The following is a 115,343-nucleotide window of genomic DNA, read 5'->3' as shown; positions in this document are numbered from 1 at the left end:
TCTCCATTCAATAGAGGCTCCCCCATGACGCATTGGACCCATCCGACCGAATTCCGCCAGGAGGTGCGCGCCGGACGCTTTCGCGGGCAGACGGCCGGGCAGTGCCCCGGCTACACCCAGGGCAACCTGGCGATACTGCCGCGCGAGTGCAGCGAGGAGTTCCTGCGCTTTGCCCGGCTGAACCCCAAGTCCTGCCCGCTGATCGGCGTGACCGAGCCCGGCAGCAGCCGCGTGCCCGAGCTCGGCGATATCGATCTGAAGACCGACCTGCCCTCGTACTGGGTGTTTCGCGATGGTCACAGGGCCGAGCAGGTGAATGACCTCACGGGCCTGTGGCGCGACGACCTGGTGGGCTTCGTCATCGGCTGCTCCTATTCCTTCGAGGACGCGCTGCGCGACGCCGGCGTGCCCGTGCGCCATATCGACGAGGGCCGGGGCGCTCCCATGTTCATCACCGACATTGCCAACGGCCAGGCGGGCCGGTTCGGTGGCCGGATGGTGGTCAGCATGCGGCCCATGACGGCCGCCCAGGCCATCCGTGCGATCCAGGTGACTTCGCGCTTTCCCAGCGTGCATGGGGCGCCTGTGCACCTGGGCGACCCCGCGCAGATAGGCATTGCCGATATCGAGCGGCCGGACTTCGGCGAGCCCATGGCGCTCAAACCCGGGGAGATCCCCGTGTTCTGGGCCTGCGGCGTGACGCCCCAGCAGGCCATACGCTCGGCGGCCCTGCCATTCGCCATCACGCACGAGCCGGGCCACATGCTGGTGACGGAGTTGCGCAACAGCCATCTGGCCGCGTTCTGACGGCCTGCCTGCCTGCCTGGCTGCCTGGCTTGCGGCCCGCTTCGGCGGGCCTTTTTCTTTGCGTCGCCGGCCGGCAAGGGGCCGCTCCTGTTCAGTTTTCGTGAACAGAGGGGGCGAAAACTTCTCGATGGACGCGGTCCAGGTGCACTTTTAGATTGGACGCCAGTGGTGGGCACCGGCGGAGGGCCGTGCTCCAGGCCACGGTTTTCCTGACTTCAACTTCGAGACAAACGGGTTCCGACACCATGCAAGAACGCTCCACTCCCCATGACAGGCGCTGGCAATTCTGGATAGACCGCGGCGGCACATTCACCGACATCGTGGGCAAGCGGCCCGATGGCAGCCTGGCCACGCACAAGCTGCTGTCGGAAAACCCCGAGCAGTACCGTGATGCGGCCGTGGCCGGCATCCGCCACCTGCTGGGCCTCAAGCCCGGCGAGCCGGTCACGCCGGACCTTGTGGAGTGCGTGAAGATGGGCACCACGGTGGCCACCAATGCGCTGCTGGAGCGCAAGGGCGAGCCCACGCTGCTGGTGACCACGCGGGGCTTTCGTGATGCGCTGCGCATTGCCTACCAGAACCGCCCGCGCCTGTTCGACCGGCATATCCAGCTGCCCGAGCTGCTGTACAGCGAGGTGGTGGAGGCGCTTGAGCGCGTGGATGCCCGTGGGGAAGTGCAGCAGGAACTGGACGTGCTGCACCTGCACACCGCGCTGATGCAGGCCCATGCCCGGGGCCTGCGCAGCGTGGCCATCGTCTTCATGCATGGCTACCGCTACATGCGGCACGAGCAGATTGCGGCGCGCATTGCGCGGCAGGCGGGATTCACGCAGATCAGCACCTCGCACGAGACCAGCCCGCTGATGAAGTTCGTGAGCCGGGGCGACACCACGGTGGTCGATGCCTACCTCTCGCCCATCCTGCGCCGCTATGTACAGCAGGTCGCTGGCGAGATGCCGGGCGTGCGGCTGTTTTTCATGCAGTCCTCCGGCGGGCTGGCCGATGCGGGCAGCTTCCAGGGCAAGGATGCCATCCTGAGCGGGCCGGCCGGCGGCATCGTGGGCATGGCCCGCACGGCGGGGCTGGCCGGGCACGACAAGGTCATCGGCTTCGACATGGGCGGCACCTCCACCGACGTCAGCCACTACGCTGGCGCCTTCGAGCGCGAGTTCGAGACCCAGGTGGCCGGTGTGCGCATGCGCGCGCCGATGATGAGCATCCACACGGTGGCCGCCGGTGGCGGCTCGGTACTGGCCTATGACGGCTCGCGCTTTCGCGTGGGACCGGAGAGCGCGGGTGCCAACCCCGGCCCCGTGAGCTACCGCCGTGGTGGGCCCCTGGCCGTGACCGATGCGAACGTGATGGTGGGCAAGGTCCAGCCCCGCTACTTCCCCAGCGTGTTCGGCCCGGCCGCCAACGAGCGGCTCGATGGCGAGGCCGTGCGGGCGCGCTTCGATGAGCTGGCGGTGCAGACGGGGCGCAGGCCCGAGGAAGTGGCCGAAGGCTTCATCCGCATCGCCGTGCAGCAGATGGCCAACGCCATCAAGAAGATCAGCGTGGCGCGCGGCTATGACGTGACGCGCTACACGCTGCAGTGCTTTGGCGGTGCGGGTGGCCAGCATGCCTGCCTGGTGGCCGATGCCCTGGGCATGACCCGTGTGTTCGTGCATCCGCTGGCCGGCGTGCTCAGCGCCTACGGCATGGGCCTGGCGGACCAGACCGTCATCCGTGAACAGGCGATGGAGGTGGCGCTGTCTGCTGCGGCCTTGCCGCTGATCGCGGAGTCGCTGGATTCGCTGGGCGACGCGGCCAAGGCCGAGCTTGAGCGCCAGCAGGTTGGCGCCAGTCCCGTGCAGGTACGCTACAACGTGCATGTGCGCTATGAGGGCACGGATTCCGCCCTGGCCGTGCCCTTCGGCGGGCTGGATGACATCCAGGCGGCCTTCGAGTCGGCCTATCGCCAGCGGTTCGCCTTCCTGATGGCGGGCAAGGGCCTGGTGGTGGAAGCCGTTTCCGTCGAAGCCGTGATTGCGGGCGATGCGCCCAGCGAGCCGGTGCTGCAGGAGCATCCGCCGCGCGAGCATCCGCGCCGCGAAACCGTGCGCATCTACTCCGACGGTGCCTGGCACGACGCGGCCCTGGTGGTGCGCGAGGACCTGCGGCCCGGCGATGCCATTCCCGGCCCGGCCATCATCGCCGAGCGCAATGCCACCACGGTGGTCGAGCCCGGTTGGCTGGCGCGGCTCACGGCGCTGGACCATCTGGTGCTGGACCGCGTGGTCGCGCGCAAGGCCGAGTACGCGGCCGGCACCTCGGTGGACCCGGTGCTGCTGGAGGTCTTCAACAACCTGTTCATGAACATCGCCGAGCAGATGGGCCTGCAGCTGCAGAACACGGCCTACTCGGTGAACATCAAGGAACGGCTGGACTTCAGCTGCGCGCTGTTCGATGCCGAGGGCCACCTCATCGCCAATGCGCCGCACATGCCTGTGCACCTGGGCTCCATGGGCGAGAGCATCCAGACGGTGATCCGCAAGAACGCCGGGCGCATGGCCCAGGGCGATGTCTATGTGCTCAACGACCCCTACCAGGGCGGCACCCACCTGCCCGACATCACGGTCATCACGCCCGTGTACGTGGCCGACGAGGCCTCCCCCACCTTCTACGTGGGCAGCCGGGGCCACCATGCCGACGTGGGCGGCATCACGCCCGGTTCCATGCCGCCGTTTTCCACGCGCATCGAGGAAGAGGGCGTGCAGATCGACAACTTCAAGCTGGTCGATCGCGGCGTGCTGCGCGGCCAGGAGATGGTCGAGCTGCTGCAAAGCGGCGAGTACCCGAGCCGCAACCCGCACCAGAACCTGGCCGACCTGAAGGCCCAGATCGCGGCCAATGAAAAAGGCGTGCAGGAGCTGCGCAAGATGGTGGCCCAGTTCGGCCTGCCCGTGGTGCAGGCCTACATGGGCCATGTGCAGGACAACGCCGAGGAGTCGGTGCGCCGCGTCATCACGCGGCTCAGGAACGGGCAGTTCACGCTGCCGCTGGACAACGGCGCGCAGATCCGCGTGGCCGTCACCGTGGATACGGCGGGCCGCAGCGCGGTCATCGACTTCTCGGGCACCAGCGCCCAGCAGACCAACAACTTCAATGCGCCGCGCGCCGTGTGCATGGCGGCCGTGCTGTACGTGTTCCGCACGCTGGTGGACGACGACATCCCGCTCAACGCGGGCTGCCTCAAGCCCTTGAAGGTCATCATTCCCCAGGGCTGCATGCTCAACCCCAATGCACCGGCCTCGGTGGTGGCGGGCAATGTGGAGACCTCCACCTGCATCACCAATGCGCTGTTCGGCGCGCTGGGCGTGATGGCGGGCAGCCAGCCCACCATGAACAACTTCACCTTCGGCAATGCGCGCCACCAGTACTACGAAACCATTGCCGGCGGCAGCGGCGCGGGCGCGGTGCTGGACGCCGAGGGCCGGGTGGAGCGCGGGTTCAACGGCACCAGCGTCGTCCAGACGCACATGACCAATTCGCGCCTGACAGATCCGGAGGTGCTGGAGTTCCGCTTCCCCGTCATGCTGGACAGCTATGCCATCCGCGAAGGCTCGGGCGGCAGCGGGCGCTGGCATGGGGGCAGCGGCGGTGTGCGGCGCGTGCGCTTCCTGGAAGCCATGACGGCCAGCATCCTGTCCAACGGACGCCTGAACCCGGCCTTCGGCATGGCGGGCGGCCAGCCGGGGCAGCCGGGCATCAACCGTGTGCTGCGCGCCGATGGCCAGGTCGAGGCGCTGGAGCACATCGGCGCCGTGCAGATGCAGCCCGGCGATGTGTTCGAGGTCTGCACGCCGGGGGGCGGCGGCTACGGAACGGCGGCCTGACACACCGCCTGCAGGGGTCTGTCCGGGTGGTAGATGAGGGCCCGCCCGGCCAGGCCTGGTTCATCACCGATGCAATGCCATTGAAGGCAAAACGCTTCTCCATACCGAAGCGCAAGGAGACTGAAAAATGACAAGCCTTGACAATGCCAAGCCCCTGGCTGGCGAACAGTCGCAGGGCAGCTGGCTGGGCCAGCTCGAACCCCGGGAAAAACGCGCACTGACGGCCTCGTTCGGCGGCTACGCGGTCGATTCCTTCGACTACTACACGCTGCCTCTGGTCACGCCGATCCTGCTGTCGCTGTGGGGCATGAGCAAGACCGAGGTCGGCCTGATCGGCACCTCGACCCTGGTGGCCTCGGCCATCGGCGGCTGGATGGCCGGCATTCTGGCGGACCGCTACGGGCGTGTGCGCGTGCTGCAGTGGACCATCCTCGTGTTCGCCCTTTTCACCTTCGCCTGCGGCCTGGCGCAGACGCCGGGCCAGTTGCTGCTGGCCCGCACGCTGCAGGGTCTGGGCTTTGGCGGCGAATGGGCCGTGGGCTCGGTGCTGATCGCCGAGACCATACGGCCGGCTTTCCGTGGCAAGGCGGTGGGGCTGGTGCAAAGCAGCTGGGCCATAGGCTGGGGGGCGGCCGTGCTGGTGTCCATGGCGCTGTTCTCGTTTCTGCCGCCCGAGATTTCATGGCGGGCCATGTTCCTGCTGGGCCTGCTGCCGGCCTTGCTGATCCTGTTCATCCGCCGTTCCGTCAAGGACCCCGAGGTCTACCTGAAGACCCGCGCCGCCGTGGGCCGGGGCGAGCGCAGCGGGCACTTCCTGGACATCTTCAAGGGCGGCATGCTCAAGACCACGGTACTGGCCAGCCTGATGTTCACCGGCATGCAGGGCGGCTACTACGCCATTGCCGTGTGGCTGCCTACCTTCCTGAAGAACGAGCGCCACCTGACGGTGCTGGGCTCGGGCGGCTACCAGTTCATGTTCATCTTCGGCGCCTTTGCAGGCTATCTGTGCGGTGCCTACGCTTCCGACCGGCTGGGCCGGCGCTTGGCCTTCACGCTGTTCGCCATCGGCGCCGGCAGCCTGGCCTATGCCTATACGCTGCTGCCCATCACCGATGCCTGGATGCTGGTGCTGGGCTTTCCGCTGGGCTTTTTCATGTCGGGCATCTTCAGCGGCGCCGGAGCCTTCCTGGCCGAGCTGTTCCCCAACGAACTGCGCGGCTCCGGCCAGGGCTTTTGCTACAACTTCGGCCGCGGCATCGGGGCCACCTTCCCCGCGCTGGTGGGCGTGTTCAGCGACCGGTTGGGCCTGTCGCTGGGCACGGCCATCGGCATCTGCGCCACGGCCGGCTACGTGATGGTGGTGATGTTCGCCATGTGCCTGCCGGAGACGCGGGGCCGGGATCTGGCCGCGCAGTGAAGCGCTGGCCAGACCGGCCACGGCACGCTCAGTAGCTGCCCATGTAGTCGCGCTTGCCGACCTCGACACCGTTGTGGCGCAGCAGGGCATAGGCGGTGGTCACATGGAAGAAGAACTGCGGCAGGCCGTAGTGCAGCAGGTAGGCGCTGGCGCTCAGCTTCTTTTCCTTGGGCGTGCCGGGGCGCAGCACGATCTCGCGGGACTCGCTTTGCGCGAACTGCTCGGGCGCGAACGAGCCCACATGGTCCAGCGCCTTGGCGATCAGCGCCTGCAGGTCGGCAAAGCTGGTCTGCGTGTCGGGCCACGAAGGTACCTCGGCGCCGGCCAGGCGCGAGGCGATGCCCTTGGCGAAGTCCGCAGCAATCTGCACCTGGCGCACCAGCGGGAACATGTCGGGGAACAGGCGGGCCTGCAGCAGGGCGTCGGGATCGATGTTCTTCTGCGCGGCGTGTTCCTCGGCCTTTTTGAGCACGTCGGACAGGGCCTTCAGCATCTGCTGCAGGACGGGAATGGAGGCGGTGTACAGGGGGCTGGTCATTGCGGGCTCGCTAAGGATTGTGAAGGGCTGGCAATCGCATGCACCTGCATCCGTCGCCAGCCGGCACAGGCTAACAGCAACTGCTTTCACTTGCCGCCTGCGCTAGCATGCGCGCCATGCAAATCCCTGAAGCCGCTCCCTCGTTCGCAGGCCTTGGCCAGGCCGGATTCGGCGCCGCCATCTTCGACATGGACGGCCTGCTCATAGACTCCGAGCCCTTCTGGAAGCGTGCCGAGCGCGAGTCCTTTGCCGAGGTCGGCATCGACATCACGGCCGAGATGTCCCGCGTGACGGCGCCCATGACCACGGCGCAGGTTGCCGCGCACTGGTATGCCCACCGGCCCTGGCAGGGGCCCAGCCAGCGCGAGCTGGAGAGCCGCGTGGTCGCGCGCGTGGCGGCCCTGGTCAGCGCGCATGGACAGGCCCTGCCCGGCGTGCGCGAAACACTGAGCGCCTGCCGCGCCCTGGGCTGGCGCGTGGCGCTGGCCTCGAACTCTCCTTTGTCTTTGTGCCACCACACCCTGGATGCGCTGGGCCTGCGGCCGGCGTTCGACGCCATCGTCTCGGCCGAGCAGGTGGTGCGCGGCAAGCCCGCACCCGACATCTACCACTTCGCGGCGCAACGCCTGGGCGTGCCGGCCGGGCGCTGCCTGGTGTTTGAAGACTCCGTCTCGGGAACACATGCGGCGCGGCAGGCCGGCATGACCGTCATCGCCGTGCCGTCCGAGGACCAGTGCTTCGACGAGGCACAGCCTGCGCCGCACTGGGTGGTGCCCACGCTGGTGGCGTTGCATGGGGCAGCGGGCCGGTAAGGCATTGGCGGGGCCCGCATCGCATGGCGCGTGCCGGCCGCAAAGGTGTTGATGAGAACCATTCTCAGTACAATCGCCGCCCGTGCCGTCCTTCTTCGTCCTGTCCGTTTCCCATGCCGGCCTGCCTGCCCGCGTCCAGACCGCCGTGCCGGGAGCCTGCCCGTGAGCGCGCGCGTGCCAGGCGCGGACGATGATGCCGCTCCCTCGCTGCTGGCCCGCGTGTATGCGCGCTGGCACCAGCCTCTGCGCCGCCTGCTGGGCCGGCAGATGCGCAACCGCGAGGATGCCGAGGATGCGGTGCAGGAGGTCTTCGTGCGCTATGCGGCCTCAGGCAAGGCCCTGCCGCCCGAGGAGCAGGAACCCTATCTGCGCGTGATCGCCCGCCATGTCTCGCACGATGCCTGGCGCTGCTCGGCGGGCGCGCCGGGGCGCGAATCGGTCTCGCTGGATGAACACCTGGAACTGGCGCAGCAACTGCCGGCCGGCGAGGGGTCGGACCCCTTGCAGGCGGCGCACCACCGCGAACGCCTGGGCAGGCTGGAGCAGGCCATGGCCGAGCTGCCCGAGCGCCGCCGCGAGGCCTTCGTGCTGCACAGCATCGACGGGCTCACGCAGACCGAGGTGGCGCAGCGCATGGGCATTTCGCGCCGCATGGTGCACAACCATGTGACGCTGGCCATGGCCTATTGCGAACTGCGCGTGCAGTACGGCAGCGCCGAAGACATGCGCCTGATGCAGGGCCTGCTGGCGCAGGCCGCGACGGACGGGGAGGGCCGGGAATGACGCTGACCCCGAAACGCCTGCAACTGCACGCCCGCGCCGCCGACTACTTCGCCCGCCGCCGCGAAGCCGACTGGACTGGCGCCGATGAGCGCGAACTCGACGCCTGGCTGGCCGCCGACCCGCAGCACCGCAGCATCTTCGAGAGCCTGGGGCGCACGGTGCTGGACCTGCAGCAGTTGCGCAGGCCGGCGCTGGCCTGCGACGCGGCTGCTGCGCCGCAAGCCAGGGCGAGCGGGCCGCGTGCGCAGACACAGGCCCACTTGCCCGCGCCGGCACGTCAGCGCACACGCCGCGGCCTGATGCCTGCGTTGCTGTCGGTGGCTCTGGTCACGACGCTGGCCCTGGGCGGGGGCTGGTATGCCTGGGACAACCACGCAAGCCATGTGATCGAGATGGCCACCGGCCCCGGCGAGGTGCGCGAGGCCGAACTGCCCGATGGCACGCGGGTCACGCTGAATTTTTCCTCCAGGCTGCAGGTGCGCTACTACCCGCGCCGCCGCGAGACGGTGCTGGACCAGGGCGAGGCCTTCTTCCAGGTCGCCGCCGACCGCTCGCGGCCCTTCACCGTGGACAGCGGCGCCAGCCAAGTCCGCGTGGTGGGCACGGCCTTCAATGTGCGCGCCGGGCCGCCAGCGCTGGTGGTGAAGGTGCTGGAGGGCAAGGTGGAGCTGCGCCCCGATCGCCATGCGGCGGACGGCAGGCGCCTGCTGCTGGGCGCGGGCGCCGGCATGTCCGTCGATGCCCGCGACGGCACGCAGCATCCGCTGGCGGCCGGCGCGGACACGGTGGGCGACTGGCGCAGCGGCCAGATGGTGTTCCAGCAGGCAACGCTGGCCGAGGTCGCCGCCGATCTGTCGCGCTACCTGGGCCAGCCCGTACGGGTGGACGGCGATGCGCGGCTGGCCGCGCTGTCCGTGTCCGGCGTGGCGCTGACCGGCAAGCCCGAGGTGTTTCTGCGCTCGCTGCCGCACTTGTTGCCGGTGCGTGTGCAGGCCGAAGCGCAGGGCGGCTGGCGAATCTCGGCGCATTGAGTGTCTTGGCTGTTTGTAAATTAATGTAAACAACCCGCTTTCTCGGTTCGGCCACGTTCCCACTTTGGCGCGGTAGCGGGTTTTACCTTCATGGAGGCCGGGTTTTCTCGCGCCTCCATGGTTGCCAGCCAGGCCGCTGCCCAGTGCACAGCTCAGCCAACAACCGCGACGGCCGCGCACGCGCGTGGCGGGTGGACGCTCAACTGTCTGCCTGCCACCCACCGCGCACACCGCGACAGCGGGCAATGGACACAGTGCAGCAGGAGCAGGGATGCAAGCAGGAAAAGAACACGGCAGCGCCGCCATGGGCGCGGGCATTTGGGGAGGAGAGTTTCAGCACAGGGGCAGGCCATGGCGGCGGGCAAGGATGCCGTCGCTGGTGGCCGCAGCCCTGGTTGCGCTGGCGCAGCCTGCGGTGCAGGCGCAGCAGCCATCGTCCGTGCAGGCGGGGCAGGTGGGCCAGGCGGGTCAGGTAGGGGAGCTGGCCTTCAGCATCGCGCCCCAGCCGCTGGCCGGCGCGCTGCGCCAGTTCACGCAGCAGGCCCAGCACCAGGTGCTGTTCGATCCGCAGATCGTTGCAGGCCGCACTTCGCCGGCCTTGCAGGGCCGCTTCACGCCGCGCCAGGCGCTGGACCGGCTGCTGGCCGGCACGGGCGTGACCGTGATCGACGCCGTACCGGGCGCCTACACGCTGAAGGCGCCGCTCAGGGAGCCGTCGCCGGCAGCCGATGCTGCGCTGGGCACGGTGCTGGTCACGGCCCAGGCACACGCTGGCGATACCACGGAGGGTTCGGGCTCCTATGCGGCCTCGCGCGTGTCGCTGGGCAAGGGGCAGAGCGTGCGCGAGACGCCGCAGTCCATCTCCGTGGTCACACGCCAGCGCATCGAGGACCAGGGCCTGGTCTCCGTGGGCGACGTGATGCAGCAGACCACGGGCGTGACGGTGGACTACGCAGGCTCGGGCGGCCTGGGCGGCACGGCCAACAGCTTCTACGCGCGGGGCTTCCAGATCAGCAATGTCCAGATCGACGGAGCGGCGGTGGACGCCTTCAGCCAGGGCACCTTCGACCCCAACATGGCCATGTACGACAGCGTGCAGGTGATCCGCGGCGCGGACGGCCTGTACAGCGGCAATGGCGAGCCCGGCGGCTCCATCAACCTGGTGAGAAAGCGCCCCACGGCCCAGCCCCAGGTGCTGGCCTCGGCCTCGGTGGGCAGCTGGAACCAGCGCCGGGCCGAACTTGATGTGGCGGGCCCCCTGGCTGCCGATGGCCGGGTGCGCGGCCGCGCCGTGCTGGCGCACAGCGACCGCGAGTTCTTCTATGACTACGCCGATGCGCGCAACACCTTGCTCTACGGCATCGTGGAAGCCGATCTCACGCCTGCGACCAAGCTGACCCTGGGCGGCAGCTACGACAAGTCGGCCAGCCTGCCCTGGCGCGGTGGCCTGCCGCGCGCGGCCAATGGCGACGATCTGCACCTGCCGCGCCATACGGCACTCATGGCGGGCTGGGGCCATTACGACAGGACCAACAAGGAGCTGTTCGCCCAGTTGGAACAGAAGCTGGAGGGCGACTGGCGCGTCCGCGCCCATGCCAACTATGTCAAGGTGGACAGCGACAGCCGGTTGGCCGACGTCACCGGCGCGGTCGATCCGACGACGGGCCTGGGAGCCACGCTCAACGGCTTCTCCAACGACTTCTATTCCACCAAGAAGGCGCTGGATGCCAACGTCAGCGGAACGTTCTCCCTGCTGGGGCGCAGGCACCGGCTGCTTTTGGGCGCGGACTGGGCCAAGATCCGTGACACGCAGGACACCTTTCTGTCCGAGGTGGACATGCCGGGGGGCATCAACGTGTTCGGCTTCGACCCGGGCGCCATTCCCCTGCCCAGCTTCGTCTGGAAGACGCGCAGCTTCGCGGGCTATGGCGCCACGCAGAAAGGGCTGTACGGCCGGCTCAACCTGAGCCTGACGGACCGGCTGACGGCCATCGTCGGCGCACGCCGCGCCAGCTATGCAACGCAGACGCCCTGGCTGCGCTTCGACCGGGCCGGCAATCTCACCAGCCGCATCGTGTCGTCCAATAGCGAGAGCGGTATCTTCACGCCCTATGGCGGCCTGGTCTATGACATCGACGACCGCTGGACGGCCTACGGCAGCGTCGCCGAAATCCACAAGTCCCAGGCCGACAAGCTGGGTGGGCCCTTGCCAGGCACGCCGCTGGACCCCATCAAGGGCCGCAATTTCGAGCTGGGAACCAAGGGCGAGTTCAACGAAGGCCGGCTGATGGCCTCCATGGCGCTGTACCGCATAGAGCGCAATGGCGAGGCCGTGGCCGATCCCTCCTACCCCAACACCGACATCGGCGACGCGGGCCTGAACTGCTGCTGGCTGAGCAAGGGCAAGGTGGTCAGCCAGGGCGTGGAAGGCGAGATCTCGGGCGAGCTGGCGCGCGGCTGGCAGCTGTTTGCCGGCTACACCTTCAACCGCAACCACAACAAGACCCCGGGCATCGAAGGCATCTACCACTCCGTCACGCCCAAGCATCTGTTCAAGCTGTGGAGCACCTACCGCCTGCCCGGCGAGCTGTCGCAATGGACGATTGGCGGCGGCGCCAATATCCAGAGCGCACATTTCGTCAGCGGCACGGCCAAGGCCTTCAATCCTGACACGGGCAAGTTCGATGGCGCGGCCGTGCCCTTCAAGTTCAGCCAGGGCGGCTATGCCGTGTGGAATGCCAGCGTGCAGTACCGCATCAACCGCAACTGGCAGGCCGTGCTCAACCTGAACAACCTGTTCGACAAGGTCTACTACCGCACGGTGGGCACCAGCGGTGGCAACAACTGGTATGGCGAGCCACGCAATGTGATGCTGACGCTGCGCGGTAGCTTTTGAAGACCCCCTGAGGCGCTGCGCGCCTTCCCCCTGAAGGGGGACGACACCCTCGGTGCGAGGCGGCTCTTCCTCGGTGTCTCTGGTTCTGGAGCGCCCCGGTTTGCGAAGGGGAGGTCATCAAGGCCTAATCCTTATAGAATGAGAATCTTTCTCATTCATGTGGCACACGCCTGCACGTGCTGCCGCACCAGGAGCCTGTCTTGCCCGCCGCCCCCGCCGCTTTGCACCAAGAGGTCGATACGCTGTACCGCGTCCACCATGGCTGGCTCCAGGGCTGGCTGCGGCGGCGATTGGGCAATTCCACGGAGGCGGCCGATCTGGCGCAGGACACTTTCATGCGCCTGCTCACGCGCAGCGAGCCCATTGCCGCACGCGAGCCGCGTGCCTTTCTGACCACGGTGGCGCAGGGCGTGGTGGCCAATTTCATGCGGCGCAGGCAGATCGAAGAGGCGTACCTGGCCACGCTGGCGCATTTGCCCGAGCCGCAGGTGCCGGGCCCCGAGACGCGCGCCATCCTGCTGGAGACGCTGGTCGAGCTGGACCGCCGCCTGGACACGCTGGCACCCCCCGTGCGCCGTGCCTTCCTGCTGTCGCAGCTCGACGGCATGAAGCAGGCCGACATCGCGGCCGAGCTGCAGCTGTCGCTGGCCACCGTGCAGCGCCATATCGCCAAGGCCGCGCACTGCTGCTTCTTCGGCGGCTGAGCGCCAGCCCATGACCGAATTCCGCCACGCATCCACCGGCCTGCCCGTTTTTGAAGGCCCGCCCGTTTCAGAAGCCGTGAGCCTGCAGGCCGTGCAATGGCTGGTGGCCCTGCAGGCCTGCGATGCCGGCGAGGACACGCAGGCCTCATGGCGGCGCTGGCGTGCCGATCATCCCGACCATGAACGCGCCTGGCGGCACATCGAGGCCTGCGGCCTGCACCTGCGCGATCTGCCCGCACCGCTGGCGCATGGGGCGCTGCAGCCGCGCCACAGCCGTGCGCGCGGCCGGCGCCAGGCCATGAAGCTGCTGGCCCTGGCCGCGTTCACGGGCAGCAGCGCCTGGTGGATACAACGCGGCGATTGGCGCGAATGGTCGGCCGACCACCGCACGGCCACCGGCGAGCGCCAGGCACTGACCCTGGCCGATGGCACGCGCATCCACCTGAACACGGCCAGCGCCATCGACGTGCGCTTTGACGCCAGCCAGCGCCTGCTGCGGCTGCAGGGCGGCGAGGTGCTGGTCACCACGGCCAGCGACCCGCAGGCCCGCCCCTTTCTGGTTGAAACCGCGCAAGGGCGGCTGCGTGCGCTGGGCACGCGCTTTGCGGTGCGCCAGCGCGATGGCGCCAGCCATGTGGCCGTCTATGAGGGCGCGGTCGAGGTGCGGCCGGCCAACGCCCCGCAGGCCGTGCGCATTCTGGCCGCGGGCGAGCAGGCCGGCTTTGACCGCCTTGCCGTGGACGTGCCCCAGCCCGCCGACGAACTGGCCGCCGCCTGGAGCACAGGCCTGCTGGCCGCGCGGGACATGCCGCTGACCGACTTCATTGCCGAGCTGGCGCGCCACCGCAGGGGCCGCCTGGCCTGCGATCCCGCGCTCGCCTCGCTGCGCGTCTCGGGCATGTATCCGCTGGACGATACCGACCGCGTGCTCGACATGCTGGTGCGCACCCAGCCCATCGAGCTCACCGGCTTTGGCCGCTACTGGCTGACCGTGCGCGCCCGGCAGAACCGGACATGAGCCAAGACAGGCTGGATGATTGTTGTTGCGAATTGTTGCAATTTGATCGATGCCTGGACCCGTTGGCATGAGGTGTTTTCTTTTCTCGCGTGGCAAGTCTTGAAGAAGCCACTTTTCAGGGAAGAGATATTTCATGGTCCAACGACTTGCTCACACTGCGGCACCGGCCTTCCGGCGCCATTCGCTGGCACTGGCTGCCAGCACCACGCTGGCGCTGTGCGCCGTCAGCGCAGCCCTTGCGCCGCAACCCGCGCAGGCCCAGGCCCAGTCACCCTCCGAAGTGCGCAGCTACGCCATACCGGCAGGCCCGCTGGAAGGCGCGCTGGCCCGCTTCGCCCAGGAAAGCCGCGTCATGCTGTCGTACACGGCGGCCGACATCGCGGGCAGGCGCAGCGCGGGCCTGAGTGGAAACCATGCAGCGCCTGCGGCCCTGGATGCGCTGCTGGCCGGCTCGGGGCTGGCCGCCCATGCGCAGCCCAATGGCGGCTATGCGCTGCGCCCCTTGCCCGAGGTGCGCACATCGCGCGGCCAGGCTGCCGCTGGGGCAGAGGCGGGCCTGCCGGCCGTCATGGTGACCGACACGCGCATCCGTGACGGCGTCACCGAAGGCTCGGACTCCTACACCAGCGGCACGGTCACGCTGGGCAAGACCGCGCAGGCGCTCAAGGACATTCCGCAATCGGTCAGCGTGCTCACGCGCCAGCGCATGGATGACCAGGGCATGACCAACCTGCCCGACGCCATCCACAACGCCACCGGCATGGTGGCCGTGCAGGGCGTGGGCGCGGGCCTGGCCATCAATTCGCGCGGCTTCGCCGTGGACTCGCTGCAGTACGACGGCCTGCCGTTCACGCGCAATACCTACAGCCTGGGCAACTGGGAGCAGGAGTCGCTGGTGTTCTATGACCGCGTGGAAATCCTGCGCGGCGCGGCCGGCCTGCTGCAGGGTGCGGGCAGCCCCGGCGGCGCGATCAACCTGGTGCGCAAGCGCCCGGGCCGCGAGCGCTCCGTGGTCTTCACTGGCAAGCTCGGCTCCCATGACCACTACGGCCTGCAGATGGATGCCAGCACGCCGCTCAATGCCGAAGGCACGCTGCGCGGCCGCGTGGTGCTGGACGGGGACTACAGCCACGGGTTCACCGAATACACGCGCGACCGCACGCGCAACATCTACGCGGCGCTGGACTACGACATCAGCGCCAGCACCACGGTGGGCCTGGCCGTGGGGCAGCGCCACAGCCGCTCGCGCCCCATGATCGTGGGCCTGCCGCGCTTTGCCGACGGCAGCGACATCGGCCTGCCGCGCTCCACCTACACAGGCGCCATGTGGAACCGCGCAGGCAATGACCAGAACATGCTGTTCGCCGACCTGGAACACCGCTTCAATGCGGACTGGCGCTTCAAGATGGTGGGCATGGCCATGAACGAGAAGAACACCAACGTGCACCAGCGCGCCGTGGGCCCTATCAAGCCCGATGGCAGTGGCATGAGCTACGGCGATTTCGGCGTGGACTTCAACAACCAGCAGCGCGGCCTGGACATGTCGCTGTCGGGCCGTTTCAAGGCGCTGGGCATGGAGCAGGAAGTGCTGCTGGGCGCCAACTACGCTGGCTACACCACCAGCGACCGCTTCGTGCGCGCCTGGACCGCGGGCGGCAACATCTTCGATATAGACCACAACCGCCCCTGGCAGGACATGGAAAGCATCGCCGCGCGTGGCGCGGATGTGCGCAGCAACTACGACATCACGCAAAAGGGCCTGTACGGCACCTGGCGTGTCAGGCCCACGCAGGCGCTCACGCTGATCGCCGGGGGGCGCCTGGGCTGGTATGACTTCGCCTACCGCGCGCAATCGGGCGATTCTTCCACCAGCAAGACCACGGGGCGTTTCATCCCCTACGCGGGTGCCGTCTATGCGCTCAACGACACCTGGTCGCTGTACAGCAGCTACTCCACCGTCTTCGAGCCGCAGACCGCGCGCACGGTGCAGGGCGACCTCATCAAGCCGGTGCAGGGCCGCAACTACGAGGCCGGCATCAAGGGCGAGATGGCCGACGGCCGCCTGAACATGGCATTGGCCGTGTTCCGCTACGAGCACAAAAACCGCGCCGTCAACGACTACGACAGCGGCTTTGCATGTGATGACTGGTACTGCTCGCGCTCCTCGGGCAAGGTGCGCAGCCAGGGCCTGGAGGCCGAGATCTCCGGCAAGGTCGCCACAGGCCTGGAACTGGCGGCCGGCTACACCTACAACACCACGCGCTACCTGTCCGACCCCGACTACCAGGGCCAGATCTTCAACACCTGGACGCCCCGGCACATGCTGCGCCTGTGGGGCAGCTACCGCCTGCCGGGCGAGCTGGGCCGCTGGACGGTGGGCGCGGGCGTGAATGCGCAGACCGACACCCTCAGCTCCGACCGAGCCTTTCGCCTGGCAGGCTTTGCGCTGTGGAATGCACGCGTGGCCTACCAGGTCTCGCCCGAGCTGAGCGTGGCGCTCAACGTCAGCAACCTGCTGGACAAGCGCTACTACGTGCCTTCTTACAACACGGTGTCGGGCAACAACTACTACGGTGCGCCCAGGTCGCTGTTGCTGACGCTGCGCTACGCGCCGCGGATCTAGCGCGTGTTATGCGGCAGCGGCTGCCGCAACGCCAAACTCCTCGCTGTCCGCCTGGGCACCGTCGTCGAACACCAGGCGGCGCTCTGGCCAGCGCATGGCGGCGAGCTTGAAGCGCTGCTGCGGGTCCTCGCCGGCCAGGCGGGCGTTCCAGCGGCCGCCGACCGAGTAGTCCACGCAAAACACATTGCCGCGCCGGCCGTGCCAGGACAGCGGACCGGTCTGGCCGAACAGGTTCTCGGCCTGCGCGCCATGGAAGGACGGGCCGCCGCGATTCAGGCGCCGCCAGTAGTGGCCCACGACCACGGCCTGCGCATCCTCATATTCGTTCCACCAGGCCACGCGCTCGACGAAGCGCCACTTGCCGCCCGCGTAGAAGGGATTGCGGCATTCGCGCTCCACGCCCGAGGTCAGCACCTTGAGCGGATTGACCATGGCCTTGGCCAGTTCGCTCTCGCTGTGCGCGGGCAGGAAGGGCGGTAGCCAGTTGCGGTCTTCCAGGTCATGCGGCCATTGCTGGCGTTCGGCACGCATGCGCTCGGCCACCTTGTTGACCTGTGCCTGCTGGGCGGCCAGGGCCTCGTAGTGGTCGTAGGCGCTGCGTGCGCTGCCCAGCGGCAGCTCGCGCGCCATGGCGATCTGCTGCGGGCGCCAGGCCGCATGGACCACGCGCAGGTCCTCGCGCTCCATGGCGATCGGCAGGCGTTCCAGCAGGGCCAGGGTGTCAGGGATATCGCACAGCGGCATGCGCGCGAACGGCGCGTACTTGGGCGTATCGGAGGCCACGCGGCTGTCGAAGAACCAGCCGGAGCCGTCCTTGGCATCCTCGCGCAGCAGGTTGATTTCATGGTTGCCGAGCACGGCCAGCGCATGGCCCGACTCCAGCATGGGCACGACGCGGGCGAGCACGCCCGGGCTGTCGGGCCCCCGGTCGCAGAAGTCGCCGACGAAGACCAGGCGCCGACCCTGGGGATGGCGGCCCAGCGCGTCGTAGCCCAGGTGCCCCAGCAGCTGGTCCAGCGCCTCGGACTCTCCATGGATGTCGCCGACGATGTCGAGCGGACCGGGGGGCAAGGGCTGGACGAGGCTCATGGCGAAGAGGCGCGAAAGACGGCGAAGGCGTGGAAAAACGACATTATTTGCACAGACCCGCCGCGCCCGCCAGCCCCGTGTGCGACAGGGGTATGTCAGCGTCGTTGCAGGCGCACAAAGCTGTAGGGCAGCCCGTTGGCGGCCACATGGCGGCTGCGTGAGGCTTCCTGCCACTCGGGGCCGAGCGTGGGGGCGAAGGCATCGCCTTCGTAGTCGCGCTCTATCTCGGTCACCTCGATGCTGTTGGCCAGCGGCAGGGCCTGGGCGTAGATCTGGGCACCGCCCATGACCCAGACGTCGGCCGATGCCTGGCGGCCCAGTTCCATGGCCTGCTCCAGGCTGGTGGCATGCAGCACGCCGGGGGCGGCCGGCTCGGGCGCCCAGTCCTCCTGGCGCGTGACCACGATGTTGGTGCGCCCGGGCAGCGGCCTGAAGCGGGCCGGCAGCGAGTCCCAGGTCTTGCGGCCCATGACCACGGCCGAGCCCTGGGTCAATTGCTTGAAGTGCGCCAGGTCCTCGGGCAGGTGCCAGGGCATGGCATTGTCCTGGCCGATGACGCCGTTGGCGGCGCGTGCGTAGATGAGATGGATGGCCATCGGGCGGGTCTTTCTGCAGCCTCAGACGGCCACGGGGGCCTTGATGGGCTCGTGGTGCTGGTAGCCGACGACCTCGAAGTCCTCGTACTCGTAGCCGAAGATGGAGTCGGGCCGGCGCTTGATCTGCAGCGTCGGGTAGGCGAAGGGCTGGCGCGCCAGCTGGGTCTCGACCTGGGCGAAATGGTTGTTGTAGATATGGCAGTCGCCGCCGGTCCAGACGAAGTCGCCCACCTGCAGGTCGCATTGCTGGGCCAGCATGTGGGTCAGCAGCGCGTAGCTGGCGATGTTGAAGGGAACACCCAGGAAGATGTCCGCGCTGCGCTGGTACAGCTGGCAACTGAGCTTGCCGTCGGCCACATAGAACTGGAAGAAGGCGTGGCAGGGCATGAGCGCCATCTGCGGCAGGTCGGCCACGTTCCAGGCGCTGACGATGATGCGGCGGCTGTCCGGGTTGCTCTTGAGCTGCTTGACCACTTCGGCGATCTGGTCGATGTGGCCGCCGTCCGGCGTGGGCCAGTTGCGCCATTGCACGCCGTAGACCGGGCCCAGGTCGCCGTCCTCGCGAGCCCATTCGTTCCAGATGGTGCAGCCACGCTCCTGCAGCCAGCGCACGTTGCTGTCGCCGCGCAGGAACCACAGCAGTTCCAGGATGATGGATTTGAGGTGCACCTTCTTGGTGGTGACCAGCGGAAAGCCTTCGGACAGATCGAAGCGCATCTGGTGCCCGAACACGCTGCGCGTACCCGTTCCGGTACGGTCGGTCTTGGACACGCCATGTTCGTAGACATGGCGCATGAAATCTTCGTACTGTGAGCGGGCAGGGCGGGGCGCGGCAGTCATGTTCATGGCGGGGATTATCCCTTGATGAATACGGCGCCTTGTCCGACGGTATCCATGCCCCTCGAAACAAGGTTTGCAACCCCCGGTGCGAAAATGACTGCCGACGGGCGCCGGTGTCTTGCCTGGGCTTTCATACCGGCGCCATGATTTTTTCGCATCCGCTTTGACAAGGAGCTTGCGCATGTCTTCCATGCTCTCCCCCTGGCAGGCCGGAATCGCACTGGGTGCCGCCATGCTGGCGCTGACAGCCTGTGATCCGCGCTCTCCCACCGTTCCCACTCCCAAGGCCGTGCAGTCCGTGGCACTCGATGTGGCCGCGCCCGCGCCCGCATTGACGCTGAACTTTCCCGAGCGCACGCGCCTGCCGTCCACGGCCAAGGCTGGCGAGCCCGGCCTGGACAGCCTGGCCGAGTACCTGGGCAAGTACCCCTATGACGGCACCAACTACCTGGAGCAAGGCGTGCTGGCCGAGCGGCTCAAGGCGCTGCTGGGCACCAGCTACCCGACCCTGCTGAGCAATATGCGCACCGTGGGCCCGCTGACCAAGGAAGGCGATGTGTGGAGCATCGTCGGCCTGCGCCCGCACCAGGGCGGCGAGGAGATGGGCGCCATCGTGATCGATCCCGCGCGCAACGCACTGCGCGTGTGGCTGCTGACCGATGGCAAGCAGACCGACTTCTCCGACGCGGCCGGTGCCGACATCGCCTGGCCCAGCCAGGTGCAGAAGTCCTTTGCCGTGGTCGAGAGCAACAAGCCCGCTTCCTGATCTGCACCTGGCCGCACCTGGCCGCACCTGGCCGCACCTGGCCGAGTTTGGCCGCACCTGACGGCGTTTGGATGCAAGAAGGGGCAGCGCCGCCACGCGGCCCTGCCCCTTCTTGATAAGCCGGCGCTGCCGGATCAGGCGCGCGCCAGGATGCAGCCGGGATTCATCAGGCCTTGAGGATCCAATGCCTGCTTGATGGCGCGCATCATGCCCAGGGCCACGGGCGACTGGTACTTTTCCAGCTTGTCCACCTTGAGCGCGCCCACGCCGTGCTCGGCAGAGAACGAGCCGCCGAATTCGGCCACGGCCTCGTAGACCAGGTGGTTGACCAGGTGCTCGCGCTCATTGAGGAAGGCCTTGGCGTCACCGCCCTCGGGCGCCTGCACGTTGTAGTGCAGGTTGCCGTCGCCCAGGTGGCCGAAGTTGACCAGGCGCACACCCGGGATCTCGCGCTGCAGCACGGCATCGGTGTGCTCGACGAAGGCGGGGATGCGCGATGCGGCGATGGAGATGTCGTGCTTGATGTTCAGGCCTTCCTCGGCCTGGGCCAGGGGAATGCTTTCGCGGATGTGCCACAGCTCATGGGCCTGCGACAGGCTTTCGGCCACCACGGCGTCAAGCACGCAGCCGTCCTCGAAGGCCAGCTCCAGCAGCGCCTCGAAACGCTCGCGGGCATGCTGCTCGGACTCGCTGTCCGAGTTCTCGACCAGCACGTAATAGGGCGGCGCGCCGTCCAGGCCCGCAAAGGGCACGCGCAGCTGGGGCATGTGCTTGATCACCAGGGACAGCGCGAACTGGCCCATGACCTCGAAGCCCGTCAGGCCTGCGCCCAGGTGCCTGTGCGCCATGCCCAGCAGGCGCACGGCCGCTTCCATGGAGGGCACCGCTGCAAAGGCCGTGAGCTGGGCCGCAGGCTGGGGGAACAGCTTCATGGTGGCGGCGGTGATGATGCCCAGCGTGCCTTCGCTGCCGATGAACAGGTCGCGCAGGTCGTAGCCGGTGTTGTCCTTGCGCAGGCCCTTGAGGCCGTCCCAGATCTCGCCCTGCGGGGTGACCACTTCCAGGCCCAGGCACAGCTCGCGCGTGTTGCCGTAGCGCACCACCTGGGTGCCGCCCGCGTTCGTGCCCAGGTTGCCGCCAATCGTGCAGCTGCCTTCGGCGGCCAGCGACAGCGGGAACAGCAGGCCCTCTTTCTCGGCAAGCTCCTGCAGGCTTTGCAGGATGCAGCCGGCCTCGACGGTGAAGCTCAGGTTGTCGCGGTCGATGTGGCGCACGGCATTCAGGCGCGTGAGGCTGAGCACGACCTGCGTGCCGCTGTCGTCCGGTGTGGACCCCACCGACAGGCCGGTGTTGCCGCCCTGGGGAATGATGCTGGTGCCTGCGGCCGCGCATTCGCGCACCACGGCGGCCACCTCGGCCGTGCTGGCCGGGCGCACCACGGCCAGGGACTTGCCGCGCACGCGGCGGCGCCAGTCCTGTTCATAGGCCACGAGGTCGCCCTCGGTGAGGACATGGGCTTCGCCGACGATCTGGCGCAGGCGTTCAAGCAGTGCAGTCATGTTGCAACTTCTTTCAAAGACGTGAAGGCATGAAAACGGGGACTCAGCCGCCGGCCGCCTGGGCCGCGCGGCGCGCGCTGCGCTGGCGCCAGCGCACATGCAGGGCGCAGGCGGTGAACAGCATCAGGCACAGGAAAACTTCGAGCAGCGCCAGCCAGCGGCCGGGCGCGGGGTCGCTCCAGGCGCGCACCACGCCCTCGGTGAAATAGATCCACACCAGCAGGCTGACCCAGCGGTAGGTATACATGCGGTGCTTGAGCAGGCCGATCAGCGGAATCGCCAGCGGCAAGGCCTTGAGCACCAGCCAGGAGCCCCCGGCCCGCATGGGCGCCAGCCACAGTTCCCAGGCCAGGCTCAGCACGATCAGGCCCATGAGGCTGGAGACCGCCAGCCAGCGGGTGGCGGCGACATCGGCGCCGGGGCGAGAAATGGAGTCAGTCATCGGGGTGGCATCATATCGGCCATGGTCTTGTCCTTTGAACATGTGATTGCTTGGATGGTCACGCGCGTTCCCGTTTCAGGCACGCGCGTTGCAGCGGAGATATGGCGATGAGCGGCGGCCCCGGGCAGGAGCCTGCCGGTGGCCTGGAGGACGGTGCCGTTGCACTGCCCGCGCCCGAACAGGAGCGCAGCCTTTCGCTGATGGAGCGGCCCGAGCCTGTGGTGCCCCCATCCTGGCGCGAACGCCTGCGCTGCTTTCCCTGGCGCAATACCGCGCACACGCTGCGCGAACGCTTTCGCGAGGACCGGCTGGGCGTCACCGCCAGCAGCCTGACCTTCACCACGGTGCTGGCCCTGGTGCCGTTCTTCACGGTGGCGCTGGCGCTGTTCACGGCGTTTCCCATCTTCTCGCGCGTGCAGATCGTGTTGGAGCGCTGGCTGATCGACAGCCTGATTCCGGAGACCATTGCGCGCCAGGTGCTGGGCTATCTGACGCAGTTCGCCTCCAAAGCCAGCCAGCTGGGCATGGCCGGCTTTTCCATTCTGGTGATCACGGCGGTCGCGCTGATCCTCACCATAGACCGCACGCTCAACAACATCTGGCGCGTGCGCCAGCTGCGGCCGCTGGGCCAGCGCGTGCTGATTTACTGGGCCGCGATCACGCTGGGCCCGCTGGTGCTGGGCCTGAGCCTGGTGCTGTCGTCCTATGTGATGTCGGCCTCGCGCGGGCTGGTCAATGCGCTGCCCGAGGGGTTGCGCTTCATCTTCGATTCCATCGAGTACCTGGCGCTGGCCGCTGGCATGGCGGGCCTGTACCACTACGTGCCCAACACGGCGGTGCGCTGGCGCCATGCCTGGGTGGGCGGCCTGTTCGTGGCCACCTGCATGGAGCTGGCCAAGAAGGCGCTGGGCCTGTACCTGGCCTCGGTGCCTACCTATTCGGTCATCTACGGCACCTTTGCCACCTTGCCGATCCTGCTGATCTGGATCTACATGGCCTGGATCATCGTGCTGCTGGGCGCCGTGGTCACCGCGTATCTGCCCATCGTCATGGCCGGCGTGCAGCGCATGCCCGGACAGCAGGGCTGGCAGTTCGAGATGGCCGTGGAAATCCTGCAGTACCTGGAGCAGGAGCGCGAGTCGCCCGCCAAGGGCCTGTATGCCAGCGATCTGGCACGCCGCCTGCATGTGGACTGGCAGCAGATCGATCCGGTGCTGCAGGCGCTGTCCGTGCTCGACTGGGTGGGAACGGTGCAGGCACCTGGCGTTGCGGCGGGCAGCGAGGGCACCGAGCCCCGCTACATGCTGCTGGTGGACCCGCAACACACGCCCTTGGCCCCCCTGGTCGAACGCCTGCTGCTGGCGCCTTCCGCGGCCGTGCAGCCGCTGTGGGAGCGCACGGGCCTGGCGGGCATGACGCTGGCCAGCCTGCTGGAGAGCCGGCCCCGGCCGTAGTGCCCGGCGCGGCGCTAGAGCGCAATGCGTCCGGTGAGGATGTCGCGCCACATCACCCAGTCGCCGCGAAAGCTGTACAGCGGGCGCTTGAAGCTGGCGGGCCGGTTTTTCTCGAAGCCAAAGTGCCCTATCCAGGCAAAGCCGTAGCCGAACAGCAGGCCGCCGAGCAGGAACCAGAAACTGCCGGTCAGGAACAGCGCGAACAGGCACAGCAGCGCCAGCGTGGAGCCGACGAAGTGCAGGCGCCGGCAGGTACGGTTGCTGTGTTCCTGAAGGTAGAACGGATAGAACTCGGCAAAGCTCTTGAACTGGCGCGGGTCCACGGCAGCCTGTGCGGCGCCGGGCAGGGGAGCGGAAGCGTGTGACATGGCAGGCCTTCGCGTGCATGGGGTGGCTTCAACTTATACGCCGCTGCCTGGCCTTTCACCATCGGAGGAACCCGCGCGCCCGGGTTCGCAAAAGCTGCCCCGAGAGAGACAAAAGCTGCCGCATTCCGCCCCGCGCGTCGCCACGGTGTCGCCCTCTGGCGGCATGCAGGCGCATGATGTCTGCCGGGCCGGCGCCGACCGGCATGGAGTTTTTTTCGATGCCTTCCTCGTGCATGACCGACATCCCCGCATCCTTGAACGAAATCCGCATTCCCACGCCGCAGGGCAGCATCTACGTCAGGCGCTGGCAGGCGCCGGCGGCCGGCGAAGGCGAACAAGGCCCGGCGCGCGCGCCCATCGTGCTGCTGCACGACTCGCTGGGCTCGGTGGCGCTGTGGCGCGATTTCCCGCAGCAACTGGCCGAGGCCACGCGCCGCGATGTGCTGGCCTATGACCGGCTGGGCTTTGGCCAGTCCGACCCCTATCCGGGCACGCTGGGGCCGGGCTTTGTGGCCCGGGAGGCAGAGACCGTGTTCCCGGCGGTGCACCAGGGGCTGGGCCTTGAGGATTTCATTGTGCTTGGTCACAGCGTGGGCGGCGGCATGGCCGCCATGGTGGCGGCCCGATATGGCGCGCAGTGCAAAGCGGTGGTCACGGAGTCCGCCCAGGCCTTTGTGGAAGATCGCACCTTGCAGGGCATTCGCGCGGCCCAACAGGATTTCGCCCGGCCCGGCCAGCTGGCGCGCCTGGAGAAGTACCACGGCGACAAAGCCGCCTGGGTGCTGTCTGCCTGGGTCGATACCTGGCTGTCCCCGCCTTTTGCCGACTACCGGCTGGACGAGGCGCTGGAGCGCGTGCGCTGCCCGGTGCTGGCCATCCATGGAGAGCTCGACGAGTTCGGCTCCCTGGTCCACCCCGAGCGCATCCGCGACCGCGCCAGCGGCCCGGTGGAGGTGGAGATCGTGGCCGGCGGCGGCCACGTTCCCCACCGCGAGCAGCCCGAGCGCATTGCCCAGCGCATCGCCCGCTTCCTGGCACGGGTCTGATCCCGGGTGGGCTTCATGGGCCCGCCTGGGCGGACGCCGAGAGTTCCGGCGGAAACAGCGCCTTCTTGATCACGGCGTGCACGCCCCAGTTGCCGTCCACCACCTGCGTCACGGCGAAGTCCACGGCCACGGAGATCAGCGATACGGCTTCGTCCTCGTCCAGCCCGTGGGCCAGCATCAGATAGCGCCTTGCCTTGTGGAAGGCGTCACGCATGGCGCCTTCCAGCGATGACTTGCGATAGACCTGGGACTGCGCCTGGCTGCCCAGTTCGGCCAGGTGGTCGGTGAAGCTGAAGCCCTGTATCACCCATTCGGAGCCGGTCTCCAGGAAAGGGTGGTCCAGCTCTGCAAGGAAGCGGTTGTCCAGCGCGGCGCGCTTGTGCACCCGCAGCTCGAAGCTGCCGGTCAGCGAACATTCGATGGCCGTGCCGCACAGTTCCGAGTCGCCTTGGGATGCATGCGGGTCTCCCACCGAAAACAGCGCGCCTGGCACCGATACGGGCAGGAAGAGCGTCGCGCCCTTGCCGGCGCGCCAATTGTCCAGGTTGCCGCCGAAGTAGCTCGGCGGTATGGAGTCGATCAGACCGGCCTCTCGCGGTGCCACGGCCAGCATGCCGAAATGCGGACGCAGCGGCACGCGTGCCTTGTCCAGCACACCAAAGCGCCGGGTGATGCTGGCGGGGTCCACGGGCACGCCCGGGTAGTCGATGGTCGGATGGACCACGCCGAAGGGGTCGGTCTGCGGCGTCCAGCGGTAGTTGTAGACAGCGCGGGCCGTGGGCTCCTCGGGCAGTGCGTGGTCGATTTCGTAGATGGTGACCACTTCGCGCTGGCGGGGCTCCGTGATCTGGTCGCGGTAGTGAAAGCCCCACCAGGCGGCGGCGTTGCTGCCGAAGACACGGCCGTGGTGAGCGGGGCTGCAGCTGGGGCGTGGCTGCACGTCGAGGATGCGTATCTCCAGCAGGTCGCCGGGTTCGGCCTCATGCACATAGACGGGGCCGGTGCAGATGTGCACGCCGAAGCCCTCGCCCGCGCCGCGGCCGTAGATCGAGGCGTCCATCGGGCCCGCGCCGCGCCGGTCCACGGCCTTCTGGGCTGCGGTCCAGTGGAACACGCTTTCGGCGCCGGGATCGCCCTCGATCATGCGTTCCCAGTCGTCCGAGGCATGCTGGGTCAGCGTCTCCATGGTCACCACGTCACCCGAGCGCACCGAAAGCACGGGCTTGAGTGAACGGCTCAGGTAGCCCCAGTGCACGGTCTTGTCGGAGACCGGAAGGTAGTAATGCTGGGGCGACGCACCGCCATTGTCTGCGTGCGCCGAGCGTTTGGGCACAAGGGCCAGCGCCTGGGCGTAGCGTGCATGGTCGCGCAGCAGGGCCTGGAACGGGCTGTGTGCCAGGCGCGCTGCGGCCGGTTCTGCACCCTGTGCAGCGCTCTCGGCGGGCGAGGGGCGTCCGCGCTGGCCGGGCGGCGCATCCTGCACGCGCGCCGGACTGGCGCGATAGGCCTTGGGGGACAGGCCATAGCGGGCCGTGAAGGCGCGGCTGAAGTTGGCGGCATCGCCAAAGCCCCAGCGAAAGCACAGCTCGGCAATGGAGAAATGCTGCAGCGAGCGGTTGCTCAGGTCCATGCGGCAGCGCTCCAGCCGGCGTTCGCGCAGGTAGGTGCTGAAGCTGGTGGCCGCTCCCTTGAACAGCTTTTGCAGATAGCGCGTGGACAGCCCCTCGGCGTCGGCGATGGCATCGATGGACAGCTCGGCATCGCCCAGCCGGGTTTCGATGGCGCGGCAGATGCGGCGTAGATGGCCAAGCTGCACGGCGCTAGGCGGCTCGGCCGCCTCGGCCTGCTCCTGGTCGGGACTGCCGGCGCGCGGTGTCAGGCAGGTGACCAGCATGTCGGTGAGCGTGGCCTCCACCGACAGCAGATCGTCCTGTGCCAGTGTGTCGATCTGCTCTGCCAGTGAGGCCGCCATTGCCATGCACATGGCCCCCACGCCGCCTGTCCCGCCGATGTGCCGGGCCTCGGGCGGGCACGAGCGCAGCAGGCGCAACAGAAAGCTCGAGGACTCCAGCCGCGCAAGCAGCAGGCGGCCGTCGCCGGGCAACTGCAGCTGCCAGTCCCGGTCTGACTCCAGCAGCAGGGCCGAGCCGGCCTTGAGCGGGAACGCGGCGTCCTCGATCACCGCATTGGCGCTGCCTTGCAGCAAGGCGCACAGCAGCAGGCCCGGGCCGCGCAGCCGCTTGGCCACGGCCCGCAGCGTCAGGGGCGAGGTGGCCAGCGTGATGAACACCGATCCCAGTGGCGAGCTGCGCAGCGCCAGGTGGGTGGCCGGTGGTGTGGGCGCTTCGCCATGGATGTCTGCCCTGGACAGCGCCTCATTGAGCGCAGCCTGCCGCAAGGCATCGGGAAATGCGTGGGTGGAAAAGCGTCTTGGATCGTCGTGCATCAGGGTCGAACTATGAACGCCCGCGTACTGCCTGTCCAAGCCCGGCGCACCGGATGGCAGCCGCGACAAGTTTTTGTGCGCGCAGGAACAACCGGCCTGGACATGCTCGCCTGGACACTGGCGCTGCCGGCACCGATCCACAACAGCAGGAGTATTTTCGATGACCATCCCCCACCAGGAACATATCTGCGGCCCAGGCTGCCAGCACGGTGCTTCGCCAGCCGACGAGAAGCTGATCCGCGAGGAATTCCAGGTTGCACGCCGCTCCTTCCTGCGCGACGCCATGGTGGTCGGTGGCGGCGCGGTCTCGGCCGGCGCCATCAGCGGCGCGATGGCACCGTCCCGGGCCTTTGCCCAGGGCGCGCCTGGCGCCCGGGCCGGCCAGGGCATGGCCAGCCACTACTACATTCCCGCCTCTGCCAACACCGTGCTCTGGGGCTACTTCAGCAGATCGGCCAAGCCGGTGGTCGAAGTCGAATCGGGTGACTACGTGACCATGGAGACGCTGACCCACCATGCCAATGACGATGCCGAACGCATGGTCCGGGGCGACCCGGGCGCCGAGAGCGTGTTCCACTGGGACAGCCAGCGCAAGAACGTCGATCGCCGGGGAGCCGGTCCCATGGATGCCAAGAACGGCGCAGGCGGAGGCCAGGGCGTGCACATCTGCACGGGGCCGGTACGCATCAAGGGCGCCCAGCCCGGCGATGTGCTGGAAGTGCGCATCATTGATGTGGTGCCACGCCCCTCGGGCAACCCGCAGTTCAAGGGCCGGACCTTCGGCAGCAATGCGGCGGCGAACTGGGGCTTTCACTATGGCGACACGCTCACCGAGCCCCGAAAGCGCGAGGTGGTCACCATCTACGAGGTGGATGCGACCGGCGAGCGCAACTGGGCCCGCGCCGTCTACAACTACCGCTGGACGCCGCAGACCGACCCCTTTGGCGTGGTCCATCCGACCATCGACTATCCGGGCGTGCCCGTGGACCACCGCACGATCAGCAAGAACGAAAACGTGCTGCGCAATATCCGCGTTCCCGTGCGCCCGCACTTCGGCACCATCGGCGTGGCGCCGGCCGAGGTGGAGATGGCCAGCTCCATTCCGCCCAACCACACGGGCGGCAACATCGACAACTGGCGCATCGGCAAGGGGGCGACCATGTATTTCCCCGTGGCCGTGCCAGGGGCCAACTTCACCGTGGGCGATCCGCATGCCTCGCAGGGGGACTCCGAGCTGTGCGGCACGGCCATCGAGTGCTCGCTGACCGGCACCTTCCAGCTGGTCCTGCACAAGAAGGCGGACCTGCCTGGAACGCCGCTGGCCGAACTGGCCTATCCGCTGCTCGAAACCCAGGACGAATGGCTGCTGCACGGCTTCAGCTACGCCAACTACCTGGCGGAGCTGGGGCCGGATGCGCAAAACCAGATCTTCAAGAAGTCTTCCGTGGACCTGGCGCTGCGCGACGCCTATCACAAGATGCGCCACTTCCTCATGACCACCCAGGGGCTGGGAGAGGACGAGGCCATCTCGCTGATGTCGATTGCCGTGGACTTCGGCATCACCCAGGTGGTGGATGGCAACTGGGGCGTGCACGCGCTCGTGAAAAAGAGCATCTTCCCCGCGCGCGGCGCGTGAGTGCGTCCGGGCCCTGCGGGCAGGACCCGGCCGGGCTCAGCGCGCCAGGAAATCCCGGATGGCGAACAGCGTCTGGTCGGGCGCCTCGGTCATCTGGTTGTGGCCGCTGGGCAGGTGCACGATGCTGACCTGGCGCTGCGCGCCCCGGGCCGCCTCGATCAGGCCCTTGGCGGCCTTGGGCGGCGTCATCTGGTCCTGCTCGCCCAGGGCGAACAGGACCGGGCATTGCAGCGCCGCCATGGCCGCCTCGCCGCCCGCGTAGCTGTCGCAGGCCTTGAAGCCGGTGTGCAGCAGGTTGGTGCGCTCATTGCTGGCCAGCACGCGCCGGCCCAGCGCCATGCCGGCGCCGAATACCCAGCTGCCTGCGCCGCTGGGTGGCGCCAGCGTGGCGCGCGAGAACACATTGACCATGCGGATGGCCTGCTCTGGCGTGCTCAGTGCGGAGTCCAGCAGGGCGGGCGAGACCTTCATCGGATAGGCCGTGCCCACCAGCACCAGATGGCTGACGCGCGCGCCCAGCCGCGCGGCCGCTTCCATGGCGATCAGGCTGCCCCAGCTGTGGCCGACCAGCGCGGCCTTTCCGATGCCTGCCGCATCCATGAGCTGGCCAATGAAATCCGCCGCTGCCTCCACGCTGGCGGGCGCGTCACCCGCGCTGCGGCAGTGGCCGGGCAGGTCTATGGCCAGCACGTTCCAGCCGTGGTTGGCAAGGTAGCGGCTTTGCAGGGCCCAGACGCTGTGGTCGCACAGCACGCCGTGGATGAGGATGGCCGTGGGCTGGGCGGGGTTGAAGGCCTTGCCGCCGGTATAGGCGTAGATGGCGTGGCCCTGAACATCGATCTTCATTGTTGGTGTCTCCCTTGTCGGCTCACGCTGCCTTTTCAGCGGCCTTGAGGGCGCGCTTGAGGTCATCGATCAGGTCGTCGGCATCCTCCAGTCCGATGGACAGGCGTATCGTGCCCTGGCCGATGCCGGCCTGGGCCAGTGCTTCGTCGCTCATGCGGAAATGCGTGGTGCTGGCCGGATGGATCACCAGGCTGCGGCAGTCGCCCACGTTGGCCAGGTGGCTGAAGACCTTGAGCGTCTCGATGAACTTGCGCCCCTGGTTGCGGTTGCCCTTGATGTCGAAACTGAACACCGAGCCCGCGCCGCGCGGCAGCAGCTTCTTTGCCAGTTGGTGCGAGGGATGGGTCTCCAGCAGCGGGTGGCCCACGCGGCCCACCAGCGGATGGCTGGCCAGGAATTGCACCACCTTCTCGGTATTGCGGATGTGGCGCTCCATGCGCAGCGGCAGCGTCTCTATGCCCTGCAGGATCAGCCAGGCCGTGTGCGGGCTCATGCAGGCGCCGAAGTCGCGCAGGCCTTCGCGCCGCGCGCGCAGCAGGAAGGCGCCGGTGCTGCTTTCCTCGCTGAACACCATGTTGTGGAAGCCGTCGTAGGGCTCGGTCAGCTCCGGGAAGCGCCCCGACTTTTCCCAGTCGAAGCTGCCGCCATCCACCACGATGCCGCCGACCACGGTGCCGTGGCCCGACAGGAACTTGGTGGCCGAGTGGTAGACGATGTCCGCACCATGCTCCAGCGGCTTCATCAGCCAGGGCGAAGTCAGCGTGGAGTCCACCAGCAGCGGCACGCCGGCTTCATGGGCTATGGCGCTGATGGTGGGGATGTCCAGCACATCCAGGCCCGGGTTGCCCACCGTCTCGCCGAAGAACAGCTTGGTGTTGGGGCGCACCGCGGCGCGCCAGCCGTCGATGTCGCCGGGCTTGACGAAGGTGGTCTCTATGCCGAAGCGCGCCAGCGTGTAGTGCAGCAGGTTCTGCGAGCCGCCGTACAGCGCCGTGCTGGCCACGATGTGGCTGCCCGCGCCCATGAGCGTGGCGACCGACAGGTGCAGCGCCGCCTGGCCGCTGGCCACGGCGATGGCGCCCACGCCGCCTTCCAGGGCCGAGACGCGCTGCTCCAGTACGGCATTCGTGGGATTGGAGATGCGGCTGTAGACGTGCCCTGGGCGCTCCAGGTTGAACAGCGAGGCCGCATGGTCGCTGGACTCGAACACGAACGAGGTCGTGAGGTGGATGGGCGTCGCGCGCGCTCCGGTGGCGGGGTCGGGCTGTGCGCCCGCGTGCAGCGCCAGGGTGTCAAAGCCGGGGTCCGAGTAGCCGGGCATTCCTGTCTCCATGGTTGTCAAGGCAAGCGGGCATTGTGGGCTATATTTCCTGTCAGACACGGGCTTGCCGCAACCACGGCGACACAGACAAATTTGGAGATACGGCATGAAAGTAAGTGACATCCTGCGCGTCAAGGGCAACACCCTCTACACGGTGTCGCCGGACGAAAGCCTGGCCAGCGCGGTGCAGGTGATGTCGGAGCGCGATATCGGCTCCCTCGTGGTCATGGAGCATGGCGACGTGGTCGGCATGCTGACCTTCCGCGAAGTGATCCAGGGCTTCGTCAAGCACGGCGGGGTGGGCGAGACGCTGGTGCGCTCGGCCATGGACGACGCTCCCATGACCTGCACCATGGAAACCGACATGGATGAGGTGCGCCGCATGATGCTGGACCGCCACGCACGCTACATGCCGGTGATGGACAAGCGCATGCTCATGGGCGTGATCAGCCTGTACGACGTGGCCAAGGCCGTGGTGGACAGCCAGAACTTCGAGAACCGCATGCTCAAGGCCTACATCCGCGACTGGCCCGAGGGCGAGCGCCAGGGCGCGGACTGATCATCGGGGCGATATCGACCTTTCGACCTTTCGACCTTTCGACCATTTCACCTTGGGCAGCAAGGCCTCCGAACGCAAAATGCGGCGGAGGCCTTTGTCTTTGCGCGCAGGGCGCAAAGCAGATGGTCGCTTGAACAGCGAATGGACGGGAGGCCGCAGGACCTGTCAGTGCACGCGGCGGCGTTTGGGCTTGAGCAAGGCGCTGGGCGGCACGTCATAGGCCTGTCTGAAGACGCGGCTGAAGTGCGAGAAGCTGGTGAAGCCACAGGCCAGCGCCACATCGGTCACGCGCCGCGCATTGTCTGCCCGAAGCAGCAGGTGCGCCTGGGCCAGCCGTTCGTTCCAGAGCCAGCGGCTGGGGGTCAGGCCTTCGGTGGCAAACAGCCGCGCCAGGCTGCGCAGCGACATGCCCATGTCCCGAGCCACCTGCAAGGGCTTGAGCTCGGGGTCGTCGAGCCGGGCCCGCATGTACTGCTTGGCCTGGGCAAGCCTGTTGCGGGTTCTGAAATCGCCAGGGCTGGACGATGTCAGCAGCACATTCAGCAGCGAGGGGCGAAGGTCCTGCTCCTCGTCCTTGTGCTGAAGGCCTGGCGATGCCGGCGGAGTGCTGCCCGCAGGGTCGCTGTGATCCTGGCTTTGCGTTGAGTCGTAAGAGGCCTGCATTTCACGAACCTCCCGCAGTTTGCGGCTGGTGCCTGTGTGGTGATCCGCAGGCGGTTGAAAAAGGGTGGATTGCAATTTTAACTATGAATATTTGCAATTCGATAGCTATATTTGTTATCACCGGGCGATGGCTGCCTGCGCAATGCGCCGCCGCCCCAGGCACGGCGCTTGCGGGCTACCCGGGCATAATCGTCGGCCTATGAGCGGCAACACCTTCGGCACCCTATTCACTGTCACCAACTTCGGCGAATCGCATGGCCCGGCCATAGGCTGCGTCATCGACGGCTGTCCGCCCGGCATGGCGCTGAACGAAGCGGATATCCAGCAAGAACTGGATCGCCGCCGTCCCGGCACCAGCAAGTTCGTGACCCAGCGCAACGAGCCCGATGCGGTGGAAATCCTCTCGGGCGTCTACGAAGGCCGCACCACGGGCACGCCGATCGCGCTGCTGATCCGCAATACCGACCAGCGCAGCAAGGACTACTCCAACATTGCGCAGAGCTTTCGTCCCGGCCATGCCGACTACGCCTACTTCCAGAAATACGGCATCCGTGATCCGCGCGGCGGCGGCCGTTCCTCGGCACGGCTGACGGCCCCGACGGTGGCCGCTGGTGCCGTGGCCAGGAAGTGGCTCAAGGAAAAGTTCGGCACCGAGTTCCGCGCCTGCATGACCCAGGTGGGCGAGCTGTCGCTGCCCTTCGAGAGCTGGGAGCATGTGCGCAACAACCCCTTCTTTGCGCCGGTGGCCGATGTGTCCCGCTACGAGGAATACATGGATGCGCTGCGCAAGTCGGGCGACTCCTGCGGCGCCGCGCTGCGCGTGCAGGCCAGCGGCATGCCGGTGGGCCTGGGCCAGCCGCTGTATGACCGCCTGGATGCCGACGTCGCCTACGCCATGATGGGCCTGAACGCGGTCAAGGCCGTGGAGATCGGTGCCGGTTTCGACAGCGTGGTCCAGCGCGGCACCACGCACGGCGACTCGCTGAGTCCCGAAGGCTTTCGCAGCAACAACGCCGGTGGCATCGTCGGCGGCATCAGCACGGGTCAGGACCTGGAAGTGCGCATAGGCATCAAACCCACCAGTTCCATCATCACGCCGCGCGAATCCATCGACGTGCAGGGCCAGAGCACCGAGGTCATCACCAAGGGTCGCCACGACCCCTGCGTCGGCATCCGCGCAGCGCCCATCGCCGAGGCGCTGCTGGCCCTGGTGGTGATGGACCATGCGCTGCGCCACCGCGCACAGTGCGGTGACGTGGATTCGGGCCTGGCTCCCATCCCTGCCGCCGCGCCCTGAAAGCACTGCCAGGCCACCAAAGAAAAAGCCGCCCAAGGGCGGCTTTCTTGCGTCCTGCCGGCCTGATCAGCCGGGATTGCGCACCTCATCCATGACGTTCTTGAAATCGTCCACATCCTCGAAGCTGCGGTAGACGCTGGCATAACGGATGTAGCCGACCTTGTCGAGCAGCTTGAGCTCGCGCATCACCATCTCGCCCAGGCGGCTGGAGAGCACTTCGCGCTCGCCCAGGTTGCGCAGCCGCTCCTCGATGCGCTCGATGGCGGCATCGATCTGCTCTGTGCTCACGGGGCGCTTGCGCAGCGCGATCTTGAACGAGCCCAGCAGCTTGGCGCGCTCGTACTCGATGCGCCGCCCGTCCTTCTTGACGATGGCGGGAAAGCTGACCTCGGGCCGCTCGTAGGTGGTGAAGCGCTTGTCGCAGCCGCCGCACTGGCGGCGGCGGCGGATGAAGCCCCCATCCTCGGCCTCACGGGTCTCCACGACCTGGGTGTCCGGATGGCTGCAGAACGGGCACTTCATGGCAGGCCTCTATGCGTGCAACTCAGGCGCCGTAGACCGGGAAGCGGGCCGTCAGCTCGGCCACCTGGGCGCGCACGCGGGCCAGGTTGGCTTCGTCGGCGGGGTTCTCCAGCACGTCGGCCAGCAGGTTGGCTGTCAGGCGGGCTTCCTCTTCCTTGAAGCCGCGCGTGGTCATGGCGGGCGTGCCCACGCGGATGCCGCTGGTCACCATCGGCTTTTCGGGATCGTTGGGGATGGAGTTCTTGTTGATCGTCATGTGGGCGGCACCCAGCGCGGCTTCGGCCGCCTTGCCGGTGATGCCCTTGGCGCGCAGGTCCACCAGCATGACGTGGCTTTCCGTGCGGCCGGAGACGATGCGCAGACCGCGTGCTGTCAGCGTTTCCGCGACAACCTTGGCGTTCTTCACGACCTGCTCCTGGTAGGTCTTGAACTCGGGCGACAGCGCTTCCTTGAAGGCCACGGCCTTGCCGGCAATGACATGCATCAGCGGGCCGCCTTGCAGGCCGGGGAAGATGGCGCTGTTGATGGCCTTCTCGTGCTCGGCCTTCATCAGGATCACGCCGCCGCGCGGGCCGCGCAGGCTCTTGTGCGTGGTGGTGGTGACCACGTCGGCGTGGGGCACGGGGTTGGGGTACACGCCTGCGGCGATCAGGCCGGCATAGTGGGCCATGTCCACCCAGAAGATGGCGCCGACTTCCCGGGCGATCTTGGCGAAGCGCTCGAAATCGATGGCCAGGGCGTAGGCCGATGCGCCGGCCACGATGATGCGGGGCTTGTGCTCGCGCGCCAGCGCTTCCATCTTGTCGTAGTCGATGGCTTCTTCGGCATTCAGGCCGTAGGAGACCACGTTGAACCACTTGCCCGACATGTTCAGCGGCATGCCGTGCGTCAGGTGACCGCCTTCGGCCAGGCTCATGCCCATGATGGTGTCGCCGGGCTTGGCAAAGGCCATCAGCACGGCCTGGTTGGCCTGGGAGCCGGAGTTGGGCTGCACGTTGGCGGCTTCGGCGCCGAACAGCTTCTTGACGCGGTCGATGGCGAGCTGCTCGACCACATCGACGTTCTCGCAGCCACCGTAGTAGCGCTTGCCCGGATAGCCTTCGGCGTACTTGTTGGTGAGCTGGGAGCCCTGGGCTTCCATGACGGCAGGCGAGCAATAGTTCTCGCTGGCGATCAGCTCGATATGTTCTTGTTGACGCAGGTTCTCGGCCTGGATGGCGGCAAAGACTTCGGCGTCGACCTTCTCGACGGTATTGGTGCGTTGAAACATGGCAGTCCTGTGAACTTGAAATTCCCTTGAGGCCAAGGGCTGCCCAGGCGAACGGCGGAACACTCCAGATCCCGCGTGCGCATGGAGGCTGGGCGGTACGCTCCCCGGTGGTTCACAGAAGGTGGTCCTTCTCGGGCCTTCTGCTGGTTTCCACGTCAGCGGCAGCGGTGCGTGAAGCGGCTGCGCCTATCGCCAGTTGCGTACCCCGCTAGTGTAGCTGAGCCGGTGGCGCCGAAGATCTGGCAGGGGCGTTGCAGAAGGCGTTTGCGTGGGCCACCTGCAGTTGGATCGGGCATGAAAAAAGCTGGCCTTGGCCAGCTGTGCATTCACTATGCCGTGAAGTCAGGCTACAGCGCCGGCTCCTGGGACTGAAGGGCCACCTGCTCGGAGCGGGCAGAGGTATTGCTCGAGCTGACCGGCACGGCTGCAGGCGCAGCCGCTGCTGCCGGGCCCGAGGCCTCGGCCACGGGGGGGGCCGGCTTGGTGGAGGCAACCTGTACAGCCTGCCGGGGCTGATCGACCTTGGCGGTCATCAAAGGCACGGCACGCAGGCCGGCGGCCATGCGCAGGCGCTGGTGCTCGGCCAGCACCTTGGCGGCGTAGCCACCATCGGTGGGCAGGTTGGCCGCGCCCACGTAGTAGCGCAGGCCTCCTTCGATGGAGCCGGCGCGCTCGATGCATTCCTTGAGCACGCGCACGCCCACGCGCAGATTGCTGACCGGGTCGAAGGCAGCATTCTGGCCACCGAAGTTCTCATACTTGTCGGTATGCACCGTGGTCATCACCTGCATCAGGCCCTGCGCGCCGACAGCGCTTTGCGCAAACGGGTTGAAGCTGGACTCGATGGCCATGATGGCCAGGATCAGCGTCGGGTCCAGGCGGTTGACCTTGCCCAGGTCATAGGCCTCGCTGACCAGTGCCGCGATGGGCTCGGGCGCCACGCGGTACTTCTTGCTGAGCCAGAAGGCCACGGCTGCCTGCTCCTTGGGCAGGTTCTTGGGGTTGGTCGCCGTCGCCCGATCGCTGGCAGCGAGTTCGACGGGAACACCCAGCTCGGCCATCTGGCGAGCGGTCAGCCAGGAGCGCAGCTGGCTCTCTCCGGCATCGCGCAGGTCAGGGCGGGCGAACAAGGTGATGGCCATGAAGGCCACAGCAAGGCCCAGCAGGGCGAAGCTGTTGTGGATGATGGCAAGAAAACCGTTGGCCACATCGATGGCGAACGTTCGCGCGGCGGCGAAAAATTTTCCTGACGCTGGCATAGCTTTTTCCTTTCTAGGGGCACCAACCCGAAACGGCCTTCGCCGAAGCGAAGGCCGGTGAGGCTGACACCCTGGATTGGGTGCTGCGGATCCGGGAGGCTGGCGCTTGGTGCGCCATTGCGTTGTAGGCCTGCGGGATCTGCTCAGTCGTGAGGCAGCAGAAACAAAAAACGCTCTATTCGAGCGCTGGCGGATTCTAGGAGTTCACCAAATACACGGTCAACACTATGAAATCAACTTTTTAGATCAATGAATAATAACAAACCATGGATGCAAACACAGTTTTGAGGTCTTGAAGAGCGGGTGGCGTGCTACCGATGTACGTCGCTTCCGCCGTTTTCAGAGTGCGTCATGAAATTGCAATGAAATGCAAAAGCACTGGCAGGCCGACCCTGCGTCCTTCTATATTGGAGGCGACTGCTCCTGCAGTCGTCTCGCCAAGGTGGAAGACAGGTAAAAGTGGTGTTCGATAGTGCGGACACCGTGGTTCAAGTCTTCTTCCGCGGCCTTCCTGGAAGCAATCTCTTGCTTCCAAGCAGCAAGGACCATCCTCTCCTTGACTGCGGAAAACGGTCGGGACTTGTGCCCGCCGTAAAGCCCGGAAGCCGGTTCACGGCTTCCGGGCTTTGTCGTTCAAGGATGGCCGCAACGTCAAGAAATGTGCCGTAGTGCGGACCCAGCCGTTGCTGCCGCCCCAATTTCTGGTGCAATGCAGCCGTTGCCCTGTCCTGTGTCCCAGGATGAGGGCTGTACTAGTTACCAGAGCCCCATGCAATCTCTCTTCAAGCACCGCTGGCTGCGCAGGCTGGCCATCGCCCTTGTGGCGTTCCTTTTGCTGTGGCTGCTGCTGTGGGCGCTGGTGCCCGTTGTGGCCAAGAGTCAACTGGAAAAGCAGGCATCGGCCAAGCTGGGTCGTCAGGTCCGTGTGGGTGCGGTGGAGTTCCGGCCCTGGTCGCTGGAGCTGACCCTGAGGGACCTGCGCATTGCCAGGAGCCAGGCGGAAGGCGCGGCGCCGGAGTCCGTGCCGTCTTCATCTTCGTCCCCCCAGCTTCAGATCGACCGCATCTATGTCAATGCCAGTATCCAGTCGCTGTTTCGGCTGGCGCCGGTGCTGGATGCCATCGAGGTCGATGCGCCGGTGCTGCGCCTGACCCAGCAGAGCCTGGGGCATTTCGATGTGGACGATGTGCTGGCCAGGCTGGCCGAACCCGGCGACACGCCGCCCTCCAGGCCCGTGGGCTTTGCGCTGTACAACATTGCGCTGCGCGACGGCCGCGTGGAATTGCAGGACGAGGTCCGGGAGCGCCAGCACATGCTCGAGCAGTTGCAGCTGCGCCTGCCCTTCATCAGCAACCTGGAGTCCAAGCGCGAGATCAAGGTGCTCCCGCACCTGTCCTTTGCGCTCAACGGCAGCCGGTTTGAATCCAGCGCCCAGAGCACGCCCTTCACCGAGCAGCGCCAGACCGCTGTCGATCTGAGCTGGCAGGGCGTGGACCTGACACCTTATTTGGGCTATGTGCCCGTCACCGCACCTGTCAAGCCGCGTTCCGGCGTGCTGGATGCCAACCTGCACATCTCCTTTGAGCAGGCCGAGCAGGCCGTGGTCCGCATCACTGGGGAGGTCAGCCTGTCCGGCGCCGAGCTGCACGACCGCGACGGCGCCCCCCTGCTGCGCTTCGAGCGCCTGGCCGCCGTGCTCAAGAACGTGCAGCCGCTGCAATCGGTTGCGGAGCTGGAGTCCGTGCAGTGGAGCGCCCCCGAGATTTTTGCGGCCCGCGATGCGCAAGGCCGCATCAATTGGACGGCGATGGGGGGGGCTTCCTCCCCGGATGCCAGGCCGGCAGCGGAAAAGCCTGCCTCCGACGCGCCCCAGCCGTGGAAGGTCAGCCTGGACAGGCTGTCCGTTGCCAATGCCACGGTGCACTGGCGCGATGCCGCTCCCGACGCTGGAAAGTCGGGCGCTGCGCTGCAGGCGCGCGAGCTGTCGTTACAGGTGCGCGATATCCGCTGGCCCCTGGAGCAACCGCTGCAGCTTGCTGCCAGCATGCAGGTGCAGCCCGAATCGGCGGGGGAGGGGGCGAAACCTGCCGAGTTGCAGCTGCGAGGCGCCTTGACCGACAAGCAGGGCCAACTGGCCATCTCAGCGCGGCAATTGCCGCTGCAACTGGCAGCACCGTACCTTTCTGCCCATATCAAATCCGAGCTGACGGGCCTGTTGAGCACCGACGCCGGCCTGGGCTGGAACGGTTCCGCCATGGTGGTTCAGGTGGCCGGGCTGGGCGTGGAGCAGTTGAGCCTCAAGGACAAGGCCGCGCCCGTCGATATCGCGCACCTGCAGCTGGAACAGGTGCAGGTCAATCTGGCCAGCCAGCAGGTCTCCGTTGGCCGCCTGGCATTGCAAAAGCCGCAGCTGGCCGTGTTGCGCGATGCCCAGGGCCGGTGGATGTACGAGCAATGGCTGCCGCCCGCCTCCTCAGCACCCGCATCGCAGGACGCCGGCAAGGACAAGTCCCGGCCCTGGGGGCTGAAGCTGCAGGCGGTGGAGGTCGATGGCGGCGCCATTGCGCTGCGTGACGAAGCGCCCGTGCGCAACGCGGATTCGGCGCGCACCGTGTCGCTGGACCTGGGTTCACTGCGCCTTCGCATGGGCGCCATCGAGCCGCTGGCCGCCAAATCCGCGCCCACGCCGCTGGAGCTGTCCGCCCAGGTCGGCTCGGGCCGGCGCGTCCAGGCGGGCTCGCTGAGCCTGCGGGGGGACCTGGGGCTGGCGCCGCTGTCGCTTCAGGGCAAATTGCAGGCGCGCAGCCTGCCGCTGCATGCGCTGGAGCCCTACTTTGCCGACATGCTCAATGTCGAGTTGGTGCGTGCCGACGGAAATTTCCTCGGACAACTGCGCTTTGTCAGCCAACCGGCCGGCCCCGAGCTGGCGGTGCAGGGGGATGTCGAGCTCGTGGATCTGCGCATGCGCTCCGCGCTGGCCTCTCCCGTGCAAGCGGCGGGCGAGGCCGCAGGGCAGGGCGCGCCACGCACGGCGGCAGGTGCCGTGGCTGCCGTGCTCAGCGAGTCCACGGCCGACCGGGCCAAGGCCCGGTCGGTTGCCTTGGGACTCGGCCTGCGCGATGAACTCGTGGCCTGGAAGACGCTGGCCGTGCGCGGCCTTGACCTGCAGATGCAGCCCGCCCAGCCCCTGCGCCTGAGCGTGCGCGAGACGGCGCTCAGCGACTTCTTTGCGCGCGTCATCGTGCAGCGCAACGGGCGCATCAACCTGCAGGACATCGTCAAATCGGCGAAGTCCCAGCAGTCCCTTGAGCAGAACGCCGCGCCGGCCGCGGAGGGCACGGCGGCTTCTGTCGAACCGGCGCCGCCGCAGGCTGCCTCCGGGCCTGCGCCCGTCATCAAGATCGGGCCGATTGTGCTGACGGGCGGCAGGGTCCAGTTCTCCGACTACTTCATCCAGCCCAACTACTCGGCCGACCTCAGCGAGCTGGCGGGCCGCCTGAGCGCCTTCTCGTCCGAGCAGCCTGCCAGCCAGCAGGCGCCGCAACTGGCGGATGTGGAACTGCGCGGCCGCGCCCAGGGCACGGCTTCGCTGGAGATCACCGGCCAGGTCAATCCGCTGGCCAAGCCGCTGGCCCTGGACATACGAGCCCAGATGCGCGACCTGGAACTGCCCCCGCTGTCGCCGTACTCCATCAAGTACGCGGGCCACGGGATCGAGCGCGGCAAGCTCAGCATGGACGTCAACTACAAGATCGAGCCCGATGGCCAGCTCACGGCGCGCAACAAGCTCGTGCTGCATCAGCTCACTTTCGGCGAAGCCGTCGAAGGCGCGCCCGCCTCGCTGCCCGTGCGCCTGGCGGTGGCGCTGTTGGCTGACCGCAACGGAGTCATCGACCTGGACCTGCCGGTCAGCGGCTCGCTCAACGACCCGCAATTCAGGCTGGCGCCGGTCATCTTCAAGATCATTGGCAACCTGATCATGAAGGCCATCACCTCGCCGTTCTCGCTGCTGTCGGGCGCTTTGGGGGGCGGCAGCGAATCGGGCGTGGTGGCCTTTGCGCCGGGGCGTGCCCAGATCGACGGCAAGGCCCGCGAGAGCCTGGACAAGGTGGTTGCCTCCCTCAAGGATCGCCCGGCCCTCAAGCTCACCGTGATCGGCGAGGCGCGCGAGGCACAGGACAAAGAGGCCTGGAAGCAGGCGGAGCTCGATCGCCTGCTGCTCGCCCAGAAACGCCGCCAGGTGCTGCGCGACGGCAAGTCGGCAGAGTCCGTGACCGAGTTGCCTGCCTCCGAGGTACCGGCCTTGACCAAGGCGCTGTACAGTCGCGCCGACTTTGCCAAGCCGCGCAATGTCATCGGCATGGCCAAGGACCTGCCCACCGACCAGATGCGAAGTCTGCTGCTGGAGCAGATTGCCGTGCCCGACGACGCCATGCGCGAACTGGCGCTGGCCCGCGCCGTGGCCGTGCGCGACTACCTTGCCCAGCAGCAGTTGCCGCTTGAGCGCCTGTTTCTGGGGGCTCCAAAACTGGACTCCGACGACCAGGAATGGAGTCCGCGCGCCCAGCTCAGCCTGTCCACGCAGTAGCCCGGTTTTGGCTCCGCTTCAAATAACGGCGAGAATATGGTTTTCCCGGTCCGGCTAGCATGCCCGCATGCGGCCTGGCCGGCCGCGTCTGGCGGCCCGCGGCAGCCAGACATTCAACGATTGATTCATGTCTTCTCTTTCCCCCCGCAGCACCATGTCCGATGCACCTGAAGTGAGCCCTGCTTCTGCCAAGAATCCCGAACAACACCCCTTGGATGTGCTCACGGGCGGTGCCTTCTCCGCCGAAACCTCGGGTGATCGCGCCGCGCGCATCCGCGACTGGCTGGCAACCCAGCCTTCGGTCGAGCAATTGCAGGACGTCCTCAAGGAACTGAGCGCGCGCGACAAGGGCGCGGCCCGTGCCGTGCGTGAGCGCCTGGACGAGATCCGCCGCACCAAGGACCAGGAAAAGATCGCAGTGGAGTGGGCTGAAAAGGCCCAGGCGCTGCTGGTCGCATCGCCCTTCAATGCCGCCGACGCCATCGCCTGGCAGCGCGACGCCGCCAAGGCGGGCGCCCCGCTGTCGCGTGAGCCTCTGTCGCAGCACAAGGCCCAGCTGGCCGAGCGTGTCAAGGCCATCGAGGAGCTGCAGCACCGCGTGCAGGTCCAGCGCGAAGTGGCCGTTTTGCTGGCCCAGCGCATCGAGGTCCTGTCCACCAAGCCCTGGCGCGATGCCCAGGCTGTGCTCGACAACCTGCGCGCCGACGTGGCCCGTTGGCAGGAGCAGGCCGGCGAACTGACTGGCGATGACAACTGGGCCAGCGTGGACGGACGTTTCCCGCCCCAGTTGGAAGCCGCCAGCGCACAGCTGATCCTGGTCTGGGATGCCTTCCAGTCTGCACTGGCGCTGACCGAAGCTGCCGCCGCCGACGAAGCCGCTCCGCTGCCCACCGTGCCCGTGTGGGCCGATGAGCTGCGCGTGGCGCGTGGCCTGCCTCCCGAGGCAGCGGCTGCCGAGCCGTCCAAGCCCGCTCCCGCTGCCCGCAGCGCAGCCCAGCCCAAGGCGAAGACATCGCCTGAGCAGGTGGCTGCCGCCAGCAGTGCACTGACCCAGGCGCTGGAGCAGCTCCAGGCCGAGACGGCTGCCGGCGAAAGCAAGGCCGGTTCCGCCGCCGTGCAGGCCGTGCGCGCCGCCATCAAGGCCCATGGCCGCCTGGTGGACGATGCACTGGTCACCAAGGTGCATGAGGCCCTTCTGGCAGCTGGCGAGTCCGAGGGCTGGCCGCGCCAGAACGCCGACAAGCTGCGCGAGGAACTGGTTGCCAAGGCGGAAGCCCTGCTGAACCGCCCTGAAGGCCAGGCGCTGGGTGGCCGCAAGATCCAGGAATCGCTGCGCAGCCTGCGCGAGCAATGGAAGCTGGCCGACCAGGGCAGCTCAGCCAACCACGCACTGTGGAAGAAGTTTGACGAAGCCTGCAACACGGCCCACAAGGTGGTCGAGTCCTGGCACGACAAGCTGCGCACCGAAACCACCCAGTCCAAGGCACAGCGCCTGGCGCTGATCGAAGAGATCAAGGCCTGGGCAGCACAGCAGTCCGCCAGCGAAGACCTCAAGGGCGCGGCGCGCGCACTGCGCCAGTTCGCTGAACGTTGGCGTGAAAGCGGCCACATCGGCGAGAAGCTGTTTGCCGAACTGCAACCCCAGTTCAAGCAGGCCATGGCCCTGGCCGAGGCCCCGTTGCATGCCGCGCAAAAGGCCAGCCTGCAGCGTCGCCACGCCATGATCGACGAAGCCACGGCGCTGGGCGCAGCGCCCAGCCTGCGCATCGACGCCGTCAAGGCCCTGCAGCAGCGCTGGCAGGCCGAGGCGCAGGCCGTGCCTCTGGACCGCAAGCACGAGCAAAAGCTCTGGGATGCCTTCCGCAAGCCACTGGACGAAGCCTTCAACCGCAAGGGCACCGAGCGGGGCCCCCGCGCCGCAGCCGTGGCGCTCAGCGACCATGATCGCCGCGTGCTGGAAGCGTCTCAGGCCGTGGAAGCTGCCAATACCTCGGGTGACGTGCAGCAAATCCGCGCTGCGGTGGAGGCCCTGGAGCAAGCGCTGCGTGGCCGTGCCGATGCTTCCGTGAATGCGGCCCAGCCAGCGCAGGAACCTGCCGCTGCTGCTGCTGCTAGTTCGGAAGAATCCGAAGCCAAGCCGGTGCCGGTGCGCCCCGTGGTTGCCGTGCGCGGCGACGATCGTCCTGGCATGAAGAAGGAAGAGGGCGGTGCACGTGCTGCCCGTCCTGGCGACCGCCGCGATGGTGGCCGTGGCCGGGATGGCCGAGACAGCCGCGACAGTGGCCGTTTCAGCCGCGAGCCGCGCGAAGAGCGCGGACCGCGCCTGGCGGACCCCGCCTTCCGCGCCCAGCGTGAAGCCATGGAACATGCCCAGGACGCCCTGCGCAAGCTCGCGGCCCAGGCCCATGGTGAGGCACTGACCCAGTTGATGGCGGCATGGGAGTCGCGTGATGCTGCCCAGATGCCGGCTGCCCAGCAGCTTGGCGGCCGTGTGTCTGCACAAGTGCGCAGTGCCTGGTCGCAGGCCCTGGGTCAGGCGCCCAAGGGAGACGCGGGCGAAGCCCTGCTGCGCCTTGAAATGGCCGCCGACGTTCCCACACCTGCGGAACATCTGAGCGCCCGCCGTGCCCTGCAGCTGCAGCTGCTGACGCGCCGCAACGATCCTGCTCCGCAGGAAACCTGGGGCAACGATGCCGCCCGGGTGCTGGCATCGCCGCGCGATGATGCCAGCGCGCGCCGCCTGCAGAACGTGCTCAAGCAACTGCTGCGCAAGTGATGCACGGGAGGTGATCCTCTCATCCAGGAAGGGAGCCGCTGGCTCCCTTTTTTTGCGCCATGGATGCGGTCTTCTGAGGCCAATGCGTCTGCAGCGCCCAAGAAAAAAGGCCGTTGCATGTGCAACGGCCTTTTCATGTTTGGTGCCCAGGAGAGGACTCGAACCTCCACGGAGTTACCCGCTAGTACCTGAAACTAGTGCGTCTACCAATTCCGCCACCTGGGCATCTCAGGAAAGATTTAGATTGTATACCAAGAAAATGAACCCTCACGCCAAAAGCGCCGATGTGAACGACGAAATCGAGGGCAGTGTGCAGGGGCACCGCGACGGACATGGCTTCGTCATCCGCGATGACGGCGAAGGCGACATCTTCCTTCCCCCCCAATGAAATGCGTGCCGTGCTGCACAAGGACCGCGTGAAGGTCCGCATCGTGCGCCAGGACCGCCGCGGCCGGCCTGAAGGCCGTGTGGTCGAGATCATCGAGCGCCCTGCGCACAACATCATTGGCCGCTTCTTGCAGGAAAGCGGTGTGTGGCTGGTGGCGCCCGAGGACAAGCGCTACGGTCAGGACATCCTGATCCCCGCCAATGCCACAGGATCGGCCAAGATCGGCCAAGTGGTGGTGGTGGAACTGACCGAGGCGCCTGCGCTGTTCGGCCAGCCCGTGGGACGCATCATCGAAGTGCTCGGTGAAGTTGATGATCCCGGCATGGAGATCGAGATCGCGGTGCGCAAGTACGGCGTCCCGCATGTGTTTTCCGATGCCTGCCTGGCGCAGGCCAAGGCGCTGCCGGACAGGGTGCGGCCTGCCGACTGCAAGAAGCGCATCGATCTGACCGATGTGCCCCTGGTGACCATCGACGGCGAGGACGCGCGCGATTTCGACGATGCCGTCTACTGCGAGCCCGCCAAGGTCGGGCGCAGCAAGGGCTGGCGCCTGCTGGTGGCGATTGCCGATGTGAGCCACTACGTGACCACGGGCAGCGCCATCGACATCGATGCCTATGACCGCGCCACCAGCGTCTATTTCCCGCGCCGCGTGATCCCCATGCTGCCCGAGAAGCTGAGCAATGGCCTGTGCTCGCTCAACCCCGATGTGGACCGCCTGTGCATGGTCTGCGACATGCTGATCACCGCCAAGGGCGAGATCCATGCCTATCAGTTCTATCCGGCGGTGATGCACAGCCATGCGCGCTTCACCTATACCGAGGTGGCGGCCATCCTGGCCAATACGCGTGGCCCGGAGGCTGCCCGGCGCTCGGAGCGCGTGGGTGACTTGCTCAATCTTCATGGTGTCTACCAGGCGCTGCTCAAGTCGCGCGAGGCGCGCGGCGCCGTGGACTTCGAGACCACGGAGACGCAGATCGTCTGTGACGAGAATGGCCGCATCGAGAAGATCGTGCCGCGCACGCGCAACGAGGCGCACAAGCTGATCGAGGAGGCCATGCTGGCCGCCAATGTCTGCAGTGCGGACTTCATTGAGCAAAGCGGTCGCGTCGGCCTGTTCCGCGTGCACGACAAGCCCTCGCTGGAAAAGCAGGACATTCTGCGCAACTATCTGAAGGCCATGGGTGTCGGTGTGGCGCTGAGCGAGAACCCGGCCACATCCGAGTTCCAGGCCATTGCCAACGCCACCAAGGACCGTCCCGACTCCCAGCAGATCCACACCATGCTGCTGCGCTCGATGATGCAGGCCTTCTACACGCCCGAGAATTCGGGCCACTTCGGCCTGGCATTCGACGCCTATACGCACTTCACCAGCCCGATCCGCCGCTATCCCGATTTGCTGGTGCACCGCGTGATCAAGGCCGAGCTCGAAGGCACGCACTATCGCCTGCCCGAGCTGCCCACCCCCGGAGAAGCCGAGGCCAAGCTGGCCAAGCGTCTGGCATCACGCGTCAGCCCACCCGGCCAGAAGCCGCGCAAGCGCGCGCCCGCCGCCGAGGTCCAGGCCTGGGAAGCCGCCGGCCTGCACTGCAGTGCCAACGAGCGCCGGGCCGACGAGGCCAGCCGCGATGTCGAAGCCTGGCTCAAGTGCAAGTACATGCGCGAGCATCTGGGCGAGGAGTTCGGCGGCATGGTCTCTGCGGTGACCACCTTCGGCATCTTCGTCACGCTCGATGCCATGTATGTGGAGGGGCTGGTCCACATCACCGAGCTGGGCGGCGACTATTTCCGCTTTGACGAGGCGCGCCAGGAACTGCGCGGCGAGCGCTCGGGCATTCGCTATGGCATCGGCACGCGGCTGCGCGTGCAGGTTAGCCGCGTGGACCTGGATGGCCGGCGCATCGATTTCCGCCTGGTGCGCGATGGCGAAGAGCAGCCGGCCTCGGGCCGGCCCGGCAGGACGCCGGCGCGCACGGAAACCCATCAGGGCGAAAAATGGGGCCGCCGCGATGCCAAGGAAAAGCGGGCGCAGCGCAACTCGGGAGGCTCCGGCGGTGCAAGGCCTGAGTCTGATGCAGCGGCGTCGGCCGGCAAGCAGGGGCGCAAGGCGTCTAAAAAGGCCATGGTCAAGGGTGTGAACCTGGCCGCGCTGGAAGCTGAATATGCGAATGCCCAGCCGCGCCCGGCTACCTCGGCGCGGCAGAGCGACATGGGCGAGGCGGTTGCGGAACCATCATCCGCTGGCTCCGCTGCGCGACCCCGCAGAGGCCGGGCGTCCGAGGCGCGCAAGTCCGAGGCACGCAAGCCTGCGGCCACGGATGCTGCTGCCCACGGCCTGCCGCAGCTGCCCCCACCGTCGCCGGTGCAGGCACTGCGCGCCTTGGGCAAGAAGGCCTTGGGCGCCGTCAAGTCCAAGGTGACAGGCAACACATCCAAGCCCCGGCGCAAGTCCTGAGGGTTTTTATGCCCTGAGCTGCTGGGCCAGTGCGCTGGCGCTGAACGGGATGTGCGCAGGCCAATGGTCTGCTGCAAATCCATGGCGCCAGGCCGCCAGGGCTGCTGCCTGCGTGGGCTCCAGGCCCTGAGCCCACAGCGCGGCAATCAGCCCGGCCAGCACATCGCCGGTTCCTCCGGTCGACAGGCGGGCGTTTCCCGTGGGATTGATCCAGCAAGGCGGTGCATCGCTCTTTCCCTGGGGCCCGGCGATCACGGTGCCGGAGCCTTTGAGCAGTGCGGTGCAGTCGAAGCGTTGCGCCAGCTGCCTGGCGGCGTGCAGCCGCTGTGCCTGGATCTGTGCGGTGTTGGTCTTCAGCAGGCGGGCGGCCTCCAGCGGGTGGGGCGTCAGCACCGTGTGCAGGCCGCGCTGGCGGCGCTCTTTCAGGAGTGTGGCCAGCGATTCATCTTCGGCAACGGCATTCAGTGCGTCTGCGTCCAGCACCAGCCTGGGGGCTTGTTCCAATATCTGGGGCAGCCATGCGCGCACCGCCACGCCGCCCCCGCATCCGCAGGCCACGGTGGTGCTGCGCCAGTCCTGCGCTTCAGGGCTGCGCAGCATGATTTCGGGCCAGGGCGCGGTGGCCTGGCCTGAGCCGGCCGAGGCATCGAGCAGGGCGAGCATCACGCGCCCCGCGCCACCATGCAGCGCGGCCAGGGCAGCCAGCCAGGCAGCACCGGTCATGGAAATGCCGCGCTGTCCCAGCCCCTCTCCGCCAAGGATGGCCACGTCGCCAAAGCTTCCCTTGTGGCTGGCATGCGGGCGCGGGGTGCTGGCGCCTGGTGAAAACAGTTGTGCGCAGGGCAGGGGAGTGAGGATTGGCTCGCCTTTCGCCAGTCCCGTGTCCAGGTCATCCCACCATATCTGGCCGCAGGCATCGCGGCCACTTCCTGTGAACAGTCCGGGCTGCAGCGTCAGCAGCGCCAGCGTGTGCCGTGCGCTGCCTGGTGCGTTCGGGGGTACGAATCCAGGCAGGTACTGCCCGGTGTCGGCATCCAGTCCGGAGGCTATGTCCGCGCAAAGGACCGGGCTGGTGCTGGACTGCAGGCTGTGCAGCAGAGTGAGCAGGCGCTCATTCGTGCCGGTGCGTGGGCTTGCGGCGTCTGGCTGGCGCAGGCCGATGCCCAGCAATGCGTCAATGCACAAGTCCTGTGGCCCCATGTCGGCGGGCATGTGCTCGGTCCATTGCACGCCGGCTTCGTGGGCGGCGTCCCAGGCGGCGCGTGCATCGTCTGGCATGTGGGCGCGTTCGCGCACGCAGCTGACCAGAATGCGGCAACTGCGGGCCTTTTCTGGAGCCGCATTCAGGCTTTGTTGCAGCCAGGCGGCTGCCTGCAAGCCATCGCCGCCGTTGTTGCCGGGGCCACAGGCTATCCAGATGCAGCGTGCATGTGGAGCGATGGCGCGTGCCAGGCGTGCCAGGCCCGCACCAGCGCGTTGCATGAGGCTGTGCGCGGGCAGTCTGGCTGCCGCCTGCTGTTCCAGGGTGCGAGTGGCCGCCGTATCAAACAGCGGCAAGGCGGTGGATGTGGGAATGCGCAGCATGGACCGAGCATAGCGGTCTGCCGCCAGGTGGTGGATGGGGCGATCAGCCGAAGCGGCGCGGGTCGAGCAGTGCGCTGTCCAGGAAGCTGGCGCGGTTGTCCATCAGGTCGCTCAGCATGCTTGCGCACCCCTGCGCGATGGCGGCGCCGCAGCTGCCGTGTCCCAGGTTGAGCCAGATGCCGGGCAGTCCGCTGGCGCCCACCAGCGGCAGTCCATCGGTCGTGCACATGCGCGTGCCATGCCAGATCTGTACGCCCGAGGCCAGCACCGCGCTGCCAGGAAAAACCATGTTGAGGCGGTGATACATGCGCTGCAGCGTGGCCTCATGCATGGGGCTGCGGCGGCCCAGCTCTGCGCCGGCCACGATGCGCATGCGCTGGCCCAGGCGGACCAGGGTCATCTGCTCACTCCAGTCCACGATGGCGTGGCGGGGTGCATAACCTTGTTCGCGCAAAGGGGCGCTGACGCCATAGCCGTGCAGGGCGATCATGGGTGGGCGCAGGCCCAGCGGCGTGAGCAGGTTCGCGGCCTCGGCGCCGGCGCAGACGACGATGGCGTCGTGCGAGCGGGGGGTGTCTTCGCCCAGCAACTGCAGGCGTGCGGTGCGCCCGGCGCCGCCGGGTTGCAATCTCTGCACCAGGCGCTGCGTCTCGAATCGTGCTCCTGCCGACTGCGCTGCCTGGCGTTGCATCAGCGTGGCAAGGCGGCCATTTGCTGCGCCTGCCTGTGGAAAATACAGGGCGCCTGCGAGCGTGGTTTCCTCGCCCAGAGCGGGTTCGCGCAGCCGGGTCTGGGTGGCATCCAGAGCCTCGCAGCGCGTGCCGGCCTCGGCCAGTGCGTCCAGCGCAGGCTTGAGTTGTTCGTGCTCGGCCTCGCTGCCCAGCAGCACCAGGCTTCCGGCGACATATTCCGGGTCAAACTCCCATTGCCTCCACAGCGATTGCTGGAACTGCTGGCTGCGCTGCGTGAGCGCCTCCAGCGCTGCCATGGCGGCTGTGGGCGCGTTGCCTTTGCGCAGTTGCCGTCCGGCCTGGCGCCATTGCCATAGCCAGCGCAGCTGGGCTGCAAGGTTTCCAGAGCCCAGGCGCGGCAGGGCCTGCCGGCCGGGAAGGGCGGGGGAGCGTTCGGCGGTCGAAAGGCCGGGAACGCTCCAGGGCTGGAGCAGGCTGGGACCCAGCCAGCCGGCATGTCCGAAGCTGGCTTCTTCGGCGGCGGTGCCGTGACGCTCGTAGACGGTGACCTCGTGGCCGGCCTGTGCCAGTGCGTGGGCTGTCGCAACGCCAATGCTGCCGGCGCCCACAATCGCGATGTTCATTTTTGGGTGGAATCTGCTGAAGTGCCCGGATTATCAAGCGGATGCAGCTATCACTACAGGAGTGTGTGCATCTTGTGCAACTGCCGCGGCCGTGAGGCGCGCTGAGCGCGCTTTGAGAGCGAAGCCTCGGTTGAAGGGTGGCGTGTGCTAGAATCTTGCGGCTTTGCTAGGGGTTCCCCCTGATTTTCTCCGCGATTGCCGGGGGTCAGGCGAAAGCTTTTGGGTGCGGGGTGTTCGTCAAGAACGCCTGCCCATGCTTGGGGATCCTGCGCAAAGTCAATCGCAAACCAGTCCCTTCAAGGTGTTGCCCCCTGTGTTTCAGGGGGCAATTGTCGGGCTGGATTTTAGACCTAACCTTTGAGGTATTCATATGTCCGTCACTATGCGCGAGATGCTGGAAGCAGGCGTCCACTTCGGTCACCAGACCCGTTTCTGGAACCCCAAGATGGCCCCCTTCATCTTCGGTCACCGCAACAAGATCCACATCATCAACCTGGAAAAGTCGCTGCCGATGTTCCAGGACGCCCAGAAGTTCGTCAAGCAACTGGCGTCCAACGGCGGCACGATCCTGATGGTCGGCACCAAGCGCCAAGCCCGCGAAATGGTGGCTGCAGAAGCCCAGCGCGCTGGCGTGCCCTTCGTTGACCAGCGTTGGCTGGGCGGCATGCTGACCAACTTCAAGACCGTCAAGACGTCCATCAAGCGTCTGAAGGAAATGAAGGCCCAGCAAGAAGCCGGCCTGGAAGCCATGAGCAAGAAGGAACAGCTGATGTTCGTTCGCGAACTGGAAAAGCTGGAAAAGGACATCGGCGGCATCCAGGACATGAACAGCCTGCCCGACGCCATCTTCGTGATCGACGTGGGCTTCCACAAGATCGCCGTGGCCGAAGCCAAGAAGCTGGGCATCCCCCTGGTTGGCGTGGTTGACTCCAACCACAACCCCGAAGGCATCGACTATGTCATCCCCGGTAACGACGACTCTGCCAAGGCTGTGCAACTGTACGCCCAAGGCATCGCCGACGCGATCCTGGAAGGCCGCGCTGCTGCACTGACCGACGTGGTCAAGGCTGCATCCGGCGAGAGCGGTGACGAGTTCGTGGAAGTGGAAGAATCCGCTGCCTGATTGAGCTTGTCCGGCTGAGCGACCTCGTCGCTGAATAAGAAGCGGGGCTCAGGGTAGCCCCGTTTTTTTAGCCGAAATCCTGTAACGAATCGAACTGACATTGGAGAAATACGATGGCTGCAATTACCGCAAGCATGGTGGCTGAACTGCGCGCAAAGACTGACGCGCCCATGATGGAATGCAAGAAGGCCCTGACCGAAGCCGAGGGCGATCTGGTCAAGGCCGAAGAGCTGCTGCGCGTCAAGCTCGGCACCAAGGCTGGCAAGGCTGCCTCGCGCGTGACCGCCGAAGGCGTGATCGCCGCCTTCATCAATGGCAACCAGGGTGCCATGATCGAAGTCAACAGCGAAACCGACTTCGTGTCCAAGAACGACAGCTTCATCGCGATGGCCAATGCCGCCGCCAAGCTGGTCGCCGAGCAAAACCCCGCTGACGTGGCCGCGCTGAGCGCACTGGCCTATGAGCAGGACGGTTTCGGCCCCACCCTGGAAGATGTGCGCAAGGGCCTGATCGGCAAGATCGGCGAGAACATGTCCTTCCGCCGCTTCAAGCGTTTCGACGGCACCAGCCTGGCTTCGTACCTGCACGGTTCGCGCATCGGCGTGATCGTCGAGTTCGAAGGCGATGCAACCGCTGCCAAGGACGTCGCCATGCACGTGGCCGCCATGAAGCCCGTGTCCGTGACCAGCGCTGACGTGCCTGCCGAGCTGATCGAAAAGGAACGCACCGTTGCTGCCGCCAAGGCTGCCGAATCCGGCAAGCCTGCCGAGATCGTCGCCAAGATGGTCGAAGGCTCGGTTCAGAAGTACCTGAAGGAAGTCTCGCTGGCCGACCAGGTCTTCGTGAAGGCTGCCGACGGCAAGCAGACCGTGGCCCAGATGCTCAAGGCCGCCAACACCAACGTCAAGGGCTTCACCCTGTACGTGGTCGGCGAAGGCATCGAAAAGAAGGTTGACGACTTCGCTGCCGAAGTGGCTGCCCAAGTGGCCGCTGCCAAGGCTGGCGCCTGATTCGTCTGAGCGCCTGAACCGTTCCCTTCACCATCCACCACCATCCACCTTTCGGAGAAACACCATGTCCAACGCCGCACCGGCCCACAAGCGCATCCTGCTCAAGCTGTCCGGTGAGGCGCTCATGGGCGACGACTCGTTCGGCATCAACCGTGCCACCATCGAGCGCATGGTCTCCGAAATCGCCGAAGTCACCCGCGTGGGTGTCCAGGTGGCCGTGGTGATCGGTGGAGGGAATATTTTCCGTGGCGTGGCTGGTGGTTCGGTCGGAATGGACCGCGCCACCGCTGACTACATGGGCATGCTGGCCACCGTGATGAATGCCCTGGCCCTGGCCGATGCCATGGACAAGCAGGGCCTCATCGCCCGTGTCATGTCGGCCATTGCCATCGAGCAGGTCGTGGAGCCCTATGTGCGCCCCAAGGCCCTGCAGTATCTCGAAGAGGGCAAGGTGGTGGTGTTCGCCGCCGGCACCGGCAACCCGTTCTTCACGACCGATACGGCCGCGGCACTGCGCGGCGCGGAGATCGGTGCCGAAGTGGTGCTCAAGGCCACCAAGGTCGATGGTGTCTACACCGACGACCCGATGAAGAATCCCAACGCGACCCGCTATCACAAGCTGGCTTTCGACGAGGCCATTTCGCGCAACCTGGGCATCATGGACGCCACTGCCTTTGCGCTGTGCCGCGATCAGAAGCTGCCGATCCGGGTGTTCTCCATCATCAAGCCCGGCGCGCTCAAGCGCGTGGTCATGGGCGAGGATGAGGGCACGCTGGTGTACGCTTGAGCGTTTTGATCCCGCGTTTCACAGCTCTTCAAGGAACAAGAACATGACGATTGCAGACATCAAGAAGACCACCGAGTCCAAGATGGGCCAGTCCATCGAAGCGCTCAAGAACAATCTTGCGCGTGTGCGTACCGGCCGTGCCAACCCCTCGCTGCTGGACTCCATCCATGTGGATTACTACGGCTCCATGGTGCCGCTGTCCCAGGTGGCCAACGTGAACCTGCTCGATGCGCGCACCATCAGCGTGCAGCCCTGGGAAAAGAGCATGTCCGCCAAGGTGGAGAAGGCCATTCGCGAAAGCGATCTGGGTCTGAACCCTGCCTCGCTGGGCGATCTGATCCGCGTGCCCATGCCTCCGATGAGCGAGGAACGCCGCAAGGAAATGACCAAGCTGGCCCGCAACGAAGGCGAAGCTTCCAAGATCGCCGTGCGCAACCTGCGCCGCGACGCCAACGAAGCCGTCAAGAAGCTGGTCAAGGACAAGGAAGCCTCGGAAGACGACCAAAAGCGTTGCGAAGCCGATGTCCAGAAGATGACCGACAAGCACATCACCGAGATCGACGCGCTGGTGGCTGCCAAGGAACAAGACATCATGGCGGTCTGAGGCGTTCTGCCTCGCTTGCCTCAGGGTCCGTACCTTTGACAAACCAAGACTCCGGAGCGGTGCCGCGCCATATTGCCGTCATCATGGATGGCAATGGACGCTGGGCCAATCGCCGCTTTCTGCCGCGACTGGCCGGCCACAAGCAGGGCGTGGAATCGCTGCGCCGCTGTGCCCGCGCCTGCGTCCAGCGCGGCGTGCAGGTCCTGACCGTCTTCGCTTTCTCTTCCGAGAACTGGAACCGCCCCGAAGAGGAGGTTTCCGGTCTCATGGGCCTGCTGGCCAATGCCCTTGCCAAGGAAGTGCAGCAACTGAGCCGCGATGGCGTGCGCCTGCACTTCATCGGCGACCGCAGTGGCCTGAGCGAGAAAGTGTGCGCAGGCCTGGCCCAGGCCGAGCAGGTCACCGCACACAACAACCGCCTGGTGCTCAATGTCTGCTTCAACTACGGCGGGCGCTGGGACATTGCCCAGGCCGCAGCCCGGCTGGCAGAGCAGGGCGAGCCCATCACCCCGCAGAGCCTGGACCGCGCACTCGCGCTGGCCCATGTGCCCGACCCGGACCTGCTGATCCGCACTGGCGGGGAGATGCGCATCAGCAACTTCCTGTTGTGGCAGGCCGCGTATTCAGAGCTCTTCTTCAGTGCCAGCCTGTGGCCTGATTTCGACGAGGCCTGCCTGGACGAGGCCATTGCCGCCTTCACTTCGCGCGAGCGGCGCTTCGGCCAGACCTCCGCGCAAGTACACCAATCACAATCGAAGTCGTCCCATCAACAGACGACCTGAACAAGGGGGAGCCATGCTCAAGCAGCGAGTCATCACCGCCCTGATCCTGCTGGCCATCTTGCTGCCTGCGCTGTTCTATCCGACGGGCGTTCCGTTCGCCGTGGTGGTGCTCGTGCTCATGGCGGCGGGTGCCTGGGAATGGGGCCGTCTCAACGGCTTTGGCTCCGCTGGTGCCATCGGCATAGGTGCCATCTGCACGGCGATGTGCGTGGGAACCTGGGCCGCGGGCTGGCTGGAGCGTCCCCTGACCGCGGTCTGGGTGGTCGCTGGCTCCGCCTGGGTGCTGGGCGGCGCGGCACTGCTGCGCGCAGGCGTGGCCGGCTGGCCGCGCATTGCGGGGCCTGTGCGACTGGTCGGCGGAGTGCTGGCCCTGTGGCTGGCCTGGGTGGCCGTGGTGCAGGCACGCATGATGGGCATCAACTTCCTGCTGTCGGTGCTGGTGCTGGTCTGGGTGGCCGATGTCTTTGCATATTTCGCAGGCCGGACCCTGGGCCTGAAATTCACCAAGTCCAAGCTCGCGCCGTCCATCAGTCCCGGCAAGAGCTGGGAAGGCGTGTGGGGCGGCATGGCCGGCGTGCTGGTGCTGGCCTTGGCCTGGGTCTGGGCGGACCGCCACTACGCGGTGGCCGTGCCCAGTTTCTATTCGTTGCTGTTGGCGCGCGGGGCCTGGTTCCTGCTGCTGGCGGTTGTGTTCATGGCCGCGATGAGCGTGGTCGGCGACCTGGTCGAATCCCTGGTCAAGCGCAGCGTGGGCGTCAAGGACAGCAGTGGTTTGCTGCCCGGCCATGGCGGTGTGCTTGATCGCGTCGATGCCCTGCTGCCGACCCTGCCGCTGGCCATGATGCTTTCCTCTTTCGCGCATTCATGAAGCAGAAAATCACCGTCCTGGGCTCCACGGGCTCCATCGGTACCAATACGCTGGACGTGGTGGCGCGCCACCGCGAGCACTACGAGGTCTTTGCACTCAGCGCGGCCACGCAAGTGGACCTGATGCTGCGCCAGTGCGCCGAATTCAAGCCCGCCTATGCCGTCATGGCCAGCGCGCCACACGCGAAGCTGCTGGCTGAGCAGCTGCGCAGCAATGGGCTGGCGACCGAAGTGCTGCAGTCGCCAGACGCGCTGGAGCAGATCGCCTCGCATCCCGAGGTCGATGCCGTCATGGCTGCCATCGTCGGTGCGGCGGGCCTTGCGCCTTGCCTGGCGGCCGCGCGCGCGGGCAAGCGCCTGTTGCTGGCCAACAAGGAGGCTCTGGTCGTTGGCGGCGCACTGTTCATGGACACGGTCAAGCGCCACGGCGCGACTCTGCTGCCCATAGACAGCGAGCATTCGGCCATTTTCCAGTGCCTGCCGGAAGACCGAGCCAGCTGGCCCGATCGCGTGGACAGTCTGCTGCTCACGGCGTCGGGCGGACCCTTTCGCCTGCGCGATCCGGCCACCTTGTCCGAGATCACGCCGGAGCAGGCCTGCGCGCACCCGAACTTCTCCATGGGGCGCAAGATCTCCGTGGACTCGGCGACCATGATGAACAAGGCGCTGGAGGTCATCGAGGCACGCTGGCTGTTCGACATGGCTCCCGACAAGATCAAGGTCGTCATCCATCCGCAGCAGATCGTGCACTCCATGGTGCAGTTCAAGGATGCCTCGGTGCTGGCACAACTGGGCACGCCCGACATGCGCGTGCCCATCGCCTGCGGCCTGGCCTGGCCCCGGCGCATCGCCAGCGGCGCGGCGCCCCTGGATTTCGCGAAGCTGTCGGCCCTGACCTTTGAAGAGGCGGATGCCGTGCGCTTTCCGGGCCTGCACCTTTCCTGGCAGGCGCTGCTCGCCAGCGAGGGAACTACGGCGGTTCTCAATGCTTCCAATGAAGTCGCCGTTGCCGCCTTCCTGGAGCGACGCCTGGCATTTGACCGTATCCACGCTGTGAATTTGCGCACTCTCGAAACCTTGCTGCCGCCTACACTGGGCAGCCTGGACGACCTGCTGGCCCTGGACGCCCAGGCCCGCGAAATCGCGCACACCGTGGCGCGGCAGTGGCAGCTGTAATGCCGGCTTCGCGGGCCAGACCGGGTTTCTCGGTGGGCCTGCGGCGGTATCCAGGTGCGCATTGGATTCAAAGGAGTATCAATTGTTGCTGACCGTAGTTGCATTCGTGGTCGCGCTGGGCGTGCTGATTGCCGTCCACGAGTGGGGCCACTACCGCGTCGCTGTGGCCTGCGGCGTGAAGGTGCTTCGGTTTTCCGTCGGCTTCGGTCGCCCCATCCTGCGCTGGAAGCGCAAAGGTTCGGACACGGAGTTCGTCATCGGTGCACTGCCGCTTGGCGGCTATGTGCGCATGCTCGACGAGCGTGAGGGCGAAGTCCCTGCCGATCAGCGCCATCTGGCATTCAACACCCAGCCGCTGCGGTCACGTGCGGCCATCGTGGCGGCAGGCCCGGTGGCCAATCTCGTGCTGGCCATTGCGCTGCTGGCCATCGTCAATTGGATGGGCATGCAGGAGCCCGTGGCGCGATTGGCCACGCCGCCGGCGGGCACGGTGCTGCAGATGGCGGGCGTGCAGGGCGGTGATCGCGTGCTGCGCATCGCCTTGGGCGACCAGGAGTGGGAAGAGGTCCGCTCCATCAATGATCTGCGCTGGACACTGACGCGCGCCGCGCTCGATGACGAGTCGGTGCGCATGGAAGTGCTCCAGGGCCGTCGCACCGCTCCGTCCGAACTGCGGCTGGCGCTGGCCGGGCAGGTGCAGGGCGAGCCCGATGCCGCCTTCTTCGAGCGCCTGGGCCTGCTGGGGCCCTGGACGCAGCCCGTGCTGGACAAGGTAATTGCCGGTGGTGCCGCCGAAAAGGCCGGCTTGCGCCAGGGCGACCTGGTGCTGCGCGTGGGCAGCACCCCGGTGGATGACGGCACCCAACTGCGCAATCTCATCCGCAAGATGGGTGCATCGGGCCAGGTCCAGCAGCAGGTCTGGCTGGTGGAGCGCGATGGCAGGCAACTGCAGATCCCCGTGCTGCCCGATCTGGGCCGCTCGGAAGATGGCAAGGAGAGCATTGCCCGCATCAGTGCCTACATCGGCAGTGCTCCCGAGATGGCTCTGGTGCAGCGCGGTCCGCTGGAAGGCCTGTGGGCTGGCGTGCAGCGCACCTGGGAGCTGTCGTCGCTGACGCTGCGCATGATGGGCCGCATGGTGATAGGCGAGGCATCGCTCAAGAACATCAGCGGCCCCTTGACCATTGCCGACTATGCGGGGCGCTCGGCCAGCATGGGCCTGGTTCAATACCTCTCGTTCCTGGCGCTGATAAGCATCAGCCTGGGGGTTCTCAACTTGCTCCCCCTGCCGGTGCTCGATGGCGGGCACCTGATGTATTATCTTTGGGAGGGCGTGACTGGCCGAAGCGTGTCGGAAGTCTGGGCCGGGCGCTTGCAGCGTGCAGGCGTGGCGGTTTTGATGATGATGATGTCCGTCGCCTTTTTCAACGATATCAACCGGCTTTGGGGCTAACTTTTCAGCCGTTTTCGGCAAGCCGCAGCGGCGGCAAATCCATTCATGACTAAACGTATCAATCGCCTGGGCGTGCGCGCTGCATCGACCCTGGCTGCCATGGTTTTGGCTGCCAATGCAGCCTGGGCGCTGGAGCCCTTCCGGGTACAGGACATCCGCATCGAAGGCCTGCAGCGCGTGGAGCCGGGCACGGTCTTCGCATCCATCCCGCTGCGCGTGGGCGACCAGTATGACGATGACAAGGGCGCAGCTGCGATCCGCTCGCTGTTCGCGCTGGGATTGTTCAAGGACATCCGCCTCGAAGCCAATGGCAATGTGCTCGTTGTCGTCGTCGAAGAACGCCCGACCATCGCCGAGGTGAACTTCGCCGGCACCAAGGAATTCGACAAGGAAACCCTGCAAAAGGCCATGCGCGATGTGGGCCTGGCCGAGGGTCGTCCGTTCGACAAGGCACTTGCCGACCGCGCGGAGCAGGAGCTCAAGCGCCAGTACATCAACCGCAGCCTTTATGGCGCGGAAGTCGTCACCACGGTCACGCCCATCGAGCGCAACCGCGTGAACCTGACCTTCACGGTGACCGAGGGCGATCCGGCCCGCATCAACGAGATCCACATCGTCGGCAACAAGGCCTTCAGCGAATCCACGCTCAAGGACCTGTTCGATCAGGACACCGGCAACTGGATGAGCTGGTACACCAAGTCGGACCGCTATGCGCGCAACAAGCTCAACGCCGACCTGGAAACGCTGCGCTCGTACTACCTGCAGCGTGGCTACCTGGAGTTCCGCGTGGACTCCACCCAGGTGGCCATCTCGCCCGACAAGCAGACCATCTCGCTGACCCTGAACATCCATGAAGGCGAGCGCTTCGTGGTCTCCGGCGTCAAGCTGGAGGGCAACTACCTCGACCGCGACGACGAATTCAAGTCCCTGGTCAAGATCAAGCCCGGCGAGCCCTACAACGCCGACCAGGTCACGGCGACGACCAAGGCCTTCACCGAGCACTTCGGCAACTTCGGCTTTGCCTTTGCACGCGTCGAGGCCGTGCCGGACATCGACCGTGCAACCAACCGCGTGGCCCTGGTGCTGCACGCCGAGCCTTCTCGCCGCGCTTATGTGCGACGCATCAATCTCAGTGGCAACAACCGCACGCGCGACGAAGTGATCCGCCGCGAATTCCGCCAGTACGAGGCCTCCTGGTATGACGGCGACAAGATCCGCCTGTCGCGCGACCGTGTGGACCGCCTGGGCTTCTTCACCGAGGTCAACGTCGAAACCCAGGAAGTGGCGGGTTCGCCCGACCAGGTGGATCTGGTCATCTCGGTGGCTGAAAAGCCCACGGGTTCGCTGCAGCTGGGCGCTGGTTTTTCCAGCGCTGAAAAGGTTTCGCTGTCGTTCGGCATCAAGCAGGAAAACGTGTTCGGTTCGGGCAACTACCTGGGCGTGGACGTGAACACCAGCAAGTACCGTCGCACCATGGTGCTGTCCACCACGGATCCGTACTTCACGGACACCGGCATCTCGCGCACCTACGACCTGTACTACCGCACTGACCGTCCCTACTACGACGATGCGGCCTACAAGATCGTCACCTCGGGCGGCAGCGTTCGCTTTGGCGTGCCCTTCAGCGAGATCGACACGGTGTATTTCGGTGGCGGCGTGGAGCGCTCCGAAATCAAGCCCGGCACCTACCTGCCTCAGGCGTACAAGGACTATGCCGACAAGTACGGCTACTCCAACACGGGCATACCGCTGACCCTGGGCTGGTCACGCGACAGCCGTGACAGCGCGCTGGCGCCCAACTCCGGTCTCTACCAGCGCCTGAACACCGAGTGGTCGGTGGGTGGCGAGGCCCGCTATGTGCGCGCCAACTACCAGATCCAGCAGTACATTCCGCTGAGCAAGAAGTACACGCTGGCACTGAACGGTGAACTGGGCTACGGCAAGGGCCTCAATGGCCGTCCGTTCCCGCTGTTCAAGAACTTCTTCTCGGGTGGCCTGGGTTCGGTGCGTGGCTTCGAGCAGGGCTCGCTGGGTCCGCGCGACACCAAGGAAAACCTGGCGCTTGGCGGCTCCAAGAAGGTGACCTTGAACGCAGAGTTCATGATTCCCTTCCCCGGTGCCGGCAATGACAGGACTTTGCGTCTTTTTACATTCCTCGATGTGGGCAATGTCTACGGGGCCAACGAGAACTTCGATCTCGGGGAGCTGCGGGCTTCCACGGGCCTGGGCATCAGCTGGATTTCCCCGCTGGGCCCCCTGCGTCTCGCCTTTGCTCAACCCATCCGCAAGCAGACCGGGGATAAAATCCAGCGACTGCAATTCCAAATCGGAACCTCTTTCTAATGAAATCTCTATCTAGCCATTTTTCCCTGGCTGTGCTGCTTGGCGCCATGGCTGTTTCTGCGCACGCTCAAGAGTTCAAGGCCGGCTTTGTGAACACGGACCGCATCTTCCGTGAAGCGTCGACGGCCAAGGCTGCGCAGTCCAAGCTGGAGCAGGAATTCTCCAAGCGTGAGAAGGAACTGGTCGACCAGGGCAATACGCTCAAGAGCGCTTCGGAGAAGTTCGAGCGTGAAGCGCCCACCATGGCCGAAAGCCAGCGCGTCTCCCGTCAGCGTCAGCTGGTGGACCAGGATCGCGAGTTCCAGCGCAAGCGCCGTGAGTTCCAGGAAGACCTGAACTCCCGCAAGAACGAGGAACTGGCCCAAGTGCTGGAGCGCGCCAACAAGGTGGTCAAGCAAGTGGCCGAATCCGAGAAGTACGACGTCATCCTCCAGGAAGCCGTCTACATCAACCCCAAGTACGACATCACTGACAAAGTGATCAAGGCGCTGAACGGCGGCGGCAAGTAAGCCAGCGTCCAGGGCTGCATGCCGTGAGCGTATTGTTGGGTCAGATCCTCGATGCACTCGGTGGCGAACTGGTCGGTGGCGAAAGGGAGATGCCCATCTCCCGCATCGCGCCGCTGGATTCCGCCGGGGCCGGGGATCTCAGTTTTCTGAGCAACCCCCGCTACCGCCAGCAACTGGCCGCCTCCGAGGCGGCCTGCGTTATTGTGGCGCCCGCCATGCGTGAGCTGGCGCAGCAGCGGGGTGCCTGCATCGTGGTCCCTGACCCGTATGCCTACTTCGCCAGGGCCACGCAGTGGTGGAAGCGGAACTGCAGGTCTGTGGCGCCGGCCGGTATCCATCCAAGCGCGGTGGTGCACGAGAGTGCCATCGTTGATGCCTCTGCCACGATCGGCCCGCTCTGCGTGGTTGAAGAGGGTGCCACCATCGGTGCCCACACCGTGCTCAAGTCGCGCGTCACCATTGGCGAGAACTGCCATGTGGGCGCGCGCTGTCTGCTGCATTCCGGCGTGGTGCTGGGAGCGGATGGCTTCGGGTTTGCGCCCGAGAACGGAGCATGGGTGAAGATCGAGCAGCTCGGTGGCGTGCGGATCGGCGACGATGTGGAAATCGGCGCCAATACCTGCATAGACCGCGGAGCGCTGGACGACACGGTGATCGAGGACGGGGTCAAGCTCGACAACCTGATCCAGATCGGTCACAACGTGCACGTCGGCAAGCATACGGCCATGGCCGGTTGCGTGGGGGTGGCCGGCAGCGCGCGCATTGGCGCGCATTGCACCGTGGGAGGCGGCGCCATCGTGCTGGGCCATCTGCAGCTGGCCGACAGGGTGCATATTTCGGCAGCGACGGTAGTGACCCGTTCGCTGACACAATCAGGTGTTTACACGGGCATGTTTCCCGTGGATGAAAACGCCAAATGGGAAAAAAATGCTGCGACGCTGAAGCAGCTGCACTCCATGCGCGATCGCATCAAGGCCCTGGAGCGGCAACTGCAGCAATCGGCGGATCAAGGCCATAACGGAACGCAATGATGGATATTCACGCAATTCTCAAGCAACTGCCCCACCGCTACCCCTTCCTGCTGGTGGACAAGGTCACGGAGCTTGAGCGCAATACACGCATCAAGGCGATCAAGAACGTCACGTTCAACGAGCCCTATTTCATGGGCCATTTCCCAGGCCGTCCCGTCATGCCGGGCGTGCTCATCCTGGAGGCGCTGGCGCAGGCTGCCGGCCTGCTGGCCTTCGATGCCATGGGCCAGGTTCCCGACGAAAACAACATCTACTACTTCGTGGGCATCGACGGTGCGCGCTTCAAGCGCCCCGTGGAGCCGGGCGACCAGCTGGTGCTGGAGATCACCATCGACCGCGTTCGCGGCGGCATCTGGAAGTTCAAGGGCGTGGCCCGCGTCGAGGACGAAGTGGCCTGCGAAGCCGAGCTGATGTGCACCATGCGCAACGTGGGCTGACGGGCGCATGGCTGGCATTGAACGCATCCATCCCACGGCACTGATAGATTCCGCTGCACAGCTGGATTCATCGGTGTCGGTCGGCCCCTATGCCGTCATCGGGCCGCATGTGGAAATCGGCGCCGGCACCACGATTGGCGCGCATTGCGTTGTCGAAGGCCATACCCGCATTGGTTGCGACAACCGGATTTTCCAGTTCGCGTCCCTGGGCGCGCAGCCCCAGGACAAGAAGTACGCAGGCGAGCCCACGCGGCTTGTCATCGGTGACCGCAACACGGTGCGCGAGTTCTGCACCTTCAATGCGGGCACCGTGCAGGACCAGGGTGTCACGACCATCGGCGACGACAACTGGATCATGGCCTATGTGCATGTGGCCCACGACTGCGTCGTGGGCAGCCACACCATCCTGGCCAACAACGCCACCCTGGCCGGCCACGTGCATGTGGGCGACCATGTGATCCTGGGCGGCCTGACGGGCGTGCACCAGTTCACCAAGGTGGGCGCCCATGCCATGGCGGGCTTTGCCAGCCATATCTCGCAGGATGTGCCGCCCTTCATGATGGTGGATGGCAATCCCCTGGCCGTGCGTGGCTTCAATATCGAAGGCCTGCGCCGGCGCGGATTCGGGCCGCAGCGTATCCAGGCCATCAAGCAGATGCACCGTCTGCTGTATCGCCAGGGGCTGACCCTGGAGGCCGCGCGCGACGCCATTGGAGCGCTGGCTGGCGAGCAGCCCGAGGCCGCTGCCGATGTATCGCTGATGCTGGATTTTCTGGCCGCTTCGACCCGGGGCATTGCGCGCTGATCCGGCGCGCGAAAGGACGGCATGACAGAGAACGCGGCGCCATTGGCGCGCCTGAGTCCATCGATTGCCATGGTCGCCGGGGAAACCTCAGGCGACCTGCTGGCGTCCTTGCTCCTGGGTGGGCTGCAGGCCCGCTGGCCCGAGGCTTCGGCCTTTGGCATCGGCGGGCCCCAAATGCAGCAGCGCGGTTTTGAGGCATGGTGGTCCTGCGAGCGGCTGGCCGTGCATGGCTACAGCTGGGAAGTGTTTCGCCGACTGGCCGAGATTCTGAACATCCGCCGGCAGTTGCGCCAGCGCCTGCTCAAGCAGCCGCCAGCCGTTTTTGTCGGCATCGATGCGCCCGACTTCAACCTGGGCCTGGAGACCGATCTGCGGGCTGCGGGCATCAAGACCGTGCATTTCGTCTGCCCCTCGATCTGGGCCTGGCGTGCCGATCGCGTCGAGAAAATCCGGCATGCGGCCGACCATGTGCTGTGCATCTTTCCCTTCGAGCCCGAGTTGCTGGCCCGCCACGGCATAGATGCCACCTACGTGGGCCATCCCCTGGCCAGCGTGATTCCGCTGCAGCCCGACCGTGCCGCCGCGCGCCGTCGGCTGGGTCTGCCGGAAGATGGTCTGGTGCTGGCCGTGCTGCCCGGCAGCCGACGCTCCGAAATCCGCTATCTTGCAGCCCGTTTCTTTCAGGCTGCAGCTTTGGTCCGGAAGGCGCTGCCAGCTATTAAAATAGTAGTGCCTGCCGTGCCTTCGCAACTGGACGAGTTGCGGCGCATTGCCCAGGAGTCCGGCATGGCCTCGTCGCTGCACATCGTGCGCGGCCAGTCCCATGATGCATTGGCAGCCTGCGACGTGACGTTGATCGCCAGCGGCACAGCCACGCTGGAAGCCGCGTTGTACAAGCGTCCCATGGTGATCGGCTACAACATGCACCCCTGGAGCTGGCGCCTGATGCGTGGCAAGCAGTTGCAGCCCTGGGTGGGCCTGCCCAACATCCTGTGCGGCGATTTCGTCGTGCCCGAGCTGATCCAGGATGCGGCAACGCCCCAGGCGCTGAGCGCGGCTGTGCTGCAATGGCTGCAGGCGTGCGAACATTCCCCTTCAACCGTCGAGGCGCTGGTACAGCGCTTCACAGCGCTGCACCATGAATTGCGGCGCGATACTGCCGAACTGGCCGCCCATGCGATCGAGAAAATCATTGCCCCCACTGCCGCCTGAACAGGCGTGCCTGCCCTGGCATCCGCCGGGGTTGGTTGCGGGCGTGGACGAAGCGGGCCGCGGCCCGTTGGCCGGCCCTGTCGTGGCCGCTGCTGTCATTCTTGACGATCTCAATCCCATCGAGGGCCTGAACGATTCCAAGAAGCTCACGGCTGCGCGCCGCGAGGCACTCTATGACGAGATCCGTGCCAAGGCGCTGTGCTGCAGCATTGCCGAGGCCTCGGTCGAGGAGATTGATCGCCTGAACATCCTGCAGGCCACGCTGCTGGCCATGCGCCGCGCGGTACTGGGCCTGCGCCTGAAGCCGGTGCTCGTGCTGGTGGATGGCAACCAGCTGCCCGTGCTGGATGTGCAGGCCGAGGCCATCGTCAAGGGGGACTCGCTGGTGCAGGCCATCTCGGCCGCCTCCATTCTGGCCAAGGTCACGCGCGACCGCTGGTGCGAACGGCTGCATGAGCAATATCCGGAATACGGTTTCGACGGCCACAAGGGCTACGGCACGGCGGCCCACCTTGCGGCGCTGCGCCTGCACGGTGCCTGCGAGGAGCACCGGCGAACCTTCGCGCCGGTGGCCCACGTCGTGAGCATTGCCCGCATGGCCGAGCCCCTGGCCGCTGCCCGCGTGGCAGCTGCGGCGCAGGGCGCGCAAGCCTTGCTGCTGTCGGCCTGAGCGCCTTGCCGTTTCTTTCTGCGCCCGTGGCGCGCTGTTCCCTTTGCCCGAAAGCCTCACCATGAGCCGACAACCCGCCGCCACATTGATCCAGTCCCGTGACAACGTCCTGGTCAAGGATTTGCGAAGGCTTGTCCAGGACAGTGGGGCCTACCGCAAGCAAGGGCGTGTCTGGCTGGAGGGGGACCATCTGTGCCGTGCCGCGCTGGCGCGTGGCATGCAGCCCTCCGTGGCCGTGGTGGCCGAATCCTTCTGGCCGCTGGTGCCGCTGGAATGGGTGCAGGGCGCAGGCAAGTGCGTGGTGCTGGCAGATGCCCTGTTTGCCGAAGTCAGCGGCCTGGAGTCCCCGGCGCGCATCGGTTTTCTGATGGACTGGCAGGCATCGGCGGTCATCCGTGCCGGCGTGGCCACGGTGGTGTTGGACCGCGTGCAGGACGCAGGCAACGTGGGCTCCATCCTGCGCAGTGCCGCTGCCTTCGGTTTCAGCCAGGTCGTGGCCTTGAAGGGCACGGCTGCGCTGTGGAGCCAGAAGGTGCTGCGCGCCGGCATGGGGGCGCATTTCGGTCTGCAACTGGTCGAGTCGGCCTCGCCCGAAGACCTGGATGCGCTTGGCTTGCCCCTGATCGTGACCAGTTCCCACCAGGGCGAACTGATCCAAAATGCCGCGCTGCCCTGGCCTTGTGCCTGGGCCATGGGCCATGAAGGGCAGGGCGTTGGCGAGGCGCTGATGCAGCGGGCAGCGCAGCATGTGCGCATCGGCCAGCCGGGCGGTGAGGAGTCGCTGAACGTGGCTGCTGCAGCGGCGATATGCCTGCACGCAAGCAGCGTGAGTGCCGGCTCACGTCAAGGGTAATCCCGCCTCCTGTCAGGAGGCTGAAGCACGACCAGCCTATAATGGGCGGCTTTCAAGCATTCCACACTACGCCTAGCGACGCTTCCTCGCCACCCCCTGCAGACAAGCTATAACCCGCCCGGATCCGTCCGTGCGGCACGCTGGGCGTAACCGTAATTAGAACCGGAGAACCCAGTGCTTTTGTCTCTCAAGGGAGCATTCCCATCCGCCATCCTGGCGCTCGCAGACGGCACGGTCTTTGTTGGCAACTCGATCGGTGCGCAAGGCACCACGGTTGGTGAAGTCGTTTTCAACACGGCAATCACCGGCTACCAGGAAATCCTCACCGACCCCAGCTACTGCCAGCAGATCGTGACGCTCACGTATCCGCACATCGGCAACTACGGCGTCAACGCAGAGGATGTCGAGGCTGGCAAGGTCCATGCGGCGGGCCTGATCATCAAGAACCTTCCGCTGCTGGCCAGCAACTTCCGCAAGTCCGAGACCCTGCCCGACTACCTCACGCGCAGCGGCACGGTGGCGATTGCCAACATCGACACGCGCAAGCTCACACGGCTGCTGCGCGACAAGGGCGCACAAAACGGCGCCATCGTCGGTTTGGCCGCTGGCGAAGAAGTGACCCAGGCGCGCATCGACGAGGCACTGGCTGCGGCCAAGGCGGCCCCCAGCATGAAGGGCCTGGATCTGGCCCAGGTGGTGAGCGCAGCCCAGCAGTACGAATGGACGGAAACCGAGTGGAAGCTGGGCGAAGGCTACGGCCAGCAGCAGGCCCCGCGTTTCCATGTGGTGGCCTATGACTTCGGCGTGAAGTTCAACATCCTGCGCATGCTGGCCGAGCGCGGCTGCAAGCTGACCGTGGTGCCGGCCAAGACGCCCGCCAAGGATGTGCTGGCACTCAACCCCGACGGCGTTTTCCTGTCCAACGGCCCTGGCGACCCAGAGCCCTGCGACTACGCCATTGCCGCCACCAAGGAGCTGGTGGAGTCCGGCAAGCCCGTCTTCGGCATCTGCCTGGGTCACCAGATCATGGCCCTGGCCGCTGGCGCCAAGACCTTCAAGATGGCCAACAGCCACCACGGCGCCAACCACCCCGTCAAGGACCTGGACAACGGCCGGGTCAGCATCACCAGCCAGAACCACGGTTTTGCCGTGGAGATGGAGTCCCTGCCCGACACGCTGCGCGCCACGCACATCAGCCTGTTCGACGGCACGCTGCAAGGCCTTGAGCACAAGGACAAGCCTGCGTTCTGCTTCCAGGGCCACCCCGAGGCTTCGCCCGGCCCGCACGATATCGCCTACCTGTTTGACCGCTTCACGGCGCTGATGGAGAAACACAAAAATGCCTAAGCGCACCGACCTCAAAAGCATTCTGATCATTGGCGCCGGTCCCATCGTCATCGGCCAGGCCTGCGAGTTTGACTACTCCGGCGTGCAGGCCTGCAAGGCGCTGCGCGAAGAGGGCTACAAGGTCATCCTGATCAACAGCAACCCTGCCACGATCATGACCGACCCGGCCACGGCCGACGTCACCTACATCGAGCCCATCACCTGGCAGACGGTCGAGAAGATCATCGCCAAGGAGCGTCCCGACGCCATCCTGCCGACCATGGGCGGCCAGACCGCGCTGAACTGCGCGCTGGACCTGTGGCGCAACGGCGTGCTGCACAAGTACAAGGTCGAGCTGATCGGCGCAACTCCCGAGGCCATCGACAAGGCCGAGGACCGCCTCAAGTTCAAGGATGCGATGACGCGCATCGGCCTGGGTTCGGCACGCTCGGGCATCGCCCATTCGATGGACGAAGCCTGGGCCGTGCAAAAGGAAATGGGCTTTCCCACCGTCATCCGCCCCAGCTTCACGCTGGGCGGCACGGGCGGCGGCATTGCCTACAACCCCGAAGAGTTCGAGACCATCTGCAAGCGCGGCCTGGAAGCGTCCCCGACCAATGAGCTGCTGATCGAGGAATCGCTGCTCGGCTGGAAGGAGTACGAGATGGAAGTCGTCCGCGACAAGGCGGACAACTGCATCATCATCTGCTCCATCGAGAACCTGGACCCCATGGGCGTGCACACCGGCGACTCGATCACCGTGGCACCCGCGCAGACGCTGACCGACAAGGAATACCAGATCATGCGCAACGCCTCGCTGGCGGTGCTGCGCGAGATCGGTGTGGACACGGGCGGCTCCAACGTGCAGTTCTCGGTGAACCCGAAGGACGGCCGCATGATCGTCATCGAGATGAACCCGCGCGTGTCGCGTTCCTCGGCGCTGGCCTCCAAGGCCACGGGCTTCCCCATCGCCAAGGTCGCTGCCAAGCTGGCCGTGGGCTACACGCTGGACGAACTCAAGAACGACATCACGGGCGGCAAGACTCCCGCTTCGTTCGAGCCCTCGATCGACTACGTGGTCACCAAGATCCCGCGTTTCGCGTTCGAGAAGTTCCCCGCTGCCGACAACCGCCTGACCACGCAGATGAAGTCCGTGGGCGAGGTCATGGCCATTGGCCGTACCTTCCAGGAATCCTTCCAGAAAGCGCTGCGCGGCCTGGAAGTCGGCGTGGACGGCATGAACGAAAAGACCCAGGACCGCGAAATCCTCGAAAAGGAACTCGGCGAGCCAGGTCCGGACCGCATCTGGTATGTGGGCGACGCCTTCGCTGCCGGCTGGACGCTGGACGAGGTGCACAACATCACCAAGATCGACAAGTGGTTCCTCGTGCAGATCGAAGAGATCGTGAAGATCGAACTCGAACTGGACCAGGTCTACGAGGAAAAGGGCGATGCCGCGCTGGCCGCACTGGACGCCACCACGCTGCGCACGCTCAAGCAAAAGGGCTTCTCCGACCGTCGCCTGGCCAAGCTGCTCCACAGCAATGAAAAGGCCGTGCGCGAGGCACGCAAGACACTGGGCGTGCGCCCCGTGTTCAAGCGCGTGGACACCTGCGCTGCCGAGTTCGCCACCGACACGGCCTACATGTACTCCACCTATGACGAGGAGTGCGAAGCCGAGCCGACGGACAAGAAAAAGATCATGGTGCTGGGCGGTGGCCCGAACCGCATCGGCCAGGGCATCGAGTTCGACTACTGCTGCGTGCATGCTGCGCTCGCCATGCGCGAGGACGGCTATGAAACCATCATGGTCAACTGCAACCCCGAGACCGTGTCCACCGACTACGACACGTCGGACCGCCTGTACTTCGAGCCGCTGACGCTGGAAGACGTGCTCGAAGTCGTGGCTGTCGAGAAGCCTGTTGGCGTCATCGTGCAGTACGGCGGCCAGACGCCCCTGAAACTTGCGCTGGGTCTTGAAAAGGAAGGCGTGCCCATCATCGGCACCACGCCCGACATGATCGACGCGGCCGAAGACCGCGAGCGCTTCCAGAAGCTGCTGCATGAGCTGGGCCTGCGCCAGCCGCCCAATGCCACGGCCCGTACCGAGCCCGAAGCGCTGGAAAAGGCGGCCGGCCTGGGCTACCCCCTGGTCGTGCGACCCAGCTATGTGCTGGGTGGTCGTGCCATGGAAATCGTGCACGAGCAGCGCGACCTGGAGCGCTACATGCGCGAAGCCGTCAAGGTCAGCAATGACTCGCCCGTGCTGCTGGACCACTTCCTGTCCAACGCCATCGAGTGCGATGTGGACTGCGTGCGCGACCGCGAAGGCGCCGTCTTCATCGGCGGCGTGATGGAGCACATCGAGCAGGCTGGCGTGCATTCGGGCGATTCCGCCTGCTCGCTGCCGCCTTACTACCTCAAGCCCGAGACCGTGGCCGAGATCAAGCGCCAGACTGCCGCCATGGCCAACGCGCTGAGCGTGGTCGGCCTGATGAACGTGCAGTTCGCCATCAAGGAAACGGCCGAAGGCGACGTGATCTACGTGCTGGAAGTCAACCCGCGCGCCTCGCGCACCGTGCCCTTCGTCTCCAAGGCCACCGGCATCCAGCTGGCCAAGGTGGCTGCGCGCTGCATGGCCGGCGACACGCTGGCCCAGCAGGGCATCACCAAGGAAGTCACGCCGCCGTACTTCAGCGTCAAGGAAGCCGTCTTCCCGTTCGTGAAGTTCCCTGGCGTGGACACCATCCTCGGCCCCGAGATGAAGTCCACCGGCGAAGTCATGGGCGTGGGCAAGACCTTTGGCGAAGCCTTCGTCAAGAGCCAACTGGGCGCCGGCGTCACGCTGCCGACCCAGGGCAAGGTCTTCCTGACCGTGAAGAACGCCGACAAGCCGCGTGCCGTGGCCGTGGCCAAGGAACTGGCTGCGATGGGCTTCGTGCTGTGCGCCACGCGCGGTACGGCAGCGGCCATCTCCGAGGCCGGCATCGAGGTGCAGCTCGTCAACAAGGTGACCGAAGGCCGCCCCCACATCGTGGACATGATCAAGAACGGCGAGATCGCCATGGTCATCAACACGGTGGAGGAGCGCCGCAACGCCATCGCCGACTCGCGTGCCATCCGCACCAGCGCCCTGCTGGCGCGTGTGACCACCTTCACGACCATCTTCGGTGCAGAAGCTGCCGTCGAAGGCATGAAGTCCATGGGCAACATGGACGTGCACTCGGTCCAGGAATTGCACGCCCAACTGCAGGCTGCCTGAGATCCTTCCATTGCCGCTGCGCCTGTTTTTTGATGGCGCGCAGCGAGCGGCACTGTCCGACAGTGCCGCCGGGTTATCCCACCATTTCGGGTGGGTAAACACGGCATAATGGAACGAATCATTCGATGAAACCGCCGCGCGGCAACGTGCGGCGGTTTGCTTTTGGGGTGCAGGTCCAGCCGCAAAGTCGCCGGCCCGCCTGTACCAAAGAAACCGCGCAGCGCGCGGCGTTCGCTGAACATGGAGACTTTTCAATGGCCACCATTCCCATCACCAAGCGCGGAGCCGAGAAGCTCAAGGACGAACTGCACCGCCTGAAAACCGTGGAGCGTCCCTCCATCATCCAGGCCATCGCCGAGGCACGTGCCCAGGGTGACCTGAGCGAAAACGCCGAATACGAGGCCGCCAAGGACCGCCAGGGCTTCATCGAAGGCCGCATTGCCGAGGTCGAGAGCAAGCTGTCGGCTGCCCAGATCATCGATCCCTCTTCCGTGGATGCCGGTGGCCGCGTGGTCTTCGGTGCAACGGTGGAGCTCGAGGATGAAGACAGCGGCGACACGGTCAAGTACCAGATCGTCGGCGAGGACGAGGCCGACCTCAAGTTGGGCCTGATCAACGTCTCCAGCCCCATCGCGCGCGCGCTGATCGGCAAGGAAGAGGGCGATACCGCCGTCGTGCAGGCACCAGGCGGCGAGCGCCGCTATGAAGTGGTGTCGGTGCGCTACCTCTGATGCGTCGGCGCCTGTGCCTCGATCATTGAGGAAGGCCTAAGCCCATGAGCAACCTGTACGAGCGCATTCCCCTGCTGGCTGCTGCCCTGTGGTGGGGCAGCCTGTCGGCCATCGGCTTCATGGCCGTACCCATGCTGTTCGCCCAATTGCCCACGCCGGCTGTCGCGGGCTTCATGGCAGCCAAGCTGTTTGCTGCGCAGACCTGGGTGTCCATCGCCTGCGCGGCCCTGCTGCTGGTCCTGTCCCGGCGCAGTAAGGAGCAGGTCCTGCAGCCCTGGGCCAAGGCCTGTCTGGGCTTTGTGATCGCAGGCATGCTGCTGGCATTTCTGGTCCAGTACGGCGTGTCGCCGCGCATCGTTGCACGCGACAACCTCAAGTTGTGGCACAGCGTGGGCACGGTGATGTATGCGCTGCAGTGGCTGTGTGCGCTCGTCGTGCTGTGGCGCATAGGCAGTCCGTCTCAAACGAAAGCCGAGGCCACGGCCTGAGCCCGGTCCTGCCGGTTCGGTGCCATGCCAAACGAAAACGCCCACAAGCGCGGGCGTTTTTTTGTGGGCCGAGCTGCTCACTCGTGCCAGTGCTCGGCCACCCAGGTAGCAGGCTGGATATAGCGAAAGCGCCGATTGCGCCGGCCGGCCAACGCGTCGGGCGGGTTGCATTCTCCGTGGAAGATGACCACGCGTGCACCATCCGGCACGAAGGGCGGCTTCCAGTAGTTCGTCGGCCATGCGGGTATGCAGTGGTACTTGAAGCTGGGGCACCAGGCCTGCGGCCAGTACTTGAGCTTGCCCTGCTTGTGCAGCATGTCGGACAGGTAGGCCTGTTCGTTGCGGAAGCTGCTGCGGATCTCTTCGAAATGCGTGCGGAAGTAGTCCAGTACCTCGGGGTGGGCACCCAGCTCGAAGCGGTACACCGAGGAATTGCCCGTGATGCGCCAGGGACGCTTGTAGTCGTGGATGATCAGGAATTCGCCGGGCTCGGTGAAAAAATCGTCCAGCGGCCCGGTGATGACCACGTCCACGTCAAGAAACAGCGCCGTGCCGCGCAGGCCATGCAGGTCGGCGCTGAAGGTGGCCAGCTTGTTCCAGCCACGCTCGGGAATGCCGGCGGGCAGGTTCAGCGGCGGAATGGGCAGGCATTCGACTTCGTCACGAATCCCCACGCCGTCATCGGTCAGGCAGACAAGGCGAAAATCGCCCTTCAGATGCCGACGCACCATGGCGTAGAGCCTGTTGACATACTCCGGACCGTACTTCTTGCCCCACTTCATGCAGATCACGAAGCGCTGCTGCGCAGAGGGGGAGGCGGAGGGCGGTTGCGCGGCCTGGGCCACGCTGGCGGCATGGGATGCTACGGTCATGGATGCGGCGGACTCAGTCTGCCTGGCGCTTCTTGACCGACTTTTGCTTGGGCTTGGCGCGCTTGACCTGGCCACCTGCCGTCAGGCGCTGGTTGCCCAGCACGCGGATCTGCTTGACCTCGGGCTTTTGGCCGGAGCGCTTGCTGAACTTGAGCAGCTTGACATCGCGAGGACCGGGCATGCGGTTCTCGTCGACGGCTTTTTCCTTTTCTGGCATGGGGCGCCAGAGCACCAGCAGCTTGCCGATGTGTTGAATGGGTGCAGCGCCAAGTTCGTCGCACAGCTGCAGATACATCTGCTCGCGTGCGGCGCGGTCGTCGTTGAAGACACGGACCTTGATCAGGCCATGTGCGTTAAGGCCGGCGTTGACCTCCTTTTGCACGGCAGCCGTCAGGCCGTCACCTCCGATGAGGACCACGGGGTCCAGGTGGTGTGCGTTGGCGCGGTGTTCCCGGCGCTCGGCGGGAGTCAATTGAATTTGGGGCATGGCCGTATTATCGAGGCTGAAAGAATCCAGCATGAAAGTCCAAACAAAAAGCAAGAAGGTCAACAAGGCTTGGCTCAACAGCCACGTCAACGATCCTTACGTCAAAGCCGCCCAGAAGGACGGCTACCGCGCTCGCGCGGCCTACAAACTCAAGGAGATAGACGAGCAGCTCAAGCTCATCCGGCCGGGGGCCACGGTGGTGGATCTGGGCTCTACGCCAGGGGCGTGGAGCCAGTATGTGCGCCGCTCCCTATCGCCAGAAGGCGCGGCGGTGGGCGCGCTCAATGGCCGGATCATCTCGCTGGATCTGCTGCCCATGGAGCCCATCGAGGGCGTGCAGTTCATTCTGGGCGATTTTCGTGAGGAGCCGGTGCTGGCGCAACTGCAGGAGGCGCTGGGCGGCGGCAAGGCCGATGTGGTGGTCTCCGACATGGCTCCGAACCTGTCGGGCAACGGTACGACAGATGCGGCGCGCATTGCGCTGCTGGTGGAGCTGGCGGTTGATTTCTCCATCCACCATATGAAACCTGAAGGGGCCTTGGTCGTGAAGCTCTTCCACGGCGGGGCCTACGACGACCTGGTGGCGTTGTTCCGGCAGACCTTCAAGGTGGTCAAGCCGATCAAGCCCAAGTCCTCGCGAGACAAGTCTTCAGAGACGTTTCTGGTGGGCATGGGGCTCAAGTAGCTCTGCACAGCCGCCCGGCGCGGCCCTGACGCGGGTCAAGACCGCATTCAAGCTATGGCTGCTATAGAGGGATATAGGCGACCAGCCAGCTTGAAACACCTAAAATGAACCGCAAATACGCTTCGAGCACGCTGGAAGTCGTTTTATCTGTATCCCCATTGGAGCCCCGCTTGAACAATCAGTGGTTTTCAAAAATTGCCGTCTGGCTGGTCATCGCCATGGTGCTGTTTACGGTGTTCAAACAATTTGACACCCGTGGCGGCGCCGGCGCGTCCCATGTCGGTTACTCCGAGTTCCTGGAAGAGGTGCGCAGCAACCGCATCAAGAGCGCCACCATCCAGGAAAGCCCCGGCGGCACCGAGATCGTGGCCACGACCAACGATGACCGCAAGGTGCGCACCACGGCCACCTACCTGGATCGTGGGCTCGTGGGCGATCTGATCAACAACAACGTCAAGTTCGACGTCAAGCCCCGCGAAGAAGGCTCGGTCCTCATGACCCTGCTCGTCAGCTGGGGCCCCATGCTGCTGTTGATCGGCGTGTGGGTGTACTTCATGCGCCAGATGCAGGGCGGCGGCAAGGGCGGTGCTTTCAGCTTCGGCAAGAGCAAGGCGCGCATGCTGGACGAGAACAACAACACCGTGACCTTTGCCGACGTTGCAGGCTGCGACGAAGCCAAGGAAGAGGTCAAGGAAGTCGTGGACTTCCTCAAGGACCCCAACAAATTCCAGAAGCTCGGCGGCCGCATTCCGCGTGGCCTGCTGCTGGTCGGGCCTCCGGGTACCGGCAAGACGCTGCTGGCCAAGTCCATTGCGGGCGAGGCCAAGGTCCCGTTCTTCAGTATCTCGGGCTCCGACTTCGTGGAAATGTTCGTGGGCGTGGGCGCTGCCCGTGTGCGCGACATGTTCGAGAACGCCAAGAAGAACGCACCCTGCATCATCTTCATCGATGAAATCGACGCCGTGGGTCGCCAGCGCGGCGCAGGCCTGGGCGGTGGCAACGATGAGCGTGAACAGACCCTGAACCAGATGCTGGTCGAGATGGACGGCTTCGAGACCAACCTCGGCGTGATCGTCGTGGCTGCGACCAACCGTCCCGACATCCTGGATGCCGCCCTGCTGCGTCCCGGCCGTTTCGACCGCCAGGTGTATGTGACGCTGCCCGATATCCGCGGCCGCGAGCAGATCCTCAATGTGCACATGCGCAAGATTCCTGTCGGCCAGGACGTGAATCCGGGCGTGATCGCCCGCGGCACGCCCGGCATGTCGGGTGCCGATCTGGCCAACCTCTGCAACGAAGCAGCCCTGATGGCCGCGCGCCGCAATGCGCGTACCGTCGAGATGCAGGACTTCGAGAAGGCCAAGGACAAGATCATCATGGGCCCCGAGCGCAAGAGCATGGTCATGCCCGAGGAAGAGCGCCGCAACACGGCCTACCACGAGGCGGGCCACGCGCTGATCGGCAAGCTGCTGCCCAAGTGCGATCCCGTGCACAAGGTCACCATCATCCCGCGCGGCCGTGCGCTGGGCGTGACGATGAGCCTGCCCGAGAAGGACCGCTACTCCTACGACAAGGAGTTCATGCTCAACCAGATCGCCATGCTGTTCGGTGGACGCATTGCCGAAGAAGTGTTCATGAACCAGATGACCACGGGTGCGAGCAACGACTTCGAGCGGGCCACGCAGATCGCACGCGACATGGTCACGCGCTACGGCATGACCGACGCGCTGGGTCCCATGGTCTATGCGGAGCAGGAAGGCGAGCCTTTCCTGGGCCGCTCGATGAGCAAGACCAACAGCATGAGCGAGCAGACGATGCAGAAGGTGGACCAAGAGGTTCGCCGCATCATCGACGAGCAGTACGGACTGGCGCGCAAGCTGATCGAGGACAACTCCGACAAGATGCATGCCATGGCCAAGGCCATGCTCGACTGGGAAACCATCGACGCCGAGCAACTCGATGACATCATGGCCGGCCGCGAGCCGCGTCCTCCCAAGGACTGGGTGCCGCGCAACCCGCCGTCGTCCGACGGTGGCAACTCGTCCGGCGGCACGCCGGCAGTGGATGCCGACCCTGCGCCCACCACGGCCTGATCTGCTTGCCGCAGAATCTGCCAATCCCATGCAAAGGGCCCCGAGGGGCCCTTTTGCTTTGCTTGCCGGATGTGCTCAATCGCCCACAGCGGTGGCCGAGCGAGAGGCCCGGTCCGGCAAGCGCCTACCTTCAGGAAATCCCATGCCGCATCAATGGCAGACTTCGCGCTTTGTTCTAGACCTTCAGCGTCCACTGGTCATGGGCATCGTCAATGTGACGCCCGACTCGTTTTCCGACGGCGGGCGCCACAACACGGTGGAGCGGGCCTTGCGGCATGCAGAGCAGCTGATCGGTGAAGGCGCGCACATCCTCGACATCGGCGGCGAGTCCACCAGGCCCGGCTCACCGGCCGTGCCGCTGGACGAGGAATTGCGGCGCGTGCTGCCCGTGGTGCAGGGCGCGGTGAAACTGGGCGTGCCTGTCTCCGTCGATACCTACAAGCCCGAGGTCATGCAGGCCGTGCTGGATCTGGGGGCCGACATCGTCAACGACATCTGGGCGCTGCGCCAGCCGGGCGCGCAGCAGGTGGTGGCCGCGCACCCGAGCTGCGGCATCTGTCTCATGCACATGCATGGCACGCCGCAGGACATGCAGACCATGCCCATGCAAGGCGATGCCGTGCCCGCCGTGCGCGATTTCCTGCAGTTGCACAGCGATGCCCTGCTGGCCCGGGGCGTGGCGCGCGAGCGCATTGTCTGGGACTACGGCATCGGCTTCGGCAAAAGCGTGGCACAGAATTTTTCGCTGCTTGCGCGCCAGCAGGAATTGCTGGGCCTAGACTTCCCGCTGCTGGCGGGCTGGTCGCGCAAGGGCTCGCTCGGGCAGGTCAGTGGCCTTGCGCAGGGCCAGCGCATGGTGCCCAGTGTGGCGGCGGCGCTGCTGGCCGTGGAGCGGGGTGCGCGCGTGGTGCGCGTGCACGACGTGGCCGATACGGTGGCGGCATTGACGGTCTGGCAGACCATGCACGACAACAACTGAACAACAAAGGAGCACTATGGCACGCACATATTTTGGTACCGATGGAATTCGCGGCCTGGTGGGCCGCTCGCCCATCACCCCCGACTTCGCGTTGCGCCTGGCGCACGCCGTGGGCCGTGTGCTGCGGCGCAAGGAAGCCCGCCCGATGGTGCTGATCGGCAAGGACACCCGGATCTCGGGCTACATGCTGGAGAGTGCCCTGGAGTCCGGCTTCAACTCGGCCGGCGTGGACGTGATGCTGCTCGGTCCCCTGCCCACCCCGGGCGTGGCCTACCTGACGCGTGCCCAGCGCGCCAGCCTGGGCGTGGTCATCAGCGCCAGCCACAACCCTTACTACGACAACGGCATCAAGTTCTTCAGCGCACAGGGCACCAAGCTGCCCGATGCCTGGGAGGAAGAGGTCGAGCAGGCCTTGACCGAAGATCCCGTGTGGGCCGACTCTGCCGCTCTGGGAAAGGCCCGGCGCCTTGAAGACGCGGCAGGGCGCTATATCGAGTTCTGCAAGAGCACCTTTGACCATGCACTCACGCTCAAGGGCGTGAAGATCGTTGTCGATGCGGCCCATGGCGCGGCCTATCAGATCGCACCCAAGGTCTTCCATGAACTGGGGGCCGATGTGGTGGCCATAGGCTGTGCGCCCGATGGACTGAACATCAACGAAGACGTGGGTGCCACGCACCCTGAGGCTCTGGTGCTGGCCGTGCGCGCCAACAAGGCCGATTTCGGCGTGGCGCTGGATGGCGATGCCGACCGGCTGCTGCTGGTCGATGCGGCAGGGCGGCTCTACAACGGCGACGAACTGCTGTATCTGCTGGCAGCCGACCGGCTGGCGCGCGGCGAGGCCGTGCCGGGCGCCGTGGGCACGCTGATGACCAATATGGCCGTGGAGGTGGCGCTGAAGTCCCAGGGCGTGGGCTTTGTGCGTGCCAAGGTCGGCGACCGCTATGTGCTGGAAGAGCTGCACCGCCAGGGCTGGACCCTGGGCGGTGAGGGCTCGGGCCATTTGCTGGCGCTGGACAAGCACACCACGGGCGACGGCCTGGTCAGCGCACTGCAGGTGCTGCAGGCCTGCGTGCGCTCGGGCAAGAGCCTGTCGCAGTGGCTGTCGTCCGTGCAGCTGTTTCCCCAGGTGCTGCTCAACGTGCGGCTGCAGCCGGGCCAGGACTGGAAGCGCAACACCCAATTGGAAGAGGCCACCGAGGCCGTCAAGGCCGAGCTGGGCGATACGGGGCGGGTGCTCATCCGCGCCAGCGGCACCGAGCCTTTGCTGCGCGTGATGGTGGAGGCGCGCGATGGCGACCAGGCCAGCCGCTGTGCCGAGCGCCTGGCCAGCGTGGCCAAGAATTCGCCGGTTGCCTGAGCGGTTGCACGCTCCTGTGCATGGAAGGCCGAGGCTTCATGCCCCGGCTTTTTTTCGTCTGGATTCCGGTGCGCGAGGTGATGCGATGCGCGCGGTGATGCAGCTCGGTCAGCCCTGGCTGCGCAAGAAGGACTCCAGCGCCTCTGGTGCCAGCGGGCGGCTGAAATGGTAGCCCTGGGCCTCATCGCAGCCTTGCTCGCGCAGGAACTCCAGCTGTGCCTCGGTCTCCACGCCCTCGGCCGTGGTCTGCATGCCCAGGGCCTGGGCCATGCGGATGATGGCGCTGACAATGGCGCGATCGTTGCTGTCGTGGTCCAGATCCTGGATGAAGGACTGGTCGATCTTGAGCTTGTAGATCTGAAAGCGCTTGAGCTGGCTCAGGGATGAATAGCCGGTGCCGAAGTCATCCATGGCCAGGCGCACGCCGTGCTCGCGCAGCCGGTCCATGGTGGCTGTCGCCTGGCGCGGATCATGGATGGCCACGCCCTCGGTCAGCTCCAGCTCCAGAGAATCGGCCGGCAGGTCGCTGTCGAGCAGGATGCGGTTGATGATCTCGGGCAGTTGCTGCTGATGGAACTGGATGGCCGAAAGATTCACGGCCACCTTCAGGTCGCGCAGGCCCGCATTGCGCCAGACCTGCAACTGCTGCATGGCGCTGCGCAGCACCCATTCGCCGATCTGCAGGATCTGGCCGCTGTCCTCGGCCACGGGAATGAACTCGGCCGGTGAGACCGAGCCCAGTTCCGGGTGCTCCCAGCGCAGCAGCGCCTCCACGCTGCGCACGCGGCCCGTGCTCAGCGTGATCTGCGGCTGATAGTGCAGATACAGCTGATTGCGCTCCAGCGCCCGGCGCAGCGCATTCTCCAGCTGCAGGGCGCGCAGGGACTGGGCCTGCATCTGCGGAGTGAAGAAGCGGTAGGTGTTGCGGCCGGCCTGCTTGGCGTGGTACATGGCCGCGTCGGCGGCCTGGGTCAGCGAGTCGATGTCGTGGCCGTCGCGCGGGTACAGCGCAATGCCCATGGACGGCGCAATGGTCAGCTCATGGCGGTCGATCTGGTAGGCCTGGCGCGACGCCTCCTGCAGCTTGCCGGCCACGCGGGCCGCGCCCTGGGCATTGGCGCCGGGCAGCAGCAGCACGAATTCGTCGCCGCCGATGCGGGCCACCGTATCGCGGTCGCGCACGACGGCACGCAGGCGTCGGGCAATCTCCACCAGCAGGGCATCGCCCACGCGATGGCCCAGCGAATCATTGACATGCTTGAAGTGGTCCAGGTCCAGGAACATCACGGCCAGCGGCGTGTCGTTGGCCTTGGCCAGCTCGATGGCGCGGGCACTGCGCTCGGCCAGCAGCGTGCGGTTGGGCAGGCCGGTGAGCGCGTCGTAGTGCGCCATCCAGTAGATGCGTTCCTGGTCCAGCTTGCGGTCGGCAATCTCCCGGTGCAGGTTCTCCACCGTGGCGCTGAGTTCGCGTGTGCGGTCGCGCACCTGCTGCTCCAGCAGTTCGTGGGCCTGGCTCAGGGCCTGCTGGGCACGCAGGCGGTCGTCGATATCGCTCACGATCCAGATCGATCCCTCGCGCGCATCGCCCGGATTGATGAGCCGCCCCGTGAGCTCGCCCCAGAACAGGCTGCCGTCCTTGCGGCGCAGGCGGCGCTGCGTGCGAAAGGACAGGCCGGCGCTCAGCGTGCGGTAGGCCTCGCGTCCCAGGCTGCGCAGCTCATCGCGGCTGGGATGCAGGTGTTCGCTGTTGATGCCCACCAGCGCATGCTCGCCCGCGTAGCCGAAGATGTCTGCGTAGCACTGGTTGCAGCGGACGATGACGCGTTGGCGAATGAAGACGATGCCGACGCCGGCATTGTCGAGCAGGGCCTGCTGCTCGCGCAGGCTGCGTTGCAAGGACGCCGCCATCATCGAAGACGGACGTTCGAGTACAGGGTCGTACGCAATCGTCGGCGCGGACATGGCGAAGCGGTGGGGCGGTAATGAAGGGAGGGTGGGAAGCTTACAAAGTGTAGCACTTGTGCGAAAAACACTCTATCGGCCTTCCCTGACGCAAGCAGGGCCTGGGCCGTCATGGGCCGTCACTTGCCGGGTGCAACTTGCCTGCGCCTGTGTTTTCCGGAGGCTTCGGCATCCAGCCGATCGGCCAGCTCATACAGCACGCCATGCCGCAGGGCGCCATGCGTCACGCGCATGCGCTCGATGCCCAGGCTGGAGAAGATCGCCCGCATCACGCTCATGCCGCCGCCGATCATGGGGCGCAGTTCTTCCTTGAGCCCGTCCATGTTCACGCGGCTGACATGCCCTGCACGCAGCAACTGCGCCTGCAGCCAGTCCAGTCCCTGCCGCGTGATCCAGCCGGCCGTGCCATCGGGTGCATGGGCCAGCACCTTGACGATGGCACCGGCCGTGCCGGAGGACCCATAGGCATGGCTCCACTGCCCGGCGGCAAACCGCGCGGCTTCGGGCGCAATGATGTCGGCCACCGCCGCTTCGGCCTGGGACAGTGCCTGGGCCGACAGCTCTCCATCGGGAAAGTGGCGCAATGCCCAGGTCACGCTGCCAAAGGCGAAGGAGCGTGCCTGCAGCACCTGCCGCTGCTGGCCAAGGCACAGCTCGGTCGATCGGCCACCGATGTCCACCACCAGCCGCCGCTGGGGACCGGGTGGGAGCAACTGGGCGACGCCGCGATAGATCAGGCGCGCTTCTTCCTCGCCGTCGATGACTTCGATGGCGCACCCCAGGATGCGCTGGCCCTCGTCCAGGAAGACCTGGCGGTTCGATGCCTCTCTCAGCGTCTGCGTGGCCACGGCGCGAACGCGGTGGCGGGGCAGGTCGCCCAGCACCTGCGCATAGCGCTCCAGGCAGGCCCAGCCACGCTGCATGGCCTCCAGGCTCAGGGCTCCCTGTGCGTCCAGGGCGCTGCCCAGGCGTATGGCTTCCTTGCGGTGGCTGAACAGCTGTACCTTTGCGCCGTCGCTGCGGGCCATGGCCAGCAGGCAGCTGTTGGAGCCAATGTCGATGGCGGCCAGGCGGCTTTCGGGGGGATTGGAAGAGGGCATGCGCGACAGGCGGACGACGACACGGCTGCGGCAGGTTTGCAGCAGCCAACGCCATCCAGGGGGATGGCAGTGAGCTTAGCACCCTGGCGATACAGCGCGGCCCTCGTGGCTGCGTGACCTCGTCATGACCTTTGCATGACAGCGCCAGCGCAGCCCTTCATTGCCGGAAGTCGCTTGTATGACAGGTGTCATGCGTGGATGGGATCTATGTCATGAACATGTCACAAACCCGGGGCAGACTGCCCGAATCCCCGGCCCACGGGGTGACTACCGGGTCCTGCACAGGCCGGGCCCCTGCATCCATGCCCCAGACATTCACGCCGATTCCCGCCAGCGCCTCTGCCGCGCCTGCCGAACCAGAACATGAACAGGGGCTGCGCACCATGCCCGCAGGGCCGGCCTCGCTGGGCATGGCCCGCGAGACAGCGCCCATACCCGTCTCTGCACCCTTGAATGTCCCGATGATGCCCCTGGCCAAAAGCCTTTCCACCGCCCTGCTGGAATTGCAGGGCCAGGCGATGCCAGCGTCTGCCCCGGTCTCTGCTGCGGGGCTGGCCGCCGCGGCATACACTGGCCTGTACGCCACAGCCGAAAGCGGTGAAGTGCAAGAGCAACAGCAGCAGCAACAACAGTTTCTGGACCGCGACCATTGCATCCTGGCGTTCAACGAACGCGTGCTGGACTGGGCTGTGCGCGAGGATGTGCCGCTGCTGGAGCGGCTGCGCTACCTGTGCATCGTCTCTTCCAATCTCGACGAATGGTTCGAGGTGCGCTGCGCCCCCCATGTGACGGCGGCCAAGGCCGGCGACGCCAAGGGCCTGTATACGCTGCAGAGCTTTCGCTCGCTGATGGACAAGGCGCATGAGCTGGTATTGCGCCAGTACACGCTGTACAACCAATCGCTGATTCCTGCCTTTGCGGGGCAGGGCATACGCGTGGTCTCCCATGGCGAGCGCAGCAGCGCCCAGCGCAAATGGGTGCGCGAATACTTTCTGCGCGAAGTCCAGCCCCTGCTCATGCCGGTGGGCCTGGACCCATCCCATCCATTTCCCCAGGTGGCCAACAAGGCGCTGAACTTCATCGTGCGCCTCAAGGGTGTCGATGCCTTTGGCCGCGCCAACGAGGTGGCCATCGTCAAGGTCCCGCGCGCCTTGCCTCGCCTGGTGCGCCTGCCGGAGAAGATCGCGGGCAAGCAGCGCCTGTTCGTGAGCATCTCCAGCATCGTGCGCGCCCATCTGGTCGAGCTGTTCCCGGGGCGTGAGGTGGCGGAGTTCGCGCAATTCCGTGTCACGCGCCATTCGGACCTGGCGGTGGATGAGGACGATGTCAGCGACCTGCGCATGGCGCTGCGCCAGGGTCTGCACCACCGCCACTACGGCCAGGCCGTGCGGCTGGAGGTGTCCTTTGCCTGCTCGCCCATGTTGTCCGACCTGCTGCTGGGCCAGTTCGGCCTGCCGACCGAGGCACTGTTCCGCGTCAAGGGGCCCGTGAACCTGGTGCGCCAGTCGCAGTTGGTGGATCTGGTCGATGACCCCGCGCTGCTGTTCCCGCCGTGGCGTCCGGCATGGCCGCGCCAGCTGCAGCCGGGCCGCTCGGTGATGGCCCAGATCCGCAAGCGTGACGTGCTGATCCACCAGCCTTTCGAGAGCTTCGACGGCGTGCTGGAGCTGCTGCGCGAGGCCGTCAACGACCCCGAGGTGCTGGCCATCAAGCAGACCATCTACCGCACCGGCTCCGACTCCGAAATCATGCAGTTGCTGGCCGAGGCCGTGCGCCGTGGCAAGGAGGTGCTGGCCGTGCTGGAGCTCAAGGCCCGCTTTGACGAAGAGGCCAACATCAACTCCGCCGAGAAGCTGGAGGCCCTGGGCGCCCAGGTGGTCTACGGCGTGCTGGGCCTGAAGACGCACGCCAAGATGCTGCTGATCACGCGCCGCGAAAAGCGCAGCGGGCAGCTCAAGCGCTATGGACACCTGTCCACCGGCAATTACAACGTGCGCACGGCGCGCCTGTACACGGACATCAGCCAGCTGACCTGCGATGCGCAGATCACGTCCGACATGGATGCCGTGTTCAGCCACCTGTCCAGCCACAACCGCCTGCCCAAGCTGCACCAGCTGGTGATTGCGCCGTTCCAGCTGCACGACCGCATGCTGGCGCTGATCAACCAGGTGGGCGAGGCGGCGCAGCGCGGCGAAGAGGCGCGCATCGTGCTCAAGATGAATGCGCTGACCGACGAGCTGCTCATGCAGGCCCTGGTGCGTGCCGGCCAGCAGGGCGCGCGCATCGATCTCATCGTGCGCAGTGCCTGCATGCTGCCGCCGCAGCGCAAGGGCTGGACCGACAACATCCGCGTGCGCTCCATCATCGGCCGTTTCCTGGAGCACTCGCGCGTCTTCTACTTTGCCTGGGGCAAGCAGCAGGAGCTGCTGCTGTCCAGCGCCGACTGGATGAACCGCAACATGATGCGCCGGGTGGAACTGGCCTGGCCCGTGCGCGACCCCGTGCTGCGCCAGCAGGTGATAGACGAATGCCTGGTCGCTGGCCTGTATGACAACCGCGATGCCTGGACCCTGGAGGCCAATGGTGCCTACCAGCGTGCACCCTATCCGACCACGGGCCTGGGTGCGCAGCGCGCCTTGATGGAGCGCTACGGGCCCCAGGTCTGAGCTGCGTCACGGCCGGGCCCCCCGCGCTGTCCCGGCGCAAGCCGAAGCGGGTGGCCGTGCTCAGTGCAGATGCAGCTGCAAGGTCCAGGGCGTCTTCTGCCAGGCCACGGCCTCGGTGCGCAGCAGCTGGGCGGACTGGGGATAGCTTTTGGCCCAGCCTTCCGGCACGGTCAGGTGAAAGACGCTGTCCGAGCGATGCAGGCGAATGCCCTGCAGATCGGGGTCACGCCGGGCATGGCACAGCTGCACGGCCAGCCGCAGTGCGAGCAAGGGCCAGGCCACTGCCTGGTCCTCGATGGCGGCTTCCAGCTTGCGCAGCTTGCCCTGGTGGCCGAGCACGAGCTGGGTGATGCGCGCGCGCAGCTCCACAGGCCATGTTGCGGCACCGCAGTGCTCGGTGATGTAGGCGCCGTGCCGGTGGTAGGCGCTCAGGGAGATGCGCATGCCGATCTCGTGCAGGCTGGCGGCCGTGTCCAGTGCATGCGTGGACAGGGCATCGGGCGGTTGTTGCGCGTGCAGCGATTGCCAGGCCCAGCGTGCCACCTTGCGCACGCGCAGCGCATGCGGGGCGTCAATGCCGAAGTCCTGCTGCAGCGCGGCAATTTCGGCTGCCTCGCGGTCGGCGGGGGGCTCGTGCTCCAGCAGGTCGTGCAAAACGCCCTGGCGCAGCGCGCCCTGGGCGACTTCCAGTTCATTGATGCCCAGCAGGCCCAGGGCCGCAATCAGGATGCTCAGGCCTCCGGCGATGACGGCGCGGCGGTCTTCCTTGAGTCCGGCCAGCCGGATGCGGTCCACATGGCCGGCCTCCATCAGCTGCTCATGCAGCCAGCGCAGGCTGTCGGGCGTGATCAGCCCGCCGGAATATCCGTTGGCAGCCAGGATGTCGCCCACGGCGTTGGCCGTGCCTGACGAGGCATAGGCGCAGTCCCATGCAGTGGCCGGGTAGGCCGAGACGGTCTGGGTGAGGGCCGCCTGCGCGGCCTTGATGGCGGCCGAGAAATGTGCGCGCGACAGCGTGCCTTCGCCAAAGAATTGCGTGCTCCAGGCGACGCTGCCTATGGGGTAGGAGGCCACCTGACGCGCCTCGCCATGCTGGCCGATGATGACTTCGGTCGAGCGGCCGCCAATGTCCACCACCAGGCGCCGCTGCTGCGAGGGCGGCAACAGGCTGGAGACGCCGCGATAGATCAGCCGGGCCTCTTCCTCGCCCGAGATGACCTCGATGGGAAAGCCCAGCAGGGCGCTGCCGCGTGCGATGAAGACATCGCGGTTGCGGGCCTCCCGCAGGGTTTGTGTGGCCACGGCGCGGACCTGGTCGGCAGGAAAGCCGGCCAGGCGCTCGCCAAAGCGTGCCAGGCAGTCCCAGCCGCGTTGCATGGCCTCGTCGGTCAGCTCATGGTGCTCGTTGAGCCCATTGCCCTGGCGCACGGTCTCCTTGAGATATTCCACGCGCTCTATGCGCTGGTGGCTGCCGACGCGGCCTATTTCTAGGCGAAAGCTGTTGGATCCGAGGTCAACGGCGGCGAGCAGGGATTCTGGTGCCATGAAAGAAACGCCAATCAAGATTCGTCGAGCAGGAGTGCGCAGCGGTGCCGGGTGGCAGGGCTGCGCTTGTCTGGTGCCAGCTCGTGCGAGGCACAAGACTAAGACGGAATTGTGACACCGCGATGACCCGGGTCTTACAGACTATGGCCCAGCATTTGTGACGCCTTTTCTCCGTGTCATATCAATGTCACAAAGCCTTCTTACAGTCCAGCCATCGCATCTTTCAACCCCTAAGAGGTCTGTACATGAAGTTGTCTGTGATTCACATTCTGGTGGCTGGTGCTCTGTCTGCGGGCGGTATGGGCCAGGCCCTGGCCCAGCAGGAAGCCACCGGCGCCGGCGCCAGCTTCCCTGCGCCGCTGTACTCGAAGTGGGCCGCCGATTACCACAAGGCCACCGGCGTGAAGATCAACTACCAGTCCGTGGGCTCCAGCGCCGGCATCAAGCAGATCGAAGCCAAGACCGTGGACTTCGGTGCTTCGGACGAGCCGCTCAAGGACGACGAACTGGCCAAGAAGGGCCTGGTGCAATTCCCCACCGTGATCGGCGGCATCGTGCCCGTGGTCAACATCAAGGGCATCCAGCCCGGCCAGCTCAAGCTGACCGGCCAGGTGCTGGGCGACATCTACCTGGGCAAGATCACCAAGTGGAACGACGAGGCCATCAAGGCCCTGAACCCCGGCGTGACCCTGCCTGACGCCACCATCGCTCCCGTGCGCCGTGCTGACGGCTCGGGCACCACCTTCGGCTTCACGAACTACCTGTCCAAGGTCAATGCCGAGTGGAAGGAAAAGGTTGGCGAAGGCAAGGCCGTGAACTGGCCCACGGGTGCCGGCGGCAAGGGCAATGAAGGCGTGGCCGCTTTCGTGGGCCGCCTGCCCAACTCCATCGGCTACGTCGAGTACGCCTATGTCAAGCAAAACAAGCTGACCTACACGCAGCTGCAGACCGCTGGCGGCGCCTTCGTGTCGCCCGACGATGCCACCTTCAAGGCCGCTGCCGCCGGTGCCGACTGGGCCAAGAGCTTCTACCAGATCCTGACCAACCAGCCCGGCAAGGATGCATGGCCCATCACCTCGGCCACGTTCATCATCATGCACAAGGCCCAGGACAAGCCCGCACAGGCCGCTGCCTCGCTGAAGTTCTTCGAGTGGGCCTACAAGTCCGGCGACAAGACCGCCACCGACCTGGACTACGTGCCCATGCCTGACGCCGTCAAGAACGTGATCTTCCAATCCTGGGGTCAAGTCAAGGACGCCTCGGGCACCGCGATTTCCCTGAAGTAAACCCTGAAAAGGGGCCGTGGCGCACCGCCGGCAGGTGCATCATGGCCTCCCTGATCTCCCCACAAACCGCGAATAAAGGCGCCTCACGTGTCCACAACGTCGCCCTCGAACTCGCTGGCCGCCTCTGCACAGGCTTCCCAGCGACGCACACCTTCTCCGCTACGCCCCCCGATGCTGTCGGGGCGCGTGGCGGATCGCTTGTTTGGCGCTCTCGCGCGTCTGGCCGCGCTGCTGACGCTGGGCCTGCTGCTGGCCATCCTGGCTTCGCTGCTGGTCGGCGCCTGGCCCGCCATCTATGAATACGGCCTGAGCTTTCTGGGCCGCAGCGTCTGGGACCCCGTTCGCAACGAATATGGCGGCCTGGTCATGATTTACGGCACGCTGGCCACTTCGGCCATCGCGTTGCTGATTGCGGTGCCCGTGAGCTTTGGCATCGCCCTGTTCCTCACCGAGCTGTCGCCCGCCTGGCTCAAGCGCCCGCTGGGCACCGCCGTCGAGCTGCTGGCCGCCGTGCCCTCCATCGTCTACGGCATGTGGGGCCTGATGGTCTTCGGTCCCGTGCTCTCCACCTATGTGCAGCAGCCGCTGCAAAAGCTGTTTCAGGGCGTTCCTTATCTGGAAGCCTTCGTGTCCGGCCCGCCCGTGGGCATCGGCATCCTGTCGGCCGGCATCATACTGGCCATCATGATCATCCCCTTCATCGCCTCGGTGATGCGCGATGTGTTCGAAGTCACGCCGGCCCTGCTCAAGGAGTCGGCCTACGGCCTGGGCTCCACGACCTGGGAAGTGGTCTGGAAGGTCGTGCTGCCCTACACCAAGACCGGCGTGCTCGGTGGCGTGATGCTGGGTCTGGGCCGTGCGCTGGGCGAGACCATGGCCGTCACCTTCGTGATCGGCAACATGAACCAGCTCAACTCGCTGTCGGTCTTCGAGGCTGCCAACAGCATCACCTCGGCGCTGGCCAACGAGTTTGCCGAAGCGGGCGAAGGCCTGCACCAGGCTTCGCTGATCTATCTGGGCCTGGTGCTGTTCTTCATCACCTTCGTGGTGCTGGCCTGCTCCAAGGTGCTGCTCAACCGTCTGCAGAAGAATGAAGGAGCCCGCTCGTGAGCAGCACCTCCACCAAGATGATCAATGCCGCCGAACTGACGCGTGTGCGCCAGGCCAAGTACGCCAAGCGCAAGCGCGTGAACCAGGTGGCGCTGACCCTGTCGCTGGCTGCCATGGCCTTCGGCGTGTTCTGGCTGGTCTGGATCCTGTGGGAAACCATCACGCTGGGTATCGGCGGCCTGAGCCTGGCGCTGTTCAGCGAAATGACGCCTCCGCCCAATGAGGCGGGCGGCATTGCCAACGCCATCTTCGGCTCGCTGATCATGGTGGCCCTGGCCACCTTCGTCGGCACGCCCATCGGCGTGATGGCCGGTGTCTACCTGGCCGAATACGATGCGCGCGGCTGGCTGGCCAATACCACGCGCTTCGTCAACGACATCCTGCTGTCGGCGCCTTCCATCGTGATCGGCCTGTTCGTCTACACCGTGGTCGTGGCGCGCTTCAAGAGCTTTTCCGGCTACGCGGGCGTGGTGGCGCTGGCGCTGATCGTGATTCCCGTGGTCATCCGCACCACCGAGAACATGCTGGTGCTGGTGCCTGCCAGTCTGCGCGAAGCGGCCTATGCACTGGGCACGCCCAAGTGGAAGGTCATCATCATGGTGACGCTGCGTGCAGCGCGTGCCGGCGTGATCACCGGCGTGCTGCTGGCCGTGGCCCGCATTGCCGGGGAAACCGCTCCGCTGCTGTTCACGGCGCTGAACAACCAGTTCTGGAATGCCGACCTGTCCAAGCCCATGGCCAGCCTGCCGGTGACGATCTTCAAGTTCGCGATGAGCCCTTACGAGAATTGGCAGCAACTGGCCTGGGCCGGCGTGTTCCTGATCACCGTGGCGGTGCTCGGTCTCAATATCCTGGCGCGGTTCCTGACCCGCCAGAAGTAATGCAGCAATAAGCAATCAACAAGGACAAGGATCACGCAATGACTGCGACCTCTTCCACCGCGCTGAACTCCTCCAAGCTGACGGTTCGCGACCTGAACTTCTACTACGGCAAGTTCCACGCCCTCAAGGGCATCAACCTGGACATCCCCGAAAAGAAGGTCACGGCCTTCATCGGCCCGTCGGGCTGCGGCAAGTCCACGCTGCTGCGCACCTTCAACCGCATGTTCGAGCTGTACCCCGAGCAGCGCGCCGAAGGCCAGATCATGCTGGACGGCGAGAACCTGCTGACCAGCAAGCAGGACGTGGCGCTGATCCGCGCCAAGGTGGGCATGGTCTTCCAGAAGCCCACGCCGTTTCCCATGTCCATCTACGACAACATCGCCTTCGGCGTGAAGCTGTTTGAAAACCTCAGCTCCTCCGATATGGACGACCGTGTGGAATGGGCACTGCGCAAGGCGGCCCTGTGGGGCGAGGTCAAGGACAAGCTGCAGCAAAGCGGCTCGGGACTGTCCGGCGGCCAGCAGCAGCGCCTGTGCATCGCGCGCGGCATTGCCATCAAGCCCGAAGTGCTGCTGCTCGACGAGCCCTGCTCGGCCCTGGACCCGATCTCCACGGCCAAGATCGAGGAGCTGATTGCCGAGCTGAAGAACGACTACACCGTCGTCATCGTGACGCACAACATGCAGCAGGCAGCGCGCTGCAGCGACTACACGGCCTACATGTACCTGGGCGATCTGGTGGAGTTCGGAGACACCGAGCAGATGTTCTTCAAGCCCCAGCGCAAGGAAACGGAAGACTACATCACAGGCCGCTTCGGCTGAGCAGGAGCAATCGATGAACGAAAAACACCTTTCCAGCCAGTTCGACAGCGAACTCAACCGCGTCTCTGCGCGCGTCATGGAGCTCGGCGGCCTGGTCGAGTCCCAGATCCGCCAGGCGGTCTATGCGCTGTCGCGCTTCAGCATCGAGGCCGTGGAGCAGGTCGATGCCGCGGAAAAGCGCGTCAACGCCATGGAAGTGGAGATCGACCACGAGCTCTCGTCCATCATCGCCCGGCGCCAGCCCACGGCGCGCGACCTGCGCCTGCTGATCGCCTTCTCCAAGGCCACGGCCAATCTGGAGCGCATGGGTGATGAAGCGCACAAGATGGCGCGCATGGTCAAGTCCATCATCGAAAGCGGTGCTGCGCGCTCCCTGCCCACGGGCGACCTGCGCACGGCGGCCGAGATGGCCTCGGGCCTGCTGCGCAAGACGCTGGATGCCTTTGCGCGCCTGGACACCAAGGCGGCCGTGGCCATCCTCAAGGAAGATGATCTGATCGACCAGGAGTTCGACGGCTTCGTGCGCAAGCTCATCACCTACATGATGGAAGACCCGCGCACCATCTCGGCCAGCCTGGACCTGTTGTTCCTGGCCAAGGCCATCGAGCGCATCGGCGACCATTCCAAGAATGTGGCCGAGCTGATCATCTATCTGGTGGAGGGCAAGGATGTCCGTCACCAGACCATGGATGCCATTGAGTCGGCAGTGCTGTAAGTGCCGGAGGCGAACAACGGATGAAGAAGATGCCCATGGTCCTCATCGTCGAGGACGAGCCCGCCATCGCGGAGCTGATCGCTGTCAACCTGCGGCACAACGGCTTCCAGCCGGTCTGGGCCGAGGATGGCGTGACGGCTCAGCGCGAGCTGGATGCCGTGCTGCCCGACGTGATCCTGCTTGACTGGATGCTGCCCGGCGCCAGCGGCCTGTCCCTGGCGCGCAAATGGCGCGCGGACAGCCGCACCAAGGCCGTGCCCATTCTGATGCTCACGGCGCGCGGCGATGAACCTGACAAGGTGGCGGGGCTCGATGCGGGCGCCGATGACTACATCACCAAGCCCTTCTCGACCCAGGAGCTGCTCGCGCGCATCCGTGCCGTGCTGCGGCGCCGTGCGCCCGAGCAGATTCAGGACAAGGTCAATATCGGCGAGCTGGTGCTCGATGCCGCCGCGCACCGCGTGAGCTGGCAGGGCGACATGATCAAGGTGGGCCCCACCGAGTTCAAGCTGCTGCACTACCTGATGAAGCACCCCGAGCGCGTGCACAGCCGTGCCCAGTTGCTGGACAAGGTCTGGGGCGATCACGTCTTCATCGAGGAGCGCACGGTGGACGTGCACGTCAAGCGGCTGCGCGAGGCGCTGGGCATGGCCGGGGCATTGATTGAAACGGTACGCGGCGCCGGCTACCGGCTCAGCGCGCAGGCGCTGGCCTGAGGCCGTTTTTTCCGCATGAATCCACGCATGGCCTTCACGGGTCATGCCAGGGCGCCGCTGCCCCGGGCAGCGAATACAACGCAAAGAAGGCGCAAGTATGGGTTGGCGAGGTTTTCGCTTGTTGGCGTCCCAGATCGCGGGCGCATTGCTGGGCTGGTGGCTCTGGGGCGTCATGTCCGCCTCCAGCCCCGGCATGGCCGCCCAGGCCGTGGCGGCCCTGACGGGGGCGCTGTGCGCGGGCTGGATCTGGTGGCTGGTGGACAGCTGGAACGCCATGCGCCTGCTGTCCTGGCTGCGCCAGTCGGAGCTGCGGGAGGCGCCCGAGCTCAGCGGCATCTGGGGGGAAGCCAGCGTGCGCATGCGCCGGTGGCTGCGCCAGAGCGTGCAGCAGGTGCAGCAGGGCGATCAGCGCCTCAACGACATTCTTTCCGCCCTGCAGGCCAGCCCCAATGGCGTGGTCCTGCTGGACGCCGATGGGCGCATCGAATGGTGCAACCAGATCGCGGCGCGGCAGTTCGGCTTCGATGCCGAACGCGACCTGCTGCAAAGCATTGGCAACCTGGTGCGCGACCCCGAGTTCAGCGCCTATTTCGCCACCCAGGATTTCTCACGCGACCTGGTCATGCAGGGCCGCGAAAGCACGGCCTCGCGGCCCGTCAAGCTGTCGGTGCAGCTGTATGGCTATGGCGAAGGGCGCAAGCTGCTGCTGGCGCGCGATGTCACCGCGGTGGAGCAGGCAGAGGCCATGCGCCGCGACTTCGTGGCCAATGTCTCGCATGAAATCCGCACGCCGCTGACCGTGCTCGTGGGCTTTGTGGAGACGCTGCAGAACCTGCCGCTGGAGCCCGAGGAGCGCAACCGCTACCTGGGACTGATGGCCCAGCAGGCCGAGCGCATGCAGCATCTGGTGGAAGACCTGCTGGCGCTGTCGCGCCTGGAGGGCAGCCCCTTGCCCAGCAGCAACGAATGGGTACCCGTGGCCCAGCTGATGCAGCGCTGCGAGAACGAGGCGCGCGGCCTGTCTTCCATGCTCACGCGCAAGCAATCCCTGCCGCATGCGCTGAGCTTTCCGTCGGCCGAGATGCTGGCGCAGGCCGGTGAGGTGGCCGGCGCCAGCGCCGAGTTGCAAAGCGCTTTCTCCAACCTGCTGGCCAACGCCATGCGCTACACGCCGGCAGGCGGGCGCATCGAGGTGACCTGGGAGAGCCTGCCTGATGGATCGGCACGCTTTGCCGTGCAGGACTCCGGGCCAGGCATCGAACCCAAGCACCTGGCGCGTCTGACAGAACGCTTTTACCGTGTGGACCGCAGCCGTTCGCGCGACACCGGCGGCACGGGCCTGGGCCTGGCCATCGTCAAGCACGTGCTGCAGCGCCATGGCGCCAAGCTGGGCATCACCAGCGCGCCGGGCCAGGGGTCGGAGTTTTCCGTGACCTTTCCGGCCAGCCGTGTCCGCATCGCGGCCCCAGGCGCACGCGAAGTCGGCGAGGCCCGCGAAAGCCGCGCCGCATAGGCGTGGCCCCGTGTGAACGGCCGTTGCCGTTCAGCGGCTTGTGGCTTTGCGCACGATGGCGCTGAACACCAGGGCCGTCACCAGCAGCGCACAGGCACTGCTGGCCCAGAACGGGGCGGGCGTGCCATGGTGCAGCCAGGCGGGCAGGGCGCTGTCCGTGCCGTAGGCCAGCCAGTATCCGCCGGCCAGTCCGCCGCCCCACAGCAGCAGGCAGTAGATGACCAGCGGCGCCACGGTGATGCGGTAGCAGCGCAGCACGAAGAGGCAGAAGGTCTGCACGGCGTCGGCCACATGGTAGGCAGCCACCCAGGCCAGCAGGCTGGCGGTAGTGGCCACCACCTCGGGGTTGCTGCTGTAGATGCGGGCCAGGCCCTCGCGGGACAGGAACAGTGCCGAGGCCAGCACCAGTCCACCCGTTGCCGCAAGCCGCCAGCCCATGGTGACAAGGCGGCGCGCCATGGCCTCGTCCCCCGCGCCGCGCCAGTAGCTGATCCGCGCGCTGGTGGCAATCGCCAGCGACAGGGGCACCATGTAGCACAGCGCCGCAAGATTGGCAGCAATCTGGTGGCTGGCCGAGGACAGCGTGCCCTGGCGCGCCACGAACAAGGCCATCAGCGTGAACGAGGTCACCTCCACCAAAATTGCCAGCCCTGCAGGAACGCCCAGTCGAGCGAACTGCGCCAGTTGCGGCCAGTTCGGGGGCTCCATGCGCTGCCACAGCGCCAGGGGCGCATACAGGCTCTGGCTGCGCATCAGCACGAATGCGAGGGCGACCATGGCGTAGTTCACCACCAGCGTGGCCCAGGCACAGCCCTCGGCGCCCAGCGCAGGCAGGCCGGCGCCGCCAAAGGCCAGCCAGATCGACAGGGGGATTTTCAGCAGCAGCGACAGCAGCTGCAGCCAGGTCACCAGCAGGGGATGGCCCAGCGCCTGGTTCAGTGTGCTGTAGATGCGAAACAGCAGCGCGGCCGGAAGGCTCCAGGCCAGCACCGAAAGATAGGCCCTCACCTCCACCTGCAGCGGTGGCGGCACATCGGCCCAGCGCAGCAGCGCATCGGGAAACAGCAGCACGCCCATGCCCAGGGCGCAGGCGGCCAGCAGCATGTACATGGCCTGGCGCAGCGTGCGGCCTATGGCCTCGGGCTGTCCGGCGCCGCGATGCTCGGCCCACAGCGGCAGCAGGGCCTGGAAGATGCCCATCAGCGAGACATAGACACTCACGAAGATGGCCGAGCCCACGGACAGCGCTGCCAGCGCCTCTTCGGCGTAGCGGCCCGCCACGATGGTGTCGGTCACGCCGAAGGCCATCACCGCCAACTGCCCGGCCAGCACGGTCAGCGCGTGCTGGGCGATGGTGCGCCGTTCGGTGCCCAGTGGCGCGCGCGCGGGCTGGCTCATGGCCTGGCCTGGGCGCGGCTCGCCTCGGGCCTGCGCTTCAAGACCAGCAGGAAGTCCTTGCGATCGGTGGGGCGCACCACGCGGGCCACGGTTTCCCAGGTGCCCTGCAGGCGCGCGCTGTGCGGGTCCCGCCAGGTTTCTTCCTCGGCCACCATCCAGTCGCAGCGGGCGGCGCCGGCCATGCTCAGGCGTTGGGTGTCGATGTCGCCGTAGTAGCGCAGCGCCGCAATGTGCGCGCGGGGCAGGCCATAGGTTTGCACGCAGCTGCCGTCCTTGGGCAGTTCGGCCAGCACCTGGCGCATCTGCGGCTCGAAGCTGCGCGCGTGGTCCAGCAGCGGCAGCCACAGCGTCATCAGCAGCAGCCAGCCCAGCGTGGCACCGCTGGCCGGCAGCACCAGGCTCTTCCAGATGGCGGCGCGGTTGCGCGATGTGCGCCAGGCGACGAGCACGCACCAGGCCAAGGTGGCGGCAACCGCCACGGCGAAGGAGAACACCGAGAATTCCGGCGTGAACTGCGGAGCCAGCCTGGCCACATTGGCGGCCGGCTTGGCGGGAATGCCCGTCTGCAGCGAGAGCCAGATCACCCAGATGGCAATGGCGGCGGCGCTGAAGAACAGCAAGGTGAACCAGTCGATCAAGGCGCTGATGCTGCGGCGCAGCGTCGGCAGGGCAAAGGCTGCCAGCGTGGCGATGGCGGGCAGGCCCAGCAGCAGGGCGCGGTCCGCAGGCAGCGTGCTCAGCGAAGCGATCACCGGAATGACGGCGAACCACAGCGGCAGCGCCAGATGGGGATAGCGGCGAGGCGCGGCGATCTGGCGGCGCCAGACCCACAGGGTCCACATGGCCAGCGGCCAGGCCGGCCAGCTGAACCACAGCAGCAGCCTGACCAGGCTTTGCCATTCCTTGGCGGTGCCGCTGTCCACCAGGCGCCAGGCCCATTGGTCCAGCCACCAGGACAGTGCAGCCGCCAGCAGTGTGACGCCCAGCCACAGCGCGGTCCAGATGCGTGCCTCGCGCGGCGCGGGCGAGGGCTCGTCACCCCAGGTGCGCGAGAAGAACGCCATGGTCGCACCGCCCAGGCCGAACAGCGTGGCCACGGTCGGCGCGCCGCTCAGCGCCAGGCCCGGCAGGCCCAGCAGCAGCGCCAGCATGGCGGTGCGGCCGTGGTAGGGCATGGCTGCGGCGGCAAAGAACAGCAGGGCCGCGCAGCCGAGCTGGGTCATGTAGCTGGTGGTTTCATGGGAAAGCTGGGCCAGGCCCAGGCAGGCCACCAGGGCCAGCAGGCCGCCATCGGCCATGGCGCGCGCATAGTCGGTGGGCTGTGCCTCGCCGCCAAAGGCAAAGGCCACGGGGCGCGCGCCCGGCGTGCGCGCCAGGTAGTACACGCCCCACCAGGTGGCCGTCAGCGTGAGCACCAGCATGGCGATGAAGGGCAGGCGTGCCGCCATCTCCAGATGCAGCCAGGAAGGCGCTCCCTGCATGGCCAGCGCGCCAAGCCAGTACGACAGCAGGCCCTCGGATTCGGGCAGCAGGCCCGCCATGCGCGGTGCCAGCCACGAGGTATGGCCCAGGGCCAGCTCCCGCATGTAGCCGAAGGCCTCCATGTCGGCCATGCGCCAGGGGCTGCGCCCCACATATCCGGGCACGACATAGGCCAGGCACAGCAGCAGCAGCGACCAGCGGGGCAGGCGGCGCACGGCGCTTTGGGCAACGATGGCAGGGGTGGGCTGGTTCACTCACAGGACTTTCTGCAACGGAGGGCGCAAGAATACGCGAAGCAAGGGCCTCGAAAAGCGTGGAACATGCCTGGCCGGCAGGGATTGGCCGGACTGCGAAAAACAAAAGGGCAGCGCGGTTGCCCGTGCTGCCCTTCTGGCCGGAGAAGCAGGATTTACTTCTTGCCGAAACGGTTGCGGAAGCGCTCCACACGGCCGCCCATGTTGTCCACCGACTTTTGCGTGCCGGTGTAGAACGGGTGCGACTCGGACGAGGTGTCCAGCTTGAACAGGGGGTAGTCCTTGCCTTCGAAGGTGTCGGTTTCCTTCGTGTTCACGCACGAGCGGGTCACGAACTTGAAGCCGTTGGACAGGTCCACGAACAGAACTTCGCGGTAGTTGGGGTGGATGCCTTCTTTCATGATCTTTCCTTCTGATGCAAGTGCGGTAGCCGTGCCTGACCCGCTGCAACCTTTGTAGCGGTTCAAATCAAGCGTACTTTCCGCAAGAAAAAGCCCTGCATTATCGCATAGTGCTCAGTTGCGTGCCAAGCCGGCGGGCCTGGGGCCCGTGTACGCCGCGCGTGGCCGAATGATCTGCCGTGTGGCGCGCTGCTCCAGCGCCTGTGCCAGCCAGCCTGCGCAGCGGCCCAGCGCGAACAGCCCGAAGGCGCTGCCCGGCGGCAGCTGCAGGTGCCGTCGCAGGGCCACCAATGCGAAATCGACCGAAGGGGCCAGGCCAGTGAGTGCCATCACTTCGGCCGCCAGGGCCGCCGCCGGTCCCTGCCTGGGCAGCATTTCCAGCAGCAGGGCGGCGCGCACATCGCCTTCGGGGTAGAGGTGGTGGCCGAAGCCGGGCAGGGTCTCGCCGCGCGCCAGGCGCTGGCGCAGGCGTGCCGGGGCCTGCGCCTCGCCCAGCTCGTCCCGGAGCGCCTCGACGCGCGCGGTCGTGCCGCCGTGGCGCCCGCCCGTCAGGGCGGCAAGGCCTCCCACCACGGCCGCCCGCAGGCTGGCGCCCGTGGATGCCACGCAGCGCGCCGTGAAGCCGGAGGCGTTGAGTTCATGGTCGGCGCACAGCACCAGGGCCATGCGCACCAGGTCGGCGCCTTGTGCGTCCAGCGCCCAGGCCTGGGCGCATTGCAGGTGGATGGGGGTCTTGTCCGGCGCCTTGCCCAGCAGGCAGGCTGCCAGCAGGCGCAGGAGCGCTCCGCAGCCTGCAGCCAGCCGTTCTGGCGATTGCTGCCATGCGGCAGTGGCCGCGTCATCGCTGGCGACGGTGAACAGCGGCAGCAGCGTGTTTTCGCAAGGCTGGCCGGCCATGCGCTGCTGCAGGTCGGGCAACACAGGGGCGGCCTCCACGGCGTGTGCGGCGAAGGCGGCACCGGCCGGGTATTGCCAGAGCAGGGCGGCGGTTTCTTCCAACGTGTGCGAGCGCGCCCAGTCCACGGCGTCCTCGCCACGGTAGTAGAGGCGGCCCTGTTCTATCAGCGTGATCGATGACTCCAGCACCGGCAGGCCCCAGTTGAGCGCGGCCTGGGCGACTTCGCGGGGTTTGCGGCCCTGGCCGCGCTGGCGCGCGAGCTGCTCGACCTCTTCGCGCAGGTAGCGGCTTTCGCGCGGCGTGTCTGCCGCATGGGCATGAAGCAGACCCCGGCTGACATAGGCATACAGCGTGGCGCGGCTCACGCCCAGCAGTGCGGTGGCTTCGGTCGAGTTCAGGTAGTCGGGCATGGATGTGATGATATGTTGATTTATTTAATCAATATTGACAATATTTTCTGGAAATCTATGGTGCGGGTTCCAACCCTTGTTTCCGTTGCCAGGAGTGCTCCATGTCCAGTCTTCCGACCTCTTCCGCTTTTGATCACTGCGCCGCCCAGATCTGGGCGGCACTGGAAGGTGCCCAGGACGCGCTGCACCGTCTGGAGATGCGCGGGCAAGGTGCCTTGGCCTCGGTGTTTCCGGTCTCCGATCTGGCGGCAGCCAGCCTGGGTGTGGCAGGCCTTGCCATCTCCGAGCTGGTGGCCCAATGCGGCGCTGCCGCGCCGCAGGTGGTGGTGGATCGCAGACTCGCGTCCCTGTGGTTTGGCAGCAGCCTGCATCCGCTGGGCTGGGAGATGCCCGCGCTGTGGGACGCCGTGGCCGGCGACTACCGCACGGCCGATGGCTGGATCCGCCTGCATACCAATGCGCCCCACCACCGCGCAGCAGCACTGGCCGTGCTCGACGCACCGGCCGACCGGGAGGCTGTGGCGACGGCGGTCAGGCGCTGGGCGGCGCATGAGTTGGAGTCGGCCGTTGTCGCGCAGGGTGGCTGTGCCGCCGCCATGCGCGGGCTGGCTGCCTGGGCTGCGCATCCGCAGGGGCAGGCCGTGCAGCAGGAGCCGTTGCTGGCGTGGCAGGTGCATCCGCAGCCGGGCCGGGCCTTCAGTTTCAGTGCTGATGCGTGGCAGCCATCGGCGCAGCGGCCGCTGCAGGGGCTGCGCGTGCTGGATCTGACGCGCATCCTGGCCGGTCCCGCCGCCACGCGCTGGCTGGCGGGCCATGGTGCCGAGGTGCTGCGCATCGATCCGCCCGGTTGGGAGGAGCCGGGTACGGTGCCTGAAGTCACGCTGGGCAAGCGCTGTGCCCGGCTGGACCTGCGGGCGCCCCAGGATCGTGCCGTGTTCGAACAACTTCTGGCCGGCGCCGACGTGCTGGTCCATGGTTACCGGGACGGTGCGCTGGAGGGGCTGGGATTCGGGGCCGCGTGGCGCCGTCGGCTGAATCCCTCACTCATCGATGTGTCGCTCAACGCCTATGGATGGAGCGGGCCCTGGCAGCAGCGGCGCGGCTTCGACAGCCTGGTGCAGATGAGCGCCGGCATTGCCGATGCAGGCATGCACCGGCTGGGCCGTGACCGACCCACGCCGCTGCCGCTGCAGGCGCTGGACCACGCCACCGGCTATCTGATGGCTGCCGCCGTGGTGATGGCGCTGGTGCGGCGCATGCAGGGGCATGGCGGCAGCACGGTGCGCGCCTCGTTGGTGCGCACGGCCCATCTTCTGGCGGGGCATGGCGTGGGCGACCCGGATGCCTGCCCGCTGGCGCCGGTGAACGGTGCCGAGGATTTCAGCGCGGCGATCGAGGCGACCTCCTGGGGCGCGGCGCGGCGCCTGCGGGCGCCGGTGGAGGTGGCGGGTGCGCCCATGCACTGGGAGCGCGCGGCCTGTGCGCTGGGCACGTCTGTCGCAGCGTGGTAAGACGGGCGGCTGGAATGCAAAACGCCCCGCGTGAGCGAGGCGTCGTTGGGTGCCGTGGGCTGGATCTCTGAGATCAGCCGCCGCGGCGCATCATGTCGAAGAAGTCCACGTTGGTCTTCGTGGCCCGCATGTTCTTGATCATCAGCTCCATGGCCTCGATCTCGTCCATGTTGTACATGAACTGGCGCAGGATGCGGGTCTTTTGCAGGATCTCGGGAGCCAGCAGCAGTTCTTCGCGGCGTGTGCCGCTCTTGTTGAGTTCGATGGCGGGGAACACGCGCTTTTCGTAGAGACGGCGGTTCAGGGCCAGTTCGCTGTTGCCCGTGCCCTTGAACTCTTCGAAGATCACTTCGTCCATGCGGCTGCCGGTATCGACCAGGGCCGTGGCGATGATGGTCAGCGAGCCGCCTTCTTCCACATTGCGTGCCGCGCCGAAGAAGCGCTTGGGGCGCTGCAGGGCGTTGGAGTCCACGCCGCCCGACAGCACCTTGCCCGACGAGGGCACGACGTTGTTGTAGGCGCGGGCCAGGCGGGTGATGGAGTCCAGCAGGATGACCACGTCCTTCTTGAGCTCGACCAGGCGCTTGGCGCGCTCGATCACCATCTCGGCCACGTGCACGTGGCGCGTGGCGGGCTCGTCGAAGGTGGAGGCGATGATTTCGCCCTTGACCGAGCGCTGCATCTCGGTCACTTCTTCGGGGCGCTCATCGACCAGCAGCACCATCAGGTGCACGTCGGGATGGTTGGCCGTGATGGAATGGGCGATGCTCTGCATCATCATGGTCTTGCCGCTCTTGGGCGGTGCGACGATCAGCGCGCGCTGGCCGCGGCCGATGGGGGCGATGATGTCGATGATGCGGCCGGTGATGTTCTCCTCACCCTTGATCTCGCGCTCCAGGCGCAGCTGCTGGGTGGGGAACAGGGGGGTCAGATTCTCGAACAGCACCTTGTGCTTGTTCTGCTCGGGCGAGCCGCCGTTGACGGAGTCGAGCTTGGTCAGTGCGAAGTAGCGCTCGCCATCCTTGGGCGTGCGCACTTCACCTTCGATCATGTCGCCGGTGTGCAGGTTGAAGCGGCGGACCTGGCTGGGCGAGATGTAGATGTCGTCGGTGCTGGCCGTATAGCTGGTGTCGGGGCTGCGCAGAAAGCCGAAACCGTCCGGCAGGATTTCCAGCACGCCGTCGGCGAACACTTGTTCGCCTGCCTTGGCTCGCTTTTTGATGATGGCGAACATCAACTCTTGCTTGCGCATGCGACCGACGTTTTCGATCTCAAGCGCTTCGGCCTGCTTCAGGACTTCAGACACGTGCAGTGCCTTGAGTTCATTAAGGTGCATGGAGTGACTCCAGAACGGAGTGGAAAGAAACCAGGGGAAGGCGTTGAGCCAAGCGAAACACTGTGGAAGTGGGCTGGCTTGCCTGAGGGTCTCAGCGCGGCCTTCAATGCATAAGGCCGGTGATGAAGGGCATTATGACAGGAAAAAATCCGAAGGTCACAGGGAAATTTGCGCTGGCGCCTCGTTTATGCGCCAGTGCGATGCGGTGCTGCGGCCAACGCCGGCCCGCATCTGTGACGGCCCCGTGTGCGGGGCCGTCGGGGGAATCAGGCCAGGTGCTGTTCCAGGAAAGCGGACAGCTGTGCCTTGTTGAGGGCGCCCACCTTGGTAGCGGCCAGCTGGCCATCCTTGAACAGCATCAGCGTGGGAATGCCGCGGATGCCGAACTTGGCGGGGATCTCACGGTTCTCGTCCACATTCATCTTGGCGATGGACAGCTTTTCCTTGTAGGTCTGCGCTGCTTCGTCGAGGATGGGGGCGATCATCTTGCAGGGGCCGCACCATTCGGCCCAGTAATCGACCAGCACCGTGGTGCCAGGCTGCAAGACGTCGGCTTCAAAGCTTGCGTCGGAGATGTGTTTGATCAGTTCGCTGGCCATGGGTGGAGTCCTTGATTTTTCGCAATGAGGAAGGCGCAGGAAAATCCGCACCGCAAAAAGATTGTGACAGAAACCTATCACCTGCTGCACCGTATGGGCGGTAGCTCAATGCTATGACTGTCATAGCTGTTTATGGGGTGGCGACAGGGTTGCCGGGACTCCGGGAATTAGTGGCGCCCGCGCGCAGACCGGCCTGCGGCAGGGTATTCTGCGCGCCCGCGCTGCAGGCATATGTGCCGGCCGGCAGCGCCAAGTTGAATGCGAGCATGGAATGGAAACTGATGTGATGGATGCTTTTGAACCCGGTGCGGCAGCGCGCATGATGGACTGCGATGTGGCGGTGATCGGTGCGGGGCCTGCGGGCCTGATGGCGGCCGAAGGGCTGGCCGGCAAGGGGCTGGATGTCCATGTGTTCGAGGCCAAGTCCTCCGCTGGGCGCAAGTTCCTCATGGCAGGCAAGGGCGGGCTCAACCTGACCCATTCCGAAAACCTGCCCGCCTTTGTCTCCCGCTACGGCGAGCGCAGTGCCGAGGTGTCGCGCTGGCTGGAGCTGCTGTCCCCGGATCAACTGCGTGCCTGGGCCGGTGAACTGGGCGTGGAAACCTTTGTGGGCAGCTCGGGCCGCGTATTCCCCAAGGACATGAAGGCTGCGCCCTTGCTGCGTGCCTGGCTGGTGCGTCTGCAGACCCAGGGCGTGGTCCTGCACACGCGCCACCGCTGGCTGGGCTGGCAAGAAGGCGATGCGCTGGGCTTTGATACACCCGAAGGGCGGCTGCAGGTGCGGGCAAGGGCCGTGGTGCTGGCATTGGGCGGTGGCAGCTGGGCGCGCCTGGGCTCGGATGGCGCCTGGCTGCCCTTGCTGGAGCAGCGCGGTGTTGAAGTCGCTGCGTTGAAGCCTTCCAACTGCGGGTTCGATGTGGGTCTGGACGGCGCGGCTTCGGGCGGACAGATCGATCGCCGGGAGTTCATGGCCGAGCTGCTGGGCGCCAGCCCCCAGCCTGCGCGCGGCTGGAGTCCTTATTTCACCGAGCGCTTTGCGGGCCAGCCGTTCAAGTCTGTGGCGCTGTCCTTTGATGATGGCAAAGGCCATGTTTTCTCGCGCAAGGGCGAATTCATTGCCACGACCACGGGCGTGGAAGGCAGCCTGATCTATGCCGTCTCTGCGGCGCTGCGCGAAGCCATTGCGCGCGACGGGCAGGCCACCGTCCATCTCGACCTGCTGCCCCAGTTGACGCCCGAGCGCGTGCTGGTGGAAGTGCGCCATCCGCGCGGCTCGCGCAGCCTGGCCAGCCATCTGAAGGGGCGCCTGGGCCTGGACGGCATCAAGGCCGCCGTGCTGCATGAGGTGCTGGGCAAGGAAGGTGTGGCCGACCCTGTGCGGCTGGCCCATGCCATCAAGGCCCTGCCCATCACCGTGGTGGCGGCCCGACCCATTGACGAGGCCATCAGCACGGCAGGCGGCGTGCGGCTGGAAGCTCTGGACGCCAACGGCATGTGCGCAGCCGCTCCTGGCGTTTTCTGCGCCGGCGAGATGCTGGACTGGGAGGCTCCCACGGGCGGCTACCTGCTGACGGCGTGCATGGCCAGCGGCCTGCAGGCGGCGCAAGGCGTTGCGCGCTATCTCAAGGTGGATGGCGCAGAGCGTTAAGGGAGAGAGGGTGCCGCAGCGGGCCTGGACGGGGCAGGCGCCCGCAGGGCCTGCTGTTCAATGAAGGTGACGAGCCTTGCCCTCGGCACTGGTTTCACGGTTAGGGCTGCTTGGTTCCCCACCTGACCCGGTTGGCCGCTTCCCCATGCGAGGAGGCCCGTCACTCTCGATTATAGGGGCAAACACCGGGCCGCCCGGACGACATGGCCGGCCAAACCCGGGTCGCCTCGGGCAAGGGCGCCCAGCCCCGTAGAATCGCGGGATGTCTTATCTTGTGCTGGCCCGCAAATACCGCCCCCGCAATTTCTCTGAAATGGTGGGGCAGGAGCATGTCGTTCAGGCGCTCACCAACGCCCTGACGCAGCAGCGCCTGCACCATGCCTATCTGTTCACCGGCACGCGCGGCGTGGGCAAGACCACGGTCTCGCGCATTTTGGCCAAGTCGCTCAACTGCCAGGGCGCCGATGGCCAGGGCGGCATCACGGCAACGCCCTGCGGCGTCTGTGCGGCCTGTACCGAAATCGACAGCGGGCGCTTTCCCGACTACACGGAGCTGGACGCTGCCTCCAACCGTGGCGTGGACGAGGTGCAGAGCCTGCTGGAGCAGGCTGTCTACAAGCCGGTGCAGGGACGCTTCAAGGTCTTCATGATCGACGAAGTGCACATGCTCACGAACACGGCCTTCAACGCCATGCTCAAGACGCTGGAGGAGCCGCCCGAATACCTGAAGTTCGTGCTGGCCACCACCGATCCGCAGAAGGTGCCCGTGACCGTGCTCAGCCGCTGCCTGCAGTTCAACCTGCGGCCCATGGCGCCCGAGACCGTGCTGGAGCATCTGGGCCAGGTGCTGGGGCAGGAAGGCGTGGCCTCCGAGCCCCAGGCCCTGCGCCTGCTGTCGCGCGCCGCGCGTGGCTCCATGCGCGATGCGCTGTCGCTGACTGACCAGGCCATTGCCTTTGGCAGCGGACAGCTGCAGGAGGCCACGGTGCGCCAGATGCTGGGCAGCGTGGACCGCAGCCATGTGTTCCGCCTGATCGAGGCACTCGCCCAGGCCGATGGCCAGGTGGTTGTGGAAACCTCCGAGGCGCTGCGCCGCAATGGCCTGTCTGCCGCCTCTACGCTGGAGGAAATGTGCGCCGTGCTGCAGCGCATGGCCGTGGCACAGGCCGTGCCGCAGATTGCCGCCGACGCCAGCGATCCAGAAGCCGCAGAGATCGCCCGCCTTGCGGTGCTGATGCCGCGCGACGAAACCCAGCTGCTCTACAGCATCTGCCTGCATGGCCGGGCCGAACTGGGCCTGGCTCCCGACGAGTACGCGGCGCTGACCATGGCGCTGCTGCGGCTGCTGGCGTTCAAGCCGCAATCTGCAGAGCCCGCCCCGGGCGCGGCTGAAAAAAAAACTCCAGCGCTGACCCCCTCCACGGCGAAGCCTGAATCTCCCGCGCCCGTTGCGCAGACGCGGCCCGCACAGCCCGCTGTGCCCGAGGCTCCCGCTGCCCCAGCCAAGGCGGCCATGCCCGTCCCGCTCGCGCCTCCTGCTCCTGTCGCGCCTGTCGCATCTCCCGTGACCGCTGCGCCCGCCGTGGTCGCTCCCGTGGTGCAAGCCGTTGCGGCTCCAGCGCCTGTTCAGGCGCCCGTGGCCGTGGCCGCAGTTGCCAGGCCGGAACCTGTGCTTGCGCCTGTCCAGGAGGCCAGGCCTTCCGCTGCTCCAGAGGTGAAGCCGGCCGCCGGTGTCGCCCAGGAGCCCCTGGACGAGCCTGTGGATGAGCCCGTGGACGATGTGCAGGAAGACGAAGACTCTTCTGCCGATGAGGCGCCGCAGGCGCAGGATGCCGATGCGCCGGACGAGGGTGCCTGGGCCGGGATGCCCGATGAAGGCTGGGCCGACGAAGGCCGCTGGAGCGATGACGGAGATCTGGCCCTGGAGCCGCCTGCCGCTGCCGTGGCACGGCAGTCCGAACCGCAGATCGACACTCAGATCGATGCGCAGGACTTCGCTCCCGAACGTGGCCGCCAGTCCCCCGGTGCGCCTCCCGCGCCGACCGTGGAGCGCACGCCCGACGGCGATGTCTGGCACGCTGCCGTCCAGCAACTGGTGCAGGCCGAGGCCGTCACGGCGCTGGCACGGCAACTGGCGCTGCAGTCGCAACTGGTGGCGCGCGATGGCGATGCATGGACGCTGCGCGTGGAAAGCAGCTCGCTGGCCCAGCCCGCCACGCGCGAGCGCCTGCGTGCAGCGCTGGAGGCCGCTGGCCTGGCGCGGCAACTGAATGTCGAGCAAGGCGCCGTGGTGGACAGCCCCGCGCGGCGCAATGCGGTGGCCAGCCATGAGCGCCAGCGCATTGCAGAAGACATCGTGATGAATCATTCTCTGGTGCAGACCCTGATCCGCAGCCATGGCGCGAAAATCGTGCCCGGCAGTATCAAGCCCGTATCCATTCAGCCCTGACACGCTCCAGAGCGTTTCGTTTTTACCCTACAGAAGAAGGAACTCACATGTTCAACAAAGGACAACTGGCCGGCCTGATGAAGCAAGCCCAGGCCATGCAGGACAACCTCAAGAAGGCCCAGGATGAACTGGGCAACATCGAGGTGGAAGGTGAATCGGGCGCGGGCCTCGTGAAGGTGGTCATGACCTGCAAGCACGACGTCAAGCGCATCACCATCGACCCCAGCCTGCTGGCCGAAGACAAGGACATGCTGGAAGACCTGGTGGCTGCCGCCTTCAACGCCGCCGTGCGCAAGGCCGAAGAGACTTCCAACGAGAAGATGGGCAAGCTCACGGCTGGCATGCCCGGCCTGCCGGGCGGCATGAAGTTCCCGTTCTGAGGCAGGCCCCAGCGGTTGTGCCGAACAGCCTGGAGAGGCCATGCCGGCTTCTCCAGCTGCCCACTCGTGTGGAGTGGCCATCGAGCGATCTGCCCCTGCAGATCGCTTTTTTTCTGAGAACCTTCTCCATTGAAAGGAAGCTGCCATGTCGGACGTGCAATCGCTCGATGGCCTGATCGAGGCCTTGCGCAGGCTCCCGGGTGTAGGCATCAAGTCGGCGCAGCGCATGGCCTTCCACCTGCTGCAGCGCGACCAGGACGGCGCGCGGCAGCTGGCCCGTGCCCTGACCACGGCCGTGGAGTCGGTCACCCACTGCGAGCGCTGCCATACCTTCACCGAAGGCCGCATCTGCTCCATCTGCCAGGATGAAGGGCGTGACGCGGCCCGGTTGTGCGTGGTGGAGGCGCCCGCCGATATGGCGGCCATGGAGCGCACGGGTGCCTACCAGGGCTATTACTACGTGCTGATGGGGCGGTTGTCGCCACTCGACGGCATAGGTCCGCGCGATCTGAACCTGTCATCCCTGCTGGAGCGTGCCGGCGACGGCAAGGTGCAGGAGGTGATCCTGGCCACCAGCTTCACGGCGGAAGGCGAGGCCACGGCCCATGCGATCAGCGAGGCCCTGAAGGCGCGCGGCATCCATGTGACGCGCCTGGCGCGCGGCGTGCCCATAGGCAGCGAACTCGAGTACGTGGACCTCGGTACGATCGCCCATGCGCTGGTGGACCGCCGGTAGTGGCCGAGGCGGCTGGCGTTTCTTGTCTATTCATCAGGAGCCTGTATGCCGACCTCTGTCATCCTGCCGCCCGGCGGCTTCTCCATAGCGCATTGGTGCCTGCTGGTGGCGGCCCTGCTGCCGCTGGCCTGCGCCTACATCGCCAAGGCGCCCGGCATGAAGCACCGGCCGGGGCAGCGCGGTTTCGACAACCACGAACCCCGGGCCTGGCTGGCGCAGCAGACGGGCTACCAGGCACGGGCCAACGCGGCGCAGGCCAATAGCTTCGAGTGCCTGCCGTTCTTCATTGGCGCCTTGCTGGTTGCCTGGCAATTGGGTGCACCGTCCGCGCGTGTCGATGGCCTGGCCGTGGCCTTTGTTGTGTTGCGCATTGCCTACATCGCCTTTTATGTGACGGACCGCGCCACGCTGCGCAGTCTGGCCTGGGCGCTGGCGCTGGTGGTGAATCTGCTGCTGTTTTTCGCGGGCTACCGCTGAGGCCTGGGTGAGGCCTGGGTGAGGGCCGGGCGCGTGTTCACCGCGCGCCGTGCTGGCCCTGAAGCCTACGGTGTTTCACATACGGGCAAGCACCGATGCTGTGCATGCGGGCTCTGGGCATGATCGTGTTGCACTGCAGCAAAATAACCACCATGTCTTCCCACGTGCTTGATCGCCGAACCTTGTTGAGCCTCATGGGGCTGGGTTCCCTTTGGTCGCTTCCTTCCCTCGGTTCGGCCGAGCTGGTGACGATTTCCGTGGGCGGTCAGGGCCTGCTGTATTACCTACCGCTGGTGATTGCCCAGCAACTGGGGTACTTCGAGGCCGAGGGCCTGACCGTGCGCATCGATGACTATCCGGGCGGGTCGCAGTCGCTGCAGGCGCTGGAATCGGGCGCCGCCGATGTGTGCGCGGGTGCCTATGAACACACGCTTGTCGCGCAGCAGCGCGGCAGTGTGCTGCGTGCCTTTGTCGTGCAGGGGCGTGCGCCGCAGATTGCGCTGGGCGTGTCCTCGCGCTGGATGCCGCGCTACCAGACGCTGGCCGACCTGCGCGGGCGGCGCGTGGGCGTGTCCTCGCTGGGCGCATCCACGGCCCGGGCCGTGCAACTGATGCTGCTGGGTGAGGGTCTGGAGGCCGATCTGGTGCAACTGGTGGGTGTGGGCTCGGGGCCTGACGCCATGGAGGCGCTGCGCACCGGGCGCGTGCATGCGCTGTGCCATGCGGACCCGCTGATGAGCGTGCTGGAGGACAAGGGAGCCGTGCGCATCGTCAGAGACCTGCGTGATCTGCGCAGCAGCGCGCAGCTGTATGGCGGCTCCATGCCCTCGGGCACGCTGTACGCGACCCAGGCCTTTTTGCGCAAGAACCCGGCCAAGGCCCAGGCGCTGAGCAATGCCATGGTCCGATCGCTCAAGTGGCTGCAGACCGCCGCGCCCATGGATGTGCTCAGGGCCGTGCCTGCACCGTATCTGCTGGGCTCGCGGCGTGCCTATCTGTCGGCCTTCGAGCACATGCGCACCACGATCTCCCCGGATGGCCTGATGCCCGATGACGGGCCTGCCACGGCCCTGCGCGCCCTGGTCCGGCTCAACCCTGCGCTGGCGCGCAGCGGTATCGACCTGGAGCGCTCGTTCACCAACGAATTCGTGCGGCAGTCCCGCCAGCGTTTCCACACCTGAGTCCCCGGGCCGCACGCAAAAGAGCCCGCGAAAGCGGGCTCTGTGGAGTGGGGCAGTGGCGGTGCCTTCAGCGCCTTCAGCGCTTTTTCACCTTGGATGGCTTGCCGCCACGCGGCGCCGTGGTGACCGACACCTTGGCGTTGCGGTTTTGCGGCTGCACGGCCACCTTGCGTGCGGTTCCGGTGGACTTGGCCGCCCGGGCATTGCCGCCGCTGCTGGCGCGCACCGGCAGGTAGGCCACCAGCGATTGGCCGGCATGCAGGGTGGCGGAGGACTTCAGGTCATTCCAGTCCGCCAGATTGGACGCGCTGACGCCGTAGCGGTTGGCCACGCTGATCAGCGTGTCGCGCTTGCGGGCCTTGATGGTGGTGCGGCGCGTGACGATCTCGGGGGCAAAGCTGATCTGGCCATTGTCGGCCACGTGGCCGGCCACGTCGGCACGCACGTTGGCGCCGCGCGGCACCATGAGCGCGGAGCCGGCCTTGATCAGCATGCGTGGGGGGATGTTGTTGAGGGCGCGCAGGTCGGACTCGCCCAGGCCCACGCGCTGGGCCGCCTCGGCCACGCTGATGGTGGAAGGCACGGTCCACACGGTCCAGCTCGCGTACTGGCCTTCGTCGAAGGCCTGCATGTTGCGGCGGAACACCTTGGCGTTGTCCCAGGGCAGCAGGATCTCCGGCGTGCCGGCCGCAAAGATCACCGGCTTGCGGAAGCTGGGATTGAGCGCCTTGAAGTCATCGGTCGACACGTCGGCCAGCTTGGCTACCAGTTCCACGTCGATGTCACGGGTGATGGTGACGGTCTGGAAGTAGGGGTGGTTCTCGATCAGCGGCAGCTCGGTGTTGAACGCATCGGGGTTGGCCACGATGTTCTTGACGGCCTGCAGCTTGGGCACGTACATGCGGGTCTCGGCCGGCATCTGCAGGTCGGTGTAGCCCGTGGGCAGGCCCAGCTTCTCGTTGCGCTTGATGGCGCGGCCCACACTGCCTTCGCCCCAGTTGTAGGCGGCCAGGGCCAGGTGCCAGTCGCCGAACATGTCGTAGAGCTTTTGCAGGTAGTCCAGCGCGGCGCGCGTGGAGGCCAGCACGTCGCGGCGGTCGTCGCGGAAGGCGTTTTGCTTGAGGTCGAAATAGGTGCCGGTGGCCGGCATGAACTGCCACATGCCGGCCGCCTTGGCAGTGGAGACGGCCTGCGGGTTGAAGGCGCTCTCGATGTAGGGCAGCAACGCCAGCTCGGTGGGCATGTTGCGCCGCTCCAGTTCCTCGACGATGTGGAACAGGTACTTGCTGGAGCGCTCGGTCATGCGCTGTATGTAGTCGGGCCGGCTGGCATACCACTGCTCGCGGTCCTTGACCAGATCCTGGTCCAGGTCGGGCATGGCAAAGCCCTGGCGAATGCGTACCCACAGATCGCCCGTGGTCTCCAGCGAGGCCACGCCGCCGTTGCCGGCGCTGCCTGTGCCCAGCGGGCTCAGCGGTCCGTTGGGGTACATCGGGGAGTGCGGTGCGGTGCTGGGGGCGGGGGCCGTGCTGGCCAGGTCCGGGCTGCTGGTGGTGGCGCAGCCCGCAAGAGCCAGCAGGCTGCCCAGCAGCAGGGTGTGTAGCAGTTTCATCAGAAGACGTTTTTCCATTGGCGCAGGCCGGCCAGCACGCTGGCGGGGTCCTGCTGTCTCACCTGTGCGTCGAAGCCTGCGGCGGCGGCGGCCACTGCGGATTCGCGCGTTCTAAGAAAGGGATTGATGGAGCGCTCGGTCTCCATCAGGGAAGGCAGCGTGGGCCGGCCGGCCTCGCGCAACGCCTGACAATGCCTCTGGTAGTGAGCCAGGGCCTGGTTGTTTGGTTCCACGGCCTGCGCAAAGCGCAGGTTGGACATTGTGTACTCATGTGCGCAGCAGACCAGGGTGTTGTCCGGCAGCGCGGCCAGATCGTCCAGCGATTGCTGCATCTGCTGCGGCGTGCCTTCGAACAGGCGCCCGCATCCCCCTGAAAACAGCGTATCGCCGCAGAACAGCACGGGCTGCGCCTGCGCCGCCGTGCTGTAGAAGGCGATGTGGCCGCTGGTGTGGCCGGGCACGTCAATGACCTGCCAGGGGCCGCCCAGGGCCTGCACGGTATCGCCACCCTGCACGCGCTGCACGGGCTCGGGCAACTGCTCGTAGGCGGGGCCCCAGACCTGGGCGCCCGTGGCCTGGCGCAGCTGCGCCACGCCGCCGACATGATCGGCATGGTGGTGGGTGACTAAAATGCCCTGCAACTGCAAGTCCAGCTGGCGCAGGCTGGCCAGCACGGGCGCTGCATCGCCGGGATCGACGACCAGGGCCTGCCCTGCGTCGTACAGCAGCCAGATGTAGTTGTCGGAAAAAGCGGGGATGGGCAACAGGTTCATGAGCAGCAAAATTATAGGGACGCATCACTGGACGCAATCTGCCCTCGGCCACTACCTGCTGGAATGGGAGCAGCAGCGCTGCGACGAGGCGGTGGCCGATATTTTCGGCTATCACAGCCTGCAGTTGGGCATGCCCATGCTCCAGGGGCTGCGCGCCAATCGCATGCCGCACCGCTGGCTGGCCCTGGATTCCATGCAGGATGCGGTGCCAGCCGAGGCAGTGCCGCCGCTGGAGGTGCCCGTGGCGCTGCTGGCCGATCCGGCCGCGCTGCCGTTTTCCGAGGCCAGCCTCGACCTCGTCGTCATGCCGCACACGCTGGAGACCTCGCCGGACCCGCATGCCGTATTGCGCGAGGCGGCCAGGGTGCTGATGCCGGAGGGCCGTATCGTCGTGTGCGGGCTCAACCCCGCCAGTCTGCTGGGCGTGCAGCGCCGTGCCGAGCGCGGCGTGTATCTGCCCGATGTGGGCTGGGGCGTGGGCTACTGGCGGCTGCGCGACTGGCTGCGATTGCTGGCCTTCGAGATCGAGGCCGTGCAGTTCGGCTGCTATCGTCCTGCCGTGCAGACGGATCGCTGGCTGCGGCGCTGGCAGTTCATGGACCGCGTGGGGCGGCTGGGCTGGCCCATGCTGGGCGGCGTGTACTGCGTGGTGGCCGTCAAGCGCGTGCCGGGCGCACGCATGCTGGAGCCTGCCTGGCGTGGCCGCGCAGCCGTGTCGGGCGCCTCCGTGCCTGTGGCCCACCGCATGCCGGCGCAGGCGGTGCAGGGCAGCGATCCGCATTCCAACCGGCCTGAAGGCCGGGCCATTCAACCCAAGGAAATTTTTTGAATCAAGTTGTTATCTACACGGACGGCGCCTGCAAGGGCAATCCGGGTCCCGGCGGCTGGGGCGTGGTGCTGGAGGCCGGCAGCGCCAGGAAAGAGCTGTTCGGCGGCGAGCTGAACACGACCAACAACCGCATGGAGATGATGGCCGTGATCGAGGCGCTGTCCGCGCTCAGGCGGCCCTGCGATGTGGTGCTCTACATCGACAGCCAGTACGTGCTCAAGGGCATCACCGAATGGATCCATGGCTGGAAGGCCAAGGGCTGGAAGACGGCCTCCAAGGAGCCGGTCAAGAACGTCGAGCTGTGGCAGCGGCTGGACGCCCTGGTCCAGGGTGGCGGCCACCGCATCGACTGGCGCTGGGTCAAGGGCCACGCAGGCGACCCTGGCAACGAGCGGGCAGACGCCCTGGCCAACAAGGGCGTGGACCAGGCACTGGGGCGCTGAGCGCCTGGTGCGGGGGCGGGTGCAATGCCCGTCCCTTGCTTCCACCTCCCGAGACCTACCTACAACGCGGTAGATGAAAACCCCAGAACCAGAATTCGGCCCGCGCAGCTAATATTTCCATAAGTGGAAATTAGTTCGCGCCCTGCCAGGCATCTTCCGTGGCGTGGTGTTCAAAATTGCCACTTGTGGAATTTTTTTACCCATCTCACGATGAAAGAGCCTTGCGATGAAATACAAAGCAATTGCCGCATTGGCGATGCTGGGCGGCGCGGGAGCGGCGCTGGCCCAGAGTTCGGTGACGCTGTACGGCAGCATGGACCTGACCATGCCCTGGATCAGCGATGTGCGCGGGAGCCGGCTGACGCGCATGGATTCGGCCATTTCCCAGCCTGACCTCTGGGGCCTGCGCGGCTCGGAGGATCTGGGGGGCGGCATGAAGGCCTCGTTCCAGCTGGAGAACGGATTCCTCACGGACATCGGCTCGCCGATCTCGCCGACCAGCTACTTCAACCGGGCTTCCTGGGTGGGTCTGGACAGCGCGTCGATGGGCTCGGTGCGGCTGGGTCGCCAGGTCGATTTCACGGCCGGCACGCTGAGCCAGTGGGGCAACGGCTACCAGCTCTACAACTTCTATCTCTACCACCCCGGCAATCTGGACGGCCTGTCCAGCCAGTTTCCGGTGGACAACTCCGTGGTCTACCTGACGCCCAGCATGGGGGGCATGCAGTTCGGCGCGCAGTACGGTTTTGGCGAGGTGCCGGGCCGCTCGCAGGCCAACCGTACCTACAGCGTCATGGGCAGCTATTCCAGTGCCAAGCTCAATCTGGCCGTGGCCTACACCGATGCGCGTGGCCGTGCCTTCGATATCGCCGGGCGCACGGGCCTGGCGAACGCGCTGGGCCAGGACCTGGTGGCGGGCCGACCCCTGGTGCTCGACACCTTCCAGGTGCTGGGCATAGGCGGCGGTTACCAGCTCGATGCGCTTCCGGTCCGGCTCAACGCGCTGCTGACGCGCTCCACGCTCAAGTACGGCGGGGCCTCCAGCAACATGAGCGCGCTCGACCTGGGCCTGGCCTGGCAGACCAGCCAGGCCGTGACCATCAACACGGGCTACTCCTTCAGCCGCTTCGAGCAGACGAAGTGGAACCAGGTCCACCTGGGCGCGCGCTACGCCTTCTCCAAGCGCACGCAGCTGCATGCCTCGGTCACGCACCAGCGCGCCTCGGATGGCGTGGCAGCGATGAACTCCGTGGGCGTTGCCAGCGGGCGCACGCAGACCGTGATTGCGGCAGGCATACACCACTCGTTCTGAGAGGCATGAGACATGCAGCCCCGGCGACGCGGGCGCATTGGAGACCCCACGATGAAATTCACCCTCAATTCCCGAAGCGTGGCCTTTGACGGCGACGGGCAGACCCCCTTGCTGTGGGTGCTGCGCGATCACTTCAAGCTGCCCGGCACCAAGTTCGGCTGCGGCATCAGCATGTGCGGGGCCTGCACGGTCCATGTCGATGGCGAGCCGGTGCGCTCCTGCGTGCTGCCCGTCTCGACGGTGGGCGGCAAGGCGGTCACGACCATCGAAGGGCTGTCCAGCAACCGTTCCCACCCCATCCAGAAGGCCTGGATGGACAAGGACGTGCCGCAGTGCGGCTACTGCCAGTCCGGCATGGTCATGGCCGCTGCCGCGCTGCTCAAGACCCATCCACAGCCCACCGATGCGCAGATCGACGAGGCCATGACCAATCTGTGCCGCTGCGCCACCTACCACCGCATCCGGGAGGCCATCCATGCCGCAGCGTCCAAGCAATGAACGGGGCCGCACGGCCGGCTCTGCCATCTCGCTGCGGCGCAGGCATCTGCTCCAGAGCGCTGCTGCGCTGCTGGTGGCGCCTGCTGCCGGCAGCCTGCTGATTCCGCTGGCGCAGGCCGCGCCAGCGGAGGCCGGTGCAGCGGCGGCAACGGCTTCCTCCATCGGCGACTGGGTCTGGATCGAGCCTTCGGGGCAGGTGGTGATCGGCGTGTCGCAGTGCGAGGTGGGCCAGGGCATCTACACGGGCCTGCCCCAGGTGCTGGCCGACGAGCTCGATGCCGACTGGGCCAGCGTGACCGTGCGCTTCGTCACGGGGCGCGACGCCTACCGCAACGATGCGGGCGAGATGCCGTTCCAGCAGTTCGTGGGCGCGTCAATGTCGATGAACTATTTCTACGAGCGCATGCGCCTGGCCGGTGCCCAGGCCCGTGATGTGCTGCTGCGTGCCGGCGCGGCCCGGCTGGGCGTGCGGGCATCCCAGTGCAGCACGCGCGCCGGCCGGGTGCTGCACTCCGCGACGGGTCGCAGCGTGGGCTACGGCGAGATCGTGGCCGAGGCTTCCAGGCTGTCCATCGCCGCGCGCCCGCGCATGAAGTCGGCTTCCGAGCAGGGCCTGATCGGCCGCAACCTGCGCCGGGTGGACACCCCGGCCAAGGTCGATGGCAGTGCGGTCTTCGGCATCGATGTCGAGGTGCCCGGCATGCTGATCGGCGCAGTGCGCATGGCGCCCAGCGTGACGGGGCGCATCGTGCGCATCCGCAACGAGGCAGAGGTGCGCGCGCGTCCCGGCGTGCATGCCGTCGTGCGCACCACGCAGTGGCCCGACCCCGAGCCCAGCACCGTGGTCGTGGTGGCCGATTCGTACTGGATCGCCAAGCAGGCCGCCGACGCGCTGGACATCGAATTCGACGCCGGCGCGGCGGCCGGCGTGGACAGCGAGCGCATCCATGCGCAGTTCGTCGCAGGCCTGTCGAACGACAAGGCCGTCGTCGCCCGCAGCCTGGGCAAGCCGCGCGAAATGCTGGCGGCGGGCAAGCCGATCACGGCCGACTACCACTCGCCCTACATCACGCACGCCACCATGGAGCCGCTGGCCGCCACTGTCCATGTGCGCGACGGCGAGGTCGAGACCTGGGGGCCCTACCAGGGCCAGGACTTCCTGCGTGGCGAACTCGGCAAGGCCTGCGGGGTGCCTGCGGACAAGGTCATCGTGCACACCACCTTCCTGGGCGGCAGCTTCGGGCGCAAGTACATGCCCGACTTCGCCTTGCATGCGGCAGCGGCATCCAAGGCCGTGGGCCGGCCCGTCAAGGTCATCCGCTCGCGCGAAGACGACATACGGCATTCCTACTACCGGCCCGGTGCCTCGGGGCGGCTGAGTGCCGTGCTGGGCGCCGACGGCCTGCCTGCCGCGCTGCATGCACGCATCTCGGGCCAGTCGCTGTACGGCGCCATCAACCCCAAGAAGATGGCCGATGCCGGCGGCTGGGACGAGACCATGGTCGAGTCCATCTACGACCTGATCTACGGCGTGCCCAACCTGCTGGTGGATGCCGTGGACGTGCAGCAGCCCATACCGCTGAGCTATCTGCGCAGCGTGGGCACCACGTCCAGCGTGTTCTTCCTGGAAAGCTTCATCAGCGAGCTGGCCCACACCGCAGGCGTGGACGACTACCAGTACCGTCGCCGCCTGCTGGCCGGCCAGCCGCTGGCGCTGGGCGTGCTGGATGCGGCGGCGAAGGCCGCGCGCTGGGAGCAGCCCGCACCGGCAGGCCTGCACCGCGCCATGACCTTCAACGTCTACACGGGGCGGGGCGAGAGCTTCCAGACCTTCGTCGCGCTGGTCATGGAATTGCGTGTTGTGGAAGGCCGCGTGCGGCTGGAGCGCGCCATCTGCGCCATCGACGCGGGCCGCGTGGTCAACCCGGGACTGGTCAAGGCCAATGTCGAGGGCGGCATCGGCTTTGCGCTGACCAACACCTTCAAGAGCCGGCTGGGCTTTGACAAGGGCGTGGTGCAGCAAAGCAATTTCCACGACTACCCGCTGCTGCAACTGTCCGAAATGCCCCGCGTGGAGGTGGTCCTGGTCGAGAGCGACCGGCCGCCCCAGGGCTGCGGCGAAGTGGCCCTGGGCCCCACGGCGCCTGCCGTGGCCACGGCCCTGTTCCATGCCACCGGCCGCCGGTTCCGCTCCATGCCGCTGCCGCAGGACATCGCGTCCACCTGATCACCACCCCAACCCGTTTTTTTCGAGAAAAGGAATTTCATGCAAGTCGAACACATCACCCCGTGCATAGGATCGGAGATATACGGCATCGATCTCTCGGACCCGGCGCAGGTGCATGACCATGCGGACGCGCTGCGCCGGCTGCTGGCCGAGCGCCAGGTCATCTTCTTCCGCGACCAGACGCTGGACCCTGCGCAGCAGGTGCGCGTGGCCCAGGTGTTCGGCAAGGTAGAGCCCGTGTCCTCCACCTTTCCCTCGCACCCGGACGATCCCCATGTCGAGCTGCTGATCAGCCAGGGCACGCGCACCGGCACCGACATCTGGCATGCCGACCTGACCTGGCAGACCAAGCCGCCCGCCGGTGCCTGCCTCTACGCCGTGGACGTGCCGCCCACGGGCGGCGACACCATGTGGGCCAGCATGACCACGGCCTTCGCCTCGCTGGCGCCCGAGCTGCAGGCCTATCTGCGCAAGCTGCGCGCCACCCACAACTGGGAGGCGCCAGCGCTCAGGCAAAGCCTGATGCGCCGAGATCCGTCTGGCGAGGCCTATCGCGCCACCCGCCTCAAGCATCCGCCGCTGGAGCAGCCCGTGGTCCTGGAGCACCCGGTCACCGGGCTGCCCGTGGCCTTTGTGA

92 protein-coding genes, 1 tRNA gene, 1 other RNA gene, 1 pseudogene and 1 riboswitch are annotated in these 115,343 nt (G+C 66.3%); of the genes and pseudogenes, 64 read left to right on the top strand and 31 right to left on the bottom strand.

Annotated elements, in window-relative coordinates:
- The first annotated feature begins 24 nt into the window (after nt 1-24).
- The 3 genes from A4F85_RS00475 (at nt 25) to A4F85_RS00465 (ending at nt 6,102) form a co-directional block, all read left to right on the top strand.
- Nucleotides 25-807, top strand: coding sequence for a putative hydro-lyase (locus A4F85_RS00475; protein WP_013801417.1), 783 nt, complete (start codon nt 25-27; stop codon nt 805-807).
- Nucleotides 808-1,052: 245 nt separating this feature from the next.
- Nucleotides 1,053-4,685 carry a hydantoinase B/oxoprolinase family protein gene (locus A4F85_RS00470; RefSeq protein WP_063325316.1) on the top strand — a complete coding sequence of 1,211 codons (3,633 nt, stop codon included), beginning with the start codon at nt 1,053-1,055 and terminating at the stop codon, nt 4,683-4,685.
- Nucleotides 4,686-4,812: 127 nt separating this feature from the next.
- Nucleotides 4,813-6,102 (top strand): MFS transporter, encoded by a 1,290-nt coding sequence (locus tag A4F85_RS00465; RefSeq protein WP_012206774.1) that lies wholly within the window; start codon nt 4,813-4,815, stop codon nt 6,100-6,102.
- A gap of 28 nt (nt 6,103-6,130) precedes the next feature.
- Here the strand turns inward: A4F85_RS00465 and A4F85_RS00460 are convergent, their stop codons facing one another.
- Nucleotides 6,131-6,640 (bottom strand): DUF1993 domain-containing protein, encoded by a 510-nt coding sequence (locus tag A4F85_RS00460; RefSeq protein ID WP_013801420.1) that lies wholly within the window; start codon nt 6,638-6,640, stop codon nt 6,131-6,133.
- Nucleotides 6,641-6,756: 116 nt separating this feature from the next.
- Between A4F85_RS00460 and hxpB the strand changes: the two genes are divergently transcribed.
- From hxpB to A4F85_RS00425, 7 genes are all read left to right on the top strand, one after another.
- Entirely contained in the window at nt 6,757-7,452 is a 696-nt protein-coding gene (gene hxpB / locus A4F85_RS00455) for a hexitol phosphatase HxpB (RefSeq protein WP_231890411.1), read from the top strand.
- Between the two features lie 162 nt (nt 7,453-7,614).
- Nucleotides 7,615-8,235 carry an RNA polymerase sigma factor gene (locus A4F85_RS00450; protein ID WP_063325314.1) on the top strand — a complete coding sequence of 207 codons (621 nt, stop codon included), beginning with the start codon at nt 7,615-7,617 and terminating at the stop codon, nt 8,233-8,235.
- The gene (locus A4F85_RS00445) at nt 8,232-9,266 is read left to right on the top strand and encodes a FecR family protein (protein ID WP_063325313.1); all 1,035 of its coding nucleotides are present in this window, start codon (nt 8,232-8,234) and stop codon (nt 9,264-9,266) included. The genes A4F85_RS00450 and A4F85_RS00445 overlap by 4 nt, the downstream gene beginning before the upstream one ends.
- Before the next feature lie 271 nt (nt 9,267-9,537).
- The gene (locus A4F85_RS00440; RefSeq protein WP_063325312.1) at nt 9,538-12,162 is read left to right on the top strand and encodes a TonB-dependent siderophore receptor; all 2,625 of its coding nucleotides are present in this window, start codon (nt 9,538-9,540) and stop codon (nt 12,160-12,162) included.
- A 200-nt stretch (nt 12,163-12,362) separates the two neighbouring features.
- Nucleotides 12,363-12,866: a sigma-70 family RNA polymerase sigma factor gene (locus A4F85_RS00435; protein ID WP_043819287.1), complete on the top strand. Its 504-nt coding sequence runs from the start codon at nt 12,363-12,365 to the stop codon at nt 12,864-12,866.
- Between the two features lie 10 nt (nt 12,867-12,876).
- Nucleotides 12,877-13,884 carry a FecR domain-containing protein gene (locus A4F85_RS00430; RefSeq protein ID WP_063325311.1) on the top strand — a complete coding sequence of 336 codons (1,008 nt, stop codon included), beginning with the start codon at nt 12,877-12,879 and terminating at the stop codon, nt 13,882-13,884.
- A gap of 133 nt (nt 13,885-14,017) precedes the next feature.
- Entirely contained in the window at nt 14,018-16,507 is a 2,490-nt protein-coding gene (locus A4F85_RS00425; protein WP_063325310.1) for a TonB-dependent siderophore receptor, read from the top strand.
- Nucleotides 16,508-16,513: 6 nt separating this feature from the next.
- Here the strand turns inward: A4F85_RS00425 and A4F85_RS00420 are convergent, their stop codons facing one another.
- The 3 genes from A4F85_RS00420 to A4F85_RS00410 form a co-directional block, all read right to left on the bottom strand.
- Nucleotides 16,514-17,596 (bottom strand): metallophosphoesterase, encoded by a 1,083-nt coding sequence (locus tag A4F85_RS00420; protein WP_013801428.1) that lies wholly within the window; start codon nt 17,594-17,596, stop codon nt 16,514-16,516.
- A gap of 95 nt (nt 17,597-17,691) precedes the next feature.
- Nucleotides 17,692-18,192, bottom strand: coding sequence for a dihydrofolate reductase (locus tag A4F85_RS00415; RefSeq protein WP_063325309.1), 501 nt, complete (start codon nt 18,190-18,192; stop codon nt 17,692-17,694).
- A 21-nt stretch (nt 18,193-18,213) separates the two neighbouring features.
- On the bottom strand, nt 18,214-19,038 hold the full coding sequence (locus tag A4F85_RS00410) for a thymidylate synthase (RefSeq protein ID WP_012206769.1): 825 nt from the start codon (nt 19,036-19,038) through the stop codon (nt 18,214-18,216).
- Between the two features lie 175 nt (nt 19,039-19,213).
- Between A4F85_RS00410 and A4F85_RS00405 the strand changes: the two genes are divergently transcribed.
- The gene (locus A4F85_RS00405) at nt 19,214-19,798 is read left to right on the top strand and encodes a hypothetical protein (RefSeq protein WP_034396206.1); all 585 of its coding nucleotides are present in this window, start codon (nt 19,214-19,216) and stop codon (nt 19,796-19,798) included.
- Nucleotides 19,799-19,932: 134 nt separating this feature from the next.
- Here the strand turns inward: A4F85_RS00405 and A4F85_RS00400 are convergent, their stop codons facing one another.
- Both A4F85_RS00400 and A4F85_RS00395 read right to left on the bottom strand, forming a co-directional pair.
- Nucleotides 19,933-21,357: an FAD-binding oxidoreductase gene (locus tag A4F85_RS00400; RefSeq protein ID WP_063325308.1), complete on the bottom strand. Its 1,425-nt coding sequence runs from the start codon at nt 21,355-21,357 to the stop codon at nt 19,933-19,935.
- Between the two features lie 43 nt (nt 21,358-21,400).
- Nucleotides 21,401-21,799 carry a DUF2069 domain-containing protein gene (locus A4F85_RS00395; protein WP_063325307.1) on the bottom strand — a complete coding sequence of 133 codons (399 nt, stop codon included), beginning with the start codon at nt 21,797-21,799 and terminating at the stop codon, nt 21,401-21,403.
- Nucleotides 21,800-21,906: 107 nt separating this feature from the next.
- Here A4F85_RS00395 and A4F85_RS00390 point away from each other — a divergent pair, with 107 nt between their 5' ends.
- A complete protein-coding gene (locus tag A4F85_RS00390; RefSeq protein WP_013801433.1) occupies nt 21,907-23,253 on the top strand; it encodes a YihY family inner membrane protein in 1,347 nt (448 codons plus the stop codon).
- A gap of 14 nt (nt 23,254-23,267) precedes the next feature.
- Here the strand turns inward: A4F85_RS00390 and A4F85_RS00385 are convergent, their stop codons facing one another.
- Nucleotides 23,268-23,621 carry an Mpo1-like protein gene (locus tag A4F85_RS00385; protein ID WP_043819042.1) on the bottom strand — a complete coding sequence of 118 codons (354 nt, stop codon included), beginning with the start codon at nt 23,619-23,621 and terminating at the stop codon, nt 23,268-23,270.
- Nucleotides 23,622-23,839: 218 nt separating this feature from the next.
- Between A4F85_RS00385 and A4F85_RS00380 the strand changes: the two genes are divergently transcribed.
- Nucleotides 23,840-24,667 carry an alpha/beta fold hydrolase gene (locus tag A4F85_RS00380; protein WP_063325378.1) on the top strand — a complete coding sequence of 276 codons (828 nt, stop codon included), beginning with the start codon at nt 23,840-23,842 and terminating at the stop codon, nt 24,665-24,667.
- 13 nt (nt 24,668-24,680) lie between these two features.
- Here the strand turns inward: A4F85_RS00380 and A4F85_RS00375 are convergent, their stop codons facing one another.
- Nucleotides 24,681-27,113: an acetamidase/formamidase family protein gene (locus A4F85_RS00375; RefSeq protein ID WP_063325306.1), complete on the bottom strand. Its 2,433-nt coding sequence runs from the start codon at nt 27,111-27,113 to the stop codon at nt 24,681-24,683.
- Between the two features lie 160 nt (nt 27,114-27,273).
- On the opposite strand from A4F85_RS00375, the gene A4F85_RS00370 reads away from it, so the two are divergent.
- Nucleotides 27,274-28,749, top strand: a complete 1,476-nt coding sequence (locus tag A4F85_RS00370; protein WP_063325305.1) for an acetamidase/formamidase family protein — start codon at nt 27,274-27,276, stop codon at nt 28,747-28,749.
- A gap of 36 nt (nt 28,750-28,785) precedes the next feature.
- On the opposite strand, the gene A4F85_RS00365 is transcribed toward A4F85_RS00370, so the two are convergent.
- Complete coding sequence (locus A4F85_RS00365) at nt 28,786-29,595, bottom strand: alpha/beta fold hydrolase (RefSeq protein ID WP_063325304.1); 810 nt, start codon at nt 29,593-29,595, stop codon at nt 28,786-28,788.
- A 22-nt stretch (nt 29,596-29,617) separates the two neighbouring features.
- On the bottom strand, nt 29,618-30,916 hold the full coding sequence (locus tag A4F85_RS00360) for an O-acetylhomoserine aminocarboxypropyltransferase (RefSeq protein ID WP_012206759.1): 1,299 nt from the start codon (nt 30,914-30,916) through the stop codon (nt 29,618-29,620).
- Between the two features lie 106 nt (nt 30,917-31,022).
- Here A4F85_RS00360 and A4F85_RS00355 point away from each other — a divergent pair, with 106 nt between their 5' ends.
- Entirely contained in the window at nt 31,023-31,475 is a 453-nt protein-coding gene (locus A4F85_RS00355; RefSeq protein ID WP_012206758.1) for a CBS domain-containing protein, read from the top strand.
- Nucleotides 31,476-31,640: 165 nt separating this feature from the next.
- Here the strand turns inward: A4F85_RS00355 and A4F85_RS00350 are convergent, their stop codons facing one another.
- Nucleotides 31,641-32,138: a helix-turn-helix domain-containing protein gene (locus tag A4F85_RS00350; RefSeq protein WP_063325303.1), complete on the bottom strand. Its 498-nt coding sequence runs from the start codon at nt 32,136-32,138 to the stop codon at nt 31,641-31,643.
- Between the two features lie 199 nt (nt 32,139-32,337).
- Here A4F85_RS00350 and aroC point away from each other — a divergent pair, with 199 nt between their 5' ends.
- Nucleotides 32,338-33,435 (top strand): chorismate synthase, encoded by a 1,098-nt coding sequence (gene aroC / locus A4F85_RS00345; RefSeq protein WP_063325302.1) that lies wholly within the window; start codon nt 32,338-32,340, stop codon nt 33,433-33,435.
- 66 nt (nt 33,436-33,501) lie between these two features.
- On the opposite strand, the gene nrdR is transcribed toward aroC, so the two are convergent.
- The 3 genes from nrdR to A4F85_RS00330 all read right to left on the bottom strand — a co-directional run bounded on the left by nrdR (nt 33,502) and on the right by A4F85_RS00330 (nt 36,486).
- Nucleotides 33,502-33,957 carry a transcriptional regulator NrdR gene (gene nrdR / locus A4F85_RS00340; protein ID WP_012206755.1) on the bottom strand — a complete coding sequence of 152 codons (456 nt, stop codon included), beginning with the start codon at nt 33,955-33,957 and terminating at the stop codon, nt 33,502-33,504.
- Between the two features lie 22 nt (nt 33,958-33,979).
- On the bottom strand, nt 33,980-35,227 hold the full coding sequence (glyA, locus tag A4F85_RS00335) for a serine hydroxymethyltransferase (protein WP_034396192.1): 1,248 nt from the start codon (nt 35,225-35,227) through the stop codon (nt 33,980-33,982).
- Between the two features lie 34 nt (nt 35,228-35,261).
- Nucleotides 35,262-35,437: riboswitch (ZMP/ZTP riboswitch) on the bottom strand.
- A gap of 137 nt (nt 35,438-35,574) precedes the next feature.
- Nucleotides 35,575-36,486 carry a lytic transglycosylase domain-containing protein gene (locus A4F85_RS00330; RefSeq protein WP_063325301.1) on the bottom strand — a complete coding sequence of 304 codons (912 nt, stop codon included), beginning with the start codon at nt 36,484-36,486 and terminating at the stop codon, nt 35,575-35,577.
- Nucleotides 36,487-37,255: 769 nt separating this feature from the next.
- On the opposite strand from A4F85_RS00330, the gene A4F85_RS00325 reads away from it, so the two are divergent.
- Together A4F85_RS00325 and A4F85_RS00320 are read left to right on the top strand one after the other, a co-directional pair.
- Complete coding sequence (locus A4F85_RS00325; RefSeq protein ID WP_063325300.1) at nt 37,256-41,074, top strand: DUF748 domain-containing protein; 3,819 nt, start codon at nt 37,256-37,258, stop codon at nt 41,072-41,074.
- Between the two features lie 154 nt (nt 41,075-41,228).
- The gene (locus A4F85_RS00320; RefSeq protein ID WP_063325299.1) at nt 41,229-43,850 is read left to right on the top strand and encodes a DUF349 domain-containing protein; all 2,622 of its coding nucleotides are present in this window, start codon (nt 41,229-41,231) and stop codon (nt 43,848-43,850) included.
- 140 nt (nt 43,851-43,990) lie between these two features.
- On the opposite strand, the gene A4F85_RS00315 is transcribed toward A4F85_RS00320, so the two are convergent.
- Nucleotides 43,991-44,075 (bottom strand) — tRNA-Leu (locus tag A4F85_RS00315).
- A gap of 34 nt (nt 44,076-44,109) precedes the next feature.
- Between A4F85_RS00315 and rnr the strand changes: the two are divergent.
- Nucleotides 44,110-46,693: pseudogene (gene rnr, locus A4F85_RS00310) on the top strand (ribonuclease R).
- A 6-nt stretch (nt 46,694-46,699) separates the two neighbouring features.
- On the opposite strand, the gene A4F85_RS00305 reads toward rnr, so the two are convergent.
- Nucleotides 46,700-48,277: an NAD(P)H-hydrate dehydratase gene (locus A4F85_RS00305; protein ID WP_063325298.1), complete on the bottom strand. Its 1,578-nt coding sequence runs from the start codon at nt 48,275-48,277 to the stop codon at nt 46,700-46,702.
- A gap of 43 nt (nt 48,278-48,320) precedes the next feature.
- Nucleotides 48,321-49,592, bottom strand: coding sequence for an FAD-dependent oxidoreductase (locus A4F85_RS00300; RefSeq protein ID WP_063325297.1), 1,272 nt, complete (start codon nt 49,590-49,592; stop codon nt 48,321-48,323).
- A gap of 370 nt (nt 49,593-49,962) precedes the next feature.
- On the opposite strand from A4F85_RS00300, the gene rpsB reads away from it, so the two are divergent.
- From rpsB to A4F85_RS00200, 20 genes are all read left to right on the top strand, one after another.
- Nucleotides 49,963-50,715 carry a 30S ribosomal protein S2 gene (gene rpsB / locus A4F85_RS00295; RefSeq protein WP_012206747.1) on the top strand — a complete coding sequence of 251 codons (753 nt, stop codon included), beginning with the start codon at nt 49,963-49,965 and terminating at the stop codon, nt 50,713-50,715.
- A 113-nt stretch (nt 50,716-50,828) separates the two neighbouring features.
- Nucleotides 50,829-51,725 (top strand): translation elongation factor Ts, encoded by an 897-nt coding sequence (tsf, locus tag A4F85_RS00290; protein WP_034396180.1) that lies wholly within the window; start codon nt 50,829-50,831, stop codon nt 51,723-51,725.
- A gap of 64 nt (nt 51,726-51,789) precedes the next feature.
- Nucleotides 51,790-52,512, top strand: a complete 723-nt coding sequence (gene pyrH, locus A4F85_RS00285) for a UMP kinase (protein ID WP_012206745.1) — start codon at nt 51,790-51,792, stop codon at nt 52,510-52,512.
- A gap of 43 nt (nt 52,513-52,555) precedes the next feature.
- On the top strand, nt 52,556-53,116 hold the full coding sequence (frr, locus tag A4F85_RS00280) for a ribosome recycling factor (protein ID WP_012206744.1): 561 nt from the start codon (nt 52,556-52,558) through the stop codon (nt 53,114-53,116).
- A 35-nt stretch (nt 53,117-53,151) separates the two neighbouring features.
- Nucleotides 53,152-53,898, top strand: a complete 747-nt coding sequence (gene uppS / locus A4F85_RS00275) for a polyprenyl diphosphate synthase (RefSeq protein ID WP_034396177.1) — start codon at nt 53,152-53,154, stop codon at nt 53,896-53,898.
- A 13-nt stretch (nt 53,899-53,911) separates the two neighbouring features.
- A complete protein-coding gene (locus A4F85_RS00270; protein ID WP_063325296.1) occupies nt 53,912-54,766 on the top strand; it encodes a phosphatidate cytidylyltransferase in 855 nt (284 codons plus the stop codon).
- The gene (gene ispC / locus A4F85_RS00265; RefSeq protein ID WP_043819021.1) at nt 54,763-55,941 is read left to right on the top strand and encodes a 1-deoxy-D-xylulose-5-phosphate reductoisomerase; all 1,179 of its coding nucleotides are present in this window, start codon (nt 54,763-54,765) and stop codon (nt 55,939-55,941) included. Before A4F85_RS00270 ends, ispC begins: the two co-directional genes overlap by 4 nt.
- A gap of 82 nt (nt 55,942-56,023) precedes the next feature.
- Nucleotides 56,024-57,394, top strand: coding sequence for an RIP metalloprotease RseP (gene rseP, locus A4F85_RS00260; RefSeq protein WP_043795909.1), 1,371 nt, complete (start codon nt 56,024-56,026; stop codon nt 57,392-57,394).
- 45 nt (nt 57,395-57,439) lie between these two features.
- Entirely contained in the window at nt 57,440-59,737 is a 2,298-nt protein-coding gene (gene bamA, locus A4F85_RS00255) for an outer membrane protein assembly factor BamA (RefSeq protein ID WP_013801452.1), read from the top strand.
- Complete coding sequence (locus A4F85_RS00250) at nt 59,737-60,246, top strand: OmpH family outer membrane protein (protein ID WP_013801453.1); 510 nt, start codon at nt 59,737-59,739, stop codon at nt 60,244-60,246. Before bamA ends, A4F85_RS00250 begins: the two co-directional genes overlap by 1 nt.
- A 23-nt stretch (nt 60,247-60,269) precedes the next feature.
- Entirely contained in the window at nt 60,270-61,277 is a 1,008-nt protein-coding gene (gene lpxD, locus A4F85_RS00245; protein ID WP_013801454.1) for a UDP-3-O-(3-hydroxymyristoyl)glucosamine N-acyltransferase, read from the top strand.
- Nucleotides 61,274-61,714, top strand: a complete 441-nt coding sequence (gene fabZ / locus A4F85_RS00240) for a 3-hydroxyacyl-ACP dehydratase FabZ (RefSeq protein WP_012206736.1) — start codon at nt 61,274-61,276, stop codon at nt 61,712-61,714. Before lpxD ends, fabZ begins: the two co-directional genes overlap by 4 nt.
- Before the next feature lie 7 nt (nt 61,715-61,721).
- On the top strand, nt 61,722-62,519 hold the full coding sequence (gene lpxA, locus A4F85_RS00235) for an acyl-ACP--UDP-N-acetylglucosamine O-acyltransferase (RefSeq protein ID WP_063325295.1): 798 nt from the start codon (nt 61,722-61,724) through the stop codon (nt 62,517-62,519).
- Nucleotides 62,520-62,540: 21 nt separating this feature from the next.
- Nucleotides 62,541-63,731, top strand: coding sequence for a lipid-A-disaccharide synthase (gene lpxB / locus A4F85_RS00230; RefSeq protein WP_063325294.1), 1,191 nt, complete (start codon nt 62,541-62,543; stop codon nt 63,729-63,731).
- Nucleotides 63,694-64,401: a ribonuclease HII gene (gene rnhB, locus A4F85_RS00225; protein ID WP_012206733.1), complete on the top strand. Its 708-nt coding sequence runs from the start codon at nt 63,694-63,696 to the stop codon at nt 64,399-64,401. Before lpxB ends, rnhB begins: the two co-directional genes overlap by 38 nt.
- A gap of 61 nt (nt 64,402-64,462) precedes the next feature.
- A complete protein-coding gene (locus tag A4F85_RS00220; protein ID WP_063325293.1) occupies nt 64,463-65,254 on the top strand; it encodes a TrmH family RNA methyltransferase in 792 nt (263 codons plus the stop codon).
- A 174-nt stretch (nt 65,255-65,428) separates the two neighbouring features.
- Nucleotides 65,429-66,601, top strand: coding sequence for a glutamine-hydrolyzing carbamoyl-phosphate synthase small subunit (gene carA / locus A4F85_RS00215; protein WP_016447475.1), 1,173 nt, complete (start codon nt 65,429-65,431; stop codon nt 66,599-66,601).
- Nucleotides 66,594-69,842 carry a carbamoyl-phosphate synthase large subunit gene (gene carB, locus A4F85_RS00210; protein ID WP_063325292.1) on the top strand — a complete coding sequence of 1,083 codons (3,249 nt, stop codon included), beginning with the start codon at nt 66,594-66,596 and terminating at the stop codon, nt 69,840-69,842. Before carA ends, carB begins: the two co-directional genes overlap by 8 nt.
- Nucleotides 69,843-70,096: 254 nt before the next feature.
- Nucleotides 70,097-70,573 carry a transcription elongation factor GreA gene (gene greA / locus A4F85_RS00205; RefSeq protein WP_012206729.1) on the top strand — a complete coding sequence of 159 codons (477 nt, stop codon included), beginning with the start codon at nt 70,097-70,099 and terminating at the stop codon, nt 70,571-70,573.
- 44 nt (nt 70,574-70,617) lie between these two features.
- On the top strand, nt 70,618-71,061 hold the full coding sequence (locus tag A4F85_RS00200) for a DUF4149 domain-containing protein (RefSeq protein WP_063325291.1): 444 nt from the start codon (nt 70,618-70,620) through the stop codon (nt 71,059-71,061).
- A 77-nt stretch (nt 71,062-71,138) separates the two neighbouring features.
- Here the strand turns inward: A4F85_RS00200 and A4F85_RS00195 are convergent, their stop codons facing one another.
- Both A4F85_RS00195 and A4F85_RS00190 read right to left on the bottom strand, forming a co-directional pair.
- Nucleotides 71,139-71,933: a hypothetical protein gene (locus A4F85_RS00195; RefSeq protein WP_063325290.1), complete on the bottom strand. Its 795-nt coding sequence runs from the start codon at nt 71,931-71,933 to the stop codon at nt 71,139-71,141.
- Nucleotides 71,934-71,946: 13 nt separating this feature from the next.
- Nucleotides 71,947-72,420, bottom strand: coding sequence for a YhbY family RNA-binding protein (locus tag A4F85_RS00190; protein ID WP_013801462.1), 474 nt, complete (start codon nt 72,418-72,420; stop codon nt 71,947-71,949).
- A gap of 31 nt (nt 72,421-72,451) precedes the next feature.
- On the opposite strand from A4F85_RS00190, the gene A4F85_RS00185 reads away from it, so the two are divergent.
- From A4F85_RS00185 to glmM, 4 genes are all read left to right on the top strand, one after another.
- The gene (locus tag A4F85_RS00185) at nt 72,452-73,105 is read left to right on the top strand and encodes an RlmE family RNA methyltransferase (protein ID WP_063325289.1); all 654 of its coding nucleotides are present in this window, start codon (nt 72,452-72,454) and stop codon (nt 73,103-73,105) included.
- 170 nt (nt 73,106-73,275) lie between these two features.
- Entirely contained in the window at nt 73,276-75,198 is a 1,923-nt protein-coding gene (gene ftsH / locus A4F85_RS00180; protein ID WP_016447469.1) for an ATP-dependent zinc metalloprotease FtsH, read from the top strand.
- Nucleotides 75,199-75,340: 142 nt separating this feature from the next.
- The gene (folP, locus tag A4F85_RS00175) at nt 75,341-76,177 is read left to right on the top strand and encodes a dihydropteroate synthase (RefSeq protein ID WP_063325288.1); all 837 of its coding nucleotides are present in this window, start codon (nt 75,341-75,343) and stop codon (nt 76,175-76,177) included.
- Between the two features lie 16 nt (nt 76,178-76,193).
- Nucleotides 76,194-77,537 (top strand): phosphoglucosamine mutase, encoded by a 1,344-nt coding sequence (gene glmM, locus A4F85_RS00170; RefSeq protein ID WP_063325287.1) that lies wholly within the window; start codon nt 76,194-76,196, stop codon nt 77,535-77,537.
- A 108-nt stretch (nt 77,538-77,645) separates the two neighbouring features.
- Here the strand turns inward: glmM and A4F85_RS00165 are convergent, their stop codons facing one another.
- The gene (locus A4F85_RS00165) at nt 77,646-79,499 is read right to left on the bottom strand and encodes an EAL domain-containing protein (RefSeq protein ID WP_013801467.1); all 1,854 of its coding nucleotides are present in this window, start codon (nt 79,497-79,499) and stop codon (nt 77,646-77,648) included.
- A gap of 119 nt (nt 79,500-79,618) precedes the next feature.
- Nucleotides 79,619-80,599: a Ppx/GppA family phosphatase gene (locus tag A4F85_RS00160; protein ID WP_063325286.1), complete on the bottom strand. Its 981-nt coding sequence runs from the start codon at nt 80,597-80,599 to the stop codon at nt 79,619-79,621.
- A gap of 212 nt (nt 80,600-80,811) precedes the next feature.
- Here A4F85_RS00160 and ppk1 point away from each other — a divergent pair, with 212 nt between their 5' ends.
- A complete protein-coding gene (gene ppk1, locus A4F85_RS00155) occupies nt 80,812-83,265 on the top strand; it encodes a polyphosphate kinase 1 (protein ID WP_063325377.1) in 2,454 nt (817 codons plus the stop codon).
- A gap of 60 nt (nt 83,266-83,325) precedes the next feature.
- Here ppk1 and A4F85_RS00150 read toward each other — a convergent pair whose 3' ends face one another.
- Complete coding sequence (locus A4F85_RS00150) at nt 83,326-84,810, bottom strand: Ppx/GppA phosphatase family protein (RefSeq protein ID WP_013801470.1); 1,485 nt, start codon at nt 84,808-84,810, stop codon at nt 83,326-83,328.
- 245 nt (nt 84,811-85,055) lie between these two features.
- On the opposite strand from A4F85_RS00150, the gene pstS reads away from it, so the two are divergent.
- The 7 genes from pstS to phoR all read left to right on the top strand — a co-directional run bounded on the left by pstS (nt 85,056) and on the right by phoR (nt 91,852).
- On the top strand, nt 85,056-86,096 hold the full coding sequence (pstS, locus tag A4F85_RS00145; RefSeq protein WP_012206717.1) for a phosphate ABC transporter substrate-binding protein PstS: 1,041 nt from the start codon (nt 85,056-85,058) through the stop codon (nt 86,094-86,096).
- 171 nt (nt 86,097-86,267) lie between these two features.
- Nucleotides 86,268-87,206 (top strand): phosphate ABC transporter permease subunit PstC, encoded by a 939-nt coding sequence (gene pstC / locus A4F85_RS00140; protein WP_012206716.1) that lies wholly within the window; start codon nt 86,268-86,270, stop codon nt 87,204-87,206.
- A 17-nt stretch (nt 87,207-87,223) separates the two neighbouring features.
- Complete coding sequence (pstA, locus tag A4F85_RS00135) at nt 87,224-88,087, top strand: phosphate ABC transporter permease PstA (protein WP_034398840.1); 864 nt, start codon at nt 87,224-87,226, stop codon at nt 88,085-88,087.
- A gap of 38 nt (nt 88,088-88,125) precedes the next feature.
- A complete protein-coding gene (gene pstB, locus A4F85_RS00130; protein ID WP_012206714.1) occupies nt 88,126-88,908 on the top strand; it encodes a phosphate ABC transporter ATP-binding protein PstB in 783 nt (260 codons plus the stop codon).
- A gap of 13 nt (nt 88,909-88,921) precedes the next feature.
- Complete coding sequence (gene phoU, locus A4F85_RS00125; protein ID WP_012206713.1) at nt 88,922-89,623, top strand: phosphate signaling complex protein PhoU; 702 nt, start codon at nt 88,922-88,924, stop codon at nt 89,621-89,623.
- 20 nt (nt 89,624-89,643) lie between these two features.
- Nucleotides 89,644-90,339 carry a phosphate regulon transcriptional regulator PhoB gene (phoB, locus tag A4F85_RS00120; protein WP_012206712.1) on the top strand — a complete coding sequence of 232 codons (696 nt, stop codon included), beginning with the start codon at nt 89,644-89,646 and terminating at the stop codon, nt 90,337-90,339.
- Nucleotides 90,340-90,457: 118 nt separating this feature from the next.
- The gene (gene phoR / locus A4F85_RS00115) at nt 90,458-91,852 is read left to right on the top strand and encodes a phosphate regulon sensor histidine kinase PhoR (RefSeq protein WP_063325285.1); all 1,395 of its coding nucleotides are present in this window, start codon (nt 90,458-90,460) and stop codon (nt 91,850-91,852) included.
- 30 nt (nt 91,853-91,882) lie between these two features.
- Here phoR and A4F85_RS00110 read toward each other — a convergent pair whose 3' ends face one another.
- From A4F85_RS00110 to A4F85_RS00095, 4 genes are all read right to left on the bottom strand, one after another.
- Entirely contained in the window at nt 91,883-93,250 is a 1,368-nt protein-coding gene (locus tag A4F85_RS00110; protein ID WP_063325284.1) for an MATE family efflux transporter, read from the bottom strand.
- The gene (locus A4F85_RS00105; RefSeq protein ID WP_063325283.1) at nt 93,247-94,986 is read right to left on the bottom strand and encodes a hypothetical protein; all 1,740 of its coding nucleotides are present in this window, start codon (nt 94,984-94,986) and stop codon (nt 93,247-93,249) included. The genes A4F85_RS00110 and A4F85_RS00105 overlap by 4 nt, the downstream gene beginning before the upstream one ends.
- 155 nt (nt 94,987-95,141) lie before the next feature.
- Complete coding sequence (locus A4F85_RS00100; protein ID WP_013801474.1) at nt 95,142-95,387, bottom strand: type B 50S ribosomal protein L31; 246 nt, start codon at nt 95,385-95,387, stop codon at nt 95,142-95,144.
- 114 nt (nt 95,388-95,501) lie between these two features.
- Nucleotides 95,502-96,695, bottom strand: coding sequence for a citrate synthase family protein (locus tag A4F85_RS00095; RefSeq protein ID WP_063325282.1), 1,194 nt, complete (start codon nt 96,693-96,695; stop codon nt 95,502-95,504).
- A gap of 101 nt (nt 96,696-96,796) precedes the next feature.
- Here A4F85_RS00095 and A4F85_RS00090 point away from each other — a divergent pair, with 101 nt between their 5' ends.
- Nucleotides 96,797-98,206: a CoA transferase gene (locus A4F85_RS00090; RefSeq protein ID WP_063325281.1), complete on the top strand. Its 1,410-nt coding sequence runs from the start codon at nt 96,797-96,799 to the stop codon at nt 98,204-98,206.
- A gap of 73 nt (nt 98,207-98,279) precedes the next feature.
- Here A4F85_RS00090 and rho read toward each other — a convergent pair whose 3' ends face one another.
- Both rho and trxA read right to left on the bottom strand, forming a co-directional pair.
- The gene (rho, locus tag A4F85_RS00085; protein WP_012206705.1) at nt 98,280-99,542 is read right to left on the bottom strand and encodes a transcription termination factor Rho; all 1,263 of its coding nucleotides are present in this window, start codon (nt 99,540-99,542) and stop codon (nt 98,280-98,282) included.
- Nucleotides 99,543-99,808: 266 nt separating this feature from the next.
- Entirely contained in the window at nt 99,809-100,141 is a 333-nt protein-coding gene (trxA, locus tag A4F85_RS00080) for a thioredoxin TrxA (RefSeq protein ID WP_012206704.1), read from the bottom strand.
- Between the two features lie 271 nt (nt 100,142-100,412).
- Here trxA and A4F85_RS00075 point away from each other — a divergent pair, with 271 nt between their 5' ends.
- A complete protein-coding gene (locus A4F85_RS00075; protein WP_063325280.1) occupies nt 100,413-101,789 on the top strand; it encodes a TIGR03862 family flavoprotein in 1,377 nt (458 codons plus the stop codon).
- A gap of 65 nt (nt 101,790-101,854) precedes the next feature.
- Here the strand turns inward: A4F85_RS00075 and ffs are convergent.
- Nucleotides 101,855-101,951, bottom strand: an RNA gene (gene ffs, locus A4F85_RS00070) — signal recognition particle sRNA small type.
- Between the two features lie 100 nt (nt 101,952-102,051).
- Here ffs and dnaX point away from each other — a divergent pair.
- The 5 genes from dnaX to A4F85_RS00045 all read left to right on the top strand — a co-directional run bounded on the left by dnaX (nt 102,052) and on the right by A4F85_RS00045 (nt 107,012).
- Nucleotides 102,052-104,238 carry a DNA polymerase III subunit gamma/tau gene (gene dnaX / locus A4F85_RS00065; protein WP_063325279.1) on the top strand — a complete coding sequence of 729 codons (2,187 nt, stop codon included), beginning with the start codon at nt 102,052-102,054 and terminating at the stop codon, nt 104,236-104,238.
- Between the two features lie 47 nt (nt 104,239-104,285).
- Nucleotides 104,286-104,618, top strand: coding sequence for a YbaB/EbfC family nucleoid-associated protein (locus A4F85_RS00060; RefSeq protein ID WP_012206701.1), 333 nt, complete (start codon nt 104,286-104,288; stop codon nt 104,616-104,618).
- A gap of 145 nt (nt 104,619-104,763) precedes the next feature.
- Nucleotides 104,764-105,354, top strand: coding sequence for a recombination mediator RecR (recR, locus tag A4F85_RS00055; RefSeq protein ID WP_012206700.1), 591 nt, complete (start codon nt 104,764-104,766; stop codon nt 105,352-105,354).
- A gap of 45 nt (nt 105,355-105,399) precedes the next feature.
- Nucleotides 105,400-105,831, top strand: coding sequence for an MAPEG family protein (locus tag A4F85_RS00050; RefSeq protein ID WP_012206699.1), 432 nt, complete (start codon nt 105,400-105,402; stop codon nt 105,829-105,831).
- Nucleotides 105,832-105,983: 152 nt separating this feature from the next.
- The gene (locus A4F85_RS00045) at nt 105,984-107,012 is read left to right on the top strand and encodes an ABC transporter substrate-binding protein (protein WP_231890410.1); all 1,029 of its coding nucleotides are present in this window, start codon (nt 105,984-105,986) and stop codon (nt 107,010-107,012) included.
- 76 nt (nt 107,013-107,088) lie between these two features.
- Here A4F85_RS00045 and A4F85_RS00040 read toward each other — a convergent pair whose 3' ends face one another.
- Nucleotides 107,089-108,624, bottom strand: a complete 1,536-nt coding sequence (locus A4F85_RS00040; protein ID WP_012206697.1) for a transglycosylase SLT domain-containing protein — start codon at nt 108,622-108,624, stop codon at nt 107,089-107,091.
- The gene (gene gloB / locus A4F85_RS00035) at nt 108,624-109,397 is read right to left on the bottom strand and encodes a hydroxyacylglutathione hydrolase (RefSeq protein ID WP_012206696.1); all 774 of its coding nucleotides are present in this window, start codon (nt 109,395-109,397) and stop codon (nt 108,624-108,626) included. Before gloB ends, A4F85_RS00040 begins: the two co-directional genes overlap by 1 nt.
- Between gloB and A4F85_RS00030 the strand changes: the two genes are divergently transcribed.
- The 6 genes from A4F85_RS00030 to A4F85_RS00005 form a co-directional block, all read left to right on the top strand.
- Nucleotides 109,396-110,226 carry a class I SAM-dependent methyltransferase gene (locus tag A4F85_RS00030; RefSeq protein ID WP_013801481.1) on the top strand — a complete coding sequence of 277 codons (831 nt, stop codon included), beginning with the start codon at nt 109,396-109,398 and terminating at the stop codon, nt 110,224-110,226. The two genes, gloB and A4F85_RS00030, sit on opposite strands and share 2 nt — an antisense overlap.
- Nucleotides 110,223-110,669 (top strand): ribonuclease HI, encoded by a 447-nt coding sequence (rnhA, locus tag A4F85_RS00025; RefSeq protein ID WP_013801482.1) that lies wholly within the window; start codon nt 110,223-110,225, stop codon nt 110,667-110,669. The genes A4F85_RS00030 and rnhA overlap by 4 nt, the downstream gene beginning before the upstream one ends.
- Nucleotides 110,670-110,895: 226 nt before the next feature.
- The gene (locus A4F85_RS00020) at nt 110,896-111,981 is read left to right on the top strand and encodes a porin (protein WP_013801483.1); all 1,086 of its coding nucleotides are present in this window, start codon (nt 110,896-110,898) and stop codon (nt 111,979-111,981) included.
- Between the two features lie 51 nt (nt 111,982-112,032).
- The gene (locus tag A4F85_RS00015) at nt 112,033-112,479 is read left to right on the top strand and encodes a (2Fe-2S)-binding protein (RefSeq protein WP_012206692.1); all 447 of its coding nucleotides are present in this window, start codon (nt 112,033-112,035) and stop codon (nt 112,477-112,479) included.
- Nucleotides 112,457-114,706: a xanthine dehydrogenase family protein molybdopterin-binding subunit gene (locus A4F85_RS00010; RefSeq protein WP_063325277.1), complete on the top strand. Its 2,250-nt coding sequence runs from the start codon at nt 112,457-112,459 to the stop codon at nt 114,704-114,706. Before A4F85_RS00015 ends, A4F85_RS00010 begins: the two co-directional genes overlap by 23 nt.
- A gap of 39 nt (nt 114,707-114,745) precedes the next feature.
- On the top strand, nt 114,746-115,343 hold a 598-nt coding region (locus A4F85_RS00005; protein ID WP_063325276.1), incomplete at its 3' end, for a TauD/TfdA dioxygenase family protein.

The sequence above is a fragment of the Delftia sp. GW456-R20 genome (assembly GCF_001622915.1).
In the GTDB taxonomy this organism is placed as follows: Bacteria; Pseudomonadota; Gammaproteobacteria; order Burkholderiales; family Burkholderiaceae_C; genus Comamonas; species Comamonas acidovorans.
This window is presented reverse-complemented; position numbering and strand designations above follow the sequence as displayed.

Excerpts from the sequence above, each read along its gene's own strand:
- A4F85_RS00475 (WP_013801417.1), top strand. The coding sequence starts at position 25 with ATGACGCATTGGACCCATCCGACCGAATTCCGCCAGGAGGTGCGCGCC.
- A4F85_RS00470 (WP_063325316.1), top strand. The coding sequence starts at position 1,053 with ATGCAAGAACGCTCCACTCCCCATGACAGGCGCTGGCAATTCTGGATA.
- A4F85_RS00465 (WP_012206774.1), top strand. The coding sequence starts at position 4,813 with ATGACAAGCCTTGACAATGCCAAGCCCCTGGCTGGCGAACAGTCGCAG.
- A4F85_RS00460 (WP_013801420.1), bottom strand. The coding sequence starts at position 6,640 with ATGACCAGCCCCCTGTACACCGCCTCCATTCCCGTCCTGCAGCAGATG.
- hxpB (WP_231890411.1), top strand. The coding sequence starts at position 6,757 with ATGCAAATCCCTGAAGCCGCTCCCTCGTTCGCAGGCCTTGGCCAGGCC.
- A4F85_RS00445 (WP_063325313.1), top strand. The coding sequence starts at position 8,232 with ATGACGCTGACCCCGAAACGCCTGCAACTGCACGCCCGCGCCGCCGAC.
- A4F85_RS00440 (WP_063325312.1), top strand. The coding sequence starts at position 9,538 with ATGCAAGCAGGAAAAGAACACGGCAGCGCCGCCATGGGCGCGGGCATT.
- A4F85_RS00430 (WP_063325311.1), top strand. The coding sequence starts at position 12,877 with ATGACCGAATTCCGCCACGCATCCACCGGCCTGCCCGTTTTTGAAGGC.
- A4F85_RS00425 (WP_063325310.1), top strand. The coding sequence starts at position 14,018 with ATGGTCCAACGACTTGCTCACACTGCGGCACCGGCCTTCCGGCGCCAT.
- A4F85_RS00420 (WP_013801428.1), bottom strand. The coding sequence starts at position 17,596 with ATGAGCCTCGTCCAGCCCTTGCCCCCCGGTCCGCTCGACATCGTCGGC.
- A4F85_RS00415 (WP_063325309.1), bottom strand. The coding sequence starts at position 18,192 with ATGGCCATCCATCTCATCTACGCACGCGCCGCCAACGGCGTCATCGGC.
- A4F85_RS00410 (WP_012206769.1), bottom strand. The coding sequence starts at position 19,038 with ATGAACATGACTGCCGCGCCCCGCCCTGCCCGCTCACAGTACGAAGAT.
- A4F85_RS00405 (WP_034396206.1), top strand. The coding sequence starts at position 19,214 with ATGTCTTCCATGCTCTCCCCCTGGCAGGCCGGAATCGCACTGGGTGCC.
- A4F85_RS00400 (WP_063325308.1), bottom strand. The coding sequence starts at position 21,357 with ATGACTGCACTGCTTGAACGCCTGCGCCAGATCGTCGGCGAAGCCCAT.
- A4F85_RS00395 (WP_063325307.1), bottom strand. The coding sequence starts at position 21,799 with ATGACTGACTCCATTTCTCGCCCCGGCGCCGATGTCGCCGCCACCCGC.
- A4F85_RS00390 (WP_013801433.1), top strand. The coding sequence starts at position 21,907 with ATGAGCGGCGGCCCCGGGCAGGAGCCTGCCGGTGGCCTGGAGGACGGT.
- A4F85_RS00385 (WP_043819042.1), bottom strand. The coding sequence starts at position 23,621 with ATGTCACACGCTTCCGCTCCCCTGCCCGGCGCCGCACAGGCTGCCGTG.
- A4F85_RS00380 (WP_063325378.1), top strand. The coding sequence starts at position 23,840 with ATGCCTTCCTCGTGCATGACCGACATCCCCGCATCCTTGAACGAAATC.
- A4F85_RS00375 (WP_063325306.1), bottom strand. The coding sequence starts at position 27,113 with ATGCACGACGATCCAAGACGCTTTTCCACCCACGCATTTCCCGATGCC.
- A4F85_RS00370 (WP_063325305.1), top strand. The coding sequence starts at position 27,274 with ATGACCATCCCCCACCAGGAACATATCTGCGGCCCAGGCTGCCAGCAC.
- A4F85_RS00365 (WP_063325304.1), bottom strand. The coding sequence starts at position 29,595 with ATGAAGATCGATGTTCAGGGCCACGCCATCTACGCCTATACCGGCGGC.
- A4F85_RS00360 (WP_012206759.1), bottom strand. The coding sequence starts at position 30,916 with ATGCCCGGCTACTCGGACCCCGGCTTTGACACCCTGGCGCTGCACGCG.
- A4F85_RS00355 (WP_012206758.1), top strand. The coding sequence starts at position 31,023 with ATGAAAGTAAGTGACATCCTGCGCGTCAAGGGCAACACCCTCTACACG.
- A4F85_RS00350 (WP_063325303.1), bottom strand. The coding sequence starts at position 32,138 with ATGCAGGCCTCTTACGACTCAACGCAAAGCCAGGATCACAGCGACCCT.
- aroC (WP_063325302.1), top strand. The coding sequence starts at position 32,338 with ATGAGCGGCAACACCTTCGGCACCCTATTCACTGTCACCAACTTCGGC.
- nrdR (WP_012206755.1), bottom strand. The coding sequence starts at position 33,957 with ATGAAGTGCCCGTTCTGCAGCCATCCGGACACCCAGGTCGTGGAGACC.
- glyA (WP_034396192.1), bottom strand. The coding sequence starts at position 35,227 with ATGTTTCAACGCACCAATACCGTCGAGAAGGTCGACGCCGAAGTCTTT.
- A4F85_RS00330 (WP_063325301.1), bottom strand. The coding sequence starts at position 36,486 with ATGCCAGCGTCAGGAAAATTTTTCGCCGCCGCGCGAACGTTCGCCATC.
- A4F85_RS00325 (WP_063325300.1), top strand. The coding sequence starts at position 37,256 with ATGCAATCTCTCTTCAAGCACCGCTGGCTGCGCAGGCTGGCCATCGCC.
- A4F85_RS00320 (WP_063325299.1), top strand. The coding sequence starts at position 41,229 with ATGTCCGATGCACCTGAAGTGAGCCCTGCTTCTGCCAAGAATCCCGAA.
- A4F85_RS00305 (WP_063325298.1), bottom strand. The coding sequence starts at position 48,277 with ATGCTGCGCATTCCCACATCCACCGCCTTGCCGCTGTTTGATACGGCG.
- A4F85_RS00300 (WP_063325297.1), bottom strand. The coding sequence starts at position 49,592 with ATGAACATCGCGATTGTGGGCGCCGGCAGCATTGGCGTTGCGACAGCC.
- rpsB (WP_012206747.1), top strand. The coding sequence starts at position 49,963 with ATGTCCGTCACTATGCGCGAGATGCTGGAAGCAGGCGTCCACTTCGGT.
- tsf (WP_034396180.1), top strand. The coding sequence starts at position 50,829 with ATGGCTGCAATTACCGCAAGCATGGTGGCTGAACTGCGCGCAAAGACT.
- pyrH (WP_012206745.1), top strand. The coding sequence starts at position 51,790 with ATGTCCAACGCCGCACCGGCCCACAAGCGCATCCTGCTCAAGCTGTCC.
- frr (WP_012206744.1), top strand. The coding sequence starts at position 52,556 with ATGACGATTGCAGACATCAAGAAGACCACCGAGTCCAAGATGGGCCAG.
- A4F85_RS00270 (WP_063325296.1), top strand. The coding sequence starts at position 53,912 with ATGCTCAAGCAGCGAGTCATCACCGCCCTGATCCTGCTGGCCATCTTG.
- ispC (WP_043819021.1), top strand. The coding sequence starts at position 54,763 with ATGAAGCAGAAAATCACCGTCCTGGGCTCCACGGGCTCCATCGGTACC.
- bamA (WP_013801452.1), top strand. The coding sequence starts at position 57,440 with ATGACTAAACGTATCAATCGCCTGGGCGTGCGCGCTGCATCGACCCTG.
- A4F85_RS00250 (WP_013801453.1), top strand. The coding sequence starts at position 59,737 with ATGAAATCTCTATCTAGCCATTTTTCCCTGGCTGTGCTGCTTGGCGCC.
- fabZ (WP_012206736.1), top strand. The coding sequence starts at position 61,274 with ATGATGGATATTCACGCAATTCTCAAGCAACTGCCCCACCGCTACCCC.
- lpxA (WP_063325295.1), top strand. The coding sequence starts at position 61,722 with ATGGCTGGCATTGAACGCATCCATCCCACGGCACTGATAGATTCCGCT.
- lpxB (WP_063325294.1), top strand. The coding sequence starts at position 62,541 with ATGACAGAGAACGCGGCGCCATTGGCGCGCCTGAGTCCATCGATTGCC.
- rnhB (WP_012206733.1), top strand. The coding sequence starts at position 63,694 with ATGCGATCGAGAAAATCATTGCCCCCACTGCCGCCTGAACAGGCGTGC.
- A4F85_RS00220 (WP_063325293.1), top strand. The coding sequence starts at position 64,463 with ATGAGCCGACAACCCGCCGCCACATTGATCCAGTCCCGTGACAACGTC.
- carB (WP_063325292.1), top strand. The coding sequence starts at position 66,594 with ATGCCTAAGCGCACCGACCTCAAAAGCATTCTGATCATTGGCGCCGGT.
- greA (WP_012206729.1), top strand. The coding sequence starts at position 70,097 with ATGGCCACCATTCCCATCACCAAGCGCGGAGCCGAGAAGCTCAAGGAC.
- A4F85_RS00200 (WP_063325291.1), top strand. The coding sequence starts at position 70,618 with ATGAGCAACCTGTACGAGCGCATTCCCCTGCTGGCTGCTGCCCTGTGG.
- A4F85_RS00195 (WP_063325290.1), bottom strand. The coding sequence starts at position 71,933 with ATGACCGTAGCATCCCATGCCGCCAGCGTGGCCCAGGCCGCGCAACCG.
- A4F85_RS00190 (WP_013801462.1), bottom strand. The coding sequence starts at position 72,420 with ATGCCCCAAATTCAATTGACTCCCGCCGAGCGCCGGGAACACCGCGCC.
- A4F85_RS00185 (WP_063325289.1), top strand. The coding sequence starts at position 72,452 with ATGAAAGTCCAAACAAAAAGCAAGAAGGTCAACAAGGCTTGGCTCAAC.
- folP (WP_063325288.1), top strand. The coding sequence starts at position 75,341 with ATGCCGCATCAATGGCAGACTTCGCGCTTTGTTCTAGACCTTCAGCGT.
- glmM (WP_063325287.1), top strand. The coding sequence starts at position 76,194 with ATGGCACGCACATATTTTGGTACCGATGGAATTCGCGGCCTGGTGGGC.
- A4F85_RS00165 (WP_013801467.1), bottom strand. The coding sequence starts at position 79,499 with ATGTCCGCGCCGACGATTGCGTACGACCCTGTACTCGAACGTCCGTCT.
- A4F85_RS00160 (WP_063325286.1), bottom strand. The coding sequence starts at position 80,599 with ATGCCCTCTTCCAATCCCCCCGAAAGCCGCCTGGCCGCCATCGACATT.
- ppk1 (WP_063325377.1), top strand. The coding sequence starts at position 80,812 with ATGAACATGTCACAAACCCGGGGCAGACTGCCCGAATCCCCGGCCCAC.
- A4F85_RS00150 (WP_013801470.1), bottom strand. The coding sequence starts at position 84,810 with ATGGCACCAGAATCCCTGCTCGCCGCCGTTGACCTCGGATCCAACAGC.
- pstS (WP_012206717.1), top strand. The coding sequence starts at position 85,056 with ATGAAGTTGTCTGTGATTCACATTCTGGTGGCTGGTGCTCTGTCTGCG.
- pstC (WP_012206716.1), top strand. The coding sequence starts at position 86,268 with ATGCTGTCGGGGCGCGTGGCGGATCGCTTGTTTGGCGCTCTCGCGCGT.
- pstA (WP_034398840.1), top strand. The coding sequence starts at position 87,224 with ATGATCAATGCCGCCGAACTGACGCGTGTGCGCCAGGCCAAGTACGCC.
- pstB (WP_012206714.1), top strand. The coding sequence starts at position 88,126 with ATGACTGCGACCTCTTCCACCGCGCTGAACTCCTCCAAGCTGACGGTT.
- phoU (WP_012206713.1), top strand. The coding sequence starts at position 88,922 with ATGAACGAAAAACACCTTTCCAGCCAGTTCGACAGCGAACTCAACCGC.
- phoB (WP_012206712.1), top strand. The coding sequence starts at position 89,644 with ATGAAGAAGATGCCCATGGTCCTCATCGTCGAGGACGAGCCCGCCATC.
- A4F85_RS00110 (WP_063325284.1), bottom strand. The coding sequence starts at position 93,250 with ATGAGCCAGCCCGCGCGCGCGCCACTGGGCACCGAACGGCGCACCATC.
- A4F85_RS00100 (WP_013801474.1), bottom strand. The coding sequence starts at position 95,387 with ATGAAAGAAGGCATCCACCCCAACTACCGCGAAGTTCTGTTCGTGGAC.
- A4F85_RS00095 (WP_063325282.1), bottom strand. The coding sequence starts at position 96,695 with ATGCCCGACTACCTGAACTCGACCGAAGCCACCGCACTGCTGGGCGTG.
- A4F85_RS00090 (WP_063325281.1), top strand. The coding sequence starts at position 96,797 with ATGTCCAGTCTTCCGACCTCTTCCGCTTTTGATCACTGCGCCGCCCAG.
- rho (WP_012206705.1), bottom strand. The coding sequence starts at position 99,542 with ATGCACCTTAATGAACTCAAGGCACTGCACGTGTCTGAAGTCCTGAAG.
- trxA (WP_012206704.1), bottom strand. The coding sequence starts at position 100,141 with ATGGCCAGCGAACTGATCAAACACATCTCCGACGCAAGCTTTGAAGCC.
- A4F85_RS00075 (WP_063325280.1), top strand. The coding sequence starts at position 100,413 with ATGGAAACTGATGTGATGGATGCTTTTGAACCCGGTGCGGCAGCGCGC.
- dnaX (WP_063325279.1), top strand. The coding sequence starts at position 102,052 with ATGTCTTATCTTGTGCTGGCCCGCAAATACCGCCCCCGCAATTTCTCT.
- A4F85_RS00060 (WP_012206701.1), top strand. The coding sequence starts at position 104,286 with ATGTTCAACAAAGGACAACTGGCCGGCCTGATGAAGCAAGCCCAGGCC.
- recR (WP_012206700.1), top strand. The coding sequence starts at position 104,764 with ATGTCGGACGTGCAATCGCTCGATGGCCTGATCGAGGCCTTGCGCAGG.
- A4F85_RS00050 (WP_012206699.1), top strand. The coding sequence starts at position 105,400 with ATGCCGACCTCTGTCATCCTGCCGCCCGGCGGCTTCTCCATAGCGCAT.
- A4F85_RS00045 (WP_231890410.1), top strand. The coding sequence starts at position 105,984 with ATGTCTTCCCACGTGCTTGATCGCCGAACCTTGTTGAGCCTCATGGGG.
- A4F85_RS00040 (WP_012206697.1), bottom strand. The coding sequence starts at position 108,624 with ATGAAACTGCTACACACCCTGCTGCTGGGCAGCCTGCTGGCTCTTGCG.
- A4F85_RS00030 (WP_013801481.1), top strand. The coding sequence starts at position 109,396 with ATGAGCAGCAAAATTATAGGGACGCATCACTGGACGCAATCTGCCCTC.
- gloB (WP_012206696.1), bottom strand. The coding sequence starts at position 109,397 with ATGAACCTGTTGCCCATCCCCGCTTTTTCCGACAACTACATCTGGCTG.
- A4F85_RS00020 (WP_013801483.1), top strand. The coding sequence starts at position 110,896 with ATGAAATACAAAGCAATTGCCGCATTGGCGATGCTGGGCGGCGCGGGA.
- A4F85_RS00015 (WP_012206692.1), top strand. The coding sequence starts at position 112,033 with ATGAAATTCACCCTCAATTCCCGAAGCGTGGCCTTTGACGGCGACGGG.
- A4F85_RS00010 (WP_063325277.1), top strand. The coding sequence starts at position 112,457 with ATGCCGCAGCGTCCAAGCAATGAACGGGGCCGCACGGCCGGCTCTGCC.